The organism is Actinomycetospora sp. NBRC 106375 (assembly GCF_030269665.1).
GTDB lineage: Bacteria > Actinomycetota > Actinomycetes > Mycobacteriales > Pseudonocardiaceae > Actinomycetospora.
Genome location: NZ_BSTS01000001.1, coordinates 396898 through 512240, shown reverse-complemented (window position 1 = coordinate 512240; position 115343 = coordinate 396898). Strand labels below are relative to the sequence as shown.

The window sequence follows — 115343 nt, the reverse complement described above, 5'->3', positions numbered from 1 at the left end:
GGCGCCGCGCTCGTCGACACCTCGACCGAGGTCTCCTCCGGCGTCGGCCTCGCCGTCACCGGCACCGTCCTCGCGGCGCTGTTCAGCGGCTCGATCGCGACGGCGGACTGGAGCGCGGCGCAGACCGTGGAGTTCCGCGACGCCGTGACGCTCTCCGGTGCGGTGCTGACGGCCCTGGCAACCGCTCTCGCCGGATGGGCGATCGTCCGCACGCGGCGCAGCAGGCGCGCTCCCGAGGCGGTCGACGCCCTCGCCGGGTAGCTCAGGGCCGCGCCGGCCACTCCGGCACCAGGTCGGTGTGGTCGCGGGTGCGGCGCAGGGGGAACGCCGGAGCCCGCTTCTCGAGGAACGCGGTGACCCCCTCGGCGGCGTCGCGGTCGCGGCCGAGCTCCGCGACGGCCCGCGAGTCCAGGGCGTGCGCCTCCCAGGGCGAGGACGCCGACAGCATCGACCACAGCATGTGCCGGGTGACGGCCACCGACACCGACGAGGTGTTCTCGGCGACCTCGCGGGCCAGGCCGTAGGCGGTGTCGAGGAGGTCCTCGTCGGGCACGACGCGCGACACCAGCCCGCCCTCGAGGGCCTCCTTCGCCCCGAAGACCCGGCCGGTCATCGTCCACTCCATCGCTCGCGAGATGCCCACGACCCGCGGCAGGAACCAGCTCGACGCCGCTTCGGGCACGATCCCGCGCCGGGCGAAGACGAAGCCGAACCGTGCGGACGCCCCGGCGACGCGCACGTCCATCGGCAGCGTCATCGTCGCGCCGACGCCCACCGCCGGCCCGTTGACCGCGGCGATCACGGGCACCTGCAGGGCGGCGAGGCGCAGCGACACGACGCCACCCCGGTCGCGGCCCACCCCGCCGATCTCGCCGTAGCGGGCGGCCTTCGTCTCGGCGGGGTCCCGGCCCCGGTCGTCGAACGTGCCGCCGCCCTCGCCGAGGTCGGCGCCCGCGCAGAACGCCCGGCCACGGCCGGTCACCACGAGCACGCGCACGTCGTCGTCGGCGTCGATCGCGTCGCAGGCCGCGACCAACTCGTCGCACATCCGCCCGGTGAACGCGTTCATGCGCGCCGGCCGGTCGAGCACCACCGTCGCGATGCCGTCGGCCACCGAGTACTCGATCTCGGTGAAGCCTTCTCCCGCCACGCCGACCTCCTCGTCGTCCCGCCCGTCGATCCCCGCACTCTCCCGGCCCGCGCCAGTAACGGTCAACCCTGACCGCTTCAAGGACGCTGGGCTGAACGGGGGACGGAAGCGGGTGACGCGGGCTCGCGGGTGTCGCGGAGCGTGGACAGGGCCGCGAGGGGGTAGGAAGGTCGGGAGTCCGGGTCGACGGCGCTGTCACCCGTTCCCCACCCGGCGCCCCGGCGCCCGAGGAGGACCCGTGACCGCTCCGACCAGCGCCCACAGCACCGACGGCACCGACACGGCCGAGATCGTCGTCGAGGTGCCCGCCGACCCCGCCACCCTGAGCTGCCGCCTGCACGGGGTGATCGCCGGGGCGGGGGAGGGGGCGACGCTGACGGTCGTCGTCGCGGCCGGCGAGCGCGCCGCCGAGCCCGACCTCGCCCGCGTGCTCACCTGTGCCCGCGACGCCGCCGCCGGCCGCGGCCTGGGCTTCGTCGTGCGCTGACGATCCCCGGGTGTCGGTGACCCGTGGTTTCCTGGAGCCATGTCCTTCGTCCACGGGCACGCGCGCGAGTCGGGGTGGGTCGTCAGCCACTACCGGCGTCCTCAGCGCGCCGGGGACGACCAGCTCGATCTCGCGCTGCCCGCCCCGCGGCCCGCGGATCAGGACTGCGAGACCACCGGCTCCGTCGACGCGGCCCCGGACGGGGAGGAGCCCGACGCCGTCGACGACGCCGACGAGGCGCGGTCGAGGGTCCGCTCCATCCCGCGCCGCACCGCCCCGACGAGGTAGGGCCGCAGCCGTTCGGGATCGACGATCGCGTGCACCGAGCCCATCTCCTGGGCCCGGGCCACGGAGTGCAACGTGTCGAACTCGTCGGCGACCTCGCCGAGCTTCTCGGCCCGCACGACGGGGCGCACGCCCGCGAGCTCGGCGCGCAGCTCCGCGACGTCCTCCCCGCGCTCGAGGCCGTCGGTGATCCGGCGCTCGAGGTCGGCGACGCGCGGGTCCGCGGCGGTGCGCTTGGCGACGTCGCCGGCGAACACCACCGCCGCCGCCGGGGCGCCGCCGAGCACCGAGGCGTACGAGCCCTCGACCGCGGCGACCTCCATGTCGTCGTTGAGCGTCCCGGAGAACACGACGAACGCGCCGCCGTGGTAGCGCGAGACGACGCAGAACACGATCGGCCCGTCGAAGTTCACCACCGCGCGGCCGATCTCCGCGCCGTACTCGAGCTGGAGGCCGCGCAGCGATTCCGGTGACCCGTCGAAGCCCGACAGGTTGGCCAGCACCACCAGCGGCCGGTTCCCGCTCGCGGCGTTGATCGCCCGCGCCGTCTTCTTCGACGAGCGCGGGAAGAGCGTCCCCGCCGTCCACTGGGACGGCCCGTCGACCGGGGGCGGTCCGCGGCGGGGTATCGGCTTGGACTCGATGCCGATGAGCGCGACCGGCTGCCCGCCGAGGTGGGCGTCGAGCACGACCACCGATTCCGCGGCCTGCATGTCGGCCCAGCGCTCGAGCGTGGCGTGGTCGGTGTCGGCCACCCCGCTCATCAGCGAGCGGATGTCGAAGGGCTTCTTGCGCTCGGCGTTCACCGCCGGATCGAAGATCTCTCCGAGCCGCGCGAACCCCTCGCCGTGGTGCGGCGCGTCGCGCACGTCGCGCTCCACCGGGTCCTGCGTCGGCGCCGGCCGGGGAAAGCGCTCGCCCGGGACGACGTAGGTGTGCGAGTAATGGCGCAGGAGCACGTCGACGGCGCGGGAGAGGTCCGGCGCCCAGTACTGGGCCTCACCGTTCGGACCCATGATCCGGTCGTAGCCGCCGATCCCGTAGTTGTCCTCGGCCGAGACGCCGCCGGAGTAGTCCAGCGACTGCTTGCCGGTCAGCACCATCGCCGAGTCCGGGGTCATGACGAGGATGCCGCGGGTGTGCATCAGCATCGTCGCCTCGGCGTTCCAGTACGGCTGGGCGCCCACGTTGATGCCGGTGACGACGACGTTGATCTCGCCGCCCTCCTGCGTGAACCGGATGATCGCCCGCAGCACGCGGGAGATCCAGTCCATGTTCTCCGTGCCGGAGTCCATCGCGATCTTCGCGCCGGCCGACACCGCGTACCACTCGACGGGCACGCCGTGCTCGCGCGCGAGGTCGATGGCCGCGAGGACACGGCGGCACTCGGGCTCGGCGATGGCCCCGAGCGCACGCGTCGGGTCGCCCAGCAGCACGACGCGGCTGAGGCCCTCGGGCTGGCGCTCGGTCGGCGTGGTCACCATGCCGAGCACGACGTTGGCGGTGTTCGACCCGTAGGGCCGGTCGACGGGCACCGGGCGCAGCGACTCGGGGTCGAGGTCGTACTCGGTGAACGTGCCCGGCTCGCCGTCGGCGTCGGGGCTGCGCGTGATCAGGGGGACCAGCTCGTAGGGGTAGAGCGTCCCGCGCCGCGCGGCCTTGATGACCTTCTGGGTGTACGCGTCGAGCTCGCGCATAGGGTGGGTCGGCGGCTCGGTGACGCGCAGCGTCAGCCCGGCCCCCGGCGGCCGCGACATCCGCAGCACCCATTCCCGCGTCCCCGGGTCGTCCTCCGCCGGGGTCCGGAACCGCACCATCACCTGCTCGATGCCGAGCGACTCGGTCCGCGGCGCGAGCGTGCGCACGATCCCGTCGAGCTCGAGGAGCGGGACCTCGACGACGGGCCACACGTAGAGCATCACGCGGTTCCAGCGCAGTCCGGCGAGGTCGGCGTCGGCGGCGCGCGCCGAGCGCAGGCTGTCCAGCGCCGCGTCCAGCACGGCCTCGACCTGCGGCAGCGCCCGGATGCCGCCCGCGTCGTCGCGCAGCACGGTCAGGTCGCGGACGTCGCCGGTCGCGATGAGGCGCTGGTCCTCGGGGACGTGGCGGCCCTGCGCGCGGAAGAGGTGCACGTCGGTGGCCGACGGCAGCCGCGTGAGCTCGAAGTCGCGCAGCCGCCAGACGCCCAGCCGCTCGGCGACCATGGGGTGCAGGCCGCGCAGTGTGCGGTCCTCGACGGGCTGGAGCTCGCCGGCCCCCTCGGGCGACGAGGTCGGGTCGGGGCGGAACGTGAACCAGCTCGTCGCGCCGCCGGCCGCGTCGGAGCCGGTGTCGGCCTCGCCGCCCATGGCCCCGCGGATGCCGACGGTGACGCGCCCGACCGCGCCCGGGACGGTGCCGATCGAGTGGCGGATCCGGGTGGCCCGGTCCTCCGGCCCGTCGGGGGACTCGGGGCCCCGCGGCGAGGTCACGTAGAGGTCGACGAGCACGGTGGAGCCGGCAGGCAGGGCGTCGATGAGACGGTGCAGGTCGGTCGAGACCGTCGCCGGGGCGGTCGCGCCGTCGGGCTGGTCGACGGTCGCCACGGTGGCGAGGACGACGTAGGAGTGCCCCTCGTAGGTGTAGCGGGCGGTCAGCAGCGGGCGGCCGTCGTGCTCGTCGACGTGCACGTCGCCGAGGTCGCGGATGAGCCCGTAGTACCGGCGGGTCATCACCTCGAGCATCACGGCGTGGTGCCGCTCGGCGAACACCCCGAGGATGGGCTCGCCCGAGGCGACGATGTCGTCGATCTGGCGGGCGCGGTCGGCGGGGTCGTCGGCCAGCGCGTCCAGCTCGGCGCGCACCCGCTCCTGCACCTGCGCCCGCTCGGCCTCGATCAGCGGCGCGTCGAAGCACCGGAAGCGGACCTGGCGCGCGAGGTCGCCGATCTGCGGGTGGCGCACCTGGGTCGCGGCGACGAGGTGGTCGAGCACGGCGCGGTAGGCCTCGCCGTCGTGCGACGCCGACTCCGGGTGTCGCATCCGCGCGCCGAGCAGCGCGGCGACCACGGGCTGGTGGGCCCCGGCGCGGCGGTGCGCGAGGAACATGCGGTAGAGCGCCGGGCCGAGCAGCTCCGGGGCGGCGCCCAGATCGGGCACCCCGTAGTGCTCCAGGGCCCGCGTGAGCTTGAGGCGGAACGACTCGGGCAGCACCTCGGCGTCCGCGTCGCGCGAGCGCAGGTAGGCGTAGAAGTACTCCTGCGGGTTGCGCGTCGACTCGTCGTCGACCGCGGTGTCGTCCACGTCGAGCTCGCCCGGCCCGCCCTCGAGGCGGCGGTTGCGCGACAGCGCGGAGAGGTCCGCGACGATCCGCAGGATGCCCATCTCGTCGGTGAGCAGGTCGTGGTCGTCGGCAGGGAGCTCCTCGCGCGCCCGGTCGAGCGCGGTGAGCAGCGGCTTCGTCTCGCCCTCGTCGACGTCGTAGCCGAGCACGAGCGCGCGCAGCGCGGCGAGGGCGTCGCGGGCGCGGGCGCGCGCGTCGAGCGGCTCGGCGCCGGGCGCCGGGGCGGCCAGCTCGGCGAAGCTCGCCCGGCCGTCGCCGGCGGGGGCCGCGGCGTCGTCCGCGTCGGGCTCGAGCCGGACCAGCCGTGTGCCGCCCTCGACCTGGGTGTTGGCGTCGACCAGCACCTCCGCCACCCGCCCGGTCACCGGGGCGCGCAGGGCGGTCTCCAGCTTCATGCTCTCGACGACCGCGACGGTGTCGCCCTCGGAGACCTCGTCGCCGGGGGAGACCGGGATCGACACGACCATGGCGGGCGCCGGCGCCCGCACGAGCCCGGCCTCGCCGCCCGCGATGCGGTGCACGGCGCCGTCGACCTCGACGAGGTAGTCCGGCCCCTGCTGCACCGAGAGCACGCCGAACGTGCGTCCGCCGACGGTCAGGCGGCGCTCGAAGCGTCCGGAGCGCTCCACGACCACGTCCACGCCCTCGACGCTGTCGCCGTCGAGCACGACGCGGTAGTGCGACGGGCGCGTGCGCGCGACGTGCATCCGGTAGGACTCGCCGACGACCCGCACGTCGACCTGGTGCCACACCTCGTGCCCGACCTCCGGGCGCCCGCGCTCGGCGGACAGGAACAGCCGTCCCTGCTGGCGGAACTCGTGGGCGCCGTGCGCCTCGACCGCCGCGGCCAGCAGCGCGACGTCGACGCGCCGCGGCGGGGTGTAGCCCTCGGCCATCATCGTGTCGAGCCACGTGGTGTCCGCCGTGCCCTGCGCGACCTCGGGCCGCGAGAGCAGGTCGAGCAGGAACGCCTTGTTCGTGGTGCCGCCCTCGACGACCACCGCGGTCTGGCGGATCGCGCGGCGCAGCCGGGCGCGGGCCTCGTCGCGGGTGCGTCCCCAGGCGATCACCTTGGCGATCATCGAGTCGTACTGCGGCGGGATGACGTCGCCCGTGGCGACACCGGTGTCGACGCGGATGCCGGGACCGGCCGGCAGCACGAGGTGACGGATCGCCCCGGGCGCGGGCGCGAAGCCGTGCTCGGGGTCCTCGGCGGTCAGCCGGGCCTCGATGGCGTGACCGGACGCGGGCGGGCGGATGGGGTCGACATCTCCCAGGACGTCGGCGAGCGCGCCGCCCATCGCGACGTGGAGCTGGAGCTTGACGACGTCCACGCCGGTGACGGCCTCGGTCACCGGGTGCTCCACCTGCAGCCGGGTGTTGACCTCCATGAACGAGAGGACCTCGTGGCGGGGGTCGTAGAGGAACTCCACGGTGCCGGCGTTGACATAGCCGGCGGCGCGCGCGAGGTCGGCGGCGCTCTGGCGCAGCAGCCGGTCCTGCTCGGCGTCAAGGACGACGGACGCCGACTCCTCAAGGACCTTCTGGTTGCGCCGCTGCACGCTGCAGTCGCGCACGCCGAGCGTCACCACGCCGCCCGCGGCGTCGGCGACCACCTGCACCTCGACGTGGTGGCCCCCGCGGACCGCGCCCTCGAGGAAGACCGTGCCGTCGCCCGCGGTGCGCTCGCCCTCGGCCGACGCGCGGGTGAAGGCGTCGTCGAGGTCCTCGGCGCGCGCCACGAACCGGATGCCCCGGCCGCCGCCGCCCGCGGTCGCCTTGACCATCAGCGGGAAGCCGATCTTCTCGGCGGCCTCGCGGGCAGCCTCGGCGTCGGCGACCGGCCCGCCGCTCCACGGGGCCATCGGGACGCCGACGCTCTCCGCGATCCGCTTCGACTCGATCTTGTCGCCGAGGCGCTGCATCGTCTCCGAGCCCGGACCGACGAACGTGATCCCCAGGCGCTCGCAGAGCGCGGCGAACTCCGCGCGCTCGGAGACGAAGCCCCAGCCCGGCCACACGGCGTCGGCCCGGCAGGACAGGAGCGCCCGCTCGAGCTCGGGGAGATCCAGGTACGGCACGGGACCCATGTCGTCGGGGTCGTCGGGGCCGATCAGCACGGCCTCGTCGGCCTCGCGCACGGCCATCGCGTGCCGGTCGACGGCGGTGTGGACCGCGATGGTCCGGATCGGGGGGAGAGTGCCGTCGTGCTCGGCGTTCCACTCCCGGACGGCGTTGATGAGCCGCATCGCCGGTTCGCCGCGGTTGACGACGGCGAGACGCTGGAACGGACGTGGTGGCACGCTCACGGTCCGGACCCTAACCGCGACGAGCCGTCACGCGGAGCCCTCGCGCGCCCCGGTCCGCCGTCGGGCCGACGATCAAGGGCGCCGTCGGACACCCCGCGCCCCTGCTCGTCGGCCCCGACCTGTGGCGATGCGTCCGACCGGGCGTCGTGCAGCTCACGTGGGCGCGTCGAAGATCCGGTGAGGCTACTCGCCGGTCACCGTGGGGCCGGTGCCGCCCGGCCTCAGGGGAAGGTCAGCAGATCCGGGACGTGCCCGACGCGCCGGCCGCCGACCGCCGGGGGTCCGGGGGCCACGGCGGCGTGGTCGTCCCGGAGCGAGCGCAGCAGATCGGTCACCGACCGGCCCTCACCGCCGCCCGCGTGGCGGGCCCGGCGCGACGCCTCTGTGCCGGCCGTGTGCGCGCCGGCCGCCTGCGCGCCGGCCGCGCGCTCGTGGTCGACGTCGGCCATCGCGGCGAAGATCGGCGTCGGCTCCATCCCGGACGACGCTAGCCGCGCGTGGGGACGCCGAGCCGGGCTCGCCCACGAACGAGGGCAATGACGTCACCCGCGCGAGGGGGCGCCCCGATCGCTCGGGGCGGGTTCGCTCGGGCCGGGGATCGTTCGGGCCGGGGATCGCTCAGGCCGGGACGCGGGCGAGCACCACGGAGTTCACGACGTCCGTGTGCGGGTGCAGCACGGCGACCGGGTCGAGGCCGCCGAGCGCACCGTGCGCGGCGTCGTCGACGTCGAGCACGGGGTAGAGCAGGCCGCGCAGGGAGTGGGCGCTGCGCGCGAGCACGGTGGCGCCCGGGCGCATCACGGCGCGGACGTGGGCGAGCGCCGCGGCCTTGTCGTCCGGGGCGAGGCCCACGAGCGCGGCGACGCAGACGAGGTCGTAGCCGGTGAGGTCGCCGAGGGTGAGCACGTCGCCCTCGACCACGGTGACGTCGTCGCCGAGGGCGCGGGCCAGCGCCCCGCCCAGAGCGACGGCCTCGGGATCGACGTCGACGGCGTCGACCCGCACGCCGTACCGGGCGAGCATCAGCGCCGAGAGCGGCAGCGGCCCCGACCCGACGAACAGCGCGCGGCGCGGCGCGCTCGGGGCGTGGCCCGCGACCGCGTGGTACTCGATCCGCGTCAGGTCGCGGTAGTTCTGCACGTAGGGGAACCGCTCGAGCTCGGCGGCGGGGTCCACGGCGGCGAGGATCCGGCGCGCCCAGGCTCGCTCCAGGGCGTACTCGCCGGCGGCACAGCGCGCGCGGAGGTCCGGCAGCCGCTCGGTGAGCTGCGGGTCGCCCAGCACGGCGTCGACGACCTGCGCCGGTCGCGGCGCGACGGCGAGGCCGACGAGGCGGGTGAACAGGGTGTCCGTGGTCGGACCCGGCTCGAGATCGGGAGCGGCGACCAGCGCGTCGTGCAGGGCGAGGATCTCGGTGATCAGCGCGGTGTGCTCACCCGTGTCGTGGTGGCAGGCACGGACGGCCAGACGGGGGGAGAGGTCGAGGGGGCGTTCGGCGGTGTGGGCGCGAGCCCGGCCGGCGCGGGTCGACGGGCGATCGAGCGGACTGCTCATCTCCTGCGGTCCTCCCCGGGGTGGGCTGCGTCGTCGGAGTCGTCCGAGTCGGTCGAGTCGGTCGAGATCCCATGGAACACGATCTCCTGCCCTGGCACGATACGTAAACGTGTACGCAACTGACAACGTCGGGCCGTTCACCGACCTGCCGGCGACCGAGCACGTCGACGTCGCCGTCGAGGGCCTGCGGATGCTGGCCGACCCCACGCGGTTGCGGATCCTGTGGCTGCTCTGCGGCGACGAGCTGGACGTCTCGACCCTCGCCGAGCGTCTCGGGGCGACGCGCCCGGCGATCTCCCAGCACCTCACGAAGCTCCGGCTCGCCGGTCTGGTCACCCAGCGCCGTGCGGGACGTCACGTGCTCTCGCGGGCTCGCGACCACCACGTGGGTGAGCTGCTCGACGTCCTGCTCCACGACGCGGGACACCGTCGGGCGATGACCGCGCACCCCCGTGCGGAGGCCCCGTAGGGTCCGCGCCCGTGGGGGGACCCGAGGGGCGGCTGGGTGAGGTCGTCGCCGCGCTCTGCGGCAGCCGGTCGGCCGCGCAGGTGGTCGACGCGCGGGGCCGGCTCGCCTGGGTGTCCGAGCAGATGCTGATGATGGCCGGGGCGGACGAGGACACCGACGTCGGCGTCGGGCGGCACGTCGACGAGGTGCTCGATCGCCCGATCTGGCGCGAGATGCTCACGCCCGACGCCGTCGAGACGCTGCGCCGCGACCTCCACCCTCGCCTCGACGACCCCTCGGGCGAGCACGCGCCGCTGTGGGTGCTGCCGCTCGAGCTGCGGATGGGGTCGCGGCAGCGCGGCATCGGCATGCTCGGCGTGACCCTGCGCCAGGCGGACGGCTCGCCGCTCGGCGCGGTGCTGATCTACGCCCCGCTGCTGCCGGCGCGGGTGCTCGCGCTGGTCAGCGAGGGCGACGAGGCGATGTTCACGCGCATGGCCGACCTCTCCGAACCCGCGCAGCGTCCCGCGGCCGTGGTCTTCGCCGACATCGACGGCTCCGGCCCGCTGTCGCGGCGGCTGCCCACCGAGGTCTACTTCGAGCTGATCCGCGGCGTGACCACCGCGTTCGACGAGCTCGTCGGACGCCACGGCGGCATCGTCGGCAAGCACGCGGGCGACGGGGCGAGCGCCTACTTCCTGGCGGAGTCGCACGGGGCGGACTCCGACGCCGCCGCCGCGGCCCTGCGCGTGGTGCAGACGCTCCCGGACGTCGTGGCGGACGTCGTCGCGGACCTCGCCGAGACCGGCGCGGACATCGCCGTCGCGGACTGCCGGATGAACATCGGCGCGCACTGGGGCGCGGACCTGTTCATCGGTCAGATCGTGACGGGCGGCCGCCTCGAGGTGACCGCGCTGGGCGACGAGGTGAACGAGTGCGCGCGGGTCGAGCAGGTGGCGACCGGTGGCCAGCGTCTGATCACGAAGACGCTGGTCGAACGCCTCGACGACGGGGCCGCGGCCGACCTCGGCCTGCGCCCGCGCGGCATGACCTACCGCATGCTCGCCGACCTGAGTCGCGACGGTGCGGCGGCCGCCGGGACGACCGGCGCGAAGGCCGGACTGAAGGCGGAACGCGACGCGGGCTCGTTGGCGGTCCACGATCTCGGTTGAATCATCTACGGTGCTCCCGTGAGTGCCGAGAAGTCGTCGTTGATCAGCGAGGATGAGCGCCAGCGGCTGACCGCCGAGCGCGACCGCATCCGCGAGGAGTTCCTCTTCTCGCGGGAGAACCGCCCGCCGTCCACCGGCAAGGGCATCCACCACACCGCACTCGTCTGTCGCGACGTGCGCACGACCGTGGAGTGGTACCAGAACGTGGCCGGCTTCCCGGTCACCGTCCTGTTCGAGAACCGCGACCTGGCGGGCTCGACCCACTTCTTCTTCGACGTCGGCAACGGCAACTGCCTCGCCTTCTTCGACCTGCCCGGCGTCGACCCCGGCCCGTACGCCGAGGTGCTCGGCGGGCTGCACCACATCGCCATCTCGGTGCCGGGCAGCCAGTGGTACGGCATCAAGCGACGCCTCGACGAGCGCGGGGCCGACTACATGGTCGAGTCCGATGTCTCGATCTACACGCAGGACCCGGACGGGGCTCGCGTCGAGTTCATCATGGACCCGCTGGGGGAGATGTACGGCGAGGACACCGTCTGATCGCCGTCGACGGCGTGCGGCCGTCTGATCGGACCGGCTCCCCTCGCGCGTGACCGCCGGGAGGGCGCGCGGGTGCTGGAGATGCTTCGGATTCCGAAGCAGTCCCCGCCCGATCAGCTCGCGACGCGCGCCCCTCCGCCGGGCCGGGGTTGTCGGTCGGGGTCGATCCAGCCGGGCGGTGTGAACCAGGGCAGGCCGTCGACGATGGCGACGGTCCAGTGGCCGTGGTGGATGAGCTGGTGGTGGAACCGGCACAACAGGGTCATGTTGTCCAGGGCGGTGTCGCCGTGGTCGAGCCACTGGCGGACGTGGTGGGCGTGGCAGCGGCGGGGTCGTCGGGTGCAGCCGGGGAACGCGCAGCCGCCGTCGCGCACGATCAGGGCGCGGCGGATGCCTTCGGGGGCTGAGTACGAGAGGCGCCCGACGTCGAGGGGTTCGCCGCGGGAGCCCAGGACCATCGGCACGATCCCGGCGTCGCAGGCCCAGCGGCGGATGGTGGTGACGTCGACCGCGTGCCCGGAGTCGAGGACGCCGTGTCCGACCTGGTCGCGCAGCCAGCGGTGGTCGATGGTGATCGTGAGCAGGGCGCGGGCCGGCCCGGCACCCGGGGCGGGTGCGGGGCTCGGCGTGGGGTTCGGCGCGGCCCGCAGCGGCTCGGGGATCCGCGGCTCGGGGATCAGCGCCTGCTGACCGCCACCCTCGCCATCACCATCACCATCACCATCACCAGCGCCACCGGCGCCCCCGCCATCATCAGCGCGGTCACCGCCACAACCACCGGTGCCGTCGGCTGCGGTGTCGGCGGCATCGCTGTCCGTCTCGCTGTCCGTCTCGCTGTCCGTCTCGTCGTCCACGGCGCCGGCGGCGCCGACGGCGTCGTCGGCGTTCTCGGCGTCCGTGCCGATGCGGGCGTCGGCGGGCTCGTCGGGGGTGTGGTCGGGGTTCTCGCGGCGGGCGTCGGTGGCCAGCCCGGTCGCGCCGAGCGCGTTCTGGGCGAGGTCTTTCAGGGCGTCGGCGTGCCGACGGGCCAGATCCCGGTCGTCGTCGGGGCCGGCGGGGGTCGAGAGCAGGTCGAACACCTCGACGATCATCTCGGCGTCCAGCGGGTCCTGCAGCCGGCCCTTGAGCGCCAGTGACCCGTCGCGGCGGCGCAGCAACCGCAACTCATCCCGGGCGTCGGCGCCGTCGGGCGGGGCGACGCCGTCGGGGTCGAACTCGGCCAGCATCCGGTCGGCGACCCGGCGCAGCATCCGCGGCGGCAACCCCGCCGCCGCCTCGGCCAGGATCCGCTCACACGAGACCAGGTCGTCGACCGCGACGGTCCCGAGGTGTTCCAGACGGCCCAGGGTGCGGCGGATGATCACGACGTGATCGGCGGAGACCTGACCGTCGGCGCACACCGCCGCGGTGCACGGATAGCGCGGGGGCAGCGGCTCACCCCGCAACGACACCCGCGGGCAGAGATCCTCGGCCTCCTCGACCCGGCGGCCGGCCTCGGCCGGGTCGACCCGCCACAGCTCCGCGACCAGCCGCGCCGCGCTGCGATCACCGGTCGCCTGCGCCACCCCGAGACGGACCAGCTCGGCGACGTCCTCGAGCTGGCGGTAATAGCCCCGACGCTGGTCCACCACCCGCTCACGGGCCCGGTCGAGCGCCGCACACTCCACCGGCCCCACCACCCGCTCGCTCATGTGTTCGATTCTATCGAACACCACCGACAGCGGCGACACCCACGACAACATCGTCGCGATCGCGAACGGCTCCGCGCGGATGTCAGGCCGGAGGGGACAGGTCCTCGCGGGCGGCGCTGGCGCCCTCGCGGAAGCGGGCGAGGTTCTCGCCGATGGCCTGTGGGTCCGATGGCCGCGCCGGGCCCGAGCGCGGTGGCGGGAGGACGGCGCCGGGCGCGAGACGGGCGGCCGGGTCACGGATCGGGAGCCCGGCCGCGGTGAGCCCACCGGTGGGACTGTGCAGGGCCGCCTGCGCGGCCTCGTACCCGGTGTCGGCGGGGGAGGACCACGCACCGTCCCCGCCCGCCCGCGACTCCGCCACGTCGAGGAACCACGCGGACAGCTCGTCGAAGATCGGCTCGCTGTCGCTCTCCGCCGCGCGGTGGTGGGCCCCAGCTGCTCGGTCACGCGGGCCAGGGACCGGCGTGATCGGCTCGGTGGGCGGCGAGAACGCCGCGGCGCCGGGGGGCGCTCCGGCCTCGGGCGGCGGTGTCGGTGGCACGAACACGGGGGCCGGGTCGCCGCGTCGTGTCAGCGCCGCGAACGTCCGCCCGCGACGCGGCGCGGGCTCCGGCACGCCCTCGGTGGGTGGCTCGAGGCGCGGCGCCGGGCCCGCATCGGGGCCCGGCTCACGCCACGGCTCGAGGCCCGGCTCACGCCCCCGCTCGAGTGTCGGCTCGGGGGTCGGCTCACGCCCCAGCTCGGGGGTCGGCCCACGCCCCGGCTCGGGGGTCGGCTCACGCCCCGGCTCGTCCCTCGGGTCGAGGGTCGGCGCCGAGGTCGGTTCGGGCATCGCCCGCTCCGCCACCGCCGGCTCGTCCAGGGGAGGGGGCGGCGGCACGGTGGGCGGGGACAGGGGCGGCACGCCCCCCGACGACGGCACCACGCCACCCGGGAGCGGCGAGGAGCCCGAGGAGCCCGAGGAGCCCGAGCCGGTCGAGGACGCCGTGCCCCACCGCGACATGAGTTCCCGCAGCTCGCCGTCGTCGTGCTCGGAGACGCGCACGACGGGGACGCCGTAACGCCCGACGCGGCGCCGGAACCGCGCGGGCAGCTGGCTGTGGAGCATCCCGTCCAGCTGGGCGAGGTACTCGCCGACCGAGGAGGCGCGGACCGCGACCGGCAGCTCGTCGCGCGTGAACGACCAGAGTGCGCGCAGACGCTCACGGCCGTCGAGGACGGTCTCGTGCTCGTCCTCGCCGGCGACGACGATCGGGGGGATCGGCCAGCGCCGCAGGACGGAGTCGACGAGGAGCTGCTGGCGACGCAGGGTCCAGCCGCCGGGACCGTCCCACCCGGGAGCCAGCTCCTCGCGGGAGATCCGTGCGAGCAGCACCTCGAGCTCGACGACGGAGTGGTGCAGGTCCATGCCTGGTCCCCCGGGGCTGGCTGTCCCGATCGCGCGTCGGCCGGCGCCCGCCTGGTCGAGCGACGAAGCCTGCATCGTAGGTGATGCGCCCCCGTCGCTGGTGGGTGATCCGGGCCGCCGTGACGACCCGGATCACCGACCGGCGCGGATCAGCGACCCTGCCAGACCGGAGCGCGCTTCTCGGCGAAGGCCGCGGCGCCCTCGCGGGCGTCCTCGCTGCCCAGTACCGGGCCGAGGATCTCGCCCTGGCGCTTCCAGGTCTCGGCGGCCGACCAGTCGGGCGACTCGACGATCACGCGCTTGCTCGCCCGCACCGCGAGCGGGCCGTTGGCGCCGATCCGTCCCGCCAGCTCGCGGGCGCCGTCGAGGGCGCCGCCGGGGGCGGTGAGGTGGTTGACCAGGCCCCAGCGGTGGGCGTCGGCGGCGGACATCGGGTCGCCCGTGAGGGCGAGCTCCATGGCGACGGTCCGCGGGATGCGCGTGGGCAGTCGCAGGAGCCCGCCGGCCGCGGCCGCGAGCCCGCGCTTGACCTCGGGGATGCCGAAGCTCGCCTCCTCCGAGGCGACGACGAGGTCGCACGACAGGGCCAGCTCGCAGCCCCCGGCGAGCGCCGGCCCCTCGACGGCCGCGATGAGCGGCTTCTCGGGCGGTCGCTGGGTGATGCCGGCGAAGCCACGGTCGCCGATGTGCGGGCGCTCCCCGCGCAGGAAGGCCTTGAGGTCCATCCCGGCGCTGAAGAACCCGCCGGCGCCGGTGAGGATGCCGGACACGAGGGCGTCGTCGCCGTCGAGCTCGTCGAGGGCGTCGGCGATGCCCTGGGCCACCGCGGTGTTCACCGAGTTGCGGGCCTTCGGCCGGTCGATCGTGATGACCAGCGTCGTGCCCTCCCGCTCGGTGCGCAGGACGGTCTCGTCGTCGGCCGAGGGGGCGCTCACCGCGGGGCCATCCGGATCGCGCCGTCGAGGCGGATCGTCTCGCCGTTGAGCATCGGGTTCTGCAGCATCGAGACCGCCATCTGCCCGTACTCGGCCGGGTCGCCGAGGCGGCGCGGGTTGGGCACGGACTCGCCGAGAGCCTTGCGCACGTCGTCCGACAGCGTCGCGAACAGCGGGGTGTCGAACAGGCCGGGCGCGATCGTGTTGACGCGCACCAGCTTCGAGGCGAGGTCGCGCGCCGCGCAGAGGGTCATCGACACGACGCCGCCCTTGGACGCGGAGTAGGCCATCTGCCCGATCTGGCCCTCGAACGCCGCCACCGACGCCGTCATGATCATGGCACCGCGCTCGCCGTTCACGGGTTCCGTGCGCGCGATGGCGGCACCGCCGAGGCGCAGGGCGTTGAACGAGCCGAAGAGGTTCACCCGGATGACCCGTTCGAAGGCCTCCATGTCGCCCGGCTCGCCGTTCTTCTCCACGACGCGGGTGAGGCTGCCGATGCCCGCGCAGTGCACCAGCGCGCGGAACGGCCCGGCGGCCTCCGCGGCGGCGACGGCGGAGCCGAGCGCGTCCGCGTCGGTGACGTCGGCCGCGACGAACTCGCCGCCGAGGTCCGCGGCGACCTCCTTCCCGTTCGACGACGGCAGGTCGGCGACCACCACCCGGCCGCCCGCCGCGGTGATCGCCTGCGCGGTGGCCAGACCGAGGCCCGACGCGCCGCCGGTGACGAGGGCCGAGACGCCCTGCAAATCCATGATCAGGTTCCTCCCGTCGATGGGGTGAGCTGCCGCGCACCATAAACAGTCGGAGCTGACTGTGTCACCGTCCCCGGCTCCCGGCGCGCGTCCCGGTGACCACCGCGGCGACGACGGCGACGCCGAGCGTGATCACGACGGCCGCGCCGATCGCGGCAGCCGGGGCGACGGCGTCGATCAGCACACCGGCCAGGGGAGAGGCGATCGTCGCGCCCACCATGAGCGCCGAGCTGTGCAGCCCGGTGGCGACACCACGGGCGGCGTCGGGGGCGAGGCGCCCGACCGTCTCGGCGGCGGCGGCCAGCGCCGGCGCGCAGAAGGCCCCGGCGGGCACGAGCAGCAACGTGACCGTCCACCACGGCCCGCCGAGGGCGACCGGCAGGGACCCGAGCGCGAGGAACCCGAGGAGCACCGCGGTCGGGGGCGGCCGGCGCGCCGCCCCGTAGATCCATCCGCCGAGCAGCGACGCCGCGCACCAGACGGTGTTGGCGAGGGCGAACCACGCGGTCTCGCCCCGCCCGGTGAGGATCGCGACCACCGACAGCTCGGTCGCGGTGAGCATGAGGATCGCCGCGGCGGTGGCGGCCAGGGCGACGAGCATCGGGCCGCGCAGCCACGAGCGCAGGGGCGGCGGTCGCTCGCCGTGCGGGACACCCCGCGGCCGGACCGGGGGGTCGAGCCACCCCAGTGCCGCGGTGGCCAGCACGAACGCGGCGCCGACGACCCAGGCCCCGGTCCCCGGCAGCGTGAGCGCCACGAGCGTGCCCAGCGCCGGCCCGACCGCGTAGGTGACCTCGACCGACATCGCGTCGAGAGCGAACGCCGGCCTGTGGTGCTCGGCGGGCACGGAGGCGGCCACCGACTGGCGCACCACGGAGAACGCGGGCGGCATCAGGAGCCCGGCCGCGAGGGCCGCAGGGGCGAGCGTCGTCGCGTCGAGCAGGGGGACGAGGGCCCAGAACACGGTCTGGGCGACCGCGCAGAGCAGCAGGACGGGGCGCAGTCCCCGGTGGTCGATCAGCCGGCCGAGCAGCGGGGCGCCGAGGGCGATCCCCGCCGTGACCGCGCCGCCGACGAGCCCGGCGGCCGCGAACCCGCGGTCGAGGTCGACGGCCACGTGGAGGGTCAGGAACACCCCGACGGCGGTGACGGGCAGGCGGGCGGCGAAGCCGATCCCGCAGAGGGCCGCGAGCCCGGGCAGCCGCAGCACCGCCCGGTAGGTGGCCACCGCGCCCCCCGTCGTCCCGGCCACGCCTCCCATCATGACCCGGCGGCGCGACCCCGTTCCGTGAGACGCCGCGACCGAGGTCTGCCGCGCGGCCCGCGTGGGCACACCGCTTCCCATGACCGAGCCGACCGACCCGACCGCACCACCCGTCCTGCCCACCGCGACCTACGCCGTCACCGGCGCGACCGGCCACCTCGGCCGTCTCGCGGTCGACGCCCTGCTGCGACGCGACGTCCCGGCGCGGAACGTCTTCGCGCTGGTGCGCGACCCGGAGAAGGCCAAGGACCTGGCCGACCTCGGCGTCGGCGTCCGCGAGGCCGACTACGACCGGCCCGACACGCTCGGTCCCGCGCTCGAGGGGATCGAGCGCCTGCTGCTCGTGTCCAGCCCGTCGGCCGAGGACCCGGTCGGGCAGCACACCGCCGTGATCCGCGCGGCCGACGCCGCCGACGTCGGCTTCGTCGTCTACACGAGCATCCTGCACGCCGACGACACCGAGAACGTCCTCGCGCCCAAGCACGCCGACACCGAGGACGTGCTGCAGGGGTCCGGCCTGCCCTTCGCCGTCGCCCGCAACGGCTGGTACACGGAGAACTACACCGCCCGGCTCGACGACTACCTCGCGCACGGCGAGATCGTCGGCGCCACCGGCGACGGGCGGAACTCCGCGGCGACCCGGGCCGACTACGCCGAGGCCGCCGTCTCCCTGCTCACCGGCGACATCGCCGACCAGCAGGGCTACTGGGAGCTGGGCGGTCCCGCGTTCACCATGGCCGAGCTCGCCGCGACGATCACCCAGGTCACCGGCACGGAGGTGACCTACCGCGACATCTCCGCGGAGGAGTTCGCCGACGCGCTGCAGTCGATGGGCATGGACGCCGACACCGCCGGGTTCGTCACCGCCCTCGAGCTCTCCGCCGCCCGCGGCGAGCTGGAGACCGACAGCCCCGCGCTGGAGAACCTGCTGGGCCGCGCGCCGACCCCGCTGGTCGACGCCGTCCGCGCCGCACGCCTGTAGGTCCGTCAGCCGGCGACGGCGCACTCACCGTTGCCGATGGGGTCCAGGAAGCGGACGTCGACGCCGTCGAGGCGCTCGGGGTGGTCGCGCAGGAAGGCGCGCACGCGGGGGCAGAGCGGGACGATCCGGTAGCCCCGGTCCCGCAGGAGGCCGAGCGCCGCGCCCAGCAGCACGGGGGCGTCGCCGTCCCGGACCTCGGAGTAGGCCAGGACGGCGGCGTCGGCCCGCAGGCCGAACTCGACGAACCCCTCGATCGCGCCCGCCCGGCGGAGCTCGACGCGCGTGCGCGCGGCGTCGTAGACGATCTCGAGCTCGGCCATGGTCCCCCGACCCTGCGTACGGCGGTGCGCACGCAGCGTTGCCGGTGCCGCCGACCGGCGCAAGACTCGCCTCCCCGGTCCGGGTGAGCCGTCGCGACCGGAGAGTCCAGCGGCTCCCGTCGTGCGCCGAACGGGCAGGTCGCCCCCGATCGAGGTCCAGCTCGACCGGATGGCGCCGTGAAGTGGGGTTGTCCGGACTGCCCCGGGGGTATTTCGATCTCGACCCAGGTGTCGCGTCGGGGCGGCACCGCGGCGAGGAGGTGGTCGTCATGGCCGTCCCCACACCGACGTCGGACGCCGGCTCGAGCACCGTGGTCGCGTCCCTGCCCTTTCCGGCCTGGTGGCTCACCGCCACCGATCTCGGCCGTGCGTCGGTGGAGACCGTCGCGTGGCACGCGGTCCGGCACGTCCTGCCCGGCGGCGGACGCGGTGACGGGCGCCCGGTGCTGGTGCTGCCGGGCTTCCTGACCAGCGACGTCGCGACCGCGGCCCTCCGCGCCCACCTGCGCAACCGCGGCTTCCACACCCACCGCTGGACCCTGGGCCTCAACCGCGGGTTCACCGACGCGATCCTCGACGGGCTGCTCGCGCGGTTCGACGAGGTCCACGCCCAGCACGGCCGTCCGGCGGCGATCGTGGGCTGGAGCCTCGGCGGGCTGATGGCGCGCTGGCTCGCCCAGCAGCGGCCCGACGCCGTCGAACGCATCGTCTGCCTCGGCTCGCCCTGGCGCGCCGAGATCGAGGAGAACCGTGTGACCGGCGCGTTCCGCGCCGCCGAGCGGCACTGGGGCTTCTCCGACCGCACCGACGAGGTGATCGAGCTGGTCCGTCGCCCCGTACCGGTCCGGTCGGTCGCCGTCTACTCGCCCTACGACGGCCTCCTGCACGGCGACGGCTGCCGCCAGGACGACGGCGACCTGTGCGAGAACGTCGTCGTCCCGAGCAGCCACTGCGGGCTCACCCACAACCCGGCGGCCCTGATGGCGGTCGCCGACCGTCTCGAGGTGCCCCTCGAGCGCTGGCGCCCCTTCCGCTGGCCGCAGGCGGTCTCGCACGGGCTGTCGGGCGACGGTCGCGGGCGCCGCCGTCGGCGCACACCGTCCCCGGCCCCATCCCCGGCCACCGTCGCGGCCGCGGCCTGACATCGTCCGGACCCCCACGACCGTCCACGCACCACCGCCCTGTGCGTCCGCGTCCCGAGGAGACGGGGATCTCACACAGGTTGCGCACAACAAGGTGTACGACAGTCGGTAGGAGGTGTGCATCAATGGCTGATGTCTCGCGGCTCCCCTGGGCGATCACCGACCACTGGGACTGGCAGCGCGACGCCGCGTGCCGCGGCATGAACTCCGAGCTCTTCTTCCACCCCGACGGCGAACGCGACCCCCGCCGCAGCCGTCGCATCGAGGCGGCGGCCCGGATCTGTGCCGGCTGCGCGGTCCGCGAGCCCTGCCGTGACTGGGCCCGCCGCGTCGCGGAGCCGTACGGCGTGTGGGGAGGCGAGAGCGAGCAGGAACGCCGCGAGCACCTCGCCCGCGGGCGCCCCGGCTGAGACCGCGGCGGTGATGGCAGGCTGAGGACCATGGACGCACCGGCCGTGTGGGCCCGGGGTCACCTGCCCGACGGCGACGGGCGCACGGTCGCCCTCGACGTCAACGGCCTGGCGCTGGACTGCGTGGTCCCCGCGGACGACGGTCCGCCCGACGGCGCGACGTCCTTCGGGCTGCTGGCCGCCTCCCTCTCGTCGTGCACCGCGATGTCGGTCCGCACGTTCCTGCACCGCTGGCACGTCCCGGGCTGCGCCGTGACCGTCGAGGTGTCCTTCGAGGCCGGCCCGCCCCCGGTGCTGCACCGCGAGGTCCGCCTCGCCGTCGACCTCGATCCCGACGCTCGCCGCCAGCTCGCGACCGTCGTCGACAGCACGCCGGTGACGGTCCTCCTGCGCGACGCCCTGGTGATCGTGACGCACCTGGACGTGGGCGCACCGGCCTGACGGTCAGCCGTCCAGCACGGTGTGCAGCCGGGTGATGCGGCCGTCCTCGACGAGCGCGATGTCGGTGCCGGTGACGACCGGGGCGCCGCCCTCGGGCCCGAACGCCCAGGACAGCAGCCCGAGATCGCCGCTGACGCGCGGCAGGCCGGTGGCGTGGAAGACGAAGTCCGCGGGAGCGTCGGACAGCAGCGCCGCCACCTTCGCGTCGACGGCGTCGCGCCCGTGCACGAGGGCCTCGGGGTCCTGGAACAGGACGTCCTCGTGGTAGATCGCCGCGATCGCGGCGCGACGCCGGCCGTCGTCGCGCTCGCCGAACACCTCGACCAGGTTGCGCTGCAGGATCTCACCGACGTCCGCCATCGTTCGATCATGCCGTGCCGGGGAGCGGGGACGTGAGGTCCTACCTCCGTGCCGGCCCGGTGACCGCCGCGTACCTCGCGGTCCTCGTCGTCACCCACGTCGTCCTGACCCGGACGGGCGCCTTCGCGCCGGCGCAGGCGTGGAGCAGCACGAACGTCGAGAACCTCGCCCGCCACCCGCTGGGCTCGCTCGCCTCCAGCCTGGTGTTCCTGAGCAACGGTCCGACGATCACGGCCGGCACGGTCGCGATCGTCGTGGTCGGCGTCGGCGGCGCCCTGTGGTGGCTGGAGTCCCGGCACGGGCTCGGCACGGCGTGCGCGGCGTTCGTCGGCGGCCACGCGGGGGCGACGGCCGTGACGGCGCTCGTGATCCTCGTGGCGGTGCGCGCCGGCGTCTATCCCGCCGCCGTGCTCGCCGCGCCCGACGTCGGCGTCAGCTACGGCGCCCAGGCGGCCGCGGCGTGCGTCGTGGCGCTGCTGCCCAGGTGGGCGTCCGTGGCCGGCGGGGCGGTGCTCGTGGCGTGGCCGCTGCTCGACGCGACGTGGTTCGGTGCGGTCCCCGACTTCACGACCGTGGGCCACCTCGTCAGCGCGGTGCTGGGGTTCGCGGTCGGGCTGCTCGTGCGGCGGCGGTCCCGGGCGTCGACGCGGCGAACGGGCTCGGCCGGATCCAACCCGTGAACGCGCGGGCGAGGTCGGTCGGCCCGTCGAGGGCCAGGCGACCCGAGCGCAGGGCGTCGTCCCAGCTCACGCGGGTGAGGTGGATGTCGACGAGGCAGCCCGCGTCGGTGCGCGCGATGAGGTCCTCGGTGTGGCCCAGCCCGCGCGAGCACAGCTCCGGGTGGGGACGGCGCAGGATGAGCCAGGCGCGCTCCTCGGGGCGGTCGACGATGTCGAACCGCACGACGACCGTCCGCTCCGGGAGCCGGTCGACGTCGACGAGCTTCGTGGTCACCCACAGCACGTACGCGGGCTCGAGGTGGTGCGGCTCGATCTCCAGCCAGCGGGCGCCCCACTGGCCCATGGCGTCGGTGACGGTCTTGAGCTCGCGGCCCTTCTCGGTGAGGTCGTAACAGCGGCCGCGCCCGGACGGGGCAGGTTCGCTCGTGATGATGCCGTGGCGCTCGAGCGCCGTGAGCCGCTGCGCGAGCAGGGCGGTGGGGATGCCGGGCGCGCCCTGGCGGATGTCGGTGAACGTCCGGCAGCCGGCGAGCAGGTTGCGCACGATGAGCGGCGTCCACCGCTCCGCGAACAGCTCCGAGGTCCGGGCGATGGGGCAGAACTGCCCGTAGGTGCGCACGGGTCGAGGGTCGACCTCGCCGGGGCCCGGGACAACTTCACTTTCTGAGCGTGGCGCGCGAGGGAGTCGTGAGGACCCTGACGGGCACGGACCCACCGCACCGATGACAGAGGTGAGCACCATGCTTCTCCCGGACCAGGCCCACGTCGTCCGCCCCGGCGAGGGCGCCGTCGCCGAGCTCGGCATCGCCCGCATGCGCGTGCTCGCCGCGGGCGAGACCACCGGCCGGACGTGCACCCTCGCCGAGTTCAGCGGGGGTCCCGGCGCCTGGACGGTGCCGCACCGCCACCTCGGGATGGAGGAGTCGTTCTACGTGCTCGACGGCTCCTTCGACGTCGGCGTCGGGGACACCGAGGTCCACGTCGAACCGGGTGACTACCTGCTCGTGCCCCGCGACACCCGGCACGTCCTCGCCGCGGGCCCGGACGGCGGCCGGTGCCTCGTGCTCATGGTCCCCGGCGGACTCGAGGACATGTTCTTCGAGCTCGGCGGGCTCAGCGCCGACGCCATCCGCGACCCGGCCGCCCGCGCCGCGATCTCGGCACGCCACGACTCGGTGCCGGCCTGAGCGGCGGTCAGTACTTCGGGCCCACGAACTCGTCCAGCCGCGCGACCGCCTCGCGCCGCGCCACCGAGACCAGGTCCCACCTCGGTCGGCGGTACGCGACGCCGAGGCGGTCGAGTGCGGTCGTGGCGATGCCGAGGATGTCGGTCGACTTGTTCGAGAAGAAGTAGCGCGGGTACTCGTAGCGCTTGGTCCCGCTCTCCGTCTGCTTCTCGGTCCAGTTGGTGATCCGACAGCCATCGGAGTGGAAGAGACCCCGGAGGAGCCTGTCGGGCTCGCGTTCGACGATCTCCTGCTGCCACGGCTCGAGAGCGATCGGGCGCGCGTGCTTGGGGCCGGCGCCGTGCTGCGGGAACAGGCACAGCCAGTGCTTGGTGTAGCTCTTGACCGCGTGGCAGCCGGTCCTTGCGACGAGGTGCACCTTCGACGCCGTCATGACGGCACTCATCGACGCCATGACCTCGGCGCGCACTCCCAGCCAATCGTCGGCGCAGTAGATCGATAGGCAGGGGACCGAGCGGCGCGAGATGCTGATGTGGCCGTCTCCGAGGTAGTGGCCCAGAAGGTGGGCGTACCGGAACTCGTCGAGGGGGAACTCGTGACATCGGGGGCAGACCGGTGGCTCGGCGCGCGGGTCGGCGGGGCGCCGACCGCCGCGACACCAGTACTGGATCGTGCTCTTCGGGACCCCGAGGCTCCGCCCGATCTCGGTGGCGTCGAGCCCGCCGGCTCGCAGCGCGAGAGCGAGGTCGACCGTCGCCTGCGGGTGCACGCCGTTGACGCTTGCACCGACCACTGACAACGAGAGCCGACGCGGCTGAGGGCCTCACGACGCGGCGTCTATGCTCCGACGCGGCGAGGTGGTTCGGTGACGTGAGATGTACGCCAAGTGCCTTAAGCCCCTGTAGACCAATCGGCAGAGTCGATGGATTCAAAATCCATACAGTGTGGGTTCGAATCCCACCGGGGGCACGCGTCGCAACGACAAGATCCGGAATTGGTGAGCGAACGTTCCGCTCAGCGGAGCACGCGCTCACCAACTGAGGATCTCGCCCGCCGAGGCTGGCGGGCGCGGGTCGCGCTGCGGGCCCGGACCCCTGTTACGCCCTCCACACGAGGTGAGCGTCACCGTCCGTGATCCCGGCTCCGCCAGGTACTGTCCTGAATCGAAACGGCCTGCCCGAACCGGTCGCCGGGGGACGCGTCCACCGACCCGGGGCGGGCGGGGCGGCCGTCCCGGGGCGATCGCAACGCCGCGCCGCCGGGGGGCGGCGCGACGACGCGTGAGGACCGGACGCTGCGGGGCGCGACCGGGCCCGGGACGAAGGAGCCGCTCATGAGCCAGCCGGCCGACACCATCAGCGAGACCGAGCCCGCGCCCGCGGCGGACGTGCCCGCCGGCCTGCGGGTGGTGGTCGCGGAGGACGAGGCGCTCATCCGGCTCGACCTCGTGGAGATGCTCCGCGAGGAGGGCTACGACGTCGTCGGCGAGGCCGGCGACGGCGAGGAGGCCGTGCGCCTCGCCCGCGAGCTCCGCCCCAACCTGATCATGATGGACATCAAGATGCCCGGCACCGACGGGCTCGAAGCGGCGCGCACGATCGCCGGCGAGCGCCTGGCCCCGGTCGTCATGCTCACGGCGTTCAGCCAGCGCGAGCTGGTCGAGTCCGCGCGGGACGCCGGCGCGATGGCCTACCTGGTCAAGCCGTTCTCGAAGACCGACGTCGTGCCTGCCATCGAGCTGGCCGCGTCGCGGTTCGCCGAGGTCACCGCGCTCGAGGCCGAGGTCGCCGGGCTCACCGACCGTCTCGAGACCCGCAAGGCGGTCGAGCGGGCCAAGGGCCTGCTGATGAGCAAGAAGAAGATGACCGAGCCGGACGCCTTCCGCTGGATCCAGCGCACCGCCATGGACCGCCGCACCACGATGCGTGCGGTGGCGGACGCGGTCGTCGAGACCTTCGGCTGACGCTACCGAGCGTGAGTAGGCCGCTCGGGTGACAGGCGTTCACCCACGGGCGCGCCGAAGCGCTGACCAGGACGGATGCATCGGCACCGTCCCCCGCGCGGCCGTCACTCGGCCGTGACCTACCGTGGGCCCCCACCACGGAACGGGCACGGCAGGGGGTCGAGGCGGGTGCGGCGACGTCGTCGGGTCGGAGCGGTGACGGGTGCCGCGGTGGTCGCCACGCTCCTCGTGCTCGCCGCCGGTTGCGGCGGCGCGGGCGGGTCGTCGGGCACCGGCGGCGACTGCGACACGAGCCGCGGCACGCTCGTCGTCGGCCTCGTGGCGCCGCTGTCCGGCGAGCTCGCGTCCGTCGGGCTCGGCATGAAGAACTCCGCCGACCTCGCGGTCACGCAGGCCAACGCGCGCTGCGCCGTGCCGGGCTACCACCTCGCCGTGCAGAGCCAGGACGACCGCGCAGACCCGGCGACCGGCGCCGCGGCGGCGGCGACGCTCGCCCGCGACCCGTCGCTGATCGGGGTGCTCGGCCCGTTCAACTCGTCGGTCGCCCAGGCGGTCCAGCCCGTCCTCGGCGCCGCCGGCGTCGTCCAGGTCTCGCCCGGCAGCACCGCGACGAGCCTGACCCGCGGCGCGAACGCGGTGAACGCCCCGTTGCGCCAGTACCAGACGTTCTTCCGGACGGTGGCGACCGACGCGGTGCAGGGTCCCGCGGCCGCGACGTACCTGGCGCGCGTCGAGAACAGGCGCCGCGTCGCGGTGGTGTCCGACGGCAAGACCTACGGCGAGGGCATCGCCGAGGAGTTCGCCAAGCAGCTCGCCACCGAGGGCGGCGACGTCGTCGCCCGGATCGCCGCGCCTCCCGGCAGCCCGCGCGCCGCGGTGGTCTCGCAGGTCGCCGCCGCCGCGCCCGACGCGGTGTTCTACGGCGGCGAGTACCCCGACGCCGGACCGCTCTCGGCGGCGCTCGCCGCGGGCGGGGTGAAGGCCCCGGTCGTCGGCGGTGACGGTGTGGTCAACCCCGGTTACGTCACGGCGGGTGGTCGCGAGGGTGACCTCGGCACCTCGGTGGGGCCGCCGCCGGAGACGCTCCCGGCCGCGCGCGGGTTCGTCGACGCCTACCGCCGGGCCGGCTATCCCGACAGCATCGGGTCGTACGGCGCGTTCACCTTCGATGCCGCGAACGTCCTCGTCGACTCCGCCGTCCGTACGCTGGGGGAGGACGGCGAGTGGTCGCCCGCCCTGCGCCCGGAGATGGTCCGGTCGGTGCAGGGATTCCACGGGGACGGCATCACGGGGCTGCTGTCGTTCGACCGTTTCGGCGACGTCAGCACCGACACCGTCACGGTCTACCGCGTCCAGGGCGGGCAGTGGTCGGTCGTCGGCCCCGCCGACTGACCCGAGCCGGGCCGGCCGACTGACCCGAGCCGGACCCGGGCCTGATCGCACAGCGCACCGGACGTCCGGATCTCCGCCACCGGTCTGGAACGGTTCGGACGTTACGGTCCGAATACGACCGCGTACGCGCTTGCGCGCGCGAGCACACACCCCCTATACCTTCCACACCCGACCGGGCGAGAGAGATCACGCGACCCCGTCGTGACTCATCCGGCGTGTGACGGAGGTGGACGTGATCCGACGACGGCTCGCAGCCGCGGGCGCGCTCGTGGCGGCAGTCGCACTGGTTCTCAGCGGCTGTGCCAACCAGGGAGGAGGGCAGGCGCAGGGTGGCGGACAGGCCGCCGGGGCGCCGAGCCAGCCCAGTGATGCGGCCCTGCCGGCCGGCAACGGCCAGGGACGCTGTGCCCCGGGGACGTCGATCGGCTACGCGGGCACCATCGCCGGCCAGAACGCCGCGCTGGGCATCGCCATCGTCAACGCCGCCCAGCTCGCGGTCGACCAGCACAACCAGGCGAACCCGAACTGCCAGGTCACCCTGGTCCGTGCCGACACCGGCGGCACCCCGGACACCGCGGTCGGCCCGACCACCGCGCTGATCAACAACCCGGCAGTCCTCGGCATCGTGGGCCTGCCGTTCTCCGGCGAGTCCCGCGCCGTCGGCCCCGCCCTCAACGCGGCCGGCCTGGTCAACATCACCCCGTCGGCCACCAACCCGGGGCTGACCCAGAACGGGTGGACCAACTTCTTCCGCGGCCTCGGCAACGACGCGGTCCAGGGCCCGGCCGTCGGCCGCTACATCCAGCAGCGGCTCAACGCCCAGAAGGTCTGCGTCATCAAGGACGACTCGGACTACGGCATCGGGCTCGCCCAGCAGGTGACCCAGACGCTCGGCCCGGCCGCCTCGTGCCAGGCCGATGTCAAGACCAACCAGCGCGAGTTCTCGGCGATCGTCGGCCAGGTGCAGCAGCAGGCGCCGCAGGCGATCTTCTACGCGGGCTACTACCAGGAGGCCGCGCCGCTGATCCAGCAGCTGCGTGACGCCGGCGTGCAGACCACGTTCATCGGTCCCGACGGCGTGAAGGACGAGCAGTACGTCGTCAACGCGGCCGGCTCGGCCGACGGCTCGCTGCTCTCGTGCCCGTGCGTGCCGCAGGAGGGCTTCACCGACTTCTCGAACGCCTACCGCCAGGCCTTCGGCGTCGCGCCGCAGACCTACTCGGCGGAGTCGTACGACGTCACGACGATCCTCCTGCGGGGTCTCGACAGCGGCATCGCCGACCGGGCGGGCCTGCTGAACTTCGTGCGGACCTACAACGGCCAGGGCCTCACCAAGCGGTTCCAGTGGAGCCCCACCGGGGAGCTCACGGCCACCCCGGTCTGGATGTACCGGGTGCAGGGCAACCAGATCGTCACCGACACCCAGATCGGCTGACGCGCACGAGCTGACGACCCTCGGCCGCGTTCCCGCGCAGCGTCGCGCGGGGACGCGGCCGTCGGTCGTCGGGGCCCTCCCGGGCCCGGTGTGCGGCCCGCCGCGGCGGGGCGGACACTGCCGTCCCGCACCTTTCCCGTGCCCGCCGCCGGCGGGCGCCCGACGCCCCCGGGGAGCGCGTCATCCCGTCTTCCGTTCTCGACCTCGCCGCGCTGCACGCAGCGCCGTTGATCGTGCACGCCGAGCCGTGGATCAACTTCGACGTCGGTCTGTTCTTCGACCGGTTCTGGGCGAACACGATCAACGGCCTCGCCTACGGCAGCATCTACGCGCTGGTGGCCCTGGGGTACACGCTGGTCTACGGCGTGCTCCAGCTGATCAACTTCGCGCACTCGGAGATCTTCGTCCTCGGGGTGTTCGGCACCTACCTGACGTTCCTCGCGCTCGGCTTCGAGCCCGGTGCGCTGCCGAACCTCCCGCTGCCGGCGATCATCCTCGACCTGGTCCTCGCCGGGCTCGTGGCGATGGCCGTGTCCGGCCTCGCCGCGGTGGGGCTGGAACGGGTGGCCTACCGGCCGCTGCGGAGACGCAACGCGCCCCGCCTGGCGTTCCTCATCACCGCCATCGGCGCGTCGTTCGCGATCCAGCAGGTCATCCGGATCTGGCGGGGGTCGAACCCCGAGGGCACGATCCGGCTCGTCCCGCCGTCGCCGGTCTTCACGATCTTCGGGGCCACGGTGACGAACCTGCAGATCGTCATCATCCTGGCCTCGCTCGCCATGTTCGTGGTCGCCGACCAGTTCGTGAACCGCAGCCGCCTCGGGCGCGGCATCCGCGCCGTGGCCCAGGACCCGGCCACCGCCACGCTCATGGGCGTCAACCGCGAGCGCGTCATCATGATCACGTTCCTCGTCGGCGGCCTGCTCGCCGGCGCGGCAGGGCTCTTCTACCTCATGACGATCCCGCAGGGGGCGGTCTACAACGGCGGCTTCCTGCTCGGGATCAAGGCGTTCACCGCGGCCGTGCTCGGCGGCATCGGCAACCTACGCGGCGCCCTGCTGGGCGGGCTGATCCTCGGCATCGTCGAGAACTACGGGCAGAGCCTCTTCGGCGGCGACTGGCGCGACGTCGTCGCGTTCGTGCTCCTCGTGCTGGTCCTGATGTTCCGGCCGACGGGCATCCTCGGGGAGTCGTTGGCGAGGTCGCGGGCATGACCGAGCACAGCGGAGCCGGACCCTCGATGCGAGAGCGGATGACCACCGTCTCGCACTGGTGGAACGCGCAGAGCCGGGCGGCGCAGTGGGGCTACATGGTCCCCGTCGTCGTCTTCCTGCTGGCGCTGCCGGTGCTGAACCCGCCGATCATCACGACCGAGCCCTACACCGACTTCCCGATCTCGCTGTTCAACGCGGCGGTGTTCGCGCTCATCGCGATCGGGCTCAACGTCGTCATCGGGCAGGCCGGCCTGCTCGACCTCGGCTACGTCGGCTTCTTCGCCATCGGCGCCTACACCGCGGCGCTGCTGTCCAGCCCCGACTCCGAGCTGGGCGTGCGCTACCCGTGGCTCGTGATCGTGCCGATCGCCATGGTCGTCACGATGATCTCCGGGGTCATCCTCGGGACGCCGACGCTGCGCCTGCGCGGCGACTACCTGGCGATCGTCACGCTGGGCTTCGGCGAGATCGTCCGGCTGCTCGCCGACAACGTCGACCCGCTGCGCGGCAACCGCGGGTTCCAGAACATCGCCCGGCCCGGCGGCGACTTCCCCGACGGCACGCCGATCTTCAGCCAGACCGACGCGCTCGGGTTCTACTGGCTCGCGGTGATCATCATCGTCATCGTCCTGCTGTTCATGGGGAACCTCGAGCGCTCGCGGGTCGGACGCGCGTGGATCGCCGTGCGCGAGGACGAGGACGCGGCCGAGCTCTCCGGCGTCCCGACCTACCGGTTCAAGATCTGGGCGTTCGCCATCGGCGCCGCGGTCGGCGGTCTGTCGGGGACGCTGTTCGCCGCGCAGGTCGGCTACGTCAACAACCAGCGCTTCGACATCACGACGTCGACGCTCTACCTCGCCGCGGTCGTGCTCGGCGGGCAGGGCAACAAGGTCGGGGTCATCGTCGGCGCGTTCCTCGTGTCCTACATCCCCGACCGGTTCCAGTTCGAGCCGACCTACCGGTTCCTGATCTTCGGCGTCGCGCTCATCATCCTGATGATCTTCCGGCCACAAGGGCTGCTCGGCATGCGCCAGCACCTCCTGGCCTACGGTCGCGAGGCGTACCAGAAGCTGTTCGGGGCCGGGGCGGCCGTCGCGCCGAGCGGGCTGACGGCGTCGTCCCGCGCCCGTGGTGACCTCGCCGAGGCCGAGCCGGACGACCACGCCGGCACCTCGCCGCGGGGAGGTGGCGAATGAGCGAGCCGACGCGGCGCGGCGGTGACCCCGGCGAGGGCATCCTCTCCTCGCTCGAGCACATGGACGCCGCCGAGCGGGCCGAGCACGACGCGGCGGTCGCGTCGTCGGTCGCGCCCGTGCGCGTCTCGACGGTCGCACAGGGCGAGACCCTGCTCGCGGTCGACGGCCTGACCGTGCGGTTCGGCGGCCTCACCGCGCTCGACGACGTCACCTTCGACGTGAAGCGCGGCGAGATCCTCGGCCTGATCGGCCCGAACGGCGCCGGCAAGACCACCTGCTTCAACATCATGACCGGCGTCTACCGGCCCACCTCGGGCGACGTCCTGCTCGAGGGCCGGTCGCTCTCGCGGATGAAGCGCTACCGGATCATCCAGGAGGGCGTGGCGCGGACGTTCCAGAACATCCGCCTCTTCGGCGCGATGACCGCACTGGAGAACGTCGTCGTGGGCACCGACGCCCGGCACCGGACCTCGATCCCCGGCGCGCTGCTGCGCCTGCCGCGCCACCGCCGCGAGGAGCGCGAGGGCGTCGAGAAGGCGATGGCGCTGCTGGAGTTCGTCGGTATCGCCGACCGGGCCGCCGACAAGGCCACCGCCCTGCCCTACGGCTACCAGCGCCGCCTCGAGATCGCCCGCGCGCTCGCGACGGAGCCCAAGCTGCTGTGCCTGGACGAGCCCGCCGCCGGGTTCTCGGCCACGGAGAAGGACGCGCTCTCCGAGCTCATCCTCAAGATCCGGGACGACGGGTACACCGTGGTCATCGTCGAGCACGACATGCGCGTCGTCCTCGGCGTCACCGACCGCCTCGTCGTGCTCGACTTCGGCCGCAAGATCGCCGACGGCGCGCCCGACGAGGTCCGGCGCGACCCGGCGGTGATCTCGGCGTACCTGGGCGGCGCGATCGACGAGGTCACGCCCGCGACCGCGGGGGAGGAGAACGCGTGAGCCTGCTCGAGCTGGAGGACGTGCACGTCGCCTACGGACGCATCCAGGCCCTGCGCGGGATCTCCCTGCGCGTCGAGGAGGGCCAGATCGTCGCCCTCATCGGGGCGAACGGCGCCGGCAAGTCGACGACGATGCGGGCGATCTCGGGGATCCTCGGTCTCCAGTCCGGGGCGATGCGCTTCGAGGGCGAGGACCTCACGTCCGTGCGCGCCGACCTGCGCGTCAAGAAGGGCATCAGCCAGGTGCCGGAAGGCCGGGGGATCTTCCCCGGCATGACGGTGGCCGAGAACATCGACATGGGTGCCTACCTGCGCTCGGACCGGCGCAGCCCCGAGTTCGCCGCCGACCTGGAACGGGTCTACGCGCTGTTCCCGCGGCTCGCGGAACGCCGCTCCCAGGCCGGCGGCACGCTCTCCGGCGGCGAGCAGCAGATGCTCGCCATGGGCCGCGCACTCATGGCGAGGCCGCGGCTCCTGCTGCTCGACGAGCCCTCCATGGGCCTCGCGCCGCAGTTCATCGCGCAGATCTTCCGCGTGATCGAGGAGATCAACCGCGAGGGGACCACGGTGCTGCTCGTCGAGCAGAACGCGACCCAGGCCCTCGGCCTCGCCCACGAGGCCTACGTGATGGAGACCGGCGAGGTCACCCGCTCCGGCACGGGCGCGGAGCTGCTCGCCGACCCGACGGTCCAGGACGCGTACCTCGGCGTGAGCTGACGCCCCACGTCGTCCACCGGACGCCCCAGCGCCACGGCGACCGCGTCGCGCAGGGCCGCGACGGGGTCGGTGACGGCGGCGTCGTGGCGCCAGGCCACGTAGCCGTCGGGCCGGACGAGCACGGCGCCGCCGCCGGCGAGCCGGTACGCCCGCGCGAGCCGGCCGTCGGGGTCGTGGAACTCCGGGGCGGCGACGCCCAGCACCCCGGCGGTGTCGCGCCAGGTCGCGTCGGCGGTCACGAGGGTGAGCCGGGAGTCCCAGAGGTCGAGCGTGGAGCGCCGCCGCCCGTCGACCGTGGTCCACACGTGCGGGGCGCGCTCGCCGGGTGCCGCGGCGAGGTCCGCCGGGTCGACGAGCCCAGCCCCCGCGCCGGCGATCACGGCGGAGGCGTACCGCGTGCCGAGGTCGCCGACGACGCCGTCGGACGGGTCGGTCTCGCCGGGACGCGCCGAGCGGCGCGCGTTGCGCTCGCCGACCGGCCGCCGCTCGGCGACGTAGCTCGCGAGCAGCGCCTCGCCGGCGTCCCCCCGGGCGGCCCAGGCCAGCTTCCAGCCGAGACCGTGCCCGTCCTGCACGGCGGTGTTGAGCCCGACGGCGTTGACCGGTGTCATCCGGTGCGCCGCGTCGCCGACGAGGAACGCCGCGCCCGCCCGGGAGGCGGTGGCGAGCTCGGCGTCGAGGTCGAAGACGGCGGTGCCGAGCAGGTCGGGCTCGAGGTCCGGGATGCCGGTGGCGGTGCGCAGCAGGGCGGTCCACCGCGCGTCGTCGGCGGGGAGGTCGGCATCGGTCGGGCACGGGCGGGCGTAGCCCCAGCGGTCGGTGCCCGCGTCCTCCCCGAAGGCGATGATCAGCCCGGTGGCCTCGCCGCAGGTCAGGGAGTACAGCGCGTGACGCCGGTCGCCGATCGCCGCCGAGAGGTCGGCACGGAACAGCATCTGCACGTGCCGCCCGATTCCGCCGAGGGGCGTGGTGTCGATCCCGAGCGCCGCGCGCACGCGGCTGCGCGGGCCGTCGGCACCGACCACGAAGCGGCTGGTCACCGTCGACGTGCTGCCCGTCGACCGGTCGACGACCCGGGCCCAGGCACCGGCGTCGTCGACGGCGAGGTCGGTGAGCTCCGTGTCGAACCGGACCTCGACCCCGGCGCGGCGGGCGGCGGCGAGCAGGATCGGTTCCAGGTGGTCCTGGGCGCAGCAGGCCGGGAAGGTCGGGCTGACCGTCAGGGCCTCGCGGGGGAGGGGGAAGCCGAGCGGGTTCTCGGTCATCTCCGGGTCGTCGAGCGTCGTGCCGAACGCGGCGCGGGGGACGACCTTCGAGCTGGCGGCGCGCACGGCGTCGCCGACGCCCCAGCTCCGGAAGATCTCCATCGTGCGGGTGCTCAGCCCCGAGGCCCGGGGATGGATCGAGGTGGTGCGATGCCGTTCGACGACCAGCACCTGCGCGCCGTGGCGCGCGGCGGAGATCGCGGTCGCGAGGCCGGCCGGGCCGGCGCCGACGACGAGGACGTGGGTCTGGTGGTGGCTCTCGTGGTTGCTCATGGCGTCGAGGGTCGCGACGCCGGGCTCGCGGCGGATCCGTGCTGACTACTTAACTACCGCGGCGCGCTCCGCCCAGGTCCGTAGCCCGGCACGGTCGGTGGTCCCGGTCTTGGCGAGCAGCCGGGCGACGTGGGACTCGACGGTGCGCGCGGACAGGTGCAGGCGCGCGGCGATGTCGGCGTTGGTGCGGTGCTCGGCCACCAGGGCGAGCACCTCGGCCTCGCGGGCGGTGACCCCGAGCCGCCGCAGGTCCGGGGCGACCCCGTCCCCGGAGCGCCGGGTGGGGGCGCCGGCGGCGCGCAGCAGGTCGCGGCACGTCCGGGCGAGCGCTCGGGCGCCGGCGTCGTCGCCCTGTTCGTGGACCGCGAGGTCGGCGCGCAGGGCGGGCACCGGGTCGCCCCACCCGTCGCGCACCGCGGCATCGAGGACCACCGTCCGCAGCAGCCGGTGCCACCACGGCCAGTCCGCGAGCACCGCGTCCGCCTCGGCGGCGAGCGCGACCGCCTCCGCGGACCGGCCCGCGCGCCCGGCGGCGATCGCGTCGGCGAAGACCAGGGCCGCGCGGTTGGGCACGGCGATCATCACGTGGTGGCCCCGGACGAGCGCGCGCGCCTCGGCGTCGCGGTCGCCGACCGCGGTGCGCAGCAGGGGCCAGAGCCCGTAGAGCGGGATGGGCGCGGCGCTGCGGTGGGCCAGGACCGCGGGCACCGTGCGGTCGGCGAGCGCCGTCGCGCGCGGCAGGTCGTGGGCGAGCAGCGCCGTCAGCGCCGTCACCAACGGGCCGGTCACCGCGACGTCGGCGGGGAGGTCCGGGCGGGACCGGGCCGCGGCGAGCAGCGTGTCGGCCCCGGCCGGGTCCCCGGTGAGCGCCGTCGCGGCCGCCGCGAACAGCTCGGCGGTGCCCTGGAGCGTGCCGAGGCGCAGGCGGCCGAGCTGGTCGATCGCCGGCATCAGGATCGCGAGGGCCGCGCGCGGGCCGTGGACGTGCAGCGCGGCGTCCGCGCGGAGCAGGTCGGCCTGGGCGGCCCGGGCGACCATGCCGTGACGCTCGGCGAGGTCGCGGGCGCGCGTGAGGTCGGCGGTCGTCGAGTCGCCCAGGGTCATCCGGCGCGCCCCGAGGGAGAACAGCGCCTCGACCAGCCAGGGCGTCAGGCCGTGCTCCGCCGCGACCCCGACCGCACGGCTGACCAGCGCGTCGGCGTCGATGTCGTCGACCGTGACCGAGCAGCGGGCCAGGACGAGGAGGGCCTCGCAGAGGGTGGCGGCGGCCTCGGTGGTGGTGCCGGAGACGAACGCGTGGTCCGCGGCGTCCACGGCCTCGCGGGCCCGCTCGGTGGCGACGACCGTGTCGCCGGATCCGAACGCCGCGTCGGCGGCGAGGACGAGCGAGCGAGGGTCGTCGGGACGGGCGGCGCGGGCGGCCCGCTCGCCGGCCTCGGCGTACCGGCCGCCCAGCACGGCCGCGCGGGCGAGGCGCAGGCACAGTTCGGCGTGCTCGTCGCCGGTCACCTCGCCGGTGGCGAGGGCGGCGTCGCCGACGGCCAGGGCCCCCGCGGCCTCGCCGCGCAGGGTCAGCACGCGCACGCGGGCGGCGGCCACCGGGCCCGGCACCGTCCCGAGCGCCTCGGCGCGCCGCAGGAGCTCGTCGGCGTGGCCCGGGGCGCCCCGGTCGGCGTCGTGGCGCGCGAGGTCGAGCAGGAGCGCGGTGGCCCGGGCGTGGTCGCCGGCGTCGGCGTGGAGGGCGGCGGCCGCCTCCCGGTCACCCGGCCCGTCGCGGGTCTCGAGCGCGGCGGCGAGCCGGGCGGCGACGGCAGCGCGGTCGGGCGGGAGGAGCGCGGCGAGGACGGCGTCGCGGGTGAGGGCGTGGCGCCAGGTCAGGCGGCCGTCCACGACCGTGAGCAGGCCCGTGGCCGCGCCCGCCCGCAGGGCCGCCAGGACGGGCGCTTCGTCGAGGCCGGTGGCATCCGCGAGCAGTCGGTGGTCGGGGTCCCCGGGGGCGACGGCGGCCGCGTCCACCACCGCGCGGGCGCCGGCGGGCAGGCCGTCGAGACGGTGCGCGACCAGGCCCGCCCAGCTCGCCGGCACCGTGCCGGCCTCCGCGTCGAGCAGCTCGCGGACCAGGAAGGGCAGCCCCTCGGAGCGCCGGAGGAGCTCGTCGACGCGCGCTGTCTCCGCGTCGCGGGCGAGCACCGCGACGGCGTCCGCGTCGAGGCGCCCCGGGCGCAGGACGGTGACGTCGGGGTGCGCGGCGAGCGCGGTGCCGCCGGGCTCGTCGTCCCGGGCGGCGAGGGCGAGCAGCAGGGGCGCGTCGGCGACGGCGCCCGCGAGGTAGGTGAGCAGGGCGAGGGTGTCGGCGTCGGCCCAGTGCAGGTCGTCGAGCAGGAGCACGCCGCCGGCGTCCCCGTGGAGCGCGGCGAGCAGGGCGAGCACGCCCTCGCCGAGCACGACGGCCGGGTCGGCGCCGGGGCCGGCGGGGAGATCCGGCGCGTCGTCCTCGACCGCCCCCGGCACCAGCCGGGCGAGGGCGGCGCGGAAGGGGCGCAGACGGGCGGTCGCCGGCAGCGGCCCGGCGCGCAGGGGACGGGCGAGGGCCTCGGCGACGGGGCGGTGGGCGCCGCCGCCGGGCACGGCGCGGCCCGTGAGGACGGGGAGCCCGGCCGCGGCGGCGACGTCCGCGACCTCGGCGAGCAGCCGGGACTTCCCGATGCCCGCCTCGCCGGTGATCAGCAGCGACCCGCCGGTGCCGTCACCCAGCGCGGCGACGTGCTCGCGCACCGCCGCCCGCTCGGCCTCGCGGCCGACCAGGGGGAGGCGCGGGCCGGGCACGCGACCCATTGCACCGCGCTCCGGACCTCCTGACCAGGGACGACGAGCGCCACCCGGCGGCGCGCCCCCGTCAGCTCCCGGAGCCCGGCGGGCGGGAGCGGTAGACGCAGGTGAGCTTGGCGGTGCACACGCGGCGGTCCTGCTCGTCGGTGATCACGATCTCGAAGGTGCCGATCGTGCGGCCCACCGACAGCGGCGTGCACACGCCGGTGACCTTCCCGTCCAGCGCGGAGCGGTGGTGGGTGCAGTTCAGCTCGAGGCCCACGGGCAGGCGCTCGGGCCACCCGTGCATCGCGGCGGCGGTGGAGCCGAGGGTCTCGGCCAGGACGCCGTTGGCGCCGCCGTGCAGCAGGCCGAACGGCTGCCGGTTGCCGGTCACGGGCATGGTGCCGACGACCCGGTCGGCCTCCCACGAGACGATCTCGATGCCCATCCGGGCGGCGAGCTGCTCGTCGGGGTACTGCACCTCGATCTCGGGCACGGCCACCGACTCGGGGGCGGACTCGGGCGCCGGCGAACTGGTCATCCCCGCAGCGTAGGGCGGTGCTCCGGGCGCGGCCGCCCGGGCGGGCCGGGTGTGTCGGGGGTCGCGCCTAGACTCGCCGCGTGGCTCCGACCAGCACCGCAGAGCAGCCCACCTCCACCCCGGACGCCCCGGCGGGCGGGCGAGCACGCCTGCTGCTGCTCGACGGCCACTCGCTGGCCTACCGGGCCTTCTTCGCCCTGCCGACCGAGAACTTCAACACCACGACGGGGCAGACGACGAACGCCGTCTACGGCTTCACGTCGATGCTCATCAACCTCCTGCGCGACGAGGAGCCCACGCACGTCGCGGTGGCGTTCGACGTCTCGCGCCAGACGTTCCGGGCGGAGACGTACGCGGCCTACAAGGCCAACCGCAGCGCGACGCCCGACGAGTTCCGCGGCCAGATCGACCTCATCAAGGACATCCTGGCCACGCTCGCGATCCCGGTGCTCGCGGTCGAGGGCTACGAGGCCGACGACCTGATCGCGACGCTCACCACGCAGGCCGTGGCCCAGGGCATGTCGGTGTCGATCTGTACGGGCGACCGCGACGCGTTCCAGCTCGTCTCCGACGACGTCACCGTGCTCTACCCGCGCAAGGGCGTGTCCGATCTCGTGCGCTACACGCCCGAGCAGGTCATGGAGCGCTACACGCTCACCCCGGAGCAGTACCCGGACTTCGCCGCGCTGCGCGGCGACCCGAGCGACAACCTCCCGAGCATCCCCGGCGTGGGCGAGAAGACCGCGCAGAAGTGGATCCGCGAGTTCGGGTCGCTCGACGCGCTGGTCGACCGGGTCGACGAGGTGCGGGGCAAGGCCGGCGACGCGCTGCGCGAGCACCTGTCGTCGGTGGTGCTCAACCGCCAGCTCACCGAGCTGGTCCGCGACGTCGACGGCATCGGCATGGGGCCCGAGGACCTCGCGGTGCGCCAGTGGGACCGCGACGCGGTGCACCAGCTGTTCGACCAGCTCGAGTTCCGGGTCCTGCGCGAGCGGCTGTTCTCCACGCTCACCGCGGCCGAGCCCGAGGCCGACGAGGGCTTCGAGGTGCGCGGCGCCGCGCTCGAGACGGGCGCGGTGGCCGACTGGCTGGCCGACCACGCCCGCGACGGCACCCGCGTCGGCCTCTCCTTCCGGGGCCACTGGGCGCACGGCACCGGCGATCTCGAGGGGATCGCGCTCGCGTCCGCCGACGGCGAGTCCGCCTACGTCGACGTCGCCGCGCTCGACGAGGGCGACGAGAAGGCGCTGGCCGCCTGGCTCGCCGACGCCGACCTCCCGAAGGCCGGCCACGAGGTCAAGGGGCCGAGCCACGCGGTGCGCGCGCGCGGCTGGCGGCTCGAGGGCGTCACCAGCGACACCGCGCTCGCCGCGTACCTCGCGCGTCCCGGCGAGCGCAGCTTCGACCTCGCCGACCTCGCGCTGCGCTACCTGCGCCGGGAGCTGCGGGTCGAGGACGGCGGGGAGAGCGAGCAGCTCACCCTCGACGGCGGCGAGGAGGAGGCCGACGCGGCGCTCGCGCAGGCCGAGATGCTGCGCGCCCGCGCGGTCACCGACCTCGCGGACAAGCTCGACGCCGACCTCGCCGAGCTCGGCGGCACCGCGCTGCTCACCGAGCTCGAGCTGCCGCTGCTGGCGGTGCTGGCCGACCTCGAGGCCGCGGGGGTGGCGGTCGACGTCACCGCGCTGCACGACCTCGAGTCCCAGTTCGGGGCGCGCGTGCAGGCGGCCGCGCAGTCGGCGTACGACGTCATCGGCAAGGAGATCAACCTCGGGTCGCCGAAGCAGCTGCAGGTGGTGCTGTTCGACGAGCTCGAGATGCCGAAGACCAAGCGCACCAAGACCGGCTACACCACCGACGCCGACGCGCTGCAGACGCTCAACGAGTCGAACCCCCACCCCTTCCTCGAGCACCTGCTGGAGCACCGCGACGCCACGCGGCTGCGGGTGACGGTCAAGGGTCTGCTCGACGCGCTGTCCGACGACGGGCGCATCCACACGACGTTCAACCAGACCATCGCGCGCACCGGGCGCCTGAGCTCCACCGAGCCCAACCTCCAGAACATCCCGGTGCGCACCGCCGAGGGCCGCCGCATCCGCGACACGTTCGTCGTGGGGTCCGACTCCGCCGACGGCGCGTTCTCCGAGCTGATGACCGTCGACTACTCGCAGATCGAGATGCGCATCATGGCGCACCTCTCGCGCGACGACGCGCTGATCGAGGCGTTCCAGTCGGGCTTCGACTTCCACTCGGCCACGGCGGCGCGGGTGTTCGGTGTCGCCGAGGACGAGGTCGACCCGGCCCAGCGCGCCAAGATCAAGGCGATGAACTACGGGCTGGCCTACGGCCTGTCCGCCTACGGCCTGTCCGCGCAGCTCCGGATCTCCACCGACGAGGCCAAGGAGCTGATGGAGGAGTACTTCACGCGCTTCGGCGGGGTGCGCGACTACCTGCAGCAGGTCGTCGCCCAGGCCCGCAAGGACGGCTACACCAGCTCGATCCTGGGCCGGCGCCGCTACCTGGCCGACCTCACGAGCGACAACCGCCAGCGCCGCGAGATGGCCGAGCGCATGGCGCTCAACGCCCCGATCCAGGGCAGCGCGGCCGACATCATCAAGGTCGCGATGCTCGGGGTGCACCAGGCGCTGCGCGACGAGGGCCTGCGCTCGCGCATCCTGCTGCAGGTGCACGACGAGCTCGTGCTGGAGGTCGCGGCCGAGGAGAAGGAGCAGGTCACCGATCTCGTGCGCCGCGAGATGGGGGCGGCCTTCGAGCTCGACGTGCCCCTCGAGGTGTCGGTGGGCTTCGGGCGCTCCTGGGACCAGGCGGCGCACTAGCCGCCCGGTCCGCCTCCCTCGTCCGCGCCGGCCTCCTCGTCCTTCGCGTCGGCGGCGATCGTCATCGGCTCGTCGCCGCGGCGGTACTGCTCGGCGTCGAACAGCAGCTGGTGCCCGCACAGGTAGCAGCGCACGGCGACGAGGTACTCGATCGTCTCGTCCGCGGCGGCGGGCTGGAGCCACCCGCGGGCGCCGCGGCCGCCGACGTGGAGCACGCGGGGCCGGGCGAGCACCTGCAGCTCGCCGCCGTCGCAGACCGGGCACGACGACAGCCCGAGACGGGTGAGCGCGGCCGTCACCTCGCGCAGGAAGCTGCGTCGCCAGCGTGCCATCGGCCCAGCCAACACCAGCGCACCGACGGGCCCGGGTCCGCCCCTCGCAGGACCCGGGCCCGGCACGCCGCGGTCGGCTACTGGCTGGTATCTCTCGCCCAGCGAGAGATACCAGCCAGTGACCGCGTCACCGCACGGGCTCCACCGCGGTGCCGGCCGCCGGGGCCGCGGCGACGCCGGCGTCGCCGCGGCGGGCGAGGACGATCCCCAGGGCCGCGAACCAGGCGAGCGTCAGGACCGCACCGAGGTAGAGGTTCATCGGCCCGCCCGGCGCGGTGAAGCCCGTCCGCCCGAAGACGGTGATCGTCTCGACGATCTGTTCGACGAGCGCCACCGCGCCCAGGACCGTGAGCCACCGGGGCAGGGCGAGCGCCCCGCGGGCCGTGGCCACCACGACCGGGGCCAGCATGGTCACCGTCGAGCCCGTCAGGACCGGACCCCAGAACGCGGCGACGTCGAGCAGCGCCCGGGCCGTGCCCGCCTCGAGCATCCCCTGGTGCGCCGAGAGCGCGCCCCAGATCCAGCCCACGACGGCGGTCTCGGCGACGAACGTGACGCCGCCGAGGAAGTAGACGTCCCGGTACGGCCGCGGCAGCCGCTCGCGGACGAGGGCGACCGAGACGCCGGCGACCGGCGCGAGCAGCGTCAGGCACCAGACGTAGGTGCGGACCGCGGAGCCGTGCGCGGCGAACCAGGCGACGACCTCGTCGCCGGCCGCCGTGGCATCCGGCGGGGTGCCGAGGGCCCCGGCCGCGGCGACGTAGAGCACGACCGACGCGACGGTCGTGGTGAGCAGGATGGTCGAGGAGCGCATCGGAGACCCCTCAGCCGTCGAGGAGCCCGAGCTGGCCGAGCATGTCGTAGGAGTCCCAGTAGAAGTGGGTGCTAGCGATGCGGCCGTCCCGCACGACGTGGATCCCGGCGAACGGGACCGACACCGAGCGGCCGGTCGCGGGGATCGGCGCCCCGTCCGGTCCCGCGAGCGGGCCGGTGTTCGTGCCCTCGAAGCGCGACTCCTCGACGAGGACGTCGCCGTGGACCACCGCCCGGTCGACGACCACGCGGTTGTCCGGGAAGCCGGTCATGTTCTCGTCCCAGAACTCGAGGACCGCCTCGTGGCCCTTGCCGCCGAAGCCGGGCGCCACCAGCTCGGCGTCGTCGGTGTAGCAGTCGCGGTACGCCGTGCGGTCGCGGTCGTTCCAGAGCCGTGTGGCTTCCTCCAGCAGGTCGGCCATCGCCGACACCCCCTCTCGAGACCCCGGGCCCGTGCCCGGTATCGGTCACTCTGGGTGAGCCGAACGGGCGGAACATCTGCCGGCCGGCAGACCCTGGCCCCGATGCGGGTGACGGTCGCTCAGCGCCGGAGCACACTGCCCGTCATGACCGAGGGGGTGCGGTCGCGTCCGGCCGTCGCCGCGGCGCCGTTCGTGGGCCGCGAGGACGAGCTCGCGACGCTGCGGCGTCTCTGCGGTGCCGAACGGCTGGTCACCGTGCTCGGGCCCGGCGGCAGCGGCAAGACGCGCCTCGCATCCGAGGTGCTGCCGACCGTCGCGCCCGTCGTGCTGGGGGTGGTCGAGCTCGCGACGCGCGTCCCGGGCGACGACCTCTGGTCGGTCGTCCTCGCGGCGTGCGACCTGCGCGACGACCCCGCCGTCAGCCCCGTGGAGCGCCTCGCCCACCGCCTCGGCGACCTTCCCGGCGAGCGGGACGCCCTGCTCGTGCTCGACAACTGCGAGCACGTCCGCGACGCCGTCGCCGAGATCGCCGGCGCGCTGCTCGCCCGCGCACCGCGCGTGCGCATCCTCGCCACCAGCCGGCTCTCGCTCGGCGTCCCGGGGGAGACCGCCCTCCCGGTCGAGGGGCTCGACGTGCCCGCCGCGACCGCGCTGTTCCTCGACCGGGCCCGCCGGGTCCGTCCGGACCTGCCCGACACCGACGACACCGCCCGGCGCGCCCGCCGGATCGCGATCGCCCTCGACGGGCTCCCGCTCGCCCTCGAGCTCGCGGCCGCGCGCGCCCGGGGCCTGCCGCTGCGGGTGATCGAGGACGGCACGGCGCACCGCCTCGCGTTCCTCGACGCCGGAGCGGCCGGCGGGGCCCGCGAGCCGCGACACCGCTCCCTGCAGGCGTGCCTGTCCTGGAGCACCGCCCTGCTCGCCGACCGCGCCCGGGCGGGCCTCGCCGCGCTCGCGGTGGTCGAGGGCCGGTGCTCCCTCGACGCCGCCGTCGCGGCGGTCGGACCGCCGCGCGCGCCCGGTGAGGCGGACGCGGTCGCGGTGGTCGAGGAGCTCGTGGACCACTCCCTCGTGCGGTTCGCGCCCGACGACGGCGGCTCCTACCTCGTGCTGGAGACCGTGCGGGAGCACGCGCGCGAGCTCGTCGCCGACGAGGGCCCCCGGGCCCTCGCGCGGCTCACGCCCTGGGTGGCCGCCCTCGCCGCCCGTGCCCGCCCTGCCCTCGAACGCGCGGACCTCGACGTCCTGGCCCGCCTCGACGGCGACGCCGCGGCCATCCGGGCGGTGCTGACGCACGCCGCCGGCACACCTGGCGACGGCACCGCGGCCGCCGACGTCGTCGCCGACCTCGCCTTCTGGTGGTCGCTGCGGGGGCGGTGCCGCGAGGGGATCGACCGTGCCGAGCGGCTGTCCGCGGCGCGCGCGGACGCCGGCGAGGCGGTCCCCGACCGGCTGCGCTGGGCACACGCCTTCCTCGCCCTCTACGGCGGCGACGTCGAGACGGGACTCGGCCTCGCGGTCGCGGTCGCCGAGGACCCGGCGGCCGCCGACGACGTCCGGGGCCGGGCGATGATCCTGCTCGGGATGGCGCAGGGGTTCGACGATCCGGCCGGCGCAGCTCCGGTCCTCACCGGCGCCGCCGAGCTGGCGCTCGCGGCGGGGGACCGGTGGGGTCGGGTCGAGGCGCTCCAGGTCCTCGCCTACACCCATCTCTGGCTCGGCGACTCCGCGGCCGCGCTCGCCGCGGCGGACGCGGCGCGGCCCGCCCTCGACGAGCTCGGGCACCACCAGCTCCGGGCGTGGGACGACGCGATCCGCGCGGAGGTCGCGAGCCTGCGGGGCGACGTGGCGGGCGCGCTCGCCCACGGGCGCGCCGGGCACGCGCTGGCGGTCGGGATCGGCGAGCCCCTGAGCGCCACCTGCGCCCTGTTGCCCGCGGTGCGCGCGCTGTGCCGCGCCGGGCGGGTCACCGAGGCCGCCGTCCTGGTCCGGGCGCACGAACCCTTCCTCGACGACCATCCGGGCCTCGGCGCGATGGAGGCCCTCGACGCGTGCCGCGCCCACGTGGCGCTCTGGTCCGACCCGCCCGGCCCGATCGACGTGCTCGCCGGGTCACTCGAGCTGTGGGCGCAGCAGGGCCTCACGCTCATCGCGGCCGAGGTCGGCGGCGTCCTCGCGGTGGCCCTGCTCGCCGCCGGCGACGTCGGCCGCGCCCGGGAGCTCGCCGCCACGGCCCGGAGACGGGCCGGCGAGCGGGGCGCCCGGGAGCTCGGGGTGGCCGCCGCGCTGGCGCACGCCGCGGCCCGCCGGGCCGCGGGTGAGGACGTCACCGCCGACGCGCACGATGCGCTCGCCGCCGCGCAGGAGGGCGGGTTCACGATCCAGGCGCTCGACGCCCTCGCGCTGGTCGCGGGCGTCGCGCTCGACGCGGGGCACGCCACGACCGCGCTGCGCCTGCACGCCGCCCTGGAGACGGCCCGCCGGGCCCGGGGGCTCGTGGTGTCCCCGCTGGCCCGGACGGTGCTCGACGGCGGGAGGGTCGACGCGGCGGTCGCGGCGGTCGCGGCGCTCGACGACGCGGACCGCGAGCGGGCCCGCGAGGAGGGCGCCTCGCTCGACCTGGACGGCGCCGTGGCCTACGCCCGCCGCGCCCGGGGCGCGCGCGGGCGGCCGCGCAGCGGGTGGGACAGCCTGACCCCGACCGAGCGCGACGTCGTGGTGCTCGCGGCGCGCGGGCTGCGCAACCAGGCGATCGCCGATCAGCTGCTCATCGGCACCGGCACGGTCCGGACCCACCTGCGACGGATCTTCACGAAGCTCGACCTGACGTCCCGCGCCGAGCTGGCGGCGGCCGCCGTCCGCCGGGGGCTGTGAGCACCGGCGGCGGTGGTACGTCAGGCGGCCCGGAGCGCGGCGGGGCTGCCGCGCCGGAGGCGGGCGCTGCGGCACGGAGCCTGCAGAGCTGCCGCGCCGGAGGCAGACGACAGCACCACGCGCTACGGTGGTACGCGTGAGTACCGAGCACCTCGACGTGGTCATCGTCGGCGCGGGCCTGTCCGGGATCGGCACGGCCTGCCACCTCGAGCGCGACCTGCCGGGGACGAGCTACGCCGTGCTGGAGGCCCGCGAGGACCTCGGCGGCACGTGGAGCCTCTTCCGCTACCCGGGGATCCGCTCGGACTCCGACATGCACACGCTCGGCTACCGCTTCCGGCCCTGGAGCAGCGCGACGGCGCTCGCCGACGGCCCGTCGATCCTGTCCTACGTCCGGGACACGGCGGCGGAGTTCGGGGTCGACCGGAAGATCCGCTACGACCATCGGCTCACCCGCGCGTCGTGGGACTCCGGGGCTCAGCGCTGGACCCTCGAGATCCCAGGCCAGGCCCCGCTGACCTGCTCGTTCCTGCTGATGTGCTCGGGCTACTACCGCTACGACCACGGCTACACGCCCGAGATCGCCGGCCTGGACCGCTTCGGCGGGACGGTCGTGCACCCCCAGCTCTGGGACCCGGACCTCGACTACGCCGACCGGCGGGTCGTCGTCATCGGCAGCGGCGCGACGGCCGTGACGCTCGTCCCCGCGCTGCTCGAGGGCGACCAGGCGGCCGCCCACGTCACCCAGCTGCAGCGCTCGCCGAGCTACGTGCTCTCGATCGGGCGCACCGACCCGGTCGCCGAGACGCTCTCGCGGTGGCTGCCGCGGGCGGTGGCCGACCCCCTGACGCGCGTCAAGAACATCGCCCAGATCATCGCCCTCTACCAGATCAGCCAGCGCTTCCCCGGGTTCGTGCGCGGTCTGCTGCGCAAGGCCACGCGGGCCGCCCTGCCCGAGGGCTACGACGTCGACACGCACTTCAACCCGCGCTACGACCCCTGGGACCAGCGGATGTGCATGGTCCCGGACGGCGACCTGTTCCGGGCGATCCGCTCCGGGCGGGCGGAGATCGTCACGGACACGATCGACACGGTGACCGAGACCGGCATCCGCCTGACGTCGGGCCGCGAGCTCCCCGCGGACGTGATCGTCACGGCGACGGGGCTGACGCTGCAGATGTTCGGCGGCGCCGAGATCGTCGTCGACGGCGAGCCGGTGCACCTGCCGGACACCATGGCCTACAAGGGCATGATGCTCTCCGGGGTGCCGAACCTCGCCTACATGATCGGCTACACGAACGCCTCGTGGACGCTCAAGGTCGACCTCGTCGCCGAGTACGTCGTCCGCCTGCTGCGTCACCTGCGCGACCGCGACCTGGGCACGGCCGTCCCCGAGCGCGACCCGGAGGTGGGGGAGGCGCCGTTCCTCGACTTCGGTGCCGGATACGTCCAGCGCTCGATCGACGAGCTCCCCAAGCAGGGCACCCGCGCGCCCTGGCGCCTCGCGATGAACTACGCGATCGACGCCGTCGCCCTGCGCCGCAGCCGGGTCGACGACGCGGCGATGCGCTTCGTCCCGGCTGGCGAACGCCGCCTGCCGGAGGACGAGCGCGCCGCCGGGTGAGGCCCGTGAGCCCTGTCGCCCCCGTGGATTCCGTACCACGCGTCAGCACCGTCGGCGTCCTCGCGCCGGGGGCGATGGGCACGGCCCTGGGCGGCTGCCTCGCGGCCGGCGGCCATCGGGTGCTGACGAGCCTGGCGGGCCGCTCCGCGGCGACCGTCGCGCGCACCACGCTCGAGGACGCGGGCACCGTCGCCGATCTCGTCCGCGCCGTGGACGTGCTGATGCTGGTCGTGCCACCGGGCGCGGCCCGCGACGCCGGGCGGGACGTGGCCGCCGCCTGCGACGCGACCGGCGCCCGGCCGCTCGTGGTCGAGCTCGACGCGGTCGCCCCGACCACCGTCACCGCGATCGCGGCGGACCTGCCCGGCGACCTGGTGGACGGCGCGATCTCCGGTCCGCCGCCTCGCCCGGAGAGCGGGGCGCCGACACGGGTCTTCCTGTCCGGACCCCGCGCGGCGGAGGTCGCGGCCCTCACGGCCCCCGGCGTGCGCTGGATCGAGCTCGACGGCCCGGTGGGCGCCGCCAGCGCGGCCAAGATGTGCACGGCGTCGGTGCGCAAGGGGTTCCAGGCGCTGCTGGTGCAGGCGCTCGTCACTGCCGACGAGCACGGCGTGCTCCCCGCCGTGCTCGAGGACGTCCGCCTCGACTTCCCCGACGCCGGGATCGTCCCGGCGGCCGTCGCGGCCACCAAGGCCTGGCGTTTCGTCGACGAGATGACCGAGATCGCCACCACCCAGGCGGCCGCCGGCCTCACCCCCGCCCTGGCCGACGGCCTCGCCGCCGTCTACCGCGACCTCGCCACGAGCGCCTGGGGTGCGCGTCAGCCCGGGGAGGTCCCGGCGCACCTCGACGACACCACCGGACTGCGGCCCGGCGACGGGACCTGAGGACCTGCGCAAGGTCACCGCTGCGTCACGGATCGTGTCCGAGCAGTCGGTGCGGTCGGCGATGCGCCGACCGGCGCAGTGGCGAGGACCGCTCGCCGGGGCGGACCCGGTCGATGGCTCGTGACCGACCCACCACCGGCCGAGGCACCGACTCTTTCGGAGCCTTTTCCGGCGTTCCCCCGCGCGATCTTCGGCTCGGCCGGACGGTCCAGGTGCCAGCCTCCGAGCGGGTGATCCCATCTCCGTCGTCCGGACGCGAACGAGTGCGCAGGAATAGCGCTCCGTGAGATCCGACGCCACCCATCGGGCATTTCGACCGGGGTGGTCTCGTTCGCCGAACTGACAACGAGGACGCTGCGTGTACGGTTCCGCCGTTCCTCATCCGGATGGCGACTTTTCGTAGGGACGGTGAAGCGCCCGCATGGCCCGTGTCCTGGACTACCTCCCCCGCGGGGACATGGTCGACGATGCGTCCTGGATGCGGCGTCATCGCTTCCTGCTGACGGTGCTGGTCTCGCTCGCGCCGCTGTTGCTGGTCTTCGGGCTGCTCGTCGGCAACACGCTGCTGCTCGCCGGTCTGATCGCCCTCGTCCCGCTGCTCGCGGCGGCGGGCGGGCGGTTCGTGCCCGGCCGGCTCGCGGGCGAGATCTTCGTGTCCGCCGGCCTGTCGGCGTCCTGCGCCGGCCTCGTCATCCTCTCCGGCGGGTACATCGAGGCGCACTTCTCGTTCTTCGTGATCATCGGCTTCCTCATGCTCTACCAGAGCTGGGTGCCGTTCGCGGTGAACATCGGGTTCACGACGCTGTCGCACGGACTCGGCACGCTGCTGGTGCCGACGTTGTTCTTCAACCACCACGCCGCCCAGCACTCGCCGTGGCTGTGGTCGCTGATCCACGGTTTCGCGGTCCTGCTCGCGTGCGCGGGCGTCGCGATCTTCGTGAAGATCACCGAGGACGAGCAGCGCCGTCGTATCGAGCTCACGAAGGAACTGCACGAACAGAAGGTGCGCCAGCAGGAATTCACGTCGGGCCTGCTGCTGAACCTCGCGCGGCGGAACCAGAGCATGTTCCACCGCCAGCTGGACATCATCAACGATCTCGAGGAGCGCGAGCGCGACCCCGACGCGCTCGCGGACCTCTTCCGGCTCGACCACCTCGCGACCCGCGTGCGCCGCAACGCCGAGAGCCTGCTCGTGCTCTCGGGCGAGCAGCCCGCCCGCGTGTGGTCCGAGCCCGTGGCGCTGCGCGACGTCGTGCGCGCCGGCGTCGCCGAGACCGAGGACCTCGACCGCGTGACCCTCGTCGTCGACGAGCGGCCCAAGATCGTCGGGAGCAGCGTCGCCGACCTGACCCACATGATCGCGGAGCTCGTCGAGAACGCCGCGCGCTACTCGCCCCCGTCCGCGCCCGTGGTGATCCAGACGCGCAGCTACCACCGCGCGCCGGGCTCCCACCTGCTCGTCATCGAGGACACCGGCATCGGTATGCCGCCCCCGGACCTGCTGGCGGCCAACGAGCTGCTCGCCGACCCGCAGGAGGTCGACGTCTCGGCGGCGGCCCGCCGGCTCGGTTTCCACGTGGTCTCCCGGCTCGCCGAGCGTCACGGCATCCAGGTCTCGCTCACGCCGACCCCCGGCTGCGGCGTCACCGCGGTGCTGCTGCTGCCCGCGGCCCTGTTCGCCGACTCCGTGGCCTCCCAGCCGACCGTGCCGGCCGTCGGCGGGCGCGGGCTCGAACGTGTCCCCGCCTCGGCCGTGCCCGCGCCGCGGCGCGGGTCGGCCGACAACGGTCACGCCGCCCCCGACCGGGGAGCGGACGCCCCGCCGCCGAGCGGCCCGATCGCGCTCGACGGCCGCCACTCCTGGCCGGGGGTCGGCGGCCCCGACGGTGGCGACGGCACGGGTGGGTCCGGCACGGCGACGCCGCGCCGCGGCGCCCACGCCGCGCCCGGCGGGGACGACCCCGCCGACCCGTCGCTGAACGGTTCCGGGGACGACCCGCACGACACCCTCGAGGACGTCGAGCCGGTCGGGGTGGGTGCCGACACCACGGCCGGCGCGGACGACGGTGCCGGCGCGGACGGCTCCTCCGACGCCGGCACTGCTCCCGGTCCGGGGACGGTGACCGCGGGCGCCGAGCGCACGGCGACCCGGCGCGGCCTGATCCACCCGATCGTCGTGCCGCCGCCCGGTCCGGGGGAGGACCACGCCGGCGCCGACGCATCCGCGAGCACCGCGCCCCGTCGGGCTCCGGCCGAGCAGGCCCCCGCAGGGTCCCCGGCCTCCTCTCCCGACACGGGCGGGATCCCTGCCGCGGACGACGCCCCGGGTGCCCCCGCGCCCCGCCGGTCGAGCGAGGACACCCCGGCGGTCGTGGGCCCGAACGGCCTCGTGCTGGCGCGGCGGCGTCCGCAGACCCACCTCGCGCCGGAGCTGATCCGCAAGACACCCGGTATCCCGGCGGCCACCGCGCCGGGACCGGCCACCGGAGCGGGGCAGGCACCGGGGGCACCGACGACCGGGAACGGCGGGCCCCCGTCCCGCCACGGGCAGCCGGGAGCACGCAGCGCCATGGACGCGCTCTCGGCCTACCAGGCCAGCCGGGCCGCGGCCCGGTCGGCGATCGGCTCCGGTGGCCCGGAGGGCACCGTCGGCGCGGGCGATGCGGCCGAGCCGGTCGAGCACCACCACCCCCACCGCGACAGCACCTCCGGGAGGCCGACGTGAGCGCACCGACCGACAGCGGACTGGACTGGCTCCTCTCGGAGTTCGCCGTCGGCACCCCCGGGGTGCGCCACGTCCTCGTGGTGTCCGCGGACGGCCTGCGACTGGCGGTCAGCGACGGCGTCGACGCCCACCTCGCCGACCAGCTCTGCGCGGCGGTCTCGGGGCTCGTGAGCCTGGCGCGGGGGACGGCGACCCTGCTGGAGGCCGAGCCCGTCAACCAGACGATCGTCGAGATGGCCGGCGGCTACCTGTTCGCGACGTCGATCAGCCTCGGCTCGACCCTCGCGGTCGTCACCGACCGCACCGCCGACATGGGACTCGTCGGCTACGAGATGACCATGCTCGCCTCCAGGGTCGGGCACGCGCTCACCCCGGGCGCCCACGCCGGGCGCGCCGGGGACACGACAGCGTCGTGACCGTGGACCGCCGCCAGCGTCCGCAGACCGACGGCGGGCGGGTCGTCCCCAACTACGCCTTCACCGCGGGCCGCACGCGCTCGGCCGCGGGGACGGACATGCCCATCGAGGCACTCGTCACCGCGACCGAGCTCGGCGTCGCCGCGGCCGCGACCCTGTCGCCCGAGTCCCGGGCGATCGTCGAGGCCAGCCGGGAGCCGCAGTCGCTCGCCGAGATCGGCGCGCTGCTGGGGGTCCCGATCGGCGTCGCCCGGGTCCTCGTCAGCGATCTCGCCGCCGAGGACCACCTCGCCATCCACCTGCCGCTCGTCGGGACCGACGGTCGCCCCCGGCGTGAACTCCTGGAGAGGCTGCTCGATGGACTCCGTGCACGATGACCGGGCCGGTGGAGCGGCCACCCGGGTCGTCCCCGAGCGTGACCTGCTCCCGCTGAAGATCCTGGTCGCGGGCGGGTTCGGCGTCGGGAAGACGACATTGGTCGGGGCGCTCTCGGAGATCCCGCCGCTGTCCACCGAGCAGCAGATGACGAGCCTGTCCGACGGCGTCGACGACGTGAGCATCGTCCCGGAGAAGACGACGACCACGGTGGCCATGGACTTCGGCCGGGTCACGATCGACGACGCGCTGGTGCTCTACCTGTTCGGGACGCCGGGCCAGTCGCGGTTCTGGTTCATGTGGGACGAGCTCGTGCGCGGCGCGGTCGGGGCGGTCGTCCTCGTCGACCTGCGCCGCATCGACGACTGCTTCGCCGCCATCGACTACTTCGAGAACCGCGGCGTGCCCTTCGTGGTGGCGCTCAACGGGTTCCCGGGCACCGAGGGCGTCGACGACGACATCGTGCGCGAGGCGCTGGCCGTGCCGCCGGGCTGCCCGATCGTGCACGTCGACGCCCGCGACGACGCCTCGTGCACCGCCGCGCTGATCGTCCTGGTGGAGCACGCGCTGGCGCGCAGCGCGTGAGCGCACGTCAGCGCAGCGCGGACGCGGGCCGGACCTCCCACAGCGTCCACAGCGGGCGGTAGCCGTGCCGTGGCCAGAACACCGAGGAGAGCGGGTTCGGCGGGTTGTAGTAGAGGTAGGTGCCGCGCGCGCCCGGCGGTTCGAGGCCCGGCAGCGCGGCCGTGACGAGGGCGTGGCCCACCCCGTTGCCGCGCCGTCCCGGCAGCACCGACGCGCAGTTGACGTAGCCCCACCGCCCGGTCGGCAGCAGGCCCGCGAGCCACGAGCCCGTGGTGACGTCGGTGAGCCCGCACTCGAGGAGGCCGACCGCCCGCCCGTCGCGCTCGGCGAGGTGGATCGGCTCGTCGCGGGCGAAGCGCTCGCGCAGGGCCGCGCGCTTGACCGCCTTGGCGTCGGGGCGCAGGACGCTGCCGCCGACGGCGCTGGAGTACGCGATCTCGTGCATGGCGAGCTCGAGGCACGCCGCGAGGTCGTCCTCCCGGGCGCGGCGGACGACCAGGGAGGGGTCGTGCGACGGGGGGCCGGGCGGAGGGCCGGCGGGGCGGACCGCGAGCACGGCCAGCGGCACCAGACCGTGGTCGAGGAAGGCGCGGGCGGCGACGACGTCGCGACTCGGCCACGTGACGACCGCGGCCGAGTCGGCGGCCTGCCGCACCCGGCCGGGGATCCGGCGGCGCCACTCGGCGACCAGGCCGTCCGCGCCGGCGCGCCCGGCGCTGCCGAGGACGGGGTGGAGCTCGGTGACCTCGGCCGCCGACCAGAGCAGCGGCGAGCTGCCCGGCGGCCAGCTGTGGTGGGTCAGGACGCCGGCCGCCTCACCGGCGGTGTCGTCGGCGACCACGATCACCTCGCCGGGTGGGGGCGGCATCGCGGCCGGCAGCCCCGGGTCGAGCTCGGCGAATCGGGCGTGCTGCTCGTGCAGGAGGTCGGAGAGCACGACCTCGGGCGCGCGTCCCGAGGGTGTCGCCCGCGGCCGGCCGATCACGGCGGCGCCCCGGTCGTGACCGGACGCCGGCAGCAGAAGATCGCCGTGCCGGGGAAGAGCGCGCCCCGCAGCGGTGACCACTGGCCCCACACCTCGTCGAGGTCGTCGGGCCACGCGGGCTCGACGATCCCCTCGAGCACGAGCCCGGCACCGACGACGTCGGCCACCCGGTCGGAGATCGTGCGGTGGTGCTCCACGTAGACGACGCGGCCCGCCTCGTCGACCTCGGCGTAGGGCGTGCGATCGAAGTACGACTGGGAGACGGTCAGGCCGTCGGGGCCCGGGTCGTCCGGGAACATCCAGCGCACGGGGTGGTTGACGGCGAACACCCACGGTGCGCCGGGCCGCAGCACCCGCGCGACCTCGCGCATGACGGCCCGCGCGTCCGCGACGAACGGCACCGCGCCGAACGCGGAGAACGCCGCGTCGACGCACCCGTCGCGCAGCGGGACCGCCCCGGCGTCGGCCTGCACGAGCGGCACCGCGGTGCCGGTGCGCCGGTCGGCGGCGCGGGCCTGGCGCAGCATGCCCGCGGAGAGGTCGAGCCCGACGACCCGCGCGCCGGCGCGGACGAGCCAGCGACCGCACGACGCGGCGCCACAGCCCACCTCGAGGACCGTCCGGCCGCGCAGCCCGGCCGGGTCGCCCAGCAGGTGGGCGTCCGCCTCGCGCAGGCGCTCGGGGCACCACACGAAGTCCGCGTCGCCGAGGAAGGCGCCGTGCTCGGCCTGGTAGTCGTCGGCGTCGGCGTCCCACCAGGCGCGGCTGGCGGCGCTCGACTCGGCGGGCCCGACCGCGCGGCGGGTGATCCCGGCGGCACCCAGGACCTCCTCCGCGGACGCCTTCCGGGCGCTCCCGGCCGCGTCCGCGGGCGGGGGAGGGGTCGACACCGGGGCATCCTGACACGCCCGGACGGAGGACACCCCCGCCGTCGTCGCCGGTCACGGCGGAGATCGTCGCCGCTGGTCGGCGATGATCGGGGTCGTGTCACCCCTCCGCGCAGGGAGCAGGCGACACGCCGTGGGAACCGCCTGCGACACGCCGGGTTCTGCTGGGGGGCGACCCGATTGCCGGTCCGTGTCGGACGCGGTTACGATGAAGGTCCACGTCAGTGGTGTCTCGCCCTGTCCGCGTCCCGCTCTCCGGCGGTGGCGGCGGGTCTCGTCTCCACCTCAGCGTTCGCCGGGTCCAGCGGTGCTCGCGTCAGGTCGACGGCGCCCTGCCGTGGTGTCCCTGCCTGCTCGATCTGACCATGTTCCCGGAGCCGTCCACCGTATGTCCATCGACACCCACACCGCCCCGACGACGACCAGCCCCCAGGTGGCTGTGAACGACATCGGGTCGGAAGAGGACTTCCTCGCCGCCATCGACCAGACGATCAAGTACTTCAACGATGGCGACATCGTCGAAGGCACCATCGTGAAGGTCGACCGGGACGAGGTCCTCCTCGACATCGGCTACAAGACCGAGGGCGTCATCCCCTCGCGTGAGCTGTCCATCAAGCACGATGTCGATCCCAACGAGGTCGTCGCCGTCGGCGACGAGGTCGAAGCCCTCGTCCTCCAGAAGGAGGACAAGGAGGGCCGGCTGATCCTGTCCAAGAAGCGCGCGCAGTACGAGCGCGCCTGGGGCACGATCGAGCAGCTCAAGGACAACGACGAGCCCGTCAAGGGCACCGTCATCGAGGTCGTCAAGGGCGGCCTCATCCTCGACATCGGCCTGCGCGGCTTCCTCCCGGCCTCGCTGGTCGAGATGCGCCGCGTCCGCGACCTCCAGCCCTACGTGGGCAAGGAGATCGAGGCCAAGATCATCGAGCTGGACAAGAACCGCAACAACGTCGTCCTCTCCCGCCGTGCGTGGCTGGAGCAGACCCAGTCGGCGGTGCGCAGCGAGTTCCTCAACCAGCTCGCCAAGGGCCAGATCCGGTCCGGCCAGGTCTCGTCGATCGTCAACTTCGGTGCGTTCGTCGACCTCGGCGGTGTCGACGGTCTGGTCCACGTCTCCGAGCTGTCCTGGAAGCACATCGACCACCCGTCCGAGGTCGTCGAGGTGGGCCAGGAGGTCAAGGTCGAGGTCCTCGACGTCGACCTCGACCGCGAGCGGGTCTCCCTGTCGCTCAAGGCGACGCAGGAGGACCCCTGGCGTCAGTTCGCCCGCACCCACCAGATCGGCCAGATCGTGCCCGGCAAGGTCACGAAGCTCGTGCCGTTCGGTGCGTTCGTCCGCGTCGACGAGGGCATCGAGGGCCTGGTCCACATCTCGGAGCTGGCCGAGCGCCACGTCGAGGTGCCGGAGCAGGTCGTCCAGGTCGGCAACGACGTCATGGTCAAGGTCATCGACATCGACCTCGACCGTCGCCGCATCTCCCTCTCGCTCAAGCAGGCGAACGAGGGCATGACGCCGGAGACCGAGTTCGACCCGGCGCTCTACGGCATGGCCGCCGAGTACGACGACGCCGGCAACTACATCTACCCCGAGGGCTTCGACCCGGACACCGGCGAGTGGCGCGAGGGGTACGAGTCGCAGCGCGAGGAGTGGGAGCGCCAGTACCAGGCGGCCTACGCCCGCTACGAGCAGCACATCGCCCAGCTGCAGCGCACCCAGGAGCAGGAGGCCGAGGCCGCCGAGGCGGCGCCGGCCAACTACTCCTCGGGCGGGCCGTCGGACGGTGGCGAGTCGGCCGAGGAGCGCGACGACGAGGACCCGGGCCAGGGCCCGCCGTCCCAGTCCGGCGGCGGCGCGCTGGCCAGCGACGCCCAGCTCGCGGCGCTCCGCGAGAAGCTGTCGGGCGGCTGATCCTCCGCCGCGTCTGAGCTCGACCGACGGGCCCTCACCCCTCGCGGGGTGGGGGCCCGTCGTCGTGTGCGGGGTGGGCGTGGTGTCGCAGCGAACGCCCTATCGGCGTGCTCAATGGGATGTTCGCTGCTTGTACGCGTCTGAAGTCCCCGTTGATCACGGGGTCCGGTGTGTGCCGGGGCGCGCCGGGGTCCCGGCGGTTGCCGCGAGTGGCACGTTGCGCATGATCGACAGGGCTCGTGAGCTTCGCAACGTGCTTCTCGTGTGGCGGACGGGGCGCGCGCGTCTGCCGCGCCTCATCGTGCGGCTGGCGTCGGGCGCGGACCGAGGGACGCCCTGGGTGCGCTGGACGCAGCGAGGGACGCCCTCGCTCCACCCCGCAGCGAGGGGACCACGGGGCTGCCGCGGACCGAGGGGCGCCCTGGGTGCGCTGGACGCAGCGAGGGACGCCCTCGCTCCACCCCGCCGCCGCGGCGAGACCACGGGGCCGCCGCGGACCGAAGGGCGCCTTCGGTGCGCCCGACGCAGCGAGGGACGCGCTCGCTCCACCCCGCAGCAGGGTGACGCCCTCGCCGCGCACCCCGGGGACGCGAGGGCACGCCAGCGGCGGAGCACACCCCGGAGGGAGATCACGAGCGCGTCAGACACCTGGCGAGGCGCGACAGGGTGCATGACGTCGCCCCTGATCATGCGATGTCTCGGACGTGAGCGCCGGCAGGCGCCGGGACTCAGCCGAAGGCGGGCGGCGGCGTCACGAGCGCCGGGCGCAGGTGACGCGGCCCCGCGAGGAAGCGCTCCACGAGCCCGCGGCGGGCGATGTGGGGCACGGACAGGGCCGCGGCGACCTGGGGGAGGGCGCGGCACCAGACCAGACCGGGAGCGCCGAGGCGGTGCCGGCCGCGGGGGCGGCGTGACAGGAACACGCGAGCTCCTCGGGGTCGTGAGCGGGTCGTGTGGTGCACGTGAGGCGCCACCATAGCGATGTGACAGCAGGGACACGAGTGGTTCGCGTGGGCGAGTCTCGACCCCGGGTCGAGTGAGCACCCCGCCCCCTCGGGCAGACTGCGGGCGTGCTGAGGCTCGGGCTCACCGGAGGGATCGGGGCGGGGAAGTCGACGGTCGCGGCGACGCTGACCGAACTGGGCGCGGTGGTGATCGACGCCGACCGGATCGCCCGCGAGGTGGTCGAACCCGGCACCGAGGGCCTGGCGGAGGTCGTCGCGGCGTTCGGCGAGGACGTGCTGGACGCGGACGGGGCGCTCGACCGCCCGGCGCTCGGCCGGATCGTCTTCGGCGACGACGCGAAGCGCCAGAAGCTCAACGGCATCCTGCACCCGCGGATCGGCGCGCGGACCGCCGAGATGGTCGCCGACGCCGAGGACGACGCCGTGGTCGTCCACGACATCCCCCTGCTCGTCGAGAACGGGATGGGTGCGGCGTTCGCGCTGGTGCTCGTGGTCGACGCGCCGGTGGACGTGCGGGTCCGGCGCCTCGTGGAGACCCGGGACATGACCGCCGAGGACGCCCGCGCGCGGATGGCCGCCCAGGCCGACGACGATGCCCGGCGCGCCGCGGCCGACGTGTGGCTGGAGAACGCCGGGGTGGCGGGCGCCCTGCGCGAGCAGGTCGAGCGCGTCTGGCACGAGCGCCTCGTGCCGTTCGCCGAGAACGTCGAGTACGGCACCGCGGTCGCGCTGCCCACCGAGGTCGTGGCGCCCGCCGCGGACCGCGAGGTCACCGGACGCCGCCTGGCCGCGCGCGTGGCGGTCGCCGGCGGCGACGGGATCCGCCGGGTCGAGCACGTCGGACCCGGCGCCGTCCCCGGCCTGCCCGCCCCGGACGTGGTCGAGCTGCTCGTCGAGGCCGACCGGCCGGGCCGCGACCTCGCCGAGGCGCTGGCCGTCGCGGGGTTCCCGGCCGTCGGTCCGGGACGCCACGCCTCGGCGGATCCCGGCCGTCCCGCCCGGCTGCTGGTGCTCGACGGCAAGGACCGGAAGCAGGCGAAGCAGGCGAAGGCCGTCGTGCAGGCCCGCGACCGCGCCACCGCCGATGCGCGCCGGGTCGCCGCCGACCCTGCGGCCGTCCGGGCCGAGGTCGCGCTGCCCTGACCGACGTCCAGCAGCGGCCCGTCAGGTCCAGGCGGAGTTGCCCCGCAGCTCGAGGCTGATCTGCTCGGCGTCGAGGTTCTCGAGGGCCGCCGTGAGCGCCGCGGAGGTGAACCGGCCCTCGTCGCGGGCGGCCAGGAGAGCCGTCCGTTGCGCCTCGATCATCTCCAGGCGGACGCGGATACGGGTGTCGGTGGACGTCGCGGGGTCGGGCCGGCCGCCCTGCGCGGCGAGGCGCTCGCGGTAGGCCGCCACCTCCGGCTCGCCGGCGTGCCGGTCGAGCACTGCGAGGTTGGCGGCCGTCAGGCGCTCGGTGAGGGCCTCCTGCTCGGCGATGGAGGAGACCTCGGCGGGCGCGGGTGCCACCCACCGGACGAGCAGGGCCAGCGTCCCGCCCTGCAGGAGCAGCGAGCCGGCCGCGACGGCGAACGCCACGAAGACGAGCAGGGAGCGCTGCGGGAAGCCGATCGGCAGGGTCTGGGCGGCGGCGAGGGTGACCGCGCCCCGCATGCCCGCCCACACGACCACCGCGCCCTCGCGCGGGCCGAGGGGCGCGGCCCGGAAGTAGTCGATGTCGGCGATCTTGAGACGGACCCGCTCCTGGAACCGGGCGATGCGCTGCGGGGTCGTCAGCGACACCGGACGCCCGCGGATGGTGACCTCCTCCCCGGCCTGCAGCTGCGCGTCCATGTCCTGCAGTTGCGACTGCATGTCCGAGCCGCGCCGCGCCGACGACCGCAGCCACAGCACCAGCACGGACACGTACCCGGCGCGCACGACGACCGTCGCGACGAGCGCGACCGCCGCCACGAGGAGCCCGAGGCTCCCGGCGGCGCCGGACCGGTGCAGGTCCTCCAGCACCGCGGTCAGCTGGAGACCCATGAGCAGGAAGATCGTTCCCTCGAGGACGAGCTCGACGATCCGCCAGGTCTCGGTGTCGGAGAGACGGTGCCGCACCGGCAGCCACCGCGTCGCCCCGTGACCGGTGACGAGCCCGGCCGTCACCGCCGCGACGAGGCCGGACGCGCCGAGCTCCTCGGCCGGGATCGACGCGACGAACGGCGTCGCGAAGGACAGGAGGGTGTTCACGGCGGGGCCGGTCACGTGGCGCCGCGCGAGCAGGCCGAGGCCCCCGACGACCAGCCCGATGGCGACCGCGACGACGACGGCGAGCGCGAACCGGCCGACGACGCCGCCGATCGACACCGTGGCCGCCGAGGCCGCGATCGCGGCGCGCAGGAGGACCAGGGCCGTGGCGTCGTTGAGCAGGCCCTCGCCCTCGAGCACGGTGGTGACCCGCGACGTCACCCCGACCCGGCGCACGATCGCGGTCGCCGCGGCGTCGGTCGGGCTCAGGATCGCCCCGAGGGCGATGCCGCCCGCGAGACCCAGCCCGGGCACGAGCAGGTCCGCGACCAGCCCGATCGCCACCGACGAGATCACCACGAGCAGCACCGACAGGCCGCTGACGGCCCCGAACGCGCGCCGGAAGTCCATGGACGGCATGGCGACCGCCGACGAGAACAGCAGCGGCGGCAGGATCCCGGCGAGGATCCACTCCGGCTCGATCTCCACGACGGGCACGCCGGGCAGGACCGAGACGCCGACCCCGACCAGCACCAGCAGGAGCGGGGCCCCGACGCCGATCCGGTCGGCCAGGACCCGCACCCCGGCGATCGCGAGCAGGCCGAGGACGACCACCACCAAGCTGCCCATGACCTGGGGACGGTAGATCAGGAGCCGTAGCATCGGCTCGTGACCACCCCGCTCGATCCCCAGGTCAAGGAGCTCCTGACCGCCCGCAACATGGCTCACGTGGCCACCCTGATGAGCGACGGCGCCCCGCACGTGTCGCCGGTCTGGCTCGAGGTGCTCGACGACGACCGGCTCGCGATCTTCTCCACCGAGGCGCACCTGAAGATTCGCAACCTGCGCCGCGACCCGCGGATCGCGATCTCGGTGGCCGACGAGCACGACCCGTACCGCGCCGCGGTCATCCGGGGCCGCGTCGTGGACGAGATCCACGGGGAGCGCGCCCTCGCGATCGCGGACAGCATGAGCCGGCGCTACACCGGCGCCGATTTCCCGGTCCGCTCGTCCATCGTCATGGTCATCGAGCCCGAGCGCGTCCGCCTCCAGCAGCTGCCGTTCGAGCACTCGCCCCGGTGAGGCGTCAGGACCCGGTGAGCGCTCCGATGCCGAGCGAGCGGGTCCAGACGTCGAGGTCGTGACGGGCGTCGACGAGCTCGCCGAGCACGCGGTGCACGGTGCTCATGGCCTCGTCGGCGTCGGCGCCCGTGAGCACCCCGCCGGCCACCGCGGCCGCGAAGTCCGCGTCGCGCACGACGCGGGCCGGGCGCCCGGGCACGATCTCCAGGCCGAGCAGGAGATCGGTGCACCGCCACCGGTCACCGTCGACGGCGATCCGCACGGCGCCGATCTCGGTCGTGACGCCGGCGCCGGCGCCCTCCCGCGGGGTGCGCCGCCGCAGGCGGAGGCCGTGGTCGGGCACGTACCAGCACGTCTCGGCGAGGACGAACGGGTCCTCCGGGCCGAGGACCGTCGTGCGCAGGCCCCAGGGGGCCTCGTGCCATCGGTCGAGGCCCTGCTCCAGGGCCTGGTCCGCGGTGAGGGGGAGGGTGCGGGTCGCGCAGCGGGTGTCGACGACCTCGACCAGCTGGCGGGAGACGACCGGGCTCACGGCGCAGGACCCTAAGCCACCCGTCGGGGGGACCGGACGGCGACCCCTACCCGAATCCCATCGCTGTCATTCTCCTCGTGAGGTGGATCACGGCCACGTGAGGGTGACGTCCCGCGTCGCGAGCCATCGCTCCAGGTCGTGGCCGTGCTCGGCGAGCGCGGCGAGGGTGGCGTGGCTCGTCGTGAGCGCCCGTTCCGCGCGCCCGGTGTCGAGCAGCCCGGCCGCGACGGCCTCCGCGAGCTCGTCGAGGTCGAGCACCTCGGTCCGCTCGCCGGTGTGGACGACGAGGTCGACGTAGTGGTCCTCGGTCCGCCAGGTCGCGCCGTCACGGGTGATGTCGACGATGTCGAGGTAGTGGTCCTGGAGGCGTTCGTGGCCCGGCTTCCAGGAGAAGTCGGTGACCCGGATGCCGAGCGCGGGCAGCAGCCACGAGCGCAGGTGGGTCAACGTCGGGTGGTCGGGCATGGGCCGGCTGAGGTAGAGCCCGAACGGCGCCTCGCGGTAGACGTCGACGGCGCGCACGAAACCCTTCGGGTCGGTGTTGGTCCCGGCGGTGACGTCGAACGTCTCGATCTTCGGCGCGTGGATCCCCACGGGCGGCGACCCTAGCGGCGACCGGCCGCGTTCGTGCCGGGTCGAGCTCAGCTGCACTCCGTCTCCCGCGTCGCTGTCGGGGGTCGCGGTTAACCTCGATCCCATGGCCTTCGCGACAGAGGTTCCGGGTTCGGCCCGCGACGGGGAGAACCCCGAGGGGCTGCCCGAGGACGCCCTCGCCCACTCGGAGTTCCGGCCGGTGGGCGAGATCGAGCGCACCGGGGGCCAGTTCGAGGTCGTCAGCCCGTACGACCCGGCGGGCGACCAGCCGGCCGCCATCGAGGAGCTGGAGCACCGGGTCAAGGAGGGCGAGCACGACATCGTCCTGCTCGGCGCCACCGGCACCGGCAAGTCGGCCACGGCGGCCTGGCTCATCGAACGGGTGCAGCGCCCGACGCTGGTGATGGCGCCGAACAAGACCCTGGCCGCCCAGCTGGCCAACGAGCTGCGCGAGCTGCTGCCGAACAACGCGGTCGAGTACTTCGTCTCCTACTACGACTACTACCAGCCCGAGGCGTACATCGCGCAGACCGACACCTACATCGAGAAGGACTCCTCGATCAACGAGGACGTCGAGCGCCTCCGGCACTCGGCCACGTCCAACCTCCTGAGTCGCCGCGACGTCGTGGTGGTCGCGTCGGTGTCGTGCATCTACGGCCTCGGCACGCCGCAGTCCTACCTCGACCGCTCGGTGCAGCTGAACGTCGGCGACGAGCTCGACCGCGACCAGCTGCTGCGCGCCCTGGTCGACGTGCAGTACACCCGCAACGACATGGCCTTCGCCCGTGGCACGTTCCGGGTGCGCGGCGACACCGTGGAGATCATCCCGGCGTACGAGGAGCTCGCGGTCCGCATCGAGTTCTTCGGCGACGAGATCGAGTCGCTCTACTACCTCAACCCGCTCACCGGCGACGTCGTCAAGCAGGTCGACGACGTCCGGATCTTCCCGGCCACCCACTACGTCGCCGGGCCCGAGCGGATGGAGAAGGCGGTCAAGGCCATCGAGGCCGAGCTCGAGGAGCGCCTGGCCGAGCTCGAGCGCCAGAACAAGATGCTCGAGGCCCAGCGGCTGCGCATGCGCACCAGCTACGACATCGAGATGATCCGCCAGGTCGGGTTCTGCTCAGGCATCGAGAACTACTCGCGCCACATCGACGGCCGCGGCCCGGGCACGGCGCCGGCCACGCTGATCGACTACTTCCCGCAGGACTTCCTGCTCGTGATCGACGAGTCGCACGTGACGGTGCCGCAGATCGGCGGCATGTACGAGGGCGACATGTCGCGCAAGCGCAACCTCGTCGAGTACGGCTTCCGGCTGCCGAGCGCCACCGACAACCGGCCGCTGACCTGGGAGGAGTTCGCCGACCGCATCGGACAGACGGTCTACCTGTCGGCGACGCCGGGCGACTACGAGATGCGCATGGCCGGCGGCGAGTTCGTCGAGCAGGTGATCCGGCCGACCGGCCTGGTCGACCCCGAGGTGGTCGTCAAGCCGACCAAGGGCCAGATCGACGACCTCGTGGGCGAGATCCGCACGCGGGTCGACAAGGACGAGCGCGTGCTGGTCACGACCTTGACCAAGAAGATGGCCGAGGACCTCACCGACTACCTGCTCGAGCTCGGCATCAAGGTCCGCTACCTGCACTCCGAGGTCGACACCCTGCGGCGGGTCGAGCTGCTCCGGCAGCTGCGCTCGGGCGAGTACGACGTGCTGGTCGGCATCAACCTCCTGCGGGAGGGTCTCGACCTGCCCGAGGTCTCGCTCGTCGCGATCCTGGACGCCGACAAGGAGGGCTTCCTGCGCAGCGAGCGTTCGCTGATCCAGACGATCGGGCGCGCGGCGCGCAACGTGTCCGGCCAGGTGCACATGTACGCGGACACCGTCACCGAGTCCATGCGGTACGCCATCGACGAGACCAACCGGCGCCGCGAGAAGCAGATCGCCTACAACACCGAGCGCGGGGTCGACCCGCAGCCGCTGCGCAAGAACATCGCCGACATCCTCGACCGCGTCTACCGCGAGGCCGAGGACACCGAGGAGTCGGTCGAGGTCGGCGGGTCCGCGCGCAACAGCTCCCGCGGCCGGCGCGCGGCGGGCGAGGCCGGTGGCCGGGGCAGCTCGGGCATCGTCGAGCACCGCGACACCTCGGGCATGGCGCGCGCCGAGCTGGCGGACCTCATCCAGCAGCTCACCGACCAGATGATGGCCGCGGCGCGCGACCTGCAGTTCGAGCTCGCCGGTCGCCTCCGCGACGAGATCGCCGACCTGAAGAAGGAGATGCGGGGGATGGACGCCGCCGGAGTCAGCTGATCCGCGGGCCCCGGGCCACGGCCGTGACCTGGGCCACACCCGTGCCTTAGCATCGGGAGCCCGGTCCCGGTGCGGGGAGGTGGCGGTGGGTGCTGTCCCCGGTCCTGGCGAGCCCACGCCGCTCGAGCGGGCGGTCCGGGCACTCGGCGAGGTCGAGGTCCTCGACATGTCGTTCGCCGCCTCGCTGGACGCGCCCGCGGCGGTGTTCCGGCTCGGGCACATGCACGGCGCGCGCGCCGGCAGCATGGACGGACTCGTCACCGGCGTCGGGCAGGGTCTCGGCGGCAAGGTCCTCGCCCTCGAGCGCCCGCTCGCCGTCGCGGACTACGCGCGCGCGCCCGGCATCACCCACCAGTTCGACCAGGCGGTGGGCGCGGAGGGGCTGCGGGCGGTGTTCGCGCTGCCGGTCCGGGTGGACGGCGCGCTCCACGGCGCCGTGTACGGGGCGGTGCGGCGCCCCCTCGAGTTCGGCGAGCGGTTCCTCAGCCGCATGATCGACACGGTGCGGGCGGCGGTCCGGCACGCGCCGCGCCCGCCGGCGACGGCGGGGGATCCCGCACCCGACGTCCTGCTCTCCCGCGAGGAGGCCCGGGAGCTCCACGCCGTCCTCCGCGCGGCGCGGGCGGGCACCGCCGACGCGGGCACCCGGGCCCGGCTCGACACCCTCGCGGCCCGGCTCCACCACCCGGACGCCACCGCCGTGCCGGCGGCGATCCACCTCTCCGGGCGGGAGCAGGACGTCCTCGCCCTCGTCGCGGTCGGACGCGCGAACGGCGAGATCGCCGCGCACCTCGGCCTGCGCGTCGAGACCGTCAAGTCGTACCTCAAGTCCGCGATGGCCAAGCTCGGCAGCCGCACCCGCGGCGAGGCCGTCCACCGCGCCCGGGCGGGCGGCCTCCTGCCCTGACGCCCCCTCGTTCGAGGGTGGTGACCCGGGTCACGTCGGCCCTAGCGTCCGCGCGGAGAGCCGGGTGGAGCCGGCCGGACGAGGAGCGCCCGATGGACGTGCCCAGCCTGATGCGCCAGGCCATGACCCTGCACCGCGACCGGCCCGCGCTCGTCACCGAGCACCGCAGCCTGACCTTCGGCGAGGCGTGGGACCGTGGCGTCCGCACCGCCAACGGCCTCATCGCGCTCGGCGTCCGGCCCGGCGACCGGGTCGCGAGCCTCGAGGAGAACGACCTCGGGGCCGCGGACCTGTTCCTCGGCGCGGCGATCGCCGGGGCCGTGCGCGTCCCGCTCTACGCCCGCAACGCCCGGCGCGCCCACCAGCAGATGATCGAGCAGACGCAGGTGCGCGTGCTGGTGGTGGACGCCGCGCACGTCGACGAGGTCAAGGGCCTCGACGAGGACACCGCAGGCCTCGAGCACGTCCTCGTGCGCGACGCGGGCTACGAGCAGTGGCTGGACGCCCAGTCGGACGTCGATCCGCAGCTGCTGGTCGGGCCCGACGACTGGTACGTCATCCGGCACTCGGCGGGCACGACCGGCCGTCCCAAAGGCGTCGGGTACACCCAGCACGACTGGCTCGTGAACTGCCGCAACTGGTACTACCGCCTGCCGAACCTGCAGACCGACAGCGTCGTCGGCCATGCGGGCCCGATCTCGCACGCGTCGGGCTACCTGTTCCTGCCGGCGTGGCTCCACGGGAGCGCCAACCTGCTCTTCGGGGCGTTCGACCCGGCCACGGTGCTGGCGCTGATGGAGCGCCACCGCGTCACGCACATGTTCGCGCCGCCGTCGATGGTGCAGATGCTCACCGCCGATCCGTCGCGGGCCGACCGCGACACGTCGGCGCTGCGGTGTCTGCTGGTCGGCGGCGCGCCGATCACCGACGCGACCGCGCTGGCGGGGCGCGCGGCGTTCGGCGACGTCCTGCACCAGGTGTTCGGGCAGACCGAGGCCGTCCCGCTGACCGTGATGACCCCGCAGGAGTGGTTCGCGGACGTCCCGGGCTCGTCGCCGCTGCGGGCCGCGGGCAAGGTCCTGCCGTTCGCGCGGATCGAGATCCGCGACGAGGACGGGGTGGCGCTGCCGCTCGGTGCCGACGGCGAGCTGTGGGCCCAGGTCGAGGGCCAGATGCGGGGTTTCTGGGACGACGAGGAGCTGACCGCCACCCGGCTCGTCGACGGCTGGGTCCGCACCCGCGACATCGGGCGCATCGACACCAACGGCTACGTCTACGTCCTCGACCGCGCCGACGACATGATCGTCTCGGGCGGCTTCAACATCTGGCCCGCCGAGCTCGAGTCGGCGATCGCCGACCATCCGGAGGTCGTCGAGGTGGCCGTCTTCTCCGTCCCGCACGAGCGCTGGGGCGAGACCCCGATGGCCGTGTGTCGGGTGGAGCCCGGGGCGACGGTGACCGCCGAGGAGATCGTGGAGCTGGTCCGTCAGAACCTCGGCTCCTACAAGAAGCCCGGCGCCGTCGAGTTCGTCCACGAGCCGCTGCCCAAGAACGTCGTCGGCAAGCTGCTGCGCAAGGCCCTGCGGGAACCGCACTGGGCCGGCCAGGACCGGCGGGTGGCCGGCGCATGACGCACACCTCGGACCGGACGTCCCTCGACGACACGCTCGACGACGCCGACTACGGCGTGCCGTGGGCGCTCGACGACCACCACCGCGCCTGGCAGCGCACCGTGCGGGAGTTCTGCGCGCGCGAGGTCGCGCCGGGCGCGGCGCAGCGCAGCATCGACGGCACCTTCGACGCCGACCTGGCCCGCGCGGCCGGCCTGCTCGGCGCCTACGGCCTGCTCGCCGAGGAGCGGTTCGGCGGGGGCGGCGCCGACCTGCGCACGCTGTGCGTGACCGCCGAGGAGATGGCGCGCGTCGACTCGTCGCTGGCCGTCACCGTCCACGTCCAGGCCATCAGCGTCGCGCTGCTCGCGCACCTGGCCGCCGGGCGCGACGACCTGCTCGCCGAGGTGCTGCCCGACGCCTGCGCGGGGGAGACGTTCGTGTCGTTCGGCCTCACCGAGCCCACCGGTGGCTCCGACGCCGGCAACATCGGCACCACGGCGCGGCGGGACGGCGACGACTGGGTGATCTCCGGGTCGAAGCAGTTCATCACGAACTCCGGCACCCCGTTCTCGCGCTACGTCATCCTCTTCGCGGCGACCGGCGAGGCGGCGGCCGGGGCGAACGGCCGAAGCCGGCGACCGGTCTCGGCGTTCCTCGTCCCGCTGCAGGCGCCCGGTGTCACGGTCGGCGGGCCCTACGCGAAGCTCGGCTGGCGCGCGTCCGATACCCATCCGCTGTTCTTCGACGAGGTCCGGGTGCCCGGCGACGCGCTGCTGGGGGAGGAGGGCCGCGGGTACCGCGAGGCGCTCGGGTTCCTGACCTGGGCGCGGTTCCCGATCGCGGCGATGAGCACCGGCCTCGCGCTGGGCTGCCTCGACGACGTCCGGCGCTTCGTCGGCGACCGGACCTCCTTCGGCTCCCCGCTCGGCGCCCACCAGGGCGTGGCGTTCGGGGTCGCCGACATCGCCGCGCTGGCCGCGACGGCGCGCGTGATGACCTACGACGGCGCGTGGAAGTACGACCACGGGCGCCCGATCGCGCGCGAGGCGGCCACCGCCAAGCTCGTCGCGTCGGAGGCGGCGAACAAGGCGGCGTACCTCGCGACCGAGCTCGCCGGGGGGTACGGGTTCATGCAGGACACGGCGGTGACCCGGCACTACCAGGACGCGCGCATCCTCACGATCGGCGAGGGCACCTCGGAGGTCCAGCGGCTGCTGATCGCCCGCGGCCTGGGCCTGCCGGTCTAAGCCCTGCGAGTGCCCGGCTGTGCCTCACGGCCAGGTCAGCCGGTCGCGATCCCCGGGGGCAACCCGAGCGAGCCGGCGGGCGGGAGCCCGACGCGCGCCCCGTCGCGCACGAACAGCGGGATCCGTTCGACCGGGGCGGCGACGTGCACCCAGCGGCGGCCGCCGAACACCTCGCCGGTCCAGTACGAGCGCCAGCGACCGGCCGGCAGGTAGACCGCCTGCTCGGTCACGCCGCGTCTCAGGACCGGCGCCACCAGGAGGTCGCGTCCGAGCAGATACTGGTCGTCGGCCACCCACGCGGTCGGGTCGTCGGGATCGACCAGCCAGAGTGGCCGCAGGAGCGGCAGCCCGGTCCGGTGTGCCTCGACGGCGAGGTCGCCGAGGTAGGGACCGAGACCGGCGTGGAGACGGGCGTAGGCCCCGAAGAGCGACAGGGTGCCCGCATCGGTGAGCACGCCGACCGGGTCGTGCTGGGCACCCAGCATGTCGCGCATGACGGGGGACAGGGCGCCGACCTCCACCCAGCGGGCCCACAGCTCACGGTCGTGCTCGCCGCTCCCCGTGAGGAACCCGCCGATGTCCGGTCCCCAGTAGGGCCACCCCGACACGCTGCCCGAGAGCATCCCGGCCGGCACGGAGGGCAGTCCGGTGAGCGGGTCCCAGTCCCTCGTCTGGTCACCGGTGAAGTGCCCGGTCGTGATCTCCTGCGTGCCGTCGTAACCGGAGCGCGCGAACAGCACCGTGGCGCCCGGGCGGGCCCGCTCCGCGGCCACGTGCGCGCTGCGGGCGTAGAGGACCGGGTACAGGGCGCGGACCTCTACGCCGGTCATGCCGTTGGCGTAGCGGCCGTCGAGCGGCGCGTCCTCGGCGTAATCCTGCATGGCCCCGTCGAAGCCGGTCGCGGCCACCGCGTGGCTCACGCGGCTCTGCCACCACGCCGTCGCGGCCGGGTTGGTGAAGTCGACATAGGCGCGCCACCCCGACGTTCCCCACCAGGGTTCGAGATGCACCCCGCCCGCGGCGTCCCGCACCAGGAAGCCGCGGCCGGCGGCCTCGTCGAAGCCCGGCCGGCCGGGCACGAGGAACGGCGAGAGGTAGCCGAGGACACGCACGCCGCGGGCGTGCAGGGCGGCGACCATCGCGCGGGCGTCGGGGTAGGCGCCGATCGCCACCGGTCGGTAGATCGGCCACCACCAGCCGAACCCGGAGTCCGGGTCGAGGAGGTCGTAGGTCCACACGGCGTCGAGGGGGACCCCGGCACCAGTCAGGGTCGCCAGGTCGGCCATCACGCGTGTCGGGCCACCGATCAGGCTCTTCCACACGCCGAGGCCCCACGACGGCGGTATCGGTGGGCGCCCCACGAGTGCGCTGCGGCGGGCGAGGACGCCGGCCGGGTCCGGGGCTGTGATGACGTGGGCGAGAACCCGGCCCGCCTCGACGCGGATCGTGACGCGGCCGGGCTCCCGCAGGTCGAACGTCGCGGCGGCGAGCGTGTCGAGCTGCAGTCCGTAGCCGCGGGAGGACAGCAGGAACGGGGCCGGCGAGTAGCTCGTCCCGTTCGCTGCGCCGGTCCCGTCGGTCGGTCGCGAGCTCAGCAGGCGGCCCTCGAGCACCCCGTCCAGACCCGGAGTACCGAACCGCTCGCCCAGCCCGGCAAAGCGCTCCCCGGGGTGGCGGGGAAGGCTGATGGTCACCGCACCGTCGGCGTTCTCGAGCGCGACGACGGCGTCGCCGGGCGAGCCGGGTCGGGCCCGGGCGTCGGTGCCGTCCAGCGGTTCCAGCAGAGTGGTCGCCGCGGGCTCGACGTCCGGCCAGCGTGCGGCCGCGCGCGACGCCGCGCTCGCGGCGGCGCCACCGACGACGAGGGCCGCGACCAGCAGAAGCAGGGCCGTCCGCCGCGTGCCCGCCGAGAGCCGGGACGCGGCGCCTGTCGGGAGCACGTGCGGCGCCCCCTCTGACCGTCGTTCCCCAGGCAAGCATGACGGCCGGCGCGGCCCGCGGCGAGAGGACGAGGTCGGCGGCACAACCGGTGGCCCGAAGGCGAGGCCCGTCAGCCCCTGGCGACGAGCAGCCCGCCCGCGACCTCCAGGTCGGCGACGAAGCCGGCCATCATCTCGTCGCGGTCCTGCCCGCGCGCGCGGTCGGCGCGCAGGATCGCCGACGGGTGGATCGTCGGCACGAGCGTCATGTCGTTCCACGAGCGCGGCTCGCCGCGTTCGGCGGTGATCCGGAACTTCGCCCCGAGCAGGGACTTGCCCGCGGTCGCGCCGAGCGTCAGCAGCACCTGGGGCGCCACCGCGGCCAGCTCGGCCTCGAGCCACGGCCGGCACGCTGTGATGTGCGGTGCCTTCGGCGTCTCGTGGATGCGCCGCTTGCCCTGGTAGCGGAAGTTGAAGTGCTTGACGGCGTTGGTGACGTAGGCGTCGTCGCGGGCGATGCCGGCCGCGTCGAGGGCCTGGTCGAGCAGGCGCCCGGCCGGCCCGACGAACGGGGCGCCCTGGCGGTCCTCCTGGTCGCCGGGCTGCTCGCCGACCATCACGAGCCGGGCCCGCGTCGGGCCGACGCCGAACACCGTCTGCGTGCTGTGCTCGTACAGCTCGCAGCGCGTGCAGGCGGCCGCCTGCTCCCGGATCGTGTCCAGGTCCGGGGCCTCGGCGAACAGATCCAGCGGTTCGGTCACCGGCCGGGGGTGCCCAGGAGGAGCAGGATGGACGCGTGCGTGTCGTGCTCACCGGGGCCACCGGGTTCGTCGGCGGAGCGGTGCTCGCGCGGCTGCTGGCCGACGAGCGGGTCGAGGAGGTCACGGCGCTCACCCGCCGGCCGTTCGCGACGACGTCGCCCCGCCTGACGACGGTGGTCCACACCGACTTCACCGTCTGGTCCGACGCCGTGCTCGGCGAGGTGGCGGCCCACGACGCCCTGATCTGGACGATCGGCGCCACGGCCGCCGACGAGGCCGATCCCGACGCCCACGAGCGGCTGACCCACACCACGACGCTCGCTCTGGCCCGGGGGATCGCGGCGCGGCACCGGCCGGTCGTCTTCGTCTACCTCAGCGGCATGGGCGCCGACCCGACCGAGACCGCCCGGCTGTCGTGGGAGCGGCGGACGCGTCACCTCAAAGGCCGCACCGAGCGCGACCTGCAGGCCCTCGCTGGAGACACCCCCGGGTTCGTCGTCCGGTGCGCCCGCCCGGGCGGTGTGCTGCCGGCGTCCACGTCGCCGCTGGTCCGGCTCCTGCTCGTCCCGATCGCGCTGCCGGTCGACGACCTCGCCCACGCCCTCGTCCGCTGTGCCCTCGAGCCCGCCGCCGCTCCGCCGACGGTGCACCACGCCGCTCTGCGCCGCCTCGCCGCGGCGGGAGACGGGCCCGGGCAGCGGCGGTGACGGACCGGAGCTGTCCGCCCCTTGCGACACACTGCGCGCCATGGCCATCGGTGTGCAGATCACGTTCGACGCCCACGATCCGGCGAAGCAGGCGCAGTTCTGGGCGCTCGCGCTGGACTACGTCCGCCAGCCCCCGCCGCCGGGCTTCGACTCGTGGGAGGACTTCGCCGGGACGATCGGCATCCCGCAGGAGCAGTGGGACCGGCTCGACGCGGTCGTCGACCCGGACGGGGCGGGGCCCCGGGTGCTGTTCCAGAAGGTGCCCGAGGACAAGACGGTGAAGAACCGCGTCCACCTCGACGTCAACGTGGGCGGCCACGCGGACGACCGCAGGGAGCGCGCGCAGGCCCACCGCGAGAAGCTCGAGGGCGCCGGCGCGCGGTTCCTCTACGAGGTCGACGAGCCGACCGGCTGGTGCCTGGTCATGGCCGACCCGGAGGGCAACGAGTTCTGCCTGCAGTGATCAGGCGCGGAGGTCGGCGGCGGTGATCGGCCGCGTCATCTCGACCCCGGCGAGCCCGAGACCGTCGGGGGTCGTGACCTCGACCCGGCGCACTTCGCTGAACCCGAACGCCGTGTAGAGCGGGACGCCGGGCAGCGTCGCCATCAGCACGAGGTCGCGGAAGCCCTCCGCGCCGGCGGCCCGGGCGCTCGCCTCCAGGATCGCGCGGCCCAGACCGCGGCGGGTGTGGTCGCCGCTGACGAACATCGCCCGCACTCGCGCGGGTTCCCTGGTGGGATCGAGCAGGCGAGCGTCGTCGTCGCGATCGCCGGAGCCGGTGTAGAGCCGGGCGCGGCGGCTCCAGCCCCCGCACGCCACGATCTGGCCGCCGTCGTCGTGCACGAAGTAGGTGCCGTCGTCGACCATCGCGCGGTCCAGGTGGGCGATGTGGATCTCGCCCGCGGCCGCCTGCTCGGGGGTGTACCAGCGCGGGAACGCGGCGCGGACCGACGCGCGCATGAGCGCGGCGATCGCCGGGACGTCGGCGTCCGTCGCGGTGCGCAGCGGCGGGGTCGTGCGGCGGGTCGTCGTCAACGCGCTCCTCCCGGGTGGGGCACTCGTCGTATGGCGCCGGTCACCGGCGCTGCCTAGGCTGCGGCGAGGTCCGCCGACGGTCGAGGGGGTCGATGATGACTCACGCCGACGACGGCATCTGCGCCGTCACGCGCACCACCGATCTGCGGCGGCACGCCCGGATGCTCCACCAGGCCCACGACGCGCGGCTGTCCGGCAGCCGGCCCGCGACGCCGCTGCGGCGGGTCGTCAGCCGCTCGTGGGACCGGGTGCTCTCCTACGGGGTCGCGCCGGACGGCCGGTCGCTCGACGATCCCGCGCCGCCGGAGATGGTCGAACGGCGCCGGGCCGAGTCGCCGATCGCGCACGTGCTCCCGCAGCTGCGAGCGAGCCTCACGGCCGTGGCCGAGGACGCCGAGCACATCATGGTGATCACGGCGGCCGACGGGCTCGTGCTGTGGCGCGAGGGCGCGGTCCGGGTCGGGCGGCTCGCCGACGACCTCGGCTTCCTGCCCGGCGCGGACTGGACCGAGGCCTCGGTCGGCACCAACGCCATCGGCACGGCGCTCGAGGAGCACGCCTCGGTGCAGCTGTTCTCCGCCGAGCACTTCGTGCGCGCCCAGCACCCGTGGACCTGCACGGCCAGCCCGATCCACGACCCGCGCACCGGCGAGATGCTCGGCGTCGTCGACCTGTCCGGCCCGGCACCGACGGTGCACCCCACGACGGTGGCGCTCGTCCACACCGCGGTCCGGCTCGCCGAGACCGGCCTGTGGGCGGCGCACGAGAGCCGGCTCGGGGAGCTGCGGGCGGTGGCCGCGCCGGTCCTGGCCCGCCAGAGCGGCCCGGCGCTCGTCGTCGACGAGCACGGCTGGGTCGCGGCGTCGACCGGCCTCGCCCCGCGCGACCGCGTCGGCGTGCCCCGCGCGGGCGAGGCGATGCTCATCCACGGCCTCGGGGCCTGCCTGCCCGACCGCGTCCCCGGCGGGTGGCTGCTGCGCCCGTCCGACGGCGCCGGACCGGGGGCGACGCGGCTGCGCCTCGACCTCGACGGTGACCCTCCGGGCGCGGTGGTGGAGGGCAACGAGCGGTGGCGACACACCCTCGGGCGCCGCCACCTGCAGATCCTCGCCCTGCTCATGCGGGCGGGCAGCACCGGGCTCGACGCGGCCGCCATCAGCCGCGCGCTCTACGACGACGCCGACCACCTCGTCACCGTGCGGGCCGAGCTGTCCCGCCTGCGCCGCGTGCTCGGCGGGCTGCTCGCCGCGCGTCCCTACCGGATCGCCCCGGGCGTCGAGGTCGCTGCGCCGTCCGCGGGGGAGCTGGCACGGCTGTTCGGACCGGACGGGTCTGCAACACCGCTGCAACCCTGGCCGTGACACCGGTCACTCCCGTGGGATGGCGCCAGACCGTCTCAGGGAGGACCCATGAAGGCTGCTCGCTTCCACGGCCGGGGTGACGTGCGCGTCGAGGACGTGCCCGAACCCCGTCCCGGCCCCGGCCAGGTCCAGGTCGCCGTCGAGTGGTGCGGCATCTGCGGCACCGACCTCCACGAGTTCCTCGACGGCCCGATCTTCACGCCCACCCCGCAGGCACCGCACCCGCTGACCGGCGGTGCCATCCCGATCACGCTCGGGCACGAGTTCTCGGGGGTCGTCGCCGGGGTCGGCTCGGGCGTCACCGGGGTGTCCGAGGGCGACCGCGTCGTGGTCGAGCCCTACGACGTGTGCGGGACGTGCGTGGCCTGCCGAGCCGGGCGCTACAACGTCTGCCGCCAGCTGGGGTTCATCGGCCTCGACGGGGACCAGGGCGGGTTCGCCGAGAAGATGGTCGTCGACCAGCGCTGGGTGCACCCCATCGACGGTCTGTCCGCCGAGCAGGGTGCGCTCGTCGAGCCGCTCGCCGTCGGCTACCACGCCACCAAGCTGTCGGGGATCGAGAAGGGCCAGACCGCCGCGGTGTTCGGGTCCGGCCCGATCGGGCTCGTCACGGCCGCGGCGCTGCGCGCGGCGGGCGCCGGTCAGATCGTCGTCGTCGAGCCCGCCGACGCGCGCAAGGCGAAGGCCCCCGGCGCGGGCGCCGACGTCGTCCTCGACCCCACGCAGGAGGACGTGCCGGAGCGCATCCGCGAGCTGACCGACGGGGCGGGCGCGGACGTGACGTTCGAGTGCGCCGGCCTCGACCCCGTCCTTGCCCAGGCCGTCGCGTCCACCCGGCCGGGCGGCACGTGCATCAACGTCTCGATCTGGGGCCACCCCGCGACCTTCGACGTGAACACCCTCGTGTTCTCCGAGATCCGGCTCATCGGCTCGCTGGCCTACGCGGGCCGGCACCCCGAGGTCATCGATCTCATCCGTTCCGGCGTCGTCGACGTCGACCAGTTCATCACCGGCCGCATCCCGCTCGAGGACATCGTCGAGCAGGGCTTCCGCGAGCTCATCGACCACAAGGAGACCAACGTGAAGATCCTGGTGCACCCGTGACCGCCCCGGACAACGCCGCTGGGACGCGCGTCGCCGTCGTCACCGGCGCCGGACGGGGGATCGGCGCCGCCATCGCGCGCCGGCTCGCGACCGACGGGCTGGCGGTGATGGTCTCCGACATCGACCCGGCCACGGCGCAGGGCGTCGCGAAGGAGATCACCGACGCCGGCGGGCAGGCGGCGGCGACCGCGACCGACGTGGCCGACAAGGACGCCTGCACGGCGCTGGTCGCCGCGGCGCGCGAGCGCTTCGGGTCGATCGACGTCATGGTCGCCAACGCGGGCATCGCCCAGGTCAAGACACTGCTCGAGGTCACGCCCGAGGACCTGCAGCGCATGCTCGGGATCAACGTGGGCGGCGTGCTCTGGTGCCTGCAGGCCGCGGCCGAGGCGATGATCGAGCAGGGGCGCGGCGGGAAGATCATCAACGCCGCCTCCATCGCCGGGCACCAGGGCTTCGACCACCTCGGGCACTACTCGGCGTCGAAGTTCGCGGTGCGGGCGCTGACCCAGGCCGCCGCGAAGGAGCTCGCGAGCCACCGGATCACCGTCAACGCCTACTGCCCGGGCATCGTCGGCACGACCATGTGGGACGAGATCGACGAGGGCCTCGGCGGCTACCTCGGCACCGGCAAGGGGGAGGCCCTGAAGCAGTACTCGCAGCTCATCGCCCTCGGCCGCGTGCAGACGCCCGAGGACGTCGCGTCGTTCGTCTCCTACCTCGCGAGCCGCGACGCCGACTACATGACCGGGCAGGCGGTGATGATCGACGGCGGGATCGTGATGGTCTGACGACCTACTCGAGCGCCACCCGGGTCAGGGTGTTCTCGCGGATGTCGGTGACCCACAGGTCGGTGCCGTCGGCGCGCATCGCGCCGACGTCGCGGCCCACGCCCTCGATCGGGTCGCCGCTGGCGGTGCCGGTCTGCAGGTCGATCCGGCGGATCTCGTCGGCGAACGGGTAGGCGGCCCAGCCGGCGCCGTGCCCGACCTCGAACCACGAGGCGGGCCCGAGGTCGATCGGGGCGCCGACGACGTGCGAGGCGGCCTCGACGGGCCGGGTGAGGAACCGCGCCTGGTCCGCGGGGGCGTTCGCGTCCCCGAAGACGACGAAGATCGTCCCGCCGTCCACCTCCATCCCGCCGACGTCGGTGGAGAAGACGATCGGGGGCGAGAACTGCCGGCCGCTGCGGTCGATCAGCGACATCGTGCGGTCGTCGGCGTTCCCGACGAACAGCGTGTCGCCGACCCAGGCCAGCGTGCTCGGGCGCCGGCCCACCGGGACCGGCGGCAGCGGGTCGAGGCGCCGCGTGGCCATGTCGATGCGCGAGACCGTGTTCGTGTCGCCGTGGGCCATCCACAGGTAGCCGCCGCCGCCCTCGATCGCGGTGATTCCCGCGCCCGGCCCGGCCACCTCCGTCTGGGTACCCGTGGCCAGGTCGACGCGGTTCACCGACGTGTAGAGGTCGAGCACCCAGAGCGCCTCCGGGGTGACGACGAGCTGGGACGGATAGCCGCCGACCGGGATCGTCGTGGCGGAACCGGTGGCCGGGTCGATCCGGGAGACGGAGCCGTCGTCGGCGTTGGCGGTCCACACCGACCCGGCGCCGACCTCGACGTCGAGCGGCTTGCGCCCGACGGTGATCGCGGCCCCGGCGATCGAGCCCGCCCGGTCCCAGGGCACGAGCGCGACGGCCGCGACGACCGCCGCCACCAGCAGCAGGGCCGCGACCGGCACGCCGACGGTGAGCCACCGGGACCGGCGCGGCGTCCCGGCGGCGACCGGTTCCCGCGGCTGCGGCGGCTGCTGCTGCTGCGGTGGGGGCGGCTGCTGTGGGGGTGGCGGTGGGCCCGGCGTCCACGGTGTCGGTGCGGTGGCGGGCCGGGGGATGGTCGCCGTCCGCACGACCGACGGGCTGGTCTGCGTCGGCGTCCACGATCCGACCGGGCCGGTGACGGCGTCGCGGAACGCGCGGACCATCTCGCCGGCCGAGCCGTAGCGCTCCTCGGGCCGCTTGGCCATCGCCCGCGCCACGACACCGTCGACCGCCGGCGGCAGCGTCGGGACGTCCGCGCGGGGCGACGGGGGCGGCGCGGAGAGGTGCGCCCACATCAGGCCGGCCGCCGAGTCCTGACGGAACGGCGCGCGGCCGGTGAGGCACTGGTAGAGCACGCAGCCGAGGGCGTAGGCGTCGCTGCGCGGGTCGGGGCCCCGGGACGCCTCGTACTGCTCCGGGGCCATGTACTCGGGCGTGCCCATGAGCACCCCGCTGCCGGTGATCCCCCGGGGGTCGGTGCCGGCGCGGCTCAGCCCGAAGTCGGTGAGGTACGCGTGCGGCCGGCCATCGGCGCTGCTCACGAGGATGTTGGCGGCTTCACGTCGCGGTGGACCAGTCCCTGGCGGTGCGCGGCGTCGAGGGCGGAGGCGATCTGGCCGATCAGCTCGACGGCGTAGGACGGGGAGAGCCGGCCGTGCCGCCCGAGGACCGCGGCGAGGTCGAGGCCGTCGACGAAGCGCATGACGACGGAGAGTCGGCCCTCGTCGACGTCGGCGGAGTAGATCGGGACGACGTGCGGGTGCTCGAGGGAGGCGGCGAGCTCGCACTCCCGCCGGAACCGGGCGCGGTAGTCCTCGTCGTCGGCGAACGCGCCGCGGACGACCTTCACCGCCACCGTGCGGTTGAGGGCGGTCTGGAAGCCCCGGTAGACGACGCCCATGCCACCGCGGCCGATCTCGGCGTCCAGGCGCACCCCGCCCACGACGGACCCGATGGTGGACTCGCTCAACCCCGCCCCTGCCCCGCGATCGGTCACATATCGTCACCAGTTTTCCCGATGACGGCGCGTCGGGACCAGTGGCCGGTCGGGGCGATGACACGTGGTGATCGGAGCGCGACGGCCTAGCGTGATCACGGGCGACGATCACCCGATCGAGGCGGACGCGCCGGGGTGCCGAGTTGACCATCGGAGTGGCGGGGGTAACATGCCCGTCATGCAGGCAGCGCTCCGTCGAGAGGTAGTACTTCGGCGCGCCGGGTGAGCCAGGGCCCCGGCGCGCACCACCGCTCGCCCCTCCGGGGCTCGTAGCGGTCCGCCGAGACCTGGCTCGGATCCACCTCCACCACCGGATCCTCGGGAGCCCACGTCGTGACGACCATCGAGCAGCCCCGCACCGCCCCCGCCCCGCGACGCGCCTCGCGGCTGCCCCGCCCGTTCACGATCCTCACCACCGGCGGCATGCCCGGCGTCATGGACCTCGCGTCCGCGCTCTGCTCGTTCGGCTACCGCGTCCCGGACTTCTCGGTCGACGTCCACGAGGGCGTCAGCTGCTCGTGCGTCCAGTGCACCGTCGCGCTCACCAGCACCGAGTGCGCGGAGTTCGCCGACCGCGTCCGCACGCTGCCCGGCGTCCTCTCCGTCGAGCCCTCCTGCTGAGCGCGCGCATGATGGAGCGGTGAGCGATGACGCCCGCCGTGAACCCCGGGACGGCCCGGGGGACTTCTCCAACCCCATCGAGGAGCTGATCGGCCGCCTCGTCGAGGGCTTCGGCGACCTCGGCCGGGCCGAGCCGGGTGCCGAGGAGCGTCCGACCGGGGGTCCGACCGGGCGTCCGCGCGGGGACACCCGCACGCCCGTGCTGGACCGCTTCGGGCGCGACCTCACGGCGGCCGCCCGCGCCGGGCGCCTCGACCCGGTGGTCGGCCGCGAGCGCGAGGTCGCGGCCGTGCTGGAGATCCTCGGACGGCGCACCAAGAACAACCCGGTGCTGGTCGGCGACCCGGGGGTCGGCAAGACCGCGATCGTGGAGGGGATCGCCGCGCGGATCGCCGCGGGGACGGTCCCCGGCCCGTCGGGGCGACGGGTCGTGGCGATCGACCTGGCCGGTCTCGTCGCGGGCACGAAGTACCGCGGCGAGTTCGAGGAGCGGTTGCGGCGCCTGGTCGACGAGGTCACGGCGACCGAGCGGGGCGTCGTGCTCTTCCTCGACGAGCTGCACACCGTCGTCGGGGCGGGCGCGGGCGTCGAGGGGACGATGGACGCCGCGGACATCCTCAAGCCGGCCCTGGCGCGCGGCGACCTGCAGGTGGTCGGGGCGACGACGCTCGAGGAGTACCGCCGCCACGTCGAGTCCGACCCCGCGCTCGAGCGCCGGTTCGCGCCGATCACCGTCGACGAGCCGACCGTCGAGGAGACCGTGGCCATCCTCGACGGGCTGCGCGCCCGCTACGAGGAGCACCACCACGTGCGGCTGCCCGAGGACGTGCGCCGGGCCGCGGTCGAGCTCACCGCCCGCCACGTCCGCGACCGTTTCCTCCCCGACAAGGCGATCGACGCACTCGACACGGCCGCCGCCCGGGTCCGGCTGCGGCGCGGGGAGGACCCGGGCGCGTCGGGGACGGTGAGCGTCGCCGACGTCGCGCAGGTGGTCGCCGACCGCACCGGCCTGCCCGTCGCGCACCTCACCGACTCCGAGCGCAGCCGCCTGCTCGGGCTCGCCGACCACCTGCGCCGACGGGTGGTGGGCCAGGACCACGCACTCGAGGCGGTCACCGACGCGGTGCTCGCGGGACGGGCGGGGATGGGCCAGCCCGGGCGGCCCGTCGCGTCGTTCCTCTTCGCGGGGCCGACCGGCGTCGGGAAGACGGAGCTGGCGCGCGCCCTGGCCGAGGCCCTGCACGGCTCCGACGAGCGCCTCGTGCGCCTCGACCTCGGTGAGTTCCGCGAGGCCCACACGGTCAGCCGCCTCACCGGCGCCCCGCCCGGCTACGTCGGGCACGACCGGCCCGGCGAGCTCACCGAGGCGATCCGGCGTACGCCGTCCTGCGTGGTGCTGCTCGACGAGATCGAGAAGGCGCACCCCGACGTGCTCGCGCTGCTGCTCGGGGTGCTCGACGCCGGGCGGCTCACCGACGGGCGCGGGCGGACGGTGTCGTTCGCCGACGCCGTCGTGATCATGACGAGCAACCTCGGCGCCGGGTCGCTGACCGAGGGCACCGATCCCGACGCGGCCCGGGCGAGCGTCGTCACGGCGCTGGCCCGCGCGCTGCGCCCCGAGTTCCTCGGGCGGATCGACGAGGTCGTGCTGTTCACGCCGCTCGACCCGGAGTCCCGGCGCGCCGTGGTCGAGCTGATGCTCGACGGCACCCGCGAACGGCTCGCGGCCCAGGAGGTCGGGCTGACCGTGACGCCGGCGGCCGTCGACGCCCTCGTGGCCCGCGGCCACGACCCGGCCCTCGGCGCCCGGCCGATGCGCCGCGTCGTGACGCGCGAGGTCGACCGCGCCCTGTCCCGCCGGATCGTGGCCGGCGCGCTGCGCCCCGGCGGCCACGCCTGCGTCGACGCCCCCGATCCCGACGGCCCCCTGACGATCGAGGTGGGCGTCCCCGGTACGTGAGCAGTTGGCGCCCCCCAGAGGGGCGCCAACTGCTCACGAGGGCTATTCGACGGTGACGCTCTTGGCGAGGTTGCGGGGCTTGTCGATGTCGCGGCCGAGCGCCCGCGCGCAGTGGTAGGCGAGCAGCTGCAGCGGCACGCCGAGCAGGATCGGGTCGAGCTCGGGCTCCAGGCGCGGGACGCGGATGACGGCGTCGGCGAGCCCGTCGGGGATCTCCGCGTTGGTCACGGCGATCACCGGGCCGCCGCGGGCCTTGATCTGCTCGACGGTGCTGATGTTCTTGCTCAGCAGCTCGTCGTCGGGGATCACGACCACCGACGGCATGGCCGCGTCGATCAGGGCGAGCGGGCCGTGCTTGAGCTCCGCGGCCGCATAGGCCTCGGCGTGCACGTAGGAGATCTCCTTGAGCTTCTGCGCGCCCTCGCGGGCGACCGCGGCGCCCCGCACCCGGCCCAGGTAGAACATCGAGCGCGCGTCCGCGTAGCGCCGCGCCACCGCCTCGACCTCGTCGGCCGACTCCAGCGCCGTCTCGACCGCGTCCGGCAGCCGTCGCAGCCCTTCGACGAGCCGCGAGCCGTGCGCCGAGGACAGGTCGCGCACCCGCCCGAGCAGCAGCGCGAGCAGCGCGAACGACGTGACCATCGAGCTGAACGCCTTCGTCGAGGCCACCGACACCTCGGGGCCGGCGTGCAGGAAGGTCCCCGCGCCGCACTGGCGGGCGATCGCCGAGCCGATGACGTTGACGACGCCGACGACGCGGCCGCCCTTGCGCTGCAGCTCCTCGACGGCGGCGAGGGTGTCGATGGTCTCGCCGGACTGGCTCACGGCGACGTAGAGCGTCTCGGGGTCGACGAGGGGGTTGCGGTAACGGAACTCGCTGGCCTGCTCGGCGTCCGCCGGGATGCGGGCGAGCTCCTCGACGAGCCCGGCGCCGATCTGCCCGGCGTAGAGCGCGGACCCGCAGCCCAGGAACGTCACGCGCCGGATGCCGCGCAGCTCGCGGGGATCGAGGTGCAGGCCGTCGAGCCGGGCGGTCGCGAAGCGCGCGTCGAGCCGGCCCGCGAGCATCCGCTGCAGGGCCGCGGGCTGCTCGTAGATCTCCTTGGACAGGAAGTCGGGGTGGCCGTCGAGGTCGAAGTCGGCGTCGTCCATGTCGACGGTGGTCGGCGGGCCGAGGCGCGAGCCCTCGTAGCCGGCGGCGGTCAGCGTCGCGATCTCCCCGTCGGCGAGGAACACCACCTGCCGGGTGTGGCGCACGAGCGCCGCGACGTCGGAGGCGACGAACATCTCGCCGTCGCCGAGCCCGAGCACGATGGGGCTGCCGTTGCGGGCGACGACGAGCTCCTCGGGGTGGCGCGCGTCGAGCACGACCAGCCCGTAGGTGCCCTCGACGCTGCGCAGCGCCTCGCGGACGGCCTCCTCGAGCGAGGGCGACCCGCCGTCGAGGGCGCGCGCGACGAGGTGGGGGAGGACCTCGGTGTCGGTGTCCGAGCGCAGGGCGACGCCCTCGGCGGCCAGCTTCGCGCGCAGCTCGTCGGCGTTCTCGAGGATGCCGTTGTGCACGACGGCGATCCGGCCCGCCGCGTCGGTGTGGGGGTGGGCGTTGCGCTCGCTGGGCTCGCCGTGGGTGGCCCAGCGGGTGTGGGCGATGCCCGTGCGCCCGGGGGACTCGTCGTCGCCGACCGCCGCGCGCAGGTCGTCGACCCGGCCGACGGCGCGCGTCGTCCGCAGCGCCTTGCGGTGCGCCACGGCCAGCCCGGCCGAGTCGTAGCCGCGGTACTCGAGCCGCGCGAGCCCCTCCACGAGGATCTTGGTCGCCGGGCGGTTGCCGACGTACCCCACGATGCCGCACATGAGTGCCTCCCCCTTCAGCCGTAGACGATGCGCCGCAGGCGCCGTGCGGTGACCGTCCCCGTCGCGACGGGGCGGTGCGCGAGCTCGTCGGCGATCACCGCCCAGATCTCGGCGTTGCGACGGTCACGGGCCTGCAGCTCCCGGTGCCGCCGCCGCACGTACTCCTCGGTGGTCTCGGAGTAGAAGGCGACGACGTCGGCCACCACGCGGGCGGCGACCTCCCCGGGCAGACCCGTCGACGTCGCCACGTGGCGCACGAGCTCGGGGTCCATGCCCGGCAACATTGCCCTCGCCCGGCGCTTCGATGCCACTTTCCTGCCCGTTTTCGGGCAGGAAATGACTCCTCGTGCGGTGAACGACACCCGCTGCGCCGTCGGGCGGTGGGTGACGAGCGTGCACTAGCGTCGCCGCGGTGGGCACCGACGGGTTCGTCGACGTCCTGCAGACCGCGCACGTGACGGTCCGCGCCCGGCCCGCCGTGATCGAGATATCCGGCCGCGCCGGGGTGGTCTCGACGGGGCGACGGCGGTCGGGCTGCTGGTGGCGGCGGTCGCCGGTGCCGTCGGGCTGGCGGCGGCTCCGTGGTCGGTCGCGACGGTGGTGCTCGCGCCGTTCGTCGTGCTGTTCGGCGTCGTGGGCTGCTGGCTGCTCGGGCAGCGACCGGTACGGCAGCAGCGACGTCGCGCTGACCGCCGGCGGGCGCTCGACGGTGGTCGTCGGCCGGGTGCCCGCCGACGAGGCGGAGGAGATCGCCCGGTGCCTGCGCCGGCTGGTGCGCGAGCGGGACCTCACGCGCTGATCAGGGCGACGGTGCCGAGGACGATCACGAGCTTGATCAGCCAGTCGCCGGCGTGCAGGGCGGCGACCGCGGTCGGCGCGCCCTCGTGGAACACCGAGCCGGCGAGCAGGACGACGGGGAACGCCACCCAGAGCCCGGCCGCGAGCAGCAGCGCCGCCCCGACGCCGGCGACGCCGACGGCGGCGAGCAGCACGGCGACCCCGGCGGCGAGCACGACGTTGCGGGCGAGCTCCACCGCCGCGGTGGCCCCGCCCGAACGCTCCGGGCCGTCGGCCCGTCGGACTCGGGCGAGCACGCCGCCGAGGGCGCCGTAGTAGGTCCCGCTCGCGACGAGCGCGGCGACGGCCGCGGCGGGGACGGCGATCAGCGTGGCGGTGGTGACCATGGCGAGCTCCTCGGGAGGGCGGGTGTCACCCCCACCACGGACGGAGCCGGACGGATCGACAGGTCGAGCGGGTGGATCCCCTCATGTCTGACGTCGGCGTGGAGGCCGGGCCGGGACACCCGTGCCTCGACGCGACCCCACGGTGCGCGACACGCCCGGGTGCTCTGCGGCGAGGCGAGGATGTGGCGATCCTGGCGTCACACGCCAGCAAAGCCGCATTGCTCGAACACCGGGTGCTCGATCCGGGCTAGCTGGTGATGTCCTTGCGGCGGAAGTACCAGACCGCGGTGGCGCCGAAGGCGATGCACCAGACCAGGGCCGAGAGGACGCCGCGGGCGAGGTCGGTGCCGTCGACGTCGAGGGTCAACAGGTCGGCGAAGGCGAACACGTCGTGGGTCGGCAGGACGTTGCGCAGCGAGCCGAGCGCGTCGACCGTGTCGAGGATCTGCGACAGGATCGACACGAGCACGGCGCCGCCGACCGCGCCGAGCGGGGCGTCGGTGAGCACCGAGAACAGCGTCGCGACGCCCGCCACCCAGAGCAGGTGGATCGCCAGGTAGGCCACCGCGAGCAGGATCCGGACGAGCGCCGTGCCGTAGGGCAGGGACTCGCCGGTGGGGGAGAGGTAGTCGCCCGCCCCGTACACCAGCGTCCCGAGCACGATCGCCACGACGGGCAGCACCACGAGCGTCGCCAGCGACAGCAGCGCCGCGACGATCGTCTTCTGGCGCAGCAGGCGCACGCGCGGCACGGGGATCGCGAGCAGGTAGCGCAGCGACGACCACGACGCCTCGCTCGCCACCGTGTCGCCGAAGAAGAGCGCGACGACCACGACGAACAGGAAGCTCGCCGAGGAGAACAGCGCGAACACCGCGAAGTTCGGCCCGGAGGCCTGGGCGAGGTCGGTGAGGCTCGTGGCCGCGGTGCCCCGCTGGGGGGCGTCACCGACCGAGAACGCGATCCAGAGGATCACCGGCAGCAGCGCGAACAGGCCGAGCGTCACCTGGGTGCGCCGGCGGCGCCACTGCCGGGCCAGCTCGACGCGGACGGGCAGCGTGCGGGGTTCGCCGAGCGAGGTCGTGCTCACGGGCGGGGGGCCTCCTCTCCGATCAGCGCCAGGAAGGCGTCCTCGAGGCGGCGCCGGGGTCCGACTCCGCGGACGTCGAAGCCGGCCTCCACCAGGGTGCGCACGACCTCGGCGCGGTCGACGCCGCCCAGGTCGACGAGGACGACGTCGGTGTCCGAGGGGTCGGGCTCGACGTCGCGCACGCCGTTGCGGCCGCGCAGCACCGACACCGCCTCGTCGCGGTGCCCGGCCACCGTCACGGCGACCTGGCCGCCCGCGACCAGCTCGGCGACCTCGCCGGTGGCCACGACGCGCCCGTGGTGCATGACGACGACGTGGTCGCACGTCTGCTCGACCTCGGCGAGCAGGTGGCTCGACACGAGGACCGTGCGGTGCCCCTCGCGCGCGTACGAGCGCAGCACCTCGCGCATCGCGTGGATCTGGGGCGGGTCGAGGCCGTTGGTGGGTTCGTCGAGCACGAGCAGGTCGGGCAGGCCGAGCATCGCCTGGGCGATGGCGAGACGCTGGCGCATGCCCTGGCTGTAGGTCCGCACGGCGCGCTCGACCGCGGTCCCGAGCCCGGCGATCTCCAGCGCCTCGTCGAGGTGCGCCTCCTCCGGCGGGAGGCCGGTGGCGGCCCAGAACAGCTCGAGGTTGTCGCGCCCGGTCAGGTGCGGCAGGAACCCGGCGCCCTCGACGAACGCGCCGACGCGCGAGAGCACCGGCGCGCCGGCGACCACGCGGCGGCCGAAGATGCGCAGCTCGCCGGCGCTCGGGGCGATGAGGCCGAGCAGCATCCGCAGGGTCGTCGTCTTCCCGGCGCCGTTGGGCCCGAGCAGGCCCAGCACCTGCCCGCGCTCGACGGTGAACGAGACGTCGTCGACGGCCACCAGCCCGCTGGGCCACGACTTCGAGAGCCCGCGCACGACCAGCGGCGTGTCGGCGAGCTCCTCCTCGAGGGCCAGGACGCCGCCGGGCTCGAGGTCGCGGCGCCGGCGCCGGGCGGCGAGCACCCGGGCCGTCAGCCAGGCGGCGAGCACCCCGAGCAGCAGCACCCCGGCCGCGATCAGCGGGGCGAGGGGCACCGAGGTGCCGCTGCGGACGTCACCGGGCACCGACGGCACCGACAGCGCCGCCGTGTCGCCGGAGCCGGCGAGGCCGATGCGGTACACCGCCGGCGCGGTCGCCGCGGAGTACGCCTGGTCGGTGGTCGCGACGACGACCTCGAGCCGGTGTCCCGCGGGCAGCGTCGCGACGACGGCCGGGAGGCTGACCTCGACCTCGGTGGGTGTGGCACCGGGGGCGGGCAGGCGCAGGGGCGAGACGGCGTTGCCGAGCAGCGTCCGGGTGCCCGGGCCGCCGTCGCCGACCGCGACGTCGTAGACCTTGGCGAACAGCACGGGCTCGCCCGACGGGCGTCCCGGCACCGTCGACACCGCGAGCCGCACCCGGGGCGCGCCGGCGACGACCGTGCGGGCGGTCAGCGGGTCGGTCGAGAACGTCGCCGCCTGGCCGGGCAGATCCGACGCGAGGCGTCCCAGCAGCGCCGACGCCCCACCGGAGCCGCCGCCACCCCCCGAGCCGCCGCCGCCCGAGCCGCCGCCGGAGCCGCCCCCCGAGCCGCCGTCGTCCTCGTCGTCCCCCGAACCGCCCGATCCGCCCGACCCGCCCGCACCGCCCGATCCGCCGCCCGCCGCACCGGCGAGCCCGGCCAGTCCCGGCACGGAGGAGATCGCGGACGGCGCACCGCCCGCGGGGGCCACGACGTCCTGCGCCTCGCCGCGCAACGGCAGCGCCGTCCGCGGGGTGCCCGCGCCGCCGTCGAGGCCGGAATAGGTGCTCGCCGTGATCGTCCGCTGGGTCGGGGCGCTGCGCGCCTGGACCCCGGACGGCACGACGTAGGTGAACGCCGTGCCCGGGTCGGGGGCGGTGCCGGCGAGGTGGTGGTCGAACCACGCCTGCATGCGGGCGGTGGTCCGCTGGTCGGGGCCGCCGCCGTCGTGGCCGCCGGCGAACCAGCTCACGGCGACGGTCCCGCCGCCCGCGGCGATCGCGCGGGCGGTGGCGTCCGCCTGGTCGAGACCGAAGAGGGTGTCCCGCTCGCCCTGGACGAGCAGGGTCGGCGCGGCGATGCGCCCGGCGACGCTCGCGGGCGACGCCCGGGCGAAGAACCCCGCGAGGTCGGCGGGCTCGCGCCCGGTGGTGATCGCCGCGACGTACCCGGCGCACACCTCGGGCAGGAACCGTCCGCACACCTGGGGCGCCGCGGCCTCCTGCCCGGGCGCCGGGCGGGAGCCGCTGCCGAAGAACAGCGCCGCCCAGGCCCGCTTGAAGACACCGTCCGGCGCCGCCGCGCTCGCGGCCGGGGTCGACGCCGGGGCGGCACCGGCCCGGTCGGGGAAGAGCGCCTGGCCGAGGTCGTTCCAGGTGATGACGGGGATGGTCGCGTCGACCCGGCGGTCGATCCCGGCCAGCAGCAGCGCGAGCGCCCCGCCGTAGGACTCGCCGGTCACGCCGACCCGCGGGTCGCCCGGGGCGTCCTGGCGGACCTCGGGGCGCGCGGCGAGCCAGTCGACGAGCTGCTGGGCGTCGGCGACCTCGTAGTCGGGGGAGTTCAGGGCGATCTGCCCGGTGCTGGCGCCGAAGCCGCGCGCCGACCACGCCAGCGCCACGTAGCCGCGCTCGGCCCAGGCGCGGGCGTCCGCGGCGACCGAGTCCTTGCTGCCCCCGAAGCCGTGCGCGACGAGCACCGCCGGCGCGGGCCCGGAGGTCGCGGGCAGCCACAGGGTGGCGTCGAGGCTCTGCGGCTGGTCGCGGGCCGCGCCGTCGCGCACGTCGATGCGCAGGTCCTGGCTGCGGACCCCGCTCCCGCCGGGCGCGGGAGCGGGCGCCGCGGCCACCGTCACGAGCCCGAGCAGGCCGACGGTGAGCACGACGCCGAGGACCCGCAGCGGGCGGCTGATCACGAAATCAACGCTAACCCAGCGCCGTCTGTGCTGGTCGTGAGCGCTCCCCTCGAGGTGGGACGCGCCACCCGGGGCCCCGTCGCGCTGCGCTCACGGAGGTGACACACTGCGTGGCGGAGGGGAGTATCCCTGCGCGTCGGCCTCGTCAGCACGGCCGCCGCACCGGTCGGAGGACCGGTGTCGGTGCCCGGGGCCGCCGGTCGTCCGAACGGACGACGGGAGAGACCTCCGGCGGAGCCGTCTGCCCTGACGGCACCCCGGAGGATCGGAGACCGTCGGATGTACGTGCCGTTCTGGGTGTGGGCCCTGACCATCGTCGGGCTGCTGGCCGTGCTCGCCCTGGACCTGGCCATCGTCGGCCGCCGCCCCCACGAGGTCGGGGTGCACGAGGCGGCCCGGTGGGTCGGCGTCTACGTCGGTCTCGCGGCGCTGTTCGCGGGCGGGCTGGCCCTGCTGGCGGGGCAGGACAAGGCGACGGAGTTCGTCGCCGGCTACGTCCTCGAGTACTCGCTCTCGGTCGACAACCTGTTCGTCTTCCTGCTGATCATGAGCGCGTTCGCGGTCCCGCGCGCCTACCAGCACCGCGTGCTGCTGTTCGGGATCCTCATCGCGCTCGTGCTGCGCGGCGCGTTCATCCTGGCCGGCGCGGCGGCGATCGAGCGCTTCAGCTGGCTGTTCTACCTGTTCGGCGCGTTCCTCGTGCTCACCGCGCTCAAGGTCGTCACGGAGTCCGACGACGACGAGGAGTACCGCGAGAACGCCGTGCTGCGCCTGCTGCGGCGCGTCCTGCCCATGACCGACGACTACGTCGGCACCCGCTCGGTCGTCCGGCGGCGCTCGGCCGCGGGCCGGGTGCGGTGGCTGGTCACGCCGATGCTGTTCGTGATGGTCGCGATCGGCACGACCGACCTGCTCTTCGCGCTCGACTCGATCCCGGCGATCTTCGGGCTGACCCGCGATCCCTACATCGTGTTCGCCGCCAACATGTTCGCGCTGATGGGGCTGCGCCAGCTCTACTTCCTGCTCGGTGGCCTGCTGCGCAAGCTCGTGTACCTCCAGTACGGCCTCGGGATCATCCTCGCGTTCATCGGCGTCAAGCTCGTGCTCGAGGCGCTGCACACCAACACGCTGCCGTTCCTCAACGGCGGCCGTCCGGTGGACGTGGGGGTCATCGGGATCGAGCTCTCGCTCGGCGTCATCGTGGGTGTGCTGGCGATCACCACGGTGGCGAGCCTCGTCAAGGTCCGCTTCTTCCCGGACCGCCCCGATCGAGCCGCCGAGCAGGACTCCGACCGGCCGACACCGTTGGACCGGGAGGCCCATCCGGCGGGCACGTCCCGGTCCTCGGGGTCCTGACGACCTCACCGGGTCGCCACCGTCCGGGCGGTTCGGTGGCACCCTCGACGGGGATCGGTCGAGGGGAGTCGGTAGCTCGGTGGCGGGACGGTCGGGGACGGCGACGTGGCGCGCGTGGCGCAGCTCGTGGACGGGTCCGCGGAGCCCGTGGCGGTGGGCGGTGGTGGCCGTCGTGGGCGCGCTGCTGGTCGGCGTGCCCGCGGTGCTCGCCGCCCGCCCCGGCGACGCGACGGCCGACCCGGCGCAGCTGCGGGACCTCGTCACCGCGTCGGCCGACAAGCCCTGGACCGGCTACGCCGAGGCGCGGGCCGCGCTCGGTGTGCCCCGCATCGCGGCCCTGTCCGACGTGAGCACGCTGCTCTCGGGCGTGACGCGCATGCGCGGCTGGTACGCCGCTCCCGACCAGGTGCGCACCGACGTGCTGACGCCGGTGGGAGAGCGCGACCGCTACGTCACGCCCCGCGGCCAGGCGGTGTGGGATTACGGCGCCGAGCTGCTCACGCTCGTCGCCCGCGATCCGCGGGTGCGCCTGCCCCGCTCCGAGGACCTGCTGCCGCCCGACCTCGCCCGCCGGCTGCTGGCGGGGACGTCACCGAGCGACCCGGCGACCGCGCTCCCGGCGCGGCGTGTGGCGGGGGTGGACGCCGCCGGCGTGCGGGTCACCGTCGCCGACCCCGAGACGACCGTCGGGGCGCTCGACGTGTGGGCCGACCCGTCCACCGGGCTCCCGGTCGCGGTGGAGGTGCGGGCGAAGGGCGTCCCCGACCCGCTCATCAGCACCGCCTTCGCCGAGCTGGCGCAGGGTCCGCCCGATCCCGCCGCCCTCGCCCCGCGCCGCGGGCCGGGTGCCGGGGTCACGCGCAGCCCCACGTCGGACCTCTTCGGCGTCCTCGGCCGCGGCGACGGCTCGACGCTGCCCGACCGCCTCGCCGGCCGGGACCGTGAGCCGCCCGAGCGCCGCTTCCCCGCCCTGGGCCAGTACGGCACCACGCTCGGCCAGCTCATCGCCGTGCCGCTGCCCCCGGACCTCGCGGGCAACCTCCTGTCCGGGATCGACCGGGCCGGGGCGGGCCGGACGCTGACCGTCGACGGCCAGGGTTCGGCGCTGGAGACCCCGCTGCTCACGCTCGCGGTGGTGCGCAGCCAGGACGGGGCGCGGGCCTGGGCCCTGTCCGGTCTGGTGCCGCGGCCGACGATCGACAGCGGCGCGGCCGACCTGCTGGCGGGGGGAGCGACGTGAGCCGTCTGGTGATCGAGACGCGCGGCCTGACGAAGCGCTTCGGGGCGCACGTCGCCGTCGACGACGTCGACCTGCACGTCGCCGAGGGCGACCGCTACGGGTTCCTCGGCCCCAACGGGTCGGGCAAGACGACCATGGTGCGGATGCTGCTCGGGCTCGTGTACGCCACGCGCGGGGAGATCACGGTGCTGGGCAGGCCGGTGCCCGCGAAGGTGGCCGAGGTGCTGCCCGAGATCGGCGCGATGGTCGAGGGCCCGGCGGCGTACCCGCACCTGTCGGGGCGGGCGAACCTCGCCCTGCTCGACGCTTCCGGCCCGCGCCGGTCCCGTGACGGGCGACGCCGGCGCGACCGGGTCGAGGAGGTCCTCGAGCGGGTCGGGCTCGGCGCCGTCGACCGCCGTCCCGTCCGCGCGTACTCGCTGGGCATGCGCCAGCGCCTCGGGCTCGCCGGCGCCCTGCTCAACCGGCCGCGACTGCTCGTGCTCGACGAACCCACCAACGGCCTCGACCCGCACGGCATCCGGGAGGTGCGCGACCTGCTGGGCGACCTCAACGCCGGGGGCACCACGGTCTTCCTGTCGAGCCACCTGCTCGCCGAGATCGAGGCGCTGTGCACCACCGTCGGCGTCGTCGACCGGGGGCGGCTCGTGCTCGAGGACGACCTCGACGCCGTGCGCGGTCCCACGGGCCGGCTCGTCGTGCGGACCCCCGACCCGGACGCGGCGGCCCGGGTGCTCGGGCGCGCGGTCGCCGAGCGCTACGACCACACCCTCGTCGTCGACGGCGCCCCCGGCGGCCCGCCGGCGCTCGCGCGGCACCTCGTCGAGCACGGGGTGCCCCTCGACGGGCTGGTCGAGCAGCGCCGCAGCCTCGAGGACGTGGTGGTCGACCTGACGGGCCCCGGGTCCGACACGAAGCGTTCAAGGGAGCACGCCGATAGGAGAGCTGGCGGGTTCGATGCCGACACGGCGAGGGCGCGGCGGAACGGGGCCCGCCCGTGATCCGCGTGGAGCTCCTCAAGCTGGTGCGCCGGCCCCGGACGTGGGTGGCCGTCGGCCTGCTGTGCCTCCTGCCGGCGATCGTGGCCGTCTTCCTCGCGACCACCCGGATCTCCCCGCCGCCCGGGCAGGGGGCGGCGTTCCTGTCCGCCGTGCTGCAGTCGGGCTCGCTCTACCCGGCCGCGGCGCTGGCCCTCGTCCTGCCGATCTTCCTGCCGGTGGCCGTGGCGGTCGTCGCCGGCGACTCCGTGGCCGGCGAGTCCTCGCAGGGCACGCTGCGCTACCTGCTCGTGCGGCCCGTGCGCCGGACGTCGCTCCTGCTGGCCAAGCTGGTCGCGGTCGTGGTGTTCGTGGTCGGGACCGTGCTGGCGGTCGCGGGCACGTCCTACGTGGTCGGCGTGTCGCTGTTCGGCGCGGGCGACCCGGTCGCGGTGGTCCAGGCGCTGCCCGAGGTCACCGGGGGCGACGACGCGGTCGCGGGCACCGGCCCGTCCGGCGGCGGCCAGCCGCAGCAGCAGCCGGCCGCCGGCGGGCAGGTGGGGGGTCAGGGCGCGGCAGGCGCTCCGGCGGCCCGCCCAGGCGCCGACACCGGCGACACCACCGCGGCCGACGACCAGGCCGCCCGCGAGCGCGCCCAGTCGTCGGTCTCGTCGCTGTCGGGGGACGCCCTCGGTCCCGCCGACCTCGCCGCGCGCATGCTCGGCGCGATGGTCTACGTGACCGTGTCGATGCTCGGCGTCGCGGCGATCGCGCTGTTCCTCTCGACGGTCACGACGTCGTCGCTCGGCGCCACCCTGGGCGCTCTCGCCGCCCTGATCACGAGCCAGGTGCTGGTCAGCCTCGACGCGGCGTCGTCCGTCACGCCCTACCTGCCCACGCGCTACTGGCTCGCGTGGATCGACTTCTTCCGCGACCCGATCTTCCTGCGGGACATCACCGCCGGCCTGTGGCTCCAGGCGGGCTACGTGGTCGTGCTCATGCTGGCGGCGTGGGCCAACTTCGCGACCAAGGATGTCACGAGCTGATACCACCGGTCGGCCGATAGAGGGAACGGCGGGCCCTGGTTACGGTGTTCAGGCCCGCAGTCGGACACGGAGAGCAAGGACCGTCGACGTGCCAGGACCCGACGCCCTCGTGCTGTTCGTCGAGGACTCCCCGCAGGACGTCGAGGCCGTCGGGCGCACCCTGGCGGCGGCGCACCCGCACGCGCGGCTCGAGGCCCTGGGTGACGGGACGTCCGCGCTCGAGCGTCTCGCCGACACCGAGGCCGAGCTCCCCGACCTCGTCCTGCTCGACCTCAACGTGCCCGGGCTCGACGGCCACGGCGTGCTCTCGACCGTGCGCCGGCGGGCGCCGCTCGACGGGCTCCCGGTGGTGGTGCTGACGTCGTCGACGCGCCCGAAGGACATCGAGGCCTGCTACCGGGCGGGCGCCAACAGCTACGTGGTCAAGCCGGTCGAGCTCGCCGCGTTCCAGGCGATCCTGCGCGGGGTCTTCGCCTACTGGCTCGGCACCGCGCCGGAGCTCGGCACGGTGAACCAGAACGAGCTGCCCTGACCGGGCTCCGAGTCGACCCCGATCCGGCCGCCGTGCCGCTCGACGATCTTGCGGCTGATCGCGAGGCCCATCCCGAGACCGTCGGCGCGCCCGGGGTGCAGACGCTGGAACGGGGCGAACACCTGGTCGCGGCGCTCGTCGGGGATGCCGATGCCGTTGTCGCGCACGTAGACCGCGCAGTCGGTCGCCCGGGACCCCGCCGGGAGGGGACCGAGGCCGACCTCGACCCAGCGGGGCTCGTCGGCGGCGTACTTGACGGCGTTGACCACGAGGTTGGTGAGGACCTCGCCCAGCTGGACACGGTCGCCCCGGACCGCGGGCAGCGGGCCGTCGCGGCGGAGCTCCACCCCGGCGTCGCGGCAGCGCTCGGCGACCACCTCGGCGACCTCGTCGAGAACGCCGTCGAGGTCCACCAGCACCGGGTCCAGCTCGCCCCGGCCGGCCTGGGAGTAGCGCAGCAGGGAGTCGAGCAGGTCGTCCATGCGCACCGCGAGCAGGCCGATCGTGCGCAGGCGCCGCATCGACTCGGCGTCGAGGTGCGGCGCGTCCTCGAGGACGAAGCCCGCCGTCTGGGCCACCGCGCGCAGCGGCTCCCGCAGGTCGTGCGAGGCCGCGTAGGCGAAGGTGTCCAGCTCCGCGTTGCTCCGCGCCAGCTCGGCGTTCCAGGCGGCCAGGTCGTCGCTGCGGCGCGCCGCGACCTCGGCCGCGACCGTCGCCCGCAGCTGCTCGTCCACGCGCACCGCCAGCAGCAGCATCGTCAGCAGGAGCACCGCGAGCAGCATCTGCAGGTGGATGTGGCTGACCCCCGGCGCGACGCCGAGGGTCGCCGAGAACCCGAGACCGTCGGCCTCGCCCTGCGCCGCGGTCAGGGCGGTGGCGAGCCCGACGACCGCGACGGCGCCGACACCCAGGCGCAGCGCGACCCAGATCAGCACCAGGGTCGGCAGGTAGACCAGCACGAGCGTCTGTGACCAGAACAGCGCGGCGGTGGTGCCGACGGCCACGACGGTCGCCGCGGCCGTGGACAGCACGGTGCGGCGGGTCCAGGGCAGCGTCAGCACCGCCACGACCGCCGTGCCGACGACGAGCACGGCGAGCCCGTCGCCGAGCCACCAGCGCGCCACGAACGCGTACCAGGGCCGCGTGGGGCCGGCGAGCTCCGCGGCCAGCGCGCCGACGAACCCGCCGGCCAGCGGGGCGATCACGACGGCGCCGCCGAGGAACCCGGCGAGGTCCCGCTGCCGGCTCAGGTCCGGGCGGCCGCGGGCGACCGCGCGGGCCAGGGTCGCGCCGAGGGCGGGCTCGACGGTGTTGGCGACGGCGTACCCGAGGGCCGCGACGAGGCTCAGCCCGGTGGCGAGGTCGATGGCGACCTCGGCGACGGCCGCCCCGAGCAGCACCGCGGGCCACCACTGCCGCCCGAGGACGCACAGCAGCGCCACCGTCCAGCCGGCCGCGGGGAAGAACGACGGGCCGAGGCCGTTCGGGTCGAACCACGACATCGCGGTGAACCCGGCGGCGGTGTACCCGAGACCGGCAACCGCGAGCACCAGGAGGTGGCGGACCGGGACGGGGAGGCGGTGCGCGGCACGCTCGAGGGGGACCAGCGCACCGGGCATCCGTCCATCGTGGGCGGCCGATCGGGAGCCCCGCAGCCGCCTTTCGTCCCCATTCGTGCACCCGCCGGGCGCAGCCTCAGGAGCCTTCCGAACCCTCCGTGCGCAGCGCGTCGCACTGGGTGGCGTCCGCGGTGGGCAGGGGGCCGGTGCCCAGGGCGCGCAGGACGAGGCCGACCGACAGCGGGTCCACCGGCAGGCGGGAGTGGGGGACGGTCGCGTCGCTGCAGATGTCCTGGAGCCGCACGGCGTCGGTGCCGGGGAGGTCCGCCGAGTCGGGCGGGGTGACCGTCTCGTCGTCGGCGCTCCACAGCGACAGCCAGGGCAGGCCGGGCGGCGCGGTGGCGAGGCCGCTGAGCAGCGCGCTGCCGGGGGCGAGCTGCTGACAGGCGCGGGGGCAGGCGCCGGGGACCAGGGCGCCGCCGGCGGCGGCGAGCTCGGCACCCCGCAGCGGCGAGCCGAGGGTGACCACGCGCCGCACGGCCGGGGCGGTGCGCTCGCGGTCGAGGTAGACGCGCGTCGCCACACCGCCCGCGGAGTAGCCGACGACGTCGACCGACGGGGCGCCCTCGTCGAGCAGCCCGCGGACGGTGTCGTCGATGGTCGCCGCCTGCGCCACCAGGTCGCCGGTGCCCCCGGAGGGCAGCTCGACGATGACCGCGCGGCGGCCGTCGGCGCGCAGGCGGTCGGTCAGCGCGATGAACGCCGCCCGGTTGCCGCCGTAGCCGGGCACCAGGACCACCGCGCCGGGCACGGCGGGGTCGGCCGGCGGCGGGACGCGGTACTGGCGCGCGACGCCGACCCCGACCAGGACGACCAGGACGGCCGCCAGGGCGAGCAGCGCGAGCACGAAGGCCCGCCGACGCGGGGCCAGGCCGCCGAGCGGTGCCCGCGCGGGCCAGGACGCCATGCCGTCCAGTGTGCCCGGCGGATGTCGATGTCTCGTGGGACGGTGCGGGCGTGGCCACACCGACCGACACTGCCGTCGACCCGACCGAGGCGGCCCGCACCGCCGGGCGGCTCGAGCCCCTCCACTCGATGATCTACTTCGTGCCCGAGGTGGGCGAGGAGCTCTCCGCGCTGGGCATCACGCGCTCCAGCGCGCAGTACTTCGCCCAGCGCGCGGCCCCGATGGGCGCGGTCGGGCCGGGCGTCGTCGCGGCGACGTTCTTCAACTTCAACCCGGCGCTGATCGCACGGTCGGTGCCGGCGGTCTGGTCGTCCGCGTCCCCGGCCGACATCGTCAACGGGCGGCTGCGCGCCGCCGACGCCGCGCTGCGCCGCTTGCTCGGCGACGAGGTGTCGTCGGCCGCCGTGACCGAGTCCGCCACCCTCGCCCGGCGCGCCTGCGAGGGCGCCACGGGCGAGGACCGCCCGCTCTACGCCGCGCACGCCGACCTGCCCTGGCCCGACGAGCCGCACCTCATGCTGTGGCACGCCGTCACCCTGCTGCGCGAGCACCGCGGCGACGCCCACCTGCACGCGCTGACCTCGGCGGGCCTGTCGGGCATCGAGGCGCTGATCACCCACGTCGCGACCGGCAAGGGCTTCACCGTCGGGTTCGCCCAGCAGAGCCGCGGCTGGTCGGAGGAGCAGTGGGCCGACGCGTCGGCGGGCCTCGTCGAGCGCGGTCTCCTCGACGACGCCGGCGGCCTCACCGACGCCGGCGCCGCCCTGCGCGCGGAGATCGAGGAGCACACGACGCGCATGTCGCTCGCGCCGTGGCGCCACCTCGGCGTCGAGGGGACGGCCCGACTCGCCGAGGTCTCCCGCCCGCTGTCGAAGGCCGTCCTGGCCGCCTTCGCCGTCGACGGCGTCTTCGCCCCGGGTTCGCCCCGCGCTGCGAAGGGCTGACCCCGGGGGTTGCAGCGAACGTGCTGTTCGCTGCCTCTCAGCGTCCGAAGTCCCCGTTCGCGGCAGCATCTCGGACCGCTCAGCCCAGCTGCTGGGGCTTGTCCGGCGCGCTGACCCGCTGCGGGTCCTTCCCGCGCCGCGCGAGCCAGATCCCGCCACCGACGATCAGCGCCGCCGGCAGGAGCCACAACGCGGCCCCGAGCAGCCAGTGCACCACCGGGAGCACGACACCGCCGATCAGCACCACCGCGCCGATCCCCGCCAGAATCCAGAGCACGACCTTCATGTCAGGAGATGCTCCGCCGGTCTGCGACCCGGGGGATCGGGGTGCACCCTGAACCGTCTCGGGGTCGGGAGGGGTGCGCATGCGGGTGGTCGTGGTCGGCGCGGGCATCGTCGGCCTGGCGTCGGCGTACACGCTGCGCGCCGCGGGTGCCGACGTGCGCTGCCTCGACGCGGGCGAGCCGATGGGCGCGCGCTCGGCGGGGGACACCCGCATCTTCCGGGTCGCGCACGGCGACCCGGAGCTGGTGGCCGAGGCCCGGCGCGCGTCGGAGCTGTGGGACGACTGGTCGCTCACCGCGGGCCGGACGTTCGTCGGCGGCGAGCGCCTGGTCGTCAGCGGGCCGCGGGTCCCGGCGTGGTCGGCGGCGATGACGGCGGCCGGGGCGATCCACCGGGTGGCCCGGGGCGCGCTCCACGACCCTGCCGGCGGAGTCCTCGACCTCGCCGGGGCCGGGGCGTTCCTCGCCGCGACCGTGCGCCCGGAGCGCGCGCAGGTCACCGGGATCGACGCGGACGGCACCGTGCACCTCGCCGACGGCGGCGCCGAGCAGGCCGACGCCGTCGTCGTCGCGGCAGGAGCGGGGACACCGGCGCTCGTGGGGCCTCTCGGCATCGACGTGCCCGCCGAGCTCGAGCACCACGCCCGTTTCACGTTCGCCGGGCCCGCCGGCCGGCCCTGCCACCTCGACGGACGCCCCGACGGGCCGCTCGCCAGCACCTACCAGCACCGCACCGCCTCCGGGCACTGGGCGGTCGGCGGGCACCTGCCCGACGCCGACACCGCCTGGGAGCTGGGAGCGGACGAGGTCGCCCGCCGGTCACGCGCCGCGGTCGTCGACCACGTCCGGCGTCACCTGCCGTCCCTCGACCCGGAGCCGGTCACCGAGCTGCGCTGCACGCCGATCCGGGGCGCCGGCGACGGCGTCCACCGGGCCCGGGCGGGCGCCGTCCACGTGGTCTGGGGCGACAACCTGGCGAAGCTCGCGCCCCGTCTCGGCGAGCTGATCGCCGCCGACGTGGTGGGGGACACGCCGGTCGCCGCCGGTGGGCGAGATCACGCCCCGTAACCTGGAGGGGTCGCATCCGCGTCCCGACTGGAGTTCCCGCGTGTCCGTCACCGCCCCCGAGCGTTCCGAGCCCGCCACCACGGGACGCTCTGACCTGCGCAACGTCGCGATCGTCGCGCACGTCGACCACGGCAAGACGACGCTCGTGGACGCCATGCTGCGCCAGTCCGGCGCCTTCTCCGCGCGCACCGAGCCGGTCGACCGGGTCATGGACTCCGGCGACCTGGAGCGCGAGAAGGGCATCACGATCCTCGCGAAGAACACCGCGATCCACCGCGACGGGATCACCTACAACATCATCGACACCCCGGGCCACGCCGACTTCGGCGGCGAGGTCGAGCGCGGCCTGTCGATGGTCGACGGGGTCGTCCTGCTCGTCGACGCCAGCGAGGGCCCGCTGCCCCAGACGCGCTTCGTGCTGCGCAAGGCGCTCGCCGCGCACCTGCCGGTGATCCTCGTGGTGAACAAGACCGACCGCGCCGACGCGCGCTGCGCCGAGGTCGTCGACGAGTCGCTCGAGCTTCTCCTCGAGCTCGCCACCGACCTCGGGCTGGACGACGACGTCGTCGCCAACCTGCTCGACCTCCCCGTCGTCTACGCCAGCGCGCGCGCCGGGAAGGCGTCCACCGAGCGCCCGGCCGACGGCGAGGTGCCCGACTCCCCGGACCTCGCGCCGCTCTTCGCGATCCTCGACCGCCAGGTCCCGGCCCCGACCGACGACCTCGACGGCCCGCTGCAGGCCCACGTCACCAACCTCGACGCGTCGTCGTACCTCGGGCGCATCGCGCTGTGCCGCGTGCGCTCCGGGCGCATCCGCCGGGGCCAGCAGGTCGGCTGGTGCCGCGCCGACGGGTCGGTGACGCGGGTCAAGGTCACCGAGCTGCTGCGCACCGAGGCGCTCGAGCGCGTGTCGACCGAGTACGCCGACGCGGGCGACATCGTCGCCGTCGCCGGGATCGCCGAGGTCACGATCGGCGACACCCTCGCCGACCCCGAGGACCCGCGCCCGCTGCCGCGCATCACCGTCGACGAGCCGGCGATCGCGATGACCATCGGCATCAACACCTCGCCGCTGGCCGGGCGCGACCCCAAGCCGGGCACCAAGCTCACCGCGCGCCTGGTGAAGAACCGCCTGGACGCGGAGCTGGTCGGCAACGTGTCGATGCGCGTGCTGCCGACCGAGCGTCCCGACGCCTGGGAGGTCCAGGGCCGGGGCGAGCTGGCGCTGGCGATCCTCGTCGAGCAGATGCGCCGCGAGGGCTTCGAGCTCACCGTCGGCAAGCCCGAGGTCGTGACGCGGACGGTCGACGGCAAGGTGCACGAGCCGTTCGAGCGCCTCTCGGTCGACGTCCCGGACGAGCACCTCGGCGCCGTCACCCAGCTCCTCGCGGCCCGCAAGGGCGAGATGCTCGAGATGGCCCACTCGGCCTCCGGTCAGGTCCGGATGGAGTTCCGGGTGCCCTCGCGGGGGCTCATCGGGTTCCGCACCGAGTTCCTCACCGAGACCCGCGGCACCGGCATCGCCAACCAGCTCTTCGACGGCTACGGCCCGTGGGTCGGCGAGCTGCGCGCCCGCATCTCCGGCTCGCTGATCGCCGACCGCGCCGGCGCGGTCACCGGCCACGCCGTCGGCCTGCTCGCGGACCGCGGCGACCTGTTCGTCGGGCCGACCACCCCGGTGTATGCGGGCATGGTCGTGGGCGAGAACTCGCGCTCGGAGGACATGGAGGTCAACATCGTCCGCGAGAAGAAGCTGACCAACATGCGCCAGTCCTCGCAGGACGTCCTCGAGCGCCTCACCCCGCCGCGCATCCTCTCCCTCGAGCAGTCGCTGGAGTTCTGCTCCGAGGACGAGTGCGTCGAGATCACGCCCGGCGCGGTGCGCATCCGCAAGGTCATCCTCGACGTCCAGGAGCGGCACAAGGCGCGCAACCGCGCCAAGCAGGGTCTCGCTTGATCACCAGAACGTCGGGCGCTCGATCACCTGGGTCGGGGCCTCCATCCGCTTGACCTCGCGGTGGCGCCGGTAGCGGCGCGCCAGCATCAGCACGACGAGCGCGACGAGGACGACCAGCACGACCGTCTGGAAGACGCCGGCGTAGCGCTCGACGAGGTGCCACCGCGAGCCGAGCGCGAAGCCGCCCGCGACGAACACGGTGTTCCAGATCAGGCTGCCCAGAGCGGTCAGCCCGACGAACTCCCACCAGGGCATCCGGCGTTGCCCGGCCGGGATCGACACGAACGAGCGGACCCCGGGGATCATCCGCCCGACGAACACCGCCGCGCGCCCGTTGCGGTCGAACCACTGCTCGGCCTTGACGACGTCGCGCTCGTGCACCAGCGGCATGCGTGCCAGCGTGCGGCGCAGCCAGGAGTCGGAGGCGAGCATCCCGATCAGGTAGAGCGCCACGGCGCCGACCACCGACCCGCCGGTGGTCCACCCGACCGCCGCGACGAGCGAGAACTCTCCACGCCCGGCCGCGAACCCCGCGAGCGGCAGCACGATCTCGCTGGGGATCGGCGGGAAGAGGTTCTCCAGCGCGACGATGAGGCCGGCCCCGGGCGCGCCGAAGGACGCCATGAGGTCGGTGGCCCAGCCGGCGAGACCACCGTCGGTCGGGGGAGCGGCGACGAGCATGACCGGTCAACGTTCGCGACGCGTTCGGTTCTCCCCGGAAGCGCCATGATCCTGCCCCGGTCGGATTCGCGGCGTGCGTCCGTTGTCTCTACTACGAACAGTCATCAAGACTGGACTCAATGGGTGATCTCACGCCGAGAGATCACCGGCGTCGAGTACTTTCCGTCAACTACTACGCCTGGTGTGGCGTCCGTGCTCCATCAGGAGGTAGGTGTGGTGGCGCTGACGGTGGCATCCGATGTCGCGACTGTCGCGATGACGTACGACGATCCGGCGAACGTGGCCTGGTTGACGGGCGTCGACGGGACCATCAGGACGGTGCGGCTCCTCGACGGGGCCGTTCGCCGTCGAGGAGGGGGCTACGCCGACCCGGTGTCCGCATTGCCGCTCGCTGACGGGCTGCGGCTCGTGGTGGCCGAGCGCAACGGCGCGATCTGGCTGACCTCCCGCAACGACGTCGACCGGGTCGGCGCCCTGTCGCTGGCCACGATGTCCGGCCCGATCCTCGCGGCTGACATCGACGGAATGCTGGTCCGTCTGCTGGTGGACCGCGGCGGGAGCGCCGACCTGGTGTCCCTCGATCCGGACACGAACGACGTCCGCACGCTCGCTACCGACCTCGGCGACGTCCGGGCGATGTCGGTCGACCGGGCTCGGGCACGCACGCTGCTCCTGCGGGGGCCGTCCGACGATGATCAGGTGCTGGTCGTCGTCGACGATGCAGGCACGGCGACCGTGCTGCCGCACTCGCTGACCGGCATCGTTGCGGCGATCGCGGTCCCGTGGGGCTACTGCGACGCCCTCGTGGTCGACGCCGGCGGGGAGTTGCACCTCCTGTACGACGACGGCTCGCAGTCGACCGAAGCGGGCGCAGGGTCAGTGACGTGCATGAGCCATTGGGGTTCGGCGATCCTGCTTGCGACAGCCGGCGGCGATCTCGTCCTCCACGAATGGCAGCTCGACGCGGGCGCGCTGGCGATCATGCCTGCGATCGCGCTCCTGGCCGTCGGCGGATGGATGCGTCTGCGGGTCGATCTCGGGGGACGGTCTCTCGACGATGTCGACTTCGCCGTGGCCGAGGGCCTCGACGGCGGGTCGGTGTCGGCCGGCCGGGAGCCGCGTGCGGACGACGGGACCGACGGTGTCGTCGTGCTGGCGGGAGCGGTCCCGGGCGAGTACCACTTGCAGGCGTTCGAGCGCTCCACCGGCGACCTCCTCGCCACCCACCGCTATCGGGTGAGCGCCGGCTGGCCGGACGACGAGGTCGGGCCGCCCGTCGTCCTCACCGGCCCCGCGACCCTGTTCAACTGGGGCGGCACCGGCGCGATCCCGAACTACACGAAGGCTCACCAGACGGCGCCGAGGACCTGGAAGGTCGCGGTCGTCCTCCTCACTACCGCGGAGGGAGCGTTCACCGCGGCGGAGGCCGCGGCGGCCGCCACCGAGTGGGACGGGCGCCTGCGCGGCTCGCCGGTGTCGGCCCGCGCCTTCTACGAGGAGGTCTCGTACTTCGCGGCCGGCAGCCACGGCACGACGATGGAGCTGCTCGGCAACCGGGTCCTCGGCCCGATCGACCTCGCCAGCGGCTGGGGCACGCTGTTCGAGCAGAGCACCCCGGGAGACCTCGACGACGGCTGGATCCACCGCGACGACGCGATCGGCTTCCTGGGCGTCGCCGTGAGCTTCTACCTCCGCGGCCAGCCCGACGGCGCCGCGATCCTGCGGGACGCCGACGCGGTCGTCCTCGTCGTGCGGACGCCGGCGCCGGACGGGCCGGTGCCGGTGGGCCCCGGGAAACAGCTGCCGACCCGGTACATCCATGCCATCCAGGACTCGGCCTTCGACTACTGGAACATGAACTCGTTGCTGGTCCTGGACGACCGGCGACGCATCCCGACGGTCCTGATGCCGAGCGCCTACCCGGCGTACCTCGTCGCGAACCCCGATCTGCCGTTCCGGTTCCCGGACACCAACACGTTCGACCTCTGCCACGAGCTCGGACACACCCTCGGACTGGACGATCTCTACGACGGCGGGTTCGACATCCCGGCCGAGATCGCACCCAGACTGGTGGGTCGTGGTGACCTCATGGACGAGAACGCCCGCGGACCGCACTTCTCGGTGGCCAACCGGATGCGGCTCGGATGGCTGCCGCGGAGCTGGGTGAAGGTCTTCGATTTCCGGGTCCGGCAGGAGGGCGGCGAGGTCGCTCTGCACGCGATCGAGGACCTGACGGCCTCGGGGCCGCCCGGCACGGAGAAGGCGGCGATCGAGATCCCGATCGACGACGGTTGGAGCTACTTCTTCGAGTACCGCAGGCGACAGACCGGTCAGGTGGGCGATCAAGACATCAAGGCGTTCGACGGGGAGTTCCACCATCCGGCGAGATCGAGATTGGTCATGGGCACCGATGTCCGCGTCCCGCCCCCCGGAACGGAACCGCGCGACGAGCTGCCTTTTCTCGGCGGGGTGGCGCGTCCGCCGATCCTCCGGCTACCTCTCGACGTCGACGGGGACGGACCGGGCCTGCACGCCGGCCAGGACTACCGCGACAGCGACGTCACCAACCCGCAACGGATGTACGACTTCGTCGCCACCGCGACGGCCGTCCCCGGAGCCGGCGGCACCGACACGGCGACGATGACGATCGAGTACCTGGAGGCGAACCGCCCGCAGCTGGTCATCCACCCCGCGCCTGGGCGCGGGGACTACCTCAGCAAGGACATCGAGCTGCTCCCGGTCACCGAGAAGGTCGCTCCTCGTGTCGTCAAGGGAGCGACCAACAAGGTGCGCGTCCGGGTGTGGAACACAGGGACGCTCGCCGCGGACAAGGTGCAGATCCATGCAGGATGGCTCCCGTTCACGACGACTGCTGGTGCGGTGCGGAAGCTGAAGGATCCGGAACCGTTCGCCGTCCCGGCACGCGACGTGAATGGTTCCCCGGGCTCGCATGAAGTGATCATCGAGTGGGAGGTCGATGCCTCGGTGCCCGACCCGGCCACAGGGGTCGAGATCGATCACTTCTGCTTCCAGGTCCAGGTCGACCACTACGTGGACCCGGTCCACATGACGAAGGAGATCGTGGTCGACGACAACTGGGCCCAGTCCAACTTCTCGACCACGTGGCTTCCCCACGGGTCGCCGTCGGAACGCTCCGGCACGGTCGTCGCGGCGACCAACACGCGCTCACGCCCGACGCGCTACCGGTTCGGGCTCCACCAGACCGGCGAGCTCTTCCGTGTGTATCTCGACGCCGCATGGCGTCGGCTGGACGTGGGCGAGACCGCGTCCGTCGGACTGTCGTACGAGTCGCTGGCCGGGGACCCCGTCCACGGAGAGGTGTTCGACGCGGCAGCGTCCGAGATCGTGCCGACCAGCACCGTGTCCGTCTCGAGCTGGGCGGACCCCGGCGCGGGCACGCGGTGCCGCACCGCCCGCCCGCACTTCGGCGGCACGATCAGGCTGTTCGCCGGCCGGCGATGCTGGGTCTCGGACGTCGGGCTGACCTCCGACGGGGTGCGGGCGAGCTTCCGCTGGGGCTCGTCGCAGGCTCCCGACCCCGTCGACAGCGGTGACGCCCGTCTCGTGGCCTGGTGGACGGAGGCACCGACGGATCACTGGCGCTCCGCTGCCGCCATCGCCGACGACGGCGACGCCTACCTGCCGCTGTCGGACGACCTACGGACCCGGGTCGAACTCGGTGAGGAGGTCATATGCCTGGTCGCGCGGGTCGGCGACGTGCGGTTCGCCGAGGTCGTCTCCCCGGTCACCCGGCTGTTCGAGGGCTGAGCGCCGGCACTCAGCGCTCCTCCTGCGGACGGCCCTCCTCGGCCCAGCGGGTGTGGAACGTGCCCTCGCGGTCGGTGCGCCGGTAGGTGTGCGCGCCGAAGAAGTCGCGCTGGCCCTGGATCAGGGCCGCGGGCAGGCGCTCGGCGCGCAGGGCGTCATAGTACGCGAGCGCCGTCGAGAACCCGGGCGCCGGGATGCCGAGCTGGGCGGCCACGGCGACGACGCGGCGCCAGGCGTCCTGGGCGCCCGCGAGGGCCTCGCTGAAGGACTGGTCGGTCAGCAGCGTGGGCAGCGCCGGGTCGCGGCGGTAGGCGGCGGTGATCTCGTCGAGGAACCGCGCCCGGATGATGCAGCCGCCGCGCCAGATCGAGGCGACCGCGCCCAGGTCGATCGACCAGTCGTACTCCTCGGCGCCGGCCTGGATCTGGTTGAAGCCCTGGGCGTAGGCGACGATCTTCGAGGCGTAGAGGGCCTGCTCGATGTCGTCGGCGAAGCCCTCCGCGGCGGCGCCCTCGAGCACCGCGCCGGACGTGCCGGGCAGCCCGCGGGCGGCGTCGCGCAGGTCGCGGTGGCCCGAGAGCGAGCGGGAGAACACCGCCTCGCCGATGCCGGTGACCGGCACGCCCAGCTCGAGGGCGCCCTGGACCGTCCAGCGCCCGGTGCCCTTCTGCTCGGCCTCGTCGGCGACGACGTCGACGAACGGCTTGCCGGTGTCGGCGTCGACGTGGGCGAGGACCTCGGTGGTGATCTCGATGAGGTAGGAGTCGAGACGGCCGGAGTTCCAGGAACGGAACGTGTCCGCGATCGCCGCGGGGTCGAGGCCGAGGCCCTTGCGCAACAGGTCGTAGGCCTCGGCGATGAGCTGCATGTCGGCGTACTCGATGCCGTTGTGGACCATCTTCACGAAGTGGCCCGCGCCGTCGGCGCCGATGTGGGTGCAGCACGGCTCCCCGTCGACCTTCGCCGCGATGTCCTCGAGCAGCGGGCCGAGCGCGTCGTAGGCCTCCTTGGGCCCGCCCGGCATGATCGACGGGCCGTTGAGGGCGCCCTCCTCGCCGCCCGAGACGCCCATCCCGACGAAGTTCAGGCCCTTCTCGGAGAGCGCCTTCTCCCGACGGCGGGTGTCGAGGAAGTGGGCGTTGCCGGCGTCGATGATCACGTCGCCCTGCTCGAGCAGCGGGGTGAACTCGTCGATCACCGCGTCGGTCGCCGCGCCCGCGGGGACCATCAGCACGATCCGCCGGGGCCGCTCGAGGGCGTCGACGAACTCCTGCGCCGACTCGGCCCCGACGAACGTCCCCTCGTCGGAGAAGTTCTCCACGAGCTCGCGCATGCGCTGCGCGCTGCGGTTGTGCACCGCCACGACGTGCCCGTGGCGGGCGAGGTTGCGGGCGAGGTTGCGCCCCATGGTGGCCAGGCCGCTGACGCCGATCTCGGCTTTCGCGCTCACGCGATGCAGAGTGCCCACCCGACTGCCCGTCACACCAGTACCGATCGGTGATCGACGCCGCGCGTCACCGGACCGTCGCCCGTGGTCACCGGCTCGTCGCCGCACCCGAGCGGGTGACCACCCTCCCGGGCGTCCGGGTCGTCGTGTCGCGGAACGACCGGCACGGTCTCGAGGGGACGACGTGGTGCGACGGATGCGGTGCTCGACGCGATGGCTCGCGGGGGCGGTGATCGCGGGGCTGATCGGGACCGGGCTGCTCGTCGGCTCCGGGTCCGGTGTCGCGGCCCCCGCGCGGACCTGCGACCAGTTCGGGTCGTTCCCGCTGGCCGGCGCGACCTACGTCGTGCAGAACAACCGGTGGGGCGCGAGCACCGAGCAGTGCATCACCGCGGCCGCGACCGGCGTGGGCCTCACGGTGGACACCGCGCGGCACGTCAACAACACCGGGCCCGCCGGCTACCCCTCGGTCTACCGCGGCTGCGTCTACGGCTACTGCACCGCGAAGAGCCCGTTCCCGCGCCGCGTCTCCGACCTCGGCACGCTGCGCTCGACGTGGGCGACGTCGCGGCCCACGGCGGGCGGCACGCAGCAGTACAACACCGCGTACGACGTCTGGTTCGACCCCAGCGCGACCCAGGCCGGCCGCAACACCGGCGCGGAGATGATGGTCTGGCTCAACCGCACCTCCTGGGTGCAGCCGATCGGGCGCAAGTACTACGAGATCACGATCGCCGGCACGCGCTGGGAGGTCTGGTACGGGCGGATCGACCTGCCGGTGATCTCGTTCGTCCGCAAGACCCCGGTGACGTCGGTGACGAACCTCCCGCTGACCGACTTCGTCCGCGAGGCCACCCGCGCGGGCGTCGTGAGGTCGACCTGGTTCCTCACCAGCGTCCAGGCCGGCTTCGAGCCGTGGACGGGCGGCACGGGCCTGCGGACGTCGACGTTCTCGGTGACCCGCAACGGGCTGTAGAGGTTCACCCGACGTTCGTCCGCTCGTCGTCGGATCCCCCGCGGACGGGGCGTCCCGACCGGTCTGATGGAGCGGTGACGGCCCGCGAGCGCTTCCGGCGGGCCTGTGACGCCGTGGTCGCCGTCCTGCCGGGCCGTCTGCGGCGCGTGGTCGCCCCGAGCGTCGTCGGCTTCGCCGCGGTCAACGGGTTCACCTTCGGTGTCGACCTGCTCCTGCTCTCGGTGCTGATCGACGGCCTGCGGCTGCCGCTGTCCGCGGCCGTGACGGTCGCCTACGGCACGGCCTTCGCGCTGAGCTTCGTGCTCAACCGGTGGCTGAACTTCGACCCCGAGCGCCCGGTCGGCACCCAGATCGGGCGCTACGTCGCGGTGATCGCCGTCAACTACGCCGCCATCGTGCTCGGCGTGACCCACGGCGTCGTCGCGACCGGCGCGCCGGTCCAGCTCGCCCGCCTCGCCGCGGGGCTGTGCGAGGCCGTGTTCATGTACTGCGCGATGCGCTGGTTCGTGTTCGGACGCACAGGTCACCGGACCTGCACCTGAGTCCTCTCGTCGTGGGCCCTGGCTACCCTGGGTGCGTGCTGTCCCGGATCGACCTGCGCGCCGCCGTCCCCGCCCCCGCCGAGCTGCGGGCGATGCTGCCGCGGGCCGCGGTCGACGTCGACGCCGTGGTCGAGCGGGTCCGTCCGGTGATCGACGCGGTGCGCGAGCGCGGGGCCGACGCGGCGCTGGAGTACGCCGAGCAGTTCGACCGGGTGCGACCGGAGTCCGTGCGCGTGCCCGCCGCGGCGCTGCGGGCCGCGCTCGACGGCGTCGACGCGGACGTCCGCGCGGCGCTGGAGACGTCGATCGAGCGGGCGCGCACGGTGCACGCCGACCAGCGCCGGGTCGACACCACCACGCAGGTCGTGCCCGGCGGCACGGTCACGGAGCGGTGGGTGCCGGTGTCCCGCGTCGGGCTGTACGCGCCCGGCGGCCTCGCGGTCTACCCCTCCAGCGTCGTCATGAACGTGGGGCCCGCCCAGGAGGCGGGCGTCGAGGGGCTGGTCGTCTGCTCGCCGCCCCAGGCCGAGTTCGGCGGCCGGCCGCACCCGCTGATCCTCGCCGCGGCCGCGCTGCTCGGCGTCGACGAGGTGTGGGCCGTCGGCGGCGCCCAGGCGGTCGCCCTGCTCGCGTACGGCGGCACCGACACCGACGGCGGCGCGCTCGAGCCGGTCGACATGGTCACCGGCCCGGGCAACATCTACGTCACCGCGGCCAAGCGGGTGCTGCGCGGGCGCATCGGCATCGACTCCGAGGCCGGCACCACCGAGATCGCGATCCTCGCCGACGCCACGGCCGACCCGGTGCACGTCGCCGCCGACCTGATCAGCCAGGCCGAGCACGACCCGGCGGCCGCGTCGGTGCTGGTCACGACCTCGCCCGAGCTCGCCGACGCGGTCGACGACGAGGTCGACGCCCAGGTGGCCACCACCAAGCACACCGAGCGGATCACCACGGCGCTGTCCGGCCCGCAGTCGGGCACGATCCTCGTGACGTCGGTGGACGACGGGCTGCGGGTGGTCGACGCCTACGCCGCCGAGCACCTCGAGATCCAGACGGCGGACGCCCGCGAGGTGGCCGCCCGGGTGCGCAACGCGGGCGCGGTCTTCGTCGGTCCGCACAGCCCGGTCTCGCTCGGCGACTACTGCGCGGGCTCGAACCACGTCCTGCCCACCGGCGGCTGCGCGCGGCACTCCAGCGGGCTCTCGGTGCAGACGTTCCTGCGCGGCATCCACGTCGTCGACTACTCCGCCGACGCGCTGGCCGAGGTGGCCGACCGCGTCGTGGCGCTCGCCGACGCCGAGGACCTGCCGGCGCACGGCCAGGCCGTCACGGCGCGCTTCGGGCGTCGGAAGGACCGCTGACGTGTCCGACGTGATCGGCGCCGGGGTCACCCTCGACGACCTGCCGCTGCGCGACGACCTGCGCGGGCGCAGCCCCTACGGCGCGCCGCAGCTCGAGGTCCCCGTCGCGCTCAACACCAACGAGAACCCGTTCCCGCCGCCCCCGGCGCTGGTCGAGAGCGTGGCCGTGGCGACCCGCGAGGCCGCCGCGACGCTCCACCGGTACCCGGACCGCGACCACACCGCACTGCGCGCGGCGCTCGCGGCCTACCTGACGCGGGCCACGGGCGTGCGCCTGGCCACCGAGAACCTCTGGGCGGCCAACGGCTCGAACGAGGTGCTCCAGCAGCTGCTGCAGGCCTTCGGCGGGCCCGGACGACGCGCCCTGGGCTTCGAGCCGAGCTACTCGATGCACCCGATCCTCGCCGCGGGCACGCGCACCGAGTGGGTCCCGGCCCCGCGCCGCGACGACTTCTCGCTCGACGCCGACCAGGCCGTCGGCGTCGTCACCGAGAAGCAGCCCGACGTGCTCTTCGTGACCACGCCCAACAACCCCACCGGACAGTCGATCGAGCTCGACGAGCTGCGCGCCATCGCCGACGCGGCGTCGGGGCTCGTCGTGGTCGACGAGGCGTACGTCGAGTTCTCCTCCGGGCCCAGCGCGGTGGAGCTGCTCGAGCCGCTCGGGCACAAGCTCGTCGTGAGCCGCACGATGTCGAAGGCGTTCGCGTTCGCCGGCGGGCGGCTGGGCTACCTCGCCGCGGCGCCCGCGGTGATCGAGGCGCTGATGCTCGTCCGGCTGCCCTACCACCTCTCGGCGCTCACCCAGGCGGCTGCGCTGGCCGCGCTCGAGCACGCCGACGACACCCTCGCGCTGGTGGCGACGCTCTCGCGCGAGCGTGACCGGATCGCCGCCGCGCTCGCCGACCTGGGCGCCCGGGTCGTGCCGAGCACCGCGAACTTCCTGCTCTACGGCGGCTTCCCCGCCCGCTTCGGGCGGGTGGGCGATGGCGCAGCGCACGCCGCCTGGCAGGCCTACCTCGATGCGGGTGTGCTCGTCCGCGACGTCGGCATCCCGGGGATGCTGCGGGTGACGGTGGGGACGCCGGAGGAGAACGACCGGTTCCTCGCGGTCAGCGCCGACGTCCTGCGGCCCTGACCACGCTCGAGGTCGGGAGCGGACCCGTCAGCCGGCCGCGGGTTCCCGGGCGCCCTCGCGTGCCGCGCGCAGGCGCTCGACCACGGGCTCGCGCGGGTGCGCGGGCTCCGGGGCGCCGAGGTGGGTCACCCGCAGCTCGGCCATGAAGTCGGCCCACATCGCGGGGCCGCCCTCCTCGAGCAGCTCGGCACGCACGCGGAGCTCGTCGGTGGTCTCGCGGTGGCGCAGGCCCCACGATCCGAGGGCGACGAACACCGGGATCAGCTGGATGGACGCCTCGGTGAGGCTGTAGGTCGCGCGGCGCCCGCGGCCGGGGTCGTCCCGGGTGAGCATCCCGTCGTCGACGAGGCGGTGGAGCCGGTCGGCGAGGATGTTCGAGGCGATCCCCTCCTCGGACCCGGCCAGCAGCTCGCGGAAGTGCCGCCGGCCGCCGAAGGTGATGTCGCGCAGGACCAGCAGGGTCCAGTGGTCGCCGAGGGCCTCGACCGCCCGGTTGATCGGGCAGCCCGACCGTCCGTCCTGCCGCATCCGGAGCCTCCTCACCGACTGGTTGCACTTTACCACTGGATGTCCCTATCCTCCGGTCCAACCAGTTGTGAAATGCCATCACCAGCTCGAGGGGGCACCATGGCCCGGCTCCGCGTCCACGCCTTCACGCTCACGCTCGACGGGTTCGGCACGGGCACCGACCAGCGGGCCGACGCACCCTTCGGCGACCGCGTCGAGGGACTGCACGACTGGATGATGCCGAGCTTCTCCCGGAGACGAAGCGGAGCGGAGCTCGACCCTCCGGACGGCGAGGGGAGCGGGGCGGACCACGCCGCGTTCCTGGCCGGCGAGGAGAACGTCGGCGCCACGATCATGGGCCGGAACATGTTCGGCCCGGTGCGGGGCGACTGGCCCGACGAGAGCTGGCGCGGCTGGTGGGGCGAGGACCCGCCCTACCACCACGACGTCTTCGTCCTGACCCACCACCCGCGGCCGTCCCTGCCGATGGCGGGCGGGACGACGTTCCACTTCGTCGACGGCTCGCCGCGGGAGGTCCTGGCCCGGGCGACGGAGGCCGCCGACGGCCGCGACGTCCGGCTCGGCGGCGGGGTCGCCACGGTGCGGGCGTTCCTCGCCGAGGGTCTCGTGGACGACCTGCGCCTCGTGATCGCGCCGATCCTCGCCGGCGCGGGGGAGCGTCTCTTCGACGGTCTCGCGGCGCTGCCGGCGGGCTACCGCGTCGAGGGGTTCACGCCCGGCGAGAGCGGCGCGGTCCACGTCCGCGTCGTCCGGCGCTGACCGGCTACGGGCCCTGCCACACCCCGCTGCCGTCCTCCAGTGGCCCGCCGAGGACCCTCCGCATGGGCCGCACGTGCCGTCCCGTCCCGTTGCAGCGGCGGCAGCGCCGGTAGACCCATTTGCCCAGGGGGTACGGGGCGAAGTCGCGGCCGGACGACAGGAAGCAGCGCCGGCACACCATGAGAGCTCCCCCCGAGTCACGCGGAGCGACCGCGAGCCGCGGTCACCCCTCCCGTCCGAGCATCCCGTCCCCCCGTGATGCGGACGTCTTCGACGCTAAGTGACGGAGCGGGCAAGAGCGATCGGCCGAACGGGCAGCTCCCGTGGCGAGCCGGAGCGGTGCGTAACCTGGACCCCGTGGGACGGACGGGACGCGTGGAGCGCGTGACCAAGGAGTCGAGCGTGCTCGTCGAGATCGACCTCGACGGCACGGGCCGCACCGAGGTCGCCACCGGGGTGCCGTTCTTCGACCACATGCTCGACGCGGTGGGCAAGCACGGTGCGCTCGACCTCGTGGTGCGGGCCAGTGGCGACGTCGCGATCGACGCGCACCACACCGTCGAGGACGTCGCGATCGTGTTCGGCCAGGCGCTCAAGCAGGCGCTCGGTGACAAGTCGGGCATCCGCCGCTTCGGCGACGCCTGGATCCCGATGGACGAGGCGCTCGCCCAGGCCGTCGTCGACGTCTCCGGGCGGCCGTACTGCGTGCACACCGGCGAGCCCGACGCGATGGCCGGCTTCGTCGTCGGCGGCCACTACCCGACCGTGCTCAACCGCCACGTGTTCGAGTCGATCGCGTTCCACGCCGGCATCGCCCTGCACGTGCGGGTCACCGGTGGTCGCGACCCGCACCACATCACCGAGGCCGAGTACAAGGCGATGGCCCGCGCGCTGCGCGCCGCCACCGAGCCCGACCCGCGGCTGGAGGGCCCGGCGTCCACCAAGGGCGTCCTGGAGTCGTGACGGGACACGCAGCGCAGCGGAGCTGGACCATCCGATGAGCGGCTCCGACCTCCTGATCGTCGGGCTCCTCGCGCTCGCCGGTTTCCTCGTCGGCGGCGTCGTCAGCTTCTGGTCGCGCAACCGCGTCGCCGCCGTCGTCCTCGGCGTGCTCGCCCTGCTGGCCGTGGGCGGTGCCGTCCTGCGCCTGCTGCCTGCTTGACCCACCTCACGGTTCGGCGGGCGCACGGAGCGGGCACTTCCGGTCGGGCACGACCGAACCGGGAGGCAGAGTGGACGGCGCCACGGACGTGGCGGAGCGGCTCGCGCTCGTCGGCGCCGCGACGAGCGTCGACGACCTCCGGGCCCTCTACGACGCCTGGGCCGAGACCTACGACGACGCCGACGTCGCCGCCCACCTGCGCAGCCCGGCGCCCGCGGCGGTGGCCGCGCACCTCGCGACACTCGTCGACCCCCGCACCGAGGTCCTCGACGCGGCCTGCGGGACCGGCCTCGTGGGGGCGGCGCTCGCCGAGCGGGGGTTCCGGTCCGTCGACGGCCTCGACCTCTCGCCGATGATGGTGCGGCGGGCTCGCCGGCGTCGCGTCTACACCGACCTCGGCCCCGCCGACCTGCGCGACGATGTGCCGGGGGCGGGCGAGAAGTTCGGCGCCGTGACGTGTGCCGGCGGACTGGCGCCGGGACACCTCGGTCCTCGCGCGCTCGTCGGCTTCCTCCGGGTGCTGCGGCCCGGCGGGGTGCTCGTCGCGGGAATGGCGGACGAGACCTGGGCGCTCGGTTACGAGCTCGCCGTCGACCGGCTCGTCGCCGGCGGCTACGCACGTCCGGTCGACGACGTGCCGCGGCCATCCGACGGCCCCGGCCGGCTGCTGGTGCTCGAGGCGCGGGAGGTCCCGGGGCCGGGACGCTCGGTAGCCTGGCGGTCGTGACCTCGCCGTCGGCCACGGCCCCCGCACCCCGTACCCGGACCCCGCGCGTCGTCGTCCTCGACTACGGCTCGGGCAACCTGCGCTCCGCCGAACGCGCCCTCGAGCACGTCGGCGCCGACGTCGAGGTCACCGCCGACGGCCGGGCCGCGCTCGAGGCCGACGGGCTCGTCGTCCCCGGCGTGGGGGCGTTCGCCGCCTGCGCGGCGGGTCTGCGCTCGGTGCACGGCGAGCGGCTGATCGACCAACGCCTGGCCGGAGGCCGTCCGGTGCTGGGCATCTGCGTGGGCATGCAGGTGCTCTTCGAGCGCGGGGTCGAGTTCGGCGAGGAGGCCGCGGGCGCGGGGCAGTGGCCCGGCACCGTCGAGAAGCTGCACGCCGACGTGCTGCCCCACATGGGGTGGAACACGGTCAGCGCCCCCGCCGACAGCGTCCTGTTCGCCGGGATGGACCCCGGCACGCGGTTCTACTTCGTTCACTCGTTCGCGGTGCGGCGCTGGGAGCAGCAGGTCTCCGAGCGGTTCCGACCGGCCTCGGTCACGTGGGCCCACCACGGCGAGGACTTCGTCGCCGCCGTCGAGAACGGGCCGTTGTCGGCCACCCAGTTCCACCCGGAGAAATCGGGCGAAGCGGGCGCGGCACTGCTGTCGAACTGGCTCGACGCGCTGCGGTAGAAATCGCGGGGAGAGGTCGTCCCCGACCGGTGTCGAAGAACGCCCGACTCGTTCGACGCACGGGGTGAGCGGCGGGGGAGGGCCTCGCCGACGACCCCGCGAGGAGCAGCGCCGTGCGCTACATGCTGATCATGGAGGCCCCGGAGTCGATGGCCGTCGGCGAGGCCGACGCGCCGCGCCCGGAGGACACCTTCGAGGCCATGGGCCGGTACAACCACGACCTCGTGGAGGCCGGCGTGCTGCTGGCGGTCGAGGGTCTCGCCCCGAGTGCCGAGGGCTTCGCCGTCACCCACGACGGCGAGACCGCGAGCGTCACCGACGGCCCGTTCGCCGAGGCCAAGGAGCTCGTCGCCGGGTTCTGGATCCTCGAGGTCGGCTCCCGCGAGGAGGCCGTGCAGTGGGCGAAGCGCTGCCCGATCGGCCCGGGCGTGCGCCTCTCGGTGCGCCGCATCGCCGAGATGAGCGAGTTCGAGGACGTCGCCGCGGCCGAGGTGCTCGACGCCGAGGCCACCCTGCGCCGGCGGATCGCCGAGCGCGACCAGGCCTGACCCGTCACCCGTCGTTCCCGAGGAGATCCCCGTGCGCTTCATGCTGCTGCTCAAGTACGACGAGGCCGCCCAGATGGCCACGCCGCCCGACCCCGCCCTCTTCGAGGAGATGGCGACGTTCAACACCGCGATGGTCGACGCCGAGGTGCTGCTCGCCGGCGAGGGCCTGCTGCCCAGCGCCAAGGGTGCACTCGTCGCGTTCGACGGCGAGGAGCCGACCGTCACCGACGGCCCGTTCGCCGAGGCCAAGGAGCTCGTCGGCGGGTTCTGGATCCTCCAGGTCGACTCCCTCGCCGACGCCGTCTCGTGGGCGCGCCGGGCGCCGTTCCGCGACGGGGAGCGCATCGAGGTGCGCCGCGTGACCGAGGCCGAGGACTTCGAGGGCATCGCCCCGCCCGAGGTGCTCGAGGCCGAGGAGGAGCTGCGCGCGCGAGCCGCGCACCAGCAGCGGTGACCGATCCCTACGCCGTCCTCGAGACGGTCTGGCGGATGGAGTCCGCCCGGATCGTGGCCGGCGTCGCGCGCGTGGTGCGGGACGTGGGCCGGGCCGAGGAGCTCGCCCACGACGCGCTCGTCGCGGCGATGGAGCAGTGGCCCCGCGAGGGCGTGCCGGACAACCCGGCGGCGTGGCTGTCGGCGACGGCGCGGCGCCGGGCGATCGACGCCATCCGCCGGGAGCAGAACCTCGCGCGCAAGACGGAGATGCTCGACGACGCGAGGGTGGCTCCGGCGGCCGACGAGACGGTCGGCGACGGGGCGGCGGTAGTGGGCGACGACGTCCTCGCGCTGCTGTTCGCCACGTGCCACCCGGCGGTCGCCCGCGAGTCCCGGGTCGCGCTGACCCTGCGGCTGTTCGGCGGACTGACCACCGACGAGATCGCCCACGCGTTCCTCGTGCCGTCGCCGACGATCGGCCAGCGGATCTCCCGCGCGAAGAAGCGCCTGGCCGGTGTCGGCCCCGAGGCGCTGGTCGTCCCGGTCGGCGAGGAGCTCACCGCGCGGGTCGGCGCGGTCCTCGAGGTGGTCTACCTCGTGTTCAACGAGGGCTACGCGGCCACCACCGGCGTCGACTGGACCCGCCCGACGCTGTGTGTCGAGGCGATGCGGCTCGGGCGCGTCCTCGCCGCGCTCTGCCCCGACGAGCCCGAGGTGCACGGCCTCGTCGCCCTCATGGAGCTGCAGGGCTCGCGGCTGCGGGCGCGGATCGGGCCGTCGGGGGAGCCCGTGCTGCTCGGCGACCAGGACCGGGCCCTGTGGGACCGCGTCCTGCTGCAGCGCGGGCTCGCCGCGCTCGCGCGGGCCGAGCAGGGCGGGCCCCGCGGGCGGTACACGCTGCAGGCCGCCATCGCCGCCTGCCACGCCCGGGCGCGGTCCACCGCCGACACCGACTGGGCGGCGATCGCCGCGACCTACGCCGAGCTCGCCGCGCTGACCCCGTCGCCGGTGATCGAGCTGAACCGTGCGGTGGCGGTGTCGCGCGCCGAGGGGCCCGAGGCCGGGCTCGCGGTCCTCGAGCCGCTGCGCGCGGAACCGGTGATGGCCGGCTACCACCTGCTCCCGGCCGTCCGCGCCGACATGCTCGTCACGCTCGGCCGCGTCGACGAGGCCGTCGGCGAGCTGGACCGCGCCCTCGAGCTGGTGCGCACCGTCGCCGAGCGGGAGCTGCTCGCCCGGCGGCGGGCGGACCTGATCGGGGCGCGGGAGCCCGCTGGCTACGATCGCGCCCCGTGACCATCGACCTGCTCCCCGCCGTGGACGTCGTGGACGGCCAGGCGGTCCGTCTCGTCCAGGGCCGTGCCGGCAGCGAGACCGGCTACGGCGATCCCCTCGAGGCCGCCGAGACCTGGGCCGCGGGCGGCGCGGAGTGGCTGCACCTGGTCGACCTCGACGCGGCGTTCGGCCGGGGTTCCAACGCGCCGCTGCTCGCGTCCGTCGTCGAGAAGATCGACATCAAGGTCGAGCTGTCCGGCGGCATCCGCGACGACGCCTCCCTGCGCCGGGCGCTCGACACCGGCTGCGCGCGGGTGAACATCGGCACCGCCGCGCTCGAGGACCCGGCGTGGTGCGCGTCGGCGATCGCCGAGTTCGGCGACCGGGTGGCCGTCGGGCTCGACGTGAAGATCTCCGAGGGGCGCCACCGTCTCGCCGCGCGCGGATGGGTGTCCGACGGCGGCGACCTCTGGAGCGTGCTCGCCCGTCTCGACGCCGAGGGCTGCGCGCGCTACGTCGTCACCGACGTCGGCCGTGACGGGACGCTGACCGGCCCGAACACCGAGCTCCTCGAGGCCGTCTGCGCCCGCACCGACCGGCCCGTGGTGGCCTCGGGCGGGGTCTCGTCGCTCGACGACCTGCGGGTGCTCGCCGACCTGGCGCCGCGGGGCGTCGAGGGCGCGATCGTCGGCAAGGCCCTCTACGCGGGCAACTTCACCCTCGCCGACGCCCTCGCCGCGACCCGTACGTGAGCAGTTGGCGCCCCGATAGGGGGGCCGACTGCTCACGGAGGCCGGCGGTCTTCGCGCCTCCCTCGCGCGGTTAGGCTGATCGGTATGGGTGTCGCGGTGCGCGTGATCCCCTGTCTGGACGTCGACGCCGGCAGGGTGGTCAAGGGCGTCAACTTCGTCGACCTGCGCGACGCCGGCGACCCCGTCGAGATGGCGCGGCTCTACGACGCCGAGGGCGCCGACGAGCTGACGTTCCTCGACGTCAGCGCCTCGTCCGGCGAGCGCGAGACCACCTACGACGTCGTGCGCCGCACCGCCGAGCAGGTGTTCATCCCGCTGACGGTCGGCGGCGGCGTGCGCACCAACGACGACATCGACCGGCTGCTGCGCGCGGGTGCGGACAAGGTCGGCATCAACACCGCCGCGATCGCCCGCCCGGAGTTCCTCGGCGAGGCCAGCCGGCGGTACGGGTCGCAGTGCATCGTCCTGTCGGTCGACGCCCGGCGCGTGCCCGCCGACGGACAGCCGACGCCGTCCGGGTTCGAGGTCACCACCCACGGCGGGCGCCGCGGCACCGGCATCGACGCGCTCGAGTGGGCCCAGCGCGGCCAGGAGCTGGGCGTCGGCGAGATCCTGCTGAACTCCATGGACGCCGACGGCACCAAGGCCGGCTTCGACCTCGAGATGATCACGAAGGTGCGCGCGCTGGTCGACGTCCCGGTGATCGCCAGCGGCGGCGCGGGCGAGGTCGACCACTTCCCCCCGGCCGTGGCGGCGGGGGCGGACGCGGTGCTCGCGGCGAGCGTGTTCCACTTCGGGATCATGCGGATCGGTGAGGTCAAGGACGCGCTGCGGGCCGACGGGGTGGAGGTCCGATGACCTTCACGCTCGACGCGGCGGTGGCGTCGCGGCTCAAGCGCACCCCCGACGGCCTGGTGTGCGCGGTGGCGCAGCAGTACGACACCCGCGAGGTCCTCATGGTCGCGTGGATGAACGACGAGGCCCTGGCCCGCACGCTCGCCACCCGCGAGGGCACCTACTGGTCCCGCTCGCGCGACGAGCTCTGGGTCAAGGGCGCGACCTCCGGACACGTCCAGAAGGTCGTCGAGGTGCGCCTCGACTGTGACGGCGACACCGTGCTGGTGCTCGTCGACCAGTCCGGCGCGGCCTGCCACACCGGCGATCACACCTGCTTCGACGCCGACCAGCTGCTCGCGCCCGAGGCCTGAGCCGCCGGACCCGCCGGACCCGCCGGACCCGCCGGAGCCGCCGGACCCGCGTCGCGCTCGGCGGCGACGGCGGTGAACTCCTCGACCGCGGCACGTACCGCCGCCGTCCCGCGGTCGGTGCGCCACACGGCGTCGATGCTGCGGCGCATCGCCGGGACGGTCGTCGCGGCGACCACGCCCGGCGGCAGCGGGGGACGGGCCAGGCGCGGGACCAGCGCCGCGACCCCCACCCCCGCGACGAGCTCGACGTGCATCCCGAAGCCCCGCACCTGGCACGTCACGCGCGGTTCGAGGCCGAGGCCGCGCAGCGTCTGCACGA

Annotated in this window: 106 protein-coding genes, 1 tRNA gene and 1 pseudogene (2 of these 108 only partly in view); 66 read left to right on the top strand and 42 right to left on the bottom strand. The window is 74.6% G+C overall.

What is annotated here, in order from left to right; genetic code table 11:
• A protein-coding gene (locus QSK03_RS02455; protein WP_285648360.1) for an MFS transporter crosses the window boundary here: on the top strand, positions 1-261 show its final stretch. 1203 nt of this gene lie to the left of the window's left edge; 261 of the gene's 1464 nt are visible here — the last part of the coding sequence; its start codon lies beyond the left edge, outside the window; its stop codon occupies positions 259-261.
• Position 262: 1 nt separating this feature from the next.
• Here the strand turns inward: QSK03_RS02455 and QSK03_RS02450 are convergent, their stop codons facing one another.
• Positions 263-1150, bottom strand: a complete 888-nt coding sequence (locus QSK03_RS02450; RefSeq protein ID WP_285648359.1) for an enoyl-CoA hydratase-related protein — start codon at positions 1148-1150, stop codon at positions 263-265.
• A gap of 238 nt (positions 1151-1388) precedes the next feature.
• Here QSK03_RS02450 and QSK03_RS02445 point away from each other — a divergent pair, with 238 nt between their 5' ends.
• Positions 1389-1637 carry a hypothetical protein gene (locus tag QSK03_RS02445; RefSeq protein WP_285648358.1) on the top strand — a complete coding sequence of 83 codons (249 nt, stop codon included), beginning with the start codon at positions 1389-1391 and terminating at the stop codon, positions 1635-1637.
• A gap of 158 nt (positions 1638-1795) precedes the next feature.
• Here the strand turns inward: QSK03_RS02445 and QSK03_RS02440 are convergent, their stop codons facing one another.
• The 3 genes from QSK03_RS02440 to QSK03_RS02430 all read right to left on the bottom strand — a co-directional run bounded on the left by QSK03_RS02440 (position 1796) and on the right by QSK03_RS02430 (position 9106).
• Complete coding sequence (locus QSK03_RS02440; RefSeq protein ID WP_285648357.1) at positions 1796-7552, bottom strand: ATP-binding protein; 5757 nt, start codon at positions 7550-7552, stop codon at positions 1796-1798.
• 221 nt (positions 7553-7773) lie between these two features.
• Positions 7774-8028 carry a hypothetical protein gene (locus tag QSK03_RS02435; RefSeq protein ID WP_285648356.1) on the bottom strand — a complete coding sequence of 85 codons (255 nt, stop codon included), beginning with the start codon at positions 8026-8028 and terminating at the stop codon, positions 7774-7776.
• Positions 8029-8170: 142 nt separating this feature from the next.
• Positions 8171-9106, bottom strand: a complete 936-nt coding sequence (locus tag QSK03_RS02430) for a nicotianamine synthase family protein (RefSeq protein WP_285648355.1) — start codon at positions 9104-9106, stop codon at positions 8171-8173.
• A 109-nt stretch (positions 9107-9215) separates the two neighbouring features.
• On the opposite strand from QSK03_RS02430, the gene QSK03_RS02425 reads away from it, so the two are divergent.
• From QSK03_RS02425 to QSK03_RS02415, 3 genes are read left to right on the top strand one after another with little or no spacing between them, the layout of a single operon-like run.
• A complete protein-coding gene (locus tag QSK03_RS02425) occupies positions 9216-9575 on the top strand; it encodes an ArsR/SmtB family transcription factor (protein WP_285648354.1) in 360 nt (119 codons plus the stop codon).
• A gap of 11 nt (positions 9576-9586) precedes the next feature.
• Positions 9587-10726 carry an adenylate/guanylate cyclase domain-containing protein gene (locus tag QSK03_RS02420; protein ID WP_285648353.1) on the top strand — a complete coding sequence of 380 codons (1140 nt, stop codon included), beginning with the start codon at positions 9587-9589 and terminating at the stop codon, positions 10724-10726.
• Positions 10727-10744: 18 nt separating this feature from the next.
• A complete protein-coding gene (locus QSK03_RS02415; RefSeq protein WP_502872113.1) occupies positions 10745-11266 on the top strand; it encodes a VOC family protein in 522 nt (173 codons plus the stop codon).
• 113 nt (positions 11267-11379) lie between these two features.
• Here QSK03_RS02415 and QSK03_RS02410 read toward each other — a convergent pair whose 3' ends face one another.
• From QSK03_RS02410 to QSK03_RS02390, 5 genes are all read right to left on the bottom strand, one after another.
• Entirely contained in the window at positions 11380-12957 is a 1578-nt protein-coding gene (locus tag QSK03_RS02410; RefSeq protein WP_285648352.1) for an HNH endonuclease signature motif containing protein, read from the bottom strand.
• 82 nt (positions 12958-13039) lie between these two features.
• Positions 13040-14365, bottom strand: a complete 1326-nt coding sequence (locus QSK03_RS02405; RefSeq protein WP_285648351.1) for a hypothetical protein — start codon at positions 14363-14365, stop codon at positions 13040-13042.
• 149 nt (positions 14366-14514) lie between these two features.
• On the bottom strand, positions 14515-15300 hold the full coding sequence (locus QSK03_RS02400) for a crotonase/enoyl-CoA hydratase family protein (RefSeq protein WP_285648350.1): 786 nt from the start codon (positions 15298-15300) through the stop codon (positions 14515-14517).
• Positions 15297-16055, bottom strand: a complete 759-nt coding sequence (locus QSK03_RS02395) for an SDR family NAD(P)-dependent oxidoreductase (protein ID WP_285648349.1) — start codon at positions 16053-16055, stop codon at positions 15297-15299. The genes QSK03_RS02400 and QSK03_RS02395 overlap by 4 nt, the downstream gene beginning before the upstream one ends.
• A 64-nt stretch (positions 16056-16119) precedes the next feature.
• Positions 16120-17307 carry an MFS transporter gene (locus QSK03_RS02390; protein WP_285648348.1) on the bottom strand — a complete coding sequence of 396 codons (1188 nt, stop codon included), beginning with the start codon at positions 17305-17307 and terminating at the stop codon, positions 16120-16122.
• Between the two features lie 91 nt (positions 17308-17398).
• Between QSK03_RS02390 and QSK03_RS02385 the strand changes: the two genes are divergently transcribed.
• Positions 17399-18301 (top strand): SDR family oxidoreductase, encoded by a 903-nt coding sequence (locus QSK03_RS02385; RefSeq protein WP_285648347.1) that lies wholly within the window; start codon positions 17399-17401, stop codon positions 18299-18301.
• 5 nt (positions 18302-18306) lie between these two features.
• Here QSK03_RS02385 and QSK03_RS02380 read toward each other — a convergent pair whose 3' ends face one another.
• Positions 18307-18621, bottom strand: a complete 315-nt coding sequence (locus QSK03_RS02380; RefSeq protein ID WP_285648346.1) for a GNAT family N-acetyltransferase — start codon at positions 18619-18621, stop codon at positions 18307-18309.
• A gap of 269 nt (positions 18622-18890) precedes the next feature.
• Here QSK03_RS02380 and QSK03_RS02375 point away from each other — a divergent pair, with 269 nt between their 5' ends.
• The 3 genes from QSK03_RS02375 to QSK03_RS02365 all read left to right on the top strand — a co-directional run bounded on the left by QSK03_RS02375 (position 18891) and on the right by QSK03_RS02365 (position 20614).
• Positions 18891-19763 carry an esterase/lipase family protein gene (locus tag QSK03_RS02375; protein ID WP_285648345.1) on the top strand — a complete coding sequence of 291 codons (873 nt, stop codon included), beginning with the start codon at positions 18891-18893 and terminating at the stop codon, positions 19761-19763.
• Between the two features lie 125 nt (positions 19764-19888).
• Complete coding sequence (locus tag QSK03_RS02370; protein ID WP_285648344.1) at positions 19889-20173, top strand: WhiB family transcriptional regulator; 285 nt, start codon at positions 19889-19891, stop codon at positions 20171-20173.
• 30 nt (positions 20174-20203) lie between these two features.
• Entirely contained in the window at positions 20204-20614 is a 411-nt protein-coding gene (locus QSK03_RS02365; RefSeq protein WP_285648343.1) for an OsmC family protein, read from the top strand.
• A 3-nt stretch (positions 20615-20617) separates the two neighbouring features.
• Here the strand turns inward: QSK03_RS02365 and QSK03_RS02360 are convergent, their stop codons facing one another.
• On the bottom strand, positions 20618-20974 hold the full coding sequence (locus QSK03_RS02360) for a nuclear transport factor 2 family protein (protein ID WP_285648342.1): 357 nt from the start codon (positions 20972-20974) through the stop codon (positions 20618-20620).
• Between the two features lie 32 nt (positions 20975-21006).
• Here QSK03_RS02360 and QSK03_RS02355 point away from each other — a divergent pair, with 32 nt between their 5' ends.
• The gene (locus QSK03_RS02355) at positions 21007-21654 is read left to right on the top strand and encodes a rhomboid-like protein (RefSeq protein WP_285648341.1); all 648 of its coding nucleotides are present in this window, start codon (positions 21007-21009) and stop codon (positions 21652-21654) included.
• Here the strand turns inward: QSK03_RS02355 and QSK03_RS02350 are convergent.
• On the bottom strand, positions 21560-22273 hold the full coding sequence (locus QSK03_RS02350; protein WP_285648340.1) for a winged helix-turn-helix transcriptional regulator: 714 nt from the start codon (positions 22271-22273) through the stop codon (positions 21560-21562). The two genes, QSK03_RS02355 and QSK03_RS02350, sit on opposite strands and share 95 nt — an antisense overlap.
• 121 nt (positions 22274-22394) lie before the next feature.
• Here QSK03_RS02350 and QSK03_RS02345 point away from each other — a divergent pair, with 121 nt between their 5' ends.
• A complete protein-coding gene (locus QSK03_RS02345; protein ID WP_285648339.1) occupies positions 22395-22841 on the top strand; it encodes a cupin domain-containing protein in 447 nt (148 codons plus the stop codon).
• Positions 22842-22848: 7 nt separating this feature from the next.
• Here the strand turns inward: QSK03_RS02345 and QSK03_RS02340 are convergent, their stop codons facing one another.
• Positions 22849-23634: a hypothetical protein gene (locus QSK03_RS02340; protein ID WP_285648338.1), complete on the bottom strand. Its 786-nt coding sequence runs from the start codon at positions 23632-23634 to the stop codon at positions 22849-22851.
• A 102-nt stretch (positions 23635-23736) separates the two neighbouring features.
• On the opposite strand from QSK03_RS02340, the gene QSK03_RS02335 reads away from it, so the two are divergent.
• The 8 genes from QSK03_RS02335 (at position 23737) to QSK03_RS02300 (ending at position 31701) form a co-directional block, all read left to right on the top strand.
• Positions 23737-23810 (top strand) — tRNA-Leu (locus tag QSK03_RS02335).
• A 364-nt stretch (positions 23811-24174) separates the two neighbouring features.
• Entirely contained in the window at positions 24175-24804 is a 630-nt protein-coding gene (locus tag QSK03_RS02330; RefSeq protein WP_285648337.1) for an ANTAR domain-containing response regulator, read from the top strand.
• A 210-nt stretch (positions 24805-25014) separates the two neighbouring features.
• The gene (locus QSK03_RS02325) at positions 25015-26196 is read left to right on the top strand and encodes a branched-chain amino acid ABC transporter substrate-binding protein (protein WP_285648336.1); all 1182 of its coding nucleotides are present in this window, start codon (positions 25015-25017) and stop codon (positions 26194-26196) included.
• Between the two features lie 232 nt (positions 26197-26428).
• The gene (locus QSK03_RS02320) at positions 26429-27631 is read left to right on the top strand and encodes a branched-chain amino acid ABC transporter substrate-binding protein (protein WP_285648335.1); all 1203 of its coding nucleotides are present in this window, start codon (positions 26429-26431) and stop codon (positions 27629-27631) included.
• A gap of 227 nt (positions 27632-27858) precedes the next feature.
• Positions 27859-28845, top strand: a complete 987-nt coding sequence (locus tag QSK03_RS02315) for a branched-chain amino acid ABC transporter permease (RefSeq protein WP_285648334.1) — start codon at positions 27859-27861, stop codon at positions 28843-28845.
• Positions 28842-30041 (top strand): branched-chain amino acid ABC transporter permease, encoded by a 1200-nt coding sequence (locus tag QSK03_RS02310; protein WP_502872112.1) that lies wholly within the window; start codon positions 28842-28844, stop codon positions 30039-30041. Before QSK03_RS02315 ends, QSK03_RS02310 begins: the two co-directional genes overlap by 4 nt.
• A complete protein-coding gene (locus QSK03_RS02305; RefSeq protein ID WP_285648333.1) occupies positions 30038-30985 on the top strand; it encodes an ABC transporter ATP-binding protein in 948 nt (315 codons plus the stop codon). Before QSK03_RS02310 ends, QSK03_RS02305 begins: the two co-directional genes overlap by 4 nt.
• Positions 30982-31701 carry an ABC transporter ATP-binding protein gene (locus QSK03_RS02300; RefSeq protein WP_285648332.1) on the top strand — a complete coding sequence of 240 codons (720 nt, stop codon included), beginning with the start codon at positions 30982-30984 and terminating at the stop codon, positions 31699-31701. Before QSK03_RS02305 ends, QSK03_RS02300 begins: the two co-directional genes overlap by 4 nt.
• Here the strand turns inward: QSK03_RS02300 and QSK03_RS02295 are convergent.
• The 3 genes from QSK03_RS02295 to QSK03_RS02285 form a co-directional block, all read right to left on the bottom strand.
• Complete coding sequence (locus QSK03_RS02295) at positions 31605-33239, bottom strand: FAD-dependent oxidoreductase (protein ID WP_285648331.1); 1635 nt, start codon at positions 33237-33239, stop codon at positions 31605-31607. The two genes, QSK03_RS02300 and QSK03_RS02295, sit on opposite strands and share 97 nt — an antisense overlap.
• 45 nt (positions 33240-33284) lie before the next feature.
• Positions 33285-36065, bottom strand: a complete 2781-nt coding sequence (locus tag QSK03_RS02290) for an ATP-binding protein (protein ID WP_285648330.1) — start codon at positions 36063-36065, stop codon at positions 33285-33287.
• Between the two features lie 70 nt (positions 36066-36135).
• Complete coding sequence (locus QSK03_RS02285; RefSeq protein WP_285648329.1) at positions 36136-36591, bottom strand: PaaI family thioesterase; 456 nt, start codon at positions 36589-36591, stop codon at positions 36136-36138.
• An 80-nt stretch (positions 36592-36671) separates the two neighbouring features.
• Here QSK03_RS02285 and polA point away from each other — a divergent pair, with 80 nt between their 5' ends.
• Positions 36672-39428: a DNA polymerase I gene (gene polA, locus QSK03_RS02280; RefSeq protein WP_502872111.1), complete on the top strand. Its 2757-nt coding sequence runs from the start codon at positions 36672-36674 to the stop codon at positions 39426-39428.
• Here the strand turns inward: polA and QSK03_RS02275 are convergent.
• The 3 genes from QSK03_RS02275 to QSK03_RS02265 form a co-directional block, all read right to left on the bottom strand.
• The gene (locus QSK03_RS02275) at positions 39425-39760 is read right to left on the bottom strand and encodes a hypothetical protein (protein WP_285648328.1); all 336 of its coding nucleotides are present in this window, start codon (positions 39758-39760) and stop codon (positions 39425-39427) included. The genes polA and QSK03_RS02275 overlap by 4 nt on opposite strands.
• A 127-nt stretch (positions 39761-39887) precedes the next feature.
• Positions 39888-40574 carry a hypothetical protein gene (locus QSK03_RS02270; RefSeq protein ID WP_285648327.1) on the bottom strand — a complete coding sequence of 229 codons (687 nt, stop codon included), beginning with the start codon at positions 40572-40574 and terminating at the stop codon, positions 39888-39890.
• A gap of 10 nt (positions 40575-40584) precedes the next feature.
• Complete coding sequence (locus QSK03_RS02265; RefSeq protein WP_285648326.1) at positions 40585-40995, bottom strand: ester cyclase; 411 nt, start codon at positions 40993-40995, stop codon at positions 40585-40587.
• Positions 40996-41139: 144 nt separating this feature from the next.
• Here QSK03_RS02265 and QSK03_RS02260 point away from each other — a divergent pair, with 144 nt between their 5' ends.
• The 7 genes from QSK03_RS02260 (at position 41140) to QSK03_RS02230 (ending at position 50481) form a co-directional block, all read left to right on the top strand.
• Positions 41140-43869: a helix-turn-helix transcriptional regulator gene (locus QSK03_RS02260; protein ID WP_285648325.1), complete on the top strand. Its 2730-nt coding sequence runs from the start codon at positions 41140-41142 to the stop codon at positions 43867-43869.
• A gap of 136 nt (positions 43870-44005) precedes the next feature.
• Positions 44006-45493, top strand: coding sequence for a flavin-containing monooxygenase (locus tag QSK03_RS02255; protein ID WP_285648324.1), 1488 nt, complete (start codon positions 44006-44008; stop codon positions 45491-45493).
• Between the two features lie 23 nt (positions 45494-45516).
• On the top strand, positions 45517-46380 hold the full coding sequence (locus tag QSK03_RS02250; RefSeq protein ID WP_285648323.1) for an NAD(P)-dependent oxidoreductase: 864 nt from the start codon (positions 45517-45519) through the stop codon (positions 46378-46380).
• Between the two features lie 421 nt (positions 46381-46801).
• Positions 46802-49105, top strand: coding sequence for a sensor histidine kinase (locus tag QSK03_RS02245; protein WP_285648322.1), 2304 nt, complete (start codon positions 46802-46804; stop codon positions 49103-49105).
• The gene (locus QSK03_RS02240) at positions 49102-49521 is read left to right on the top strand and encodes a roadblock/LC7 domain-containing protein (protein ID WP_285648321.1); all 420 of its coding nucleotides are present in this window, start codon (positions 49102-49104) and stop codon (positions 49519-49521) included. Before QSK03_RS02245 ends, QSK03_RS02240 begins: the two co-directional genes overlap by 4 nt.
• On the top strand, positions 49518-49898 hold the full coding sequence (locus QSK03_RS02235; RefSeq protein WP_285648320.1) for a DUF742 domain-containing protein: 381 nt from the start codon (positions 49518-49520) through the stop codon (positions 49896-49898). The genes QSK03_RS02240 and QSK03_RS02235 overlap by 4 nt, the downstream gene beginning before the upstream one ends.
• Positions 49879-50481, top strand: a complete 603-nt coding sequence (locus QSK03_RS02230) for a GTP-binding protein (RefSeq protein ID WP_285648319.1) — start codon at positions 49879-49881, stop codon at positions 50479-50481. Before QSK03_RS02235 ends, QSK03_RS02230 begins: the two co-directional genes overlap by 20 nt.
• A 7-nt stretch (positions 50482-50488) precedes the next feature.
• Here the strand turns inward: QSK03_RS02230 and QSK03_RS02225 are convergent, their stop codons facing one another.
• Positions 50489-51466, bottom strand: coding sequence for a GNAT family N-acetyltransferase (locus tag QSK03_RS02225; RefSeq protein ID WP_285648318.1), 978 nt, complete (start codon positions 51464-51466; stop codon positions 50489-50491).
• Positions 51463-52356 (bottom strand): class I SAM-dependent methyltransferase, encoded by an 894-nt coding sequence (locus QSK03_RS02220; protein ID WP_502872110.1) that lies wholly within the window; start codon positions 52354-52356, stop codon positions 51463-51465. Before QSK03_RS02220 ends, QSK03_RS02225 begins: the two co-directional genes overlap by 4 nt.
• Positions 52357-52741: 385 nt before the next feature.
• On the opposite strand from QSK03_RS02220, the gene rpsA reads away from it, so the two are divergent.
• Positions 52742-54262 carry a 30S ribosomal protein S1 gene (rpsA, locus tag QSK03_RS02215; protein ID WP_285648317.1) on the top strand — a complete coding sequence of 507 codons (1521 nt, stop codon included), beginning with the start codon at positions 52742-52744 and terminating at the stop codon, positions 54260-54262.
• A 728-nt stretch (positions 54263-54990) separates the two neighbouring features.
• Here rpsA and QSK03_RS02210 read toward each other — a convergent pair.
• A complete protein-coding gene (locus QSK03_RS02210; protein WP_285648316.1) occupies positions 54991-55185 on the bottom strand; it encodes a hypothetical protein in 195 nt (64 codons plus the stop codon).
• Between the two features lie 147 nt (positions 55186-55332).
• On the opposite strand from QSK03_RS02210, the gene coaE reads away from it, so the two are divergent.
• Positions 55333-56370 (top strand): dephospho-CoA kinase, encoded by a 1038-nt coding sequence (coaE, locus tag QSK03_RS02205; protein ID WP_285648315.1) that lies wholly within the window; start codon positions 55333-55335, stop codon positions 56368-56370.
• Between the two features lie 21 nt (positions 56371-56391).
• On the opposite strand, the gene QSK03_RS02200 is transcribed toward coaE, so the two are convergent.
• Positions 56392-58083: a cation:proton antiporter gene (locus QSK03_RS02200; protein ID WP_285648314.1), complete on the bottom strand. Its 1692-nt coding sequence runs from the start codon at positions 58081-58083 to the stop codon at positions 56392-56394.
• Positions 58084-58122: 39 nt separating this feature from the next.
• Between QSK03_RS02200 and QSK03_RS02195 the strand changes: the two genes are divergently transcribed.
• Positions 58123-58536, top strand: a complete 414-nt coding sequence (locus QSK03_RS02195; protein ID WP_285648313.1) for a TIGR03618 family F420-dependent PPOX class oxidoreductase — start codon at positions 58123-58125, stop codon at positions 58534-58536.
• Positions 58537-58540: 4 nt separating this feature from the next.
• Here the strand turns inward: QSK03_RS02195 and QSK03_RS02190 are convergent, their stop codons facing one another.
• Positions 58541-59068 carry a DUF402 domain-containing protein gene (locus QSK03_RS02190; protein WP_285648312.1) on the bottom strand — a complete coding sequence of 176 codons (528 nt, stop codon included), beginning with the start codon at positions 59066-59068 and terminating at the stop codon, positions 58541-58543.
• Positions 59069-59155: 87 nt separating this feature from the next.
• Positions 59156-59662, bottom strand: coding sequence for a ribonuclease FAU-1 family protein (locus QSK03_RS02185; protein ID WP_285648311.1), 507 nt, complete (start codon positions 59660-59662; stop codon positions 59156-59158).
• 103 nt (positions 59663-59765) lie between these two features.
• Here QSK03_RS02185 and uvrB point away from each other — a divergent pair, with 103 nt between their 5' ends.
• From uvrB to QSK03_RS02165, 4 genes are all read left to right on the top strand, one after another.
• Complete coding sequence (gene uvrB, locus QSK03_RS02180; RefSeq protein ID WP_285648310.1) at positions 59766-61973, top strand: excinuclease ABC subunit UvrB; 2208 nt, start codon at positions 59766-59768, stop codon at positions 61971-61973.
• Between the two features lie 85 nt (positions 61974-62058).
• Positions 62059-62880 carry a LuxR C-terminal-related transcriptional regulator gene (locus QSK03_RS02175; protein ID WP_285648309.1) on the top strand — a complete coding sequence of 274 codons (822 nt, stop codon included), beginning with the start codon at positions 62059-62061 and terminating at the stop codon, positions 62878-62880.
• Positions 62881-62972: 92 nt separating this feature from the next.
• The gene (locus QSK03_RS02170) at positions 62973-64511 is read left to right on the top strand and encodes a class I adenylate-forming enzyme family protein (protein ID WP_285648308.1); all 1539 of its coding nucleotides are present in this window, start codon (positions 62973-62975) and stop codon (positions 64509-64511) included.
• Positions 64508-65740: an acyl-CoA dehydrogenase family protein gene (locus tag QSK03_RS02165; protein ID WP_285648307.1), complete on the top strand. Its 1233-nt coding sequence runs from the start codon at positions 64508-64510 to the stop codon at positions 65738-65740. The genes QSK03_RS02170 and QSK03_RS02165 overlap by 4 nt, the downstream gene beginning before the upstream one ends.
• 35 nt (positions 65741-65775) lie before the next feature.
• On the opposite strand, the gene QSK03_RS02160 is transcribed toward QSK03_RS02165, so the two are convergent.
• Both QSK03_RS02160 and QSK03_RS02155 read right to left on the bottom strand, forming a co-directional pair.
• Positions 65776-67680, bottom strand: coding sequence for a TIM-barrel domain-containing protein (locus QSK03_RS02160; protein ID WP_285648306.1), 1905 nt, complete (start codon positions 67678-67680; stop codon positions 65776-65778).
• 110 nt (positions 67681-67790) lie between these two features.
• Positions 67791-68420, bottom strand: coding sequence for a UdgX family uracil-DNA binding protein (locus QSK03_RS02155; RefSeq protein ID WP_285648305.1), 630 nt, complete (start codon positions 68418-68420; stop codon positions 67791-67793).
• Between the two features lie 35 nt (positions 68421-68455).
• Between QSK03_RS02155 and QSK03_RS02150 the strand changes: the two genes are divergently transcribed.
• Together QSK03_RS02150 and QSK03_RS02145 are read left to right on the top strand one after the other, a co-directional pair.
• Positions 68456-69127 (top strand): NAD(P)H-binding protein, encoded by a 672-nt coding sequence (locus QSK03_RS02150; RefSeq protein WP_285648304.1) that lies wholly within the window; start codon positions 68456-68458, stop codon positions 69125-69127.
• Between the two features lie 40 nt (positions 69128-69167).
• Positions 69168-69590 (top strand): VOC family protein, encoded by a 423-nt coding sequence (locus QSK03_RS02145; protein WP_285648303.1) that lies wholly within the window; start codon positions 69168-69170, stop codon positions 69588-69590.
• On the opposite strand, the gene QSK03_RS02140 is transcribed toward QSK03_RS02145, so the two are convergent.
• Positions 69591-70163, bottom strand: coding sequence for a GNAT family N-acetyltransferase (locus QSK03_RS02140; RefSeq protein WP_285648302.1), 573 nt, complete (start codon positions 70161-70163; stop codon positions 69591-69593).
• A gap of 92 nt (positions 70164-70255) precedes the next feature.
• On the opposite strand from QSK03_RS02140, the gene QSK03_RS02135 reads away from it, so the two are divergent.
• From QSK03_RS02135 to QSK03_RS02125, 3 genes are read left to right on the top strand one after another with little or no spacing between them, the layout of a single operon-like run.
• Positions 70256-71524 (top strand): GAF domain-containing protein, encoded by a 1269-nt coding sequence (locus QSK03_RS02135; protein ID WP_285648301.1) that lies wholly within the window; start codon positions 70256-70258, stop codon positions 71522-71524.
• A gap of 48 nt (positions 71525-71572) precedes the next feature.
• Positions 71573-72628 carry a 2,3-butanediol dehydrogenase gene (locus QSK03_RS02130; RefSeq protein ID WP_285648300.1) on the top strand — a complete coding sequence of 352 codons (1056 nt, stop codon included), beginning with the start codon at positions 71573-71575 and terminating at the stop codon, positions 72626-72628.
• Positions 72625-73419: an acetoin reductase gene (locus tag QSK03_RS02125; protein ID WP_285648299.1), complete on the top strand. Its 795-nt coding sequence runs from the start codon at positions 72625-72627 to the stop codon at positions 73417-73419. Before QSK03_RS02130 ends, QSK03_RS02125 begins: the two co-directional genes overlap by 4 nt.
• Positions 73420-74686: 1267 nt before the next feature.
• On the opposite strand, the pseudogene QSK03_RS33385 reads toward QSK03_RS02125, so the two are convergent.
• Positions 74687-75378 (bottom strand): annotated as a pseudogene (locus QSK03_RS33385) (serine/threonine-protein kinase); the annotation flags it as partial.
• 396 nt (positions 75379-75774) lie between these two features.
• Here QSK03_RS33385 and QSK03_RS02115 point away from each other — a divergent pair.
• Both QSK03_RS02115 and QSK03_RS02110 read left to right on the top strand, forming a co-directional pair.
• On the top strand, positions 75775-76062 hold the full coding sequence (locus QSK03_RS02115; RefSeq protein WP_285648298.1) for a hypothetical protein: 288 nt from the start codon (positions 75775-75777) through the stop codon (positions 76060-76062).
• Between the two features lie 19 nt (positions 76063-76081).
• On the top strand, positions 76082-78022 hold the full coding sequence (locus QSK03_RS02110; RefSeq protein WP_285648297.1) for an ATP-dependent Clp protease ATP-binding subunit: 1941 nt from the start codon (positions 76082-76084) through the stop codon (positions 78020-78022).
• Between the two features lie 42 nt (positions 78023-78064).
• Here QSK03_RS02110 and glmS read toward each other — a convergent pair whose 3' ends face one another.
• Together glmS and QSK03_RS02100 are read right to left on the bottom strand one after the other, a co-directional pair.
• Positions 78065-79876, bottom strand: a complete 1812-nt coding sequence (gene glmS, locus QSK03_RS02105; RefSeq protein WP_285648296.1) for a glutamine--fructose-6-phosphate transaminase (isomerizing) — start codon at positions 79874-79876, stop codon at positions 78065-78067.
• Positions 79877-79890: 14 nt separating this feature from the next.
• Positions 79891-80148: an SPX domain-containing protein gene (locus QSK03_RS02100; protein WP_285648295.1), complete on the bottom strand. Its 258-nt coding sequence runs from the start codon at positions 80146-80148 to the stop codon at positions 79891-79893.
• Positions 80149-80288: 140 nt separating this feature from the next.
• On the opposite strand from QSK03_RS02100, the gene QSK03_RS02095 reads away from it, so the two are divergent.
• Positions 80289-80675, top strand: coding sequence for a hypothetical protein (locus QSK03_RS02095; RefSeq protein ID WP_285648294.1), 387 nt, complete (start codon positions 80289-80291; stop codon positions 80673-80675).
• Here the strand turns inward: QSK03_RS02095 and QSK03_RS02090 are convergent.
• From QSK03_RS02090 to QSK03_RS02080, 3 genes are all read right to left on the bottom strand, one after another.
• Positions 80665-81060, bottom strand: a complete 396-nt coding sequence (locus QSK03_RS02090; protein WP_285648293.1) for a DUF1761 family protein — start codon at positions 81058-81060, stop codon at positions 80665-80667. The genes QSK03_RS02095 and QSK03_RS02090 overlap by 11 nt on opposite strands.
• A gap of 247 nt (positions 81061-81307) precedes the next feature.
• Positions 81308-82147 carry an ABC transporter permease gene (locus tag QSK03_RS02085; RefSeq protein ID WP_285648292.1) on the bottom strand — a complete coding sequence of 280 codons (840 nt, stop codon included), beginning with the start codon at positions 82145-82147 and terminating at the stop codon, positions 81308-81310.
• On the bottom strand, positions 82144-85092 hold the full coding sequence (locus QSK03_RS02080; RefSeq protein ID WP_285648291.1) for an alpha/beta fold hydrolase: 2949 nt from the start codon (positions 85090-85092) through the stop codon (positions 82144-82146). Before QSK03_RS02080 ends, QSK03_RS02085 begins: the two co-directional genes overlap by 4 nt.
• A 279-nt stretch (positions 85093-85371) precedes the next feature.
• On the opposite strand from QSK03_RS02080, the gene QSK03_RS02075 reads away from it, so the two are divergent.
• The 5 genes from QSK03_RS02075 (at position 85372) to QSK03_RS02055 (ending at position 90243) form a co-directional block, all read left to right on the top strand.
• Positions 85372-86448, top strand: a complete 1077-nt coding sequence (locus tag QSK03_RS02075; protein WP_285648290.1) for a TerC family protein — start codon at positions 85372-85374, stop codon at positions 86446-86448.
• A 163-nt stretch (positions 86449-86611) separates the two neighbouring features.
• Positions 86612-87688 carry a hypothetical protein gene (locus QSK03_RS02070; protein WP_285648289.1) on the top strand — a complete coding sequence of 359 codons (1077 nt, stop codon included), beginning with the start codon at positions 86612-86614 and terminating at the stop codon, positions 87686-87688.
• On the top strand, positions 87685-88689 hold the full coding sequence (locus QSK03_RS02065; protein WP_285648288.1) for an ABC transporter ATP-binding protein: 1005 nt from the start codon (positions 87685-87687) through the stop codon (positions 88687-88689). Before QSK03_RS02070 ends, QSK03_RS02065 begins: the two co-directional genes overlap by 4 nt.
• A gap of 5 nt (positions 88690-88694) precedes the next feature.
• Complete coding sequence (locus QSK03_RS02060) at positions 88695-89711, top strand: ABC transporter permease (protein ID WP_285648287.1); 1017 nt, start codon at positions 88695-88697, stop codon at positions 89709-89711.
• Positions 89712-89799: 88 nt separating this feature from the next.
• Positions 89800-90243, top strand: a complete 444-nt coding sequence (locus QSK03_RS02055) for a response regulator (protein ID WP_285648286.1) — start codon at positions 89800-89802, stop codon at positions 90241-90243.
• On the opposite strand, the gene QSK03_RS02050 is transcribed toward QSK03_RS02055, so the two are convergent.
• Positions 90186-91862, bottom strand: a complete 1677-nt coding sequence (locus QSK03_RS02050) for a sensor histidine kinase (RefSeq protein WP_285648285.1) — start codon at positions 91860-91862, stop codon at positions 90186-90188. The two genes, QSK03_RS02055 and QSK03_RS02050, sit on opposite strands and share 58 nt — an antisense overlap.
• A 76-nt stretch (positions 91863-91938) precedes the next feature.
• Positions 91939-92769, bottom strand: a complete 831-nt coding sequence (locus QSK03_RS02045) for an esterase/lipase family protein (protein WP_285648284.1) — start codon at positions 92767-92769, stop codon at positions 91939-91941.
• A 50-nt stretch (positions 92770-92819) separates the two neighbouring features.
• Here QSK03_RS02045 and QSK03_RS02040 point away from each other — a divergent pair, with 50 nt between their 5' ends.
• The gene (locus QSK03_RS02040; RefSeq protein ID WP_502872109.1) at positions 92820-93713 is read left to right on the top strand and encodes an SCO6745 family protein; all 894 of its coding nucleotides are present in this window, start codon (positions 92820-92822) and stop codon (positions 93711-93713) included.
• A 79-nt stretch (positions 93714-93792) separates the two neighbouring features.
• Here the strand turns inward: QSK03_RS02040 and QSK03_RS02035 are convergent, their stop codons facing one another.
• The gene (locus QSK03_RS02035; protein WP_285648283.1) at positions 93793-93999 is read right to left on the bottom strand and encodes a hypothetical protein; all 207 of its coding nucleotides are present in this window, start codon (positions 93997-93999) and stop codon (positions 93793-93795) included.
• A 79-nt stretch (positions 94000-94078) separates the two neighbouring features.
• Between QSK03_RS02035 and QSK03_RS02030 the strand changes: the two genes are divergently transcribed.
• Positions 94079-95065: an FAD-dependent oxidoreductase gene (locus tag QSK03_RS02030; RefSeq protein ID WP_285648282.1), complete on the top strand. Its 987-nt coding sequence runs from the start codon at positions 94079-94081 to the stop codon at positions 95063-95065.
• Positions 95066-95105: 40 nt separating this feature from the next.
• On the top strand, positions 95106-97022 hold the full coding sequence (typA, locus tag QSK03_RS02025; protein WP_285648281.1) for a translational GTPase TypA: 1917 nt from the start codon (positions 95106-95108) through the stop codon (positions 97020-97022).
• On the opposite strand, the gene QSK03_RS02020 is transcribed toward typA, so the two are convergent.
• Positions 97023-97703, bottom strand: a complete 681-nt coding sequence (locus tag QSK03_RS02020) for a DedA family protein (protein ID WP_285648280.1) — start codon at positions 97701-97703, stop codon at positions 97023-97025.
• A 255-nt stretch (positions 97704-97958) separates the two neighbouring features.
• Between QSK03_RS02020 and QSK03_RS02015 the strand changes: the two genes are divergently transcribed.
• Complete coding sequence (locus QSK03_RS02015) at positions 97959-101492, top strand: hypothetical protein (RefSeq protein ID WP_285648279.1); 3534 nt, start codon at positions 97959-97961, stop codon at positions 101490-101492.
• Between the two features lie 10 nt (positions 101493-101502).
• Here QSK03_RS02015 and gnd read toward each other — a convergent pair whose 3' ends face one another.
• Positions 101503-102942, bottom strand: coding sequence for an NADP-dependent phosphogluconate dehydrogenase (gene gnd, locus QSK03_RS02010; protein ID WP_285648278.1), 1440 nt, complete (start codon positions 102940-102942; stop codon positions 101503-101505).
• Between the two features lie 193 nt (positions 102943-103135).
• On the opposite strand from gnd, the gene QSK03_RS02005 reads away from it, so the two are divergent.
• The 4 genes from QSK03_RS02005 (at position 103136) to QSK03_RS01990 (ending at position 106959) form a co-directional block, all read left to right on the top strand.
• Complete coding sequence (locus tag QSK03_RS02005) at positions 103136-103915, top strand: GH12 family glycosyl hydrolase domain-containing protein (RefSeq protein WP_285648277.1); 780 nt, start codon at positions 103136-103138, stop codon at positions 103913-103915.
• A gap of 74 nt (positions 103916-103989) precedes the next feature.
• The gene (locus QSK03_RS02000; protein WP_285648276.1) at positions 103990-104457 is read left to right on the top strand and encodes a GtrA family protein; all 468 of its coding nucleotides are present in this window, start codon (positions 103990-103992) and stop codon (positions 104455-104457) included.
• 35 nt (positions 104458-104492) lie between these two features.
• Positions 104493-105821, top strand: a complete 1329-nt coding sequence (gene hisD / locus QSK03_RS01995) for a histidinol dehydrogenase (RefSeq protein WP_285648275.1) — start codon at positions 104493-104495, stop codon at positions 105819-105821.
• 1 nt (position 105822) lies between these two features.
• Positions 105823-106959: a histidinol-phosphate transaminase gene (locus tag QSK03_RS01990; RefSeq protein WP_285648274.1), complete on the top strand. Its 1137-nt coding sequence runs from the start codon at positions 105823-105825 to the stop codon at positions 106957-106959.
• Between the two features lie 27 nt (positions 106960-106986).
• On the opposite strand, the gene QSK03_RS01985 is transcribed toward QSK03_RS01990, so the two are convergent.
• Positions 106987-107487, bottom strand: coding sequence for a winged helix-turn-helix transcriptional regulator (locus QSK03_RS01985; RefSeq protein ID WP_285648273.1), 501 nt, complete (start codon positions 107485-107487; stop codon positions 106987-106989).
• 99 nt (positions 107488-107586) lie between these two features.
• On the opposite strand from QSK03_RS01985, the gene QSK03_RS01980 reads away from it, so the two are divergent.
• Positions 107587-108246 (top strand): dihydrofolate reductase family protein, encoded by a 660-nt coding sequence (locus QSK03_RS01980; RefSeq protein WP_285648272.1) that lies wholly within the window; start codon positions 107587-107589, stop codon positions 108244-108246.
• Positions 108247-108250: 4 nt separating this feature from the next.
• On the opposite strand, the gene QSK03_RS01975 is transcribed toward QSK03_RS01980, so the two are convergent.
• Complete coding sequence (locus QSK03_RS01975) at positions 108251-108427, bottom strand: hypothetical protein (protein ID WP_285648271.1); 177 nt, start codon at positions 108425-108427, stop codon at positions 108251-108253.
• Between the two features lie 176 nt (positions 108428-108603).
• Between QSK03_RS01975 and hisB the strand changes: the two genes are divergently transcribed.
• The 10 genes from hisB to hisI all read left to right on the top strand — a co-directional run bounded on the left by hisB (position 108604) and on the right by hisI (position 115024).
• Positions 108604-109209 (top strand): imidazoleglycerol-phosphate dehydratase HisB, encoded by a 606-nt coding sequence (hisB, locus tag QSK03_RS01970; RefSeq protein WP_285648270.1) that lies wholly within the window; start codon positions 108604-108606, stop codon positions 109207-109209.
• 34 nt (positions 109210-109243) lie between these two features.
• The gene (locus QSK03_RS01965; RefSeq protein ID WP_285648269.1) at positions 109244-109408 is read left to right on the top strand and encodes a CG2302 family histidine operon protein; all 165 of its coding nucleotides are present in this window, start codon (positions 109244-109246) and stop codon (positions 109406-109408) included.
• A gap of 70 nt (positions 109409-109478) precedes the next feature.
• The gene (locus tag QSK03_RS01960; RefSeq protein ID WP_285648268.1) at positions 109479-110135 is read left to right on the top strand and encodes a class I SAM-dependent DNA methyltransferase; all 657 of its coding nucleotides are present in this window, start codon (positions 109479-109481) and stop codon (positions 110133-110135) included.
• Complete coding sequence (hisH, locus tag QSK03_RS01955) at positions 110132-110806, top strand: imidazole glycerol phosphate synthase subunit HisH (RefSeq protein WP_285648267.1); 675 nt, start codon at positions 110132-110134, stop codon at positions 110804-110806. The genes QSK03_RS01960 and hisH overlap by 4 nt, the downstream gene beginning before the upstream one ends.
• A 122-nt stretch (positions 110807-110928) precedes the next feature.
• Positions 110929-111354: a YciI family protein gene (locus QSK03_RS01950; RefSeq protein ID WP_285648584.1), complete on the top strand. Its 426-nt coding sequence runs from the start codon at positions 110929-110931 to the stop codon at positions 111352-111354.
• A 31-nt stretch (positions 111355-111385) separates the two neighbouring features.
• Positions 111386-111808 carry a YciI family protein gene (locus tag QSK03_RS01945; protein WP_285648266.1) on the top strand — a complete coding sequence of 141 codons (423 nt, stop codon included), beginning with the start codon at positions 111386-111388 and terminating at the stop codon, positions 111806-111808.
• Between the two features lie 35 nt (positions 111809-111843).
• Complete coding sequence (locus tag QSK03_RS01940; RefSeq protein WP_285648583.1) at positions 111844-113085, top strand: RNA polymerase sigma factor; 1242 nt, start codon at positions 111844-111846, stop codon at positions 113083-113085.
• Positions 113082-113816, top strand: coding sequence for a bifunctional 1-(5-phosphoribosyl)-5-((5-phosphoribosylamino)methylideneamino)imidazole-4-carboxamide isomerase/phosphoribosylanthranilate isomerase PriA (priA, locus tag QSK03_RS01935; RefSeq protein WP_285648265.1), 735 nt, complete (start codon positions 113082-113084; stop codon positions 113814-113816). Before QSK03_RS01940 ends, priA begins: the two co-directional genes overlap by 4 nt.
• 84 nt (positions 113817-113900) lie before the next feature.
• Positions 113901-114674, top strand: a complete 774-nt coding sequence (hisF, locus tag QSK03_RS01930; protein ID WP_285648264.1) for an imidazole glycerol phosphate synthase subunit HisF — start codon at positions 113901-113903, stop codon at positions 114672-114674.
• The gene (gene hisI, locus QSK03_RS01925; RefSeq protein WP_285648263.1) at positions 114671-115024 is read left to right on the top strand and encodes a phosphoribosyl-AMP cyclohydrolase; all 354 of its coding nucleotides are present in this window, start codon (positions 114671-114673) and stop codon (positions 115022-115024) included. Before hisF ends, hisI begins: the two co-directional genes overlap by 4 nt.
• On the opposite strand, the gene QSK03_RS01920 is transcribed toward hisI, so the two are convergent.
• On the bottom strand, positions 114979-115343 hold the 3' portion of the coding sequence (locus QSK03_RS01920) for a LysR family transcriptional regulator (protein ID WP_285648262.1). The gene runs 628 nt beyond the window's last position; 365 of the gene's 993 nt are visible here — the last part of the coding sequence; its start codon lies beyond the right edge, outside the window; it ends in the stop codon at positions 114979-114981. The two genes, hisI and QSK03_RS01920, sit on opposite strands and share 46 nt — an antisense overlap.

Excerpts from the sequence above, each read along its gene's own strand:
- QSK03_RS02435 (WP_285648356.1), bottom strand. The coding sequence starts at position 8,028 with ATGGAGCCGACGCCGATCTTCGCCGCGATGGCCGACGTCGACCACGAG.
- QSK03_RS02430 (WP_285648355.1), bottom strand. The coding sequence starts at position 9,106 with ATGAGCAGTCCGCTCGATCGCCCGTCGACCCGCGCCGGCCGGGCTCGC.
- QSK03_RS02410 (WP_285648352.1), bottom strand. The coding sequence starts at position 12,957 with ATGAGCGAGCGGGTGGTGGGGCCGGTGGAGTGTGCGGCGCTCGACCGG.
- QSK03_RS02405 (WP_285648351.1), bottom strand. The coding sequence starts at position 14,365 with ATGGACCTGCACCACTCCGTCGTCGAGCTCGAGGTGCTGCTCGCACGG.
- QSK03_RS02395 (WP_285648349.1), bottom strand. The coding sequence starts at position 16,055 with ATGGATTTGCAGGGCGTCTCGGCCCTCGTCACCGGCGGCGCGTCGGGC.
- QSK03_RS02385 (WP_285648347.1), top strand. The coding sequence starts at position 17,399 with ATGACCGAGCCGACCGACCCGACCGCACCACCCGTCCTGCCCACCGCG.
- QSK03_RS02380 (WP_285648346.1), bottom strand. The coding sequence starts at position 18,621 with ATGGCCGAGCTCGAGATCGTCTACGACGCCGCGCGCACGCGCGTCGAG.
- QSK03_RS02375 (WP_285648345.1), top strand. The coding sequence starts at position 18,891 with ATGGCCGTCCCCACACCGACGTCGGACGCCGGCTCGAGCACCGTGGTC.
- QSK03_RS02370 (WP_285648344.1), top strand. The coding sequence starts at position 19,889 with ATGGCTGATGTCTCGCGGCTCCCCTGGGCGATCACCGACCACTGGGAC.
- QSK03_RS02365 (WP_285648343.1), top strand. The coding sequence starts at position 20,204 with ATGGACGCACCGGCCGTGTGGGCCCGGGGTCACCTGCCCGACGGCGAC.
- QSK03_RS02360 (WP_285648342.1), bottom strand. The coding sequence starts at position 20,974 with ATGGCGGACGTCGGTGAGATCCTGCAGCGCAACCTGGTCGAGGTGTTC.
- QSK03_RS02345 (WP_285648339.1), top strand. The coding sequence starts at position 22,395 with ATGCTTCTCCCGGACCAGGCCCACGTCGTCCGCCCCGGCGAGGGCGCC.
- QSK03_RS02330 (WP_285648337.1), top strand. The coding sequence starts at position 24,175 with ATGAGCCAGCCGGCCGACACCATCAGCGAGACCGAGCCCGCGCCCGCG.
- QSK03_RS02310 (WP_502872112.1), top strand. The coding sequence starts at position 28,842 with ATGACCGAGCACAGCGGAGCCGGACCCTCGATGCGAGAGCGGATGACC.
- QSK03_RS02305 (WP_285648333.1), top strand. The coding sequence starts at position 30,038 with ATGAGCGAGCCGACGCGGCGCGGCGGTGACCCCGGCGAGGGCATCCTC.
- QSK03_RS02295 (WP_285648331.1), bottom strand. The coding sequence starts at position 33,239 with ATGAGCAACCACGAGAGCCACCACCAGACCCACGTCCTCGTCGTCGGC.
- QSK03_RS02285 (WP_285648329.1), bottom strand. The coding sequence starts at position 36,591 with ATGACCAGTTCGCCGGCGCCCGAGTCCGCCCCCGAGTCGGTGGCCGTG.
- QSK03_RS02275 (WP_285648328.1), bottom strand. The coding sequence starts at position 39,760 with ATGGCACGCTGGCGACGCAGCTTCCTGCGCGAGGTGACGGCCGCGCTC.
- QSK03_RS02270 (WP_285648327.1), bottom strand. The coding sequence starts at position 40,574 with ATGCGCTCCTCGACCATCCTGCTCACCACGACCGTCGCGTCGGTCGTG.
- QSK03_RS02265 (WP_285648326.1), bottom strand. The coding sequence starts at position 40,995 with ATGGCCGACCTGCTGGAGGAAGCCACACGGCTCTGGAACGACCGCGAC.
- QSK03_RS02260 (WP_285648325.1), top strand. The coding sequence starts at position 41,140 with ATGACCGAGGGGGTGCGGTCGCGTCCGGCCGTCGCCGCGGCGCCGTTC.
- QSK03_RS02245 (WP_285648322.1), top strand. The coding sequence starts at position 46,802 with ATGGCCCGTGTCCTGGACTACCTCCCCCGCGGGGACATGGTCGACGAT.
- QSK03_RS02230 (WP_285648319.1), top strand. The coding sequence starts at position 49,879 with ATGGACTCCGTGCACGATGACCGGGCCGGTGGAGCGGCCACCCGGGTC.
- rpsA (WP_285648317.1), top strand. The coding sequence starts at position 52,742 with ATGTCCATCGACACCCACACCGCCCCGACGACGACCAGCCCCCAGGTG.
- QSK03_RS02200 (WP_285648314.1), bottom strand. The coding sequence starts at position 58,083 with ATGGGCAGCTTGGTGGTGGTCGTCCTCGGCCTGCTCGCGATCGCCGGG.
- uvrB (WP_285648310.1), top strand. The coding sequence starts at position 59,766 with ATGGCCTTCGCGACAGAGGTTCCGGGTTCGGCCCGCGACGGGGAGAAC.
- QSK03_RS02170 (WP_285648308.1), top strand. The coding sequence starts at position 62,973 with ATGGACGTGCCCAGCCTGATGCGCCAGGCCATGACCCTGCACCGCGAC.
- QSK03_RS02165 (WP_285648307.1), top strand. The coding sequence starts at position 64,508 with ATGACGCACACCTCGGACCGGACGTCCCTCGACGACACGCTCGACGAC.
- QSK03_RS02145 (WP_285648303.1), top strand. The coding sequence starts at position 69,168 with ATGGCCATCGGTGTGCAGATCACGTTCGACGCCCACGATCCGGCGAAG.
- QSK03_RS02135 (WP_285648301.1), top strand. The coding sequence starts at position 70,256 with ATGATGACTCACGCCGACGACGGCATCTGCGCCGTCACGCGCACCACC.
- QSK03_RS02130 (WP_285648300.1), top strand. The coding sequence starts at position 71,573 with ATGAAGGCTGCTCGCTTCCACGGCCGGGGTGACGTGCGCGTCGAGGAC.
- glmS (WP_285648296.1), bottom strand. The coding sequence starts at position 79,876 with ATGTGCGGCATCGTGGGGTACGTCGGCAACCGCCCGGCGACCAAGATC.
- QSK03_RS02100 (WP_285648295.1), bottom strand. The coding sequence starts at position 80,148 with ATGGACCCCGAGCTCGTGCGCCACGTGGCGACGTCGACGGGTCTGCCC.
- QSK03_RS02090 (WP_285648293.1), bottom strand. The coding sequence starts at position 81,060 with ATGGTCACCACCGCCACGCTGATCGCCGTCCCCGCCGCGGCCGTCGCC.
- QSK03_RS02075 (WP_285648290.1), top strand. The coding sequence starts at position 85,372 with ATGTACGTGCCGTTCTGGGTGTGGGCCCTGACCATCGTCGGGCTGCTG.
- QSK03_RS02050 (WP_285648285.1), bottom strand. The coding sequence starts at position 91,862 with ATGCCCGGTGCGCTGGTCCCCCTCGAGCGTGCCGCGCACCGCCTCCCC.
- QSK03_RS02045 (WP_285648284.1), bottom strand. The coding sequence starts at position 92,769 with ATGGCGTCCTGGCCCGCGCGGGCACCGCTCGGCGGCCTGGCCCCGCGT.
- QSK03_RS02035 (WP_285648283.1), bottom strand. The coding sequence starts at position 93,999 with ATGAAGGTCGTGCTCTGGATTCTGGCGGGGATCGGCGCGGTGGTGCTG.
- QSK03_RS02030 (WP_285648282.1), top strand. The coding sequence starts at position 94,079 with ATGCGGGTGGTCGTGGTCGGCGCGGGCATCGTCGGCCTGGCGTCGGCG.
- QSK03_RS02020 (WP_285648280.1), bottom strand. The coding sequence starts at position 97,703 with ATGCTCGTCGCCGCTCCCCCGACCGACGGTGGTCTCGCCGGCTGGGCC.
- QSK03_RS02015 (WP_285648279.1), top strand. The coding sequence starts at position 97,959 with ATGACGTACGACGATCCGGCGAACGTGGCCTGGTTGACGGGCGTCGAC.
- QSK03_RS02005 (WP_285648277.1), top strand. The coding sequence starts at position 103,136 with ATGCGGTGCTCGACGCGATGGCTCGCGGGGGCGGTGATCGCGGGGCTG.
- QSK03_RS01985 (WP_285648273.1), bottom strand. The coding sequence starts at position 107,487 with ATGCGGCAGGACGGACGGTCGGGCTGCCCGATCAACCGGGCGGTCGAG.
- QSK03_RS01980 (WP_285648272.1), top strand. The coding sequence starts at position 107,587 with ATGGCCCGGCTCCGCGTCCACGCCTTCACGCTCACGCTCGACGGGTTC.
- QSK03_RS01975 (WP_285648271.1), bottom strand. The coding sequence starts at position 108,427 with ATGGTGTGCCGGCGCTGCTTCCTGTCGTCCGGCCGCGACTTCGCCCCG.
- QSK03_RS01965 (WP_285648269.1), top strand. The coding sequence starts at position 109,244 with ATGAGCGGCTCCGACCTCCTGATCGTCGGGCTCCTCGCGCTCGCCGGT.
- QSK03_RS01950 (WP_285648584.1), top strand. The coding sequence starts at position 110,929 with ATGCTGATCATGGAGGCCCCGGAGTCGATGGCCGTCGGCGAGGCCGAC.
- QSK03_RS01940 (WP_285648583.1), top strand. The coding sequence starts at position 111,844 with ATGGAGTCCGCCCGGATCGTGGCCGGCGTCGCGCGCGTGGTGCGGGAC.
- hisF (WP_285648264.1), top strand. The coding sequence starts at position 113,901 with ATGGGTGTCGCGGTGCGCGTGATCCCCTGTCTGGACGTCGACGCCGGC.
- hisI (WP_285648263.1), top strand. The coding sequence starts at position 114,671 with ATGACCTTCACGCTCGACGCGGCGGTGGCGTCGCGGCTCAAGCGCACC.